This window comes from Pristimantibacillus sp. Z349TD_6 (genome assembly GCF_056173205.1).
On sequence record NZ_CM149662.1, the window covers coordinates 7,608,527 to 7,723,869 of the forward strand.

Here is a 115,343-nt window from a genome sequence, read left to right on the forward strand (position 1 = left end):
CTACTATGACAAGATCAGGACCAGCAGCGATAACTTCCGGCAAGGTGTTCAGCTTAATGCCGCCTGCCACAGCTACCTTTGCATTTTTGACCACTGCTTTAATAGTGCGCAAGTCCTCGAAGGAGTTTTGACCAGCCGCTTGCAGATCGTAGCCCGTATGAACACAAATATAATCAACGCCGAGTGCATCGACTTCAGCCGCACGCTCCGCCAAGTTTTTAACGGCAATCATATCAACCAATATTTGTTTTCCTTGTTTCTTCGCTTCATCGACGGCACCCTTGATGCTCGCATCCTCTGCAACACCAAGAATCGTTACGATATCCGCGCCAGCTTCAGAAGCTTTCATCACTTCGTAGCCGCCTGCGTCCATGATTTTCAAATCCGCAAGTACGGTCAGGTTAGGAAAAGCTTCCTTAAGCGCTTTGACCGCATGCAAGCCTTCATTGATTACGATTGGCGTACCAATTTCCACGACATCAACAAAAGATTCAACCTGCTTCACAACTTCAATAGCCCCTTGAATATCAACAAGATCCAGCGCTAATTGCAATTTCATCTATATTCACTCCTCATAGGTTCTGTTTATTTCACTGACAAGGCCTATTCTAGAGAGTTACGGATGAAAAAAAAAGTACGCACTTTTATGTAACGTAGTACCCATTTGGGAACTATGAGCAGCCATTTCTATCATTTTTCGTGCAGCTCAGCCATTCTTTCTTGATGCTGCTCGCCCCATTTCGACATGACGTTCAGCAGCTCCTTCACCGTTAAACCGTACTCTGTTAAAGAGTACTCTACCTTAGGCGGCACCTGCACATACACCTTGCGATCAATGATCGCATCATCTTCTAATTCTCGCAGCTGCTGCGTAAGCATTTTTTGGGTAATGGCCGGCATCTCCCGCTTCAGCTCGCCGAATCGATGCGTTCCTGCAGTCAAATGACAAAGAATAACTGGCTTCCATTTCCCGCCTATAACTTTCAAGGTCAACTCTACTGTTTCTTTAAAATGCTGATCACCCAATGTGAGCGGCTCCTTTCGTCAAAACATTATACAAATCTACATATGCAATCACTACGCTGCCTGTCTAATTCACCAGAAAATCACATGATAACTGGCATTATGAGAAAGCGCCATCATCATTCTGTCCTATTTTCAAATATAAAGTTGGTACTTGCAATCCTTAGAATATAGCTCAATAATAAGACACAACGTAGTAAATTCCTTGTTATGAGGATATCATATCTATGCCGCATCATACGAATCAAGCAATCTACAATGAATAGAGGAGAGATAATCATGGAATTAAAAAATAGATCAGCTATCATCACCGGTGCAGGAAAAGGCATCGGCAAAGCGATTGCCGTTGCTTTAGCTGCAGAAGGCGTCAACCTTGGCATCATTGCTCGTACAAGCGCCGACTTGGAGACGTTGAAAGACTCGCTTACAAGCACTTACGGAATTAAGGTCTTTATTGCAACCGCCGATATCGCTGTTAAATCGGATGTCGATCAAGCGATTGCATCGCTCAAAGAGAGCTTAGGCTCCATCGATATTCTAATTAACAATGCAGGAATCGGTACGTTCGGCACATTGCTTGAAATGGATCACGAGCAGTGGGAGCGCATCATCCAAACGAATGTGCTCGGAACCTACTATGTAACCCGCGCTGCACTTCCAACTATGCTGGAGCAAAGCGGCGGAAGCATCATCAATATCGCTTCTACGGCTGGCGAACGCGGTTTTGCAACCGGCTCCGCTTACTGTGCTTCCAAGTTTGCAGTCATGGGCATGACTGAGGCGCTTATGCAAGAGGTCCGCAAATCCAACATTCGTGTAACAGCCTTAACACCAAGCACAGTCAACACAGAGCTTGCTTCAAACGCTGGCCTGAAAATTGGTGACGAGGATCGCATGATGCAAGCTGAGGATATGGCTGCGCTTGTTCTGGCAACATTGAAGCTGCCTGATCGCGTATTTATTAAAGCCGCAGGGATCTGGACTACAAACCCGCAATAATAGACTTAAGAATAATGCCCCACGCCCTTGCTGGCGCTGGGGTTTTAAACTATCCGTGCAGCGGCATCCCGCTGTGCGCCACATGGGAGGTAAATTCAACGATGTCTATACACAATATTCCCTTTTCGATATTAGATCTTGCACCAATCGTAACCGGCAGCTCGCCCGCTCATTCATTCCGCAACACACTTGAGCTAGCCCAGCACGCTGACAAATGGGGCTACAATCGGTTCTGGCTGGCCGAGCATCATAATATGCCCGGCATCGCAAGCTCAGCCACTTCAGTTGTTATTGGCTACGTTGCTGCTGGAACTGAAAAAATCCGCGTAGGCTCAGGCGGCATTATGCTTCCGAATCACGCACCGCTCGTCATTGCCGAACAGTTCGGTACGCTCGAATCCATGTATCCAGGCCGTATCGACCTTGGGCTTGGAAGAGCGCCTGGCTCTGATCAGGTCGCAGCCCGCGCGCTGCGCCGCGGACTTGGCAGCAACGGCGAGGATTTTCCAGAGCAGCTAAACGAGCTGCGCCATTATTTCCATCCTAGCGATGAATCACGCGGCGTATTGCCACGTGCTGTTCCCGGCGAGGGACTAAATGTTCCGATCTGGCTGCTTGGCTCGAGCGGCTTTAGTGCACAGCTTGCTGGTCACCACGGTCTCCCGTTTGCTTTTGCCAGCCATTTTGCGCCGGATTTCCTGCTGCCTGCGTTGAAGCTGTATCGCGACAACTTCCGTCCATCGGAGGTGCTGGATAAGCCATATGCGATGGTTGGTCTGAATGTTATTGTCGCTGATTCCGATGAAGCCGCTAAATTCCTAGCCACCTCTCAGGAGCAAGCCTTCCTGAACCTCATAAGAGGACGCATGGGGCAGCTGAACCCGCCAGTTGACAGCATGGATGGCCTATGGAACGAGCAGGAGAAAATGATCGTTCAAAAGCAGCTCAGCTTCACCATTGCCGGCACCAAAGCAACGGTTAAGGACAAGCTGAACGCCTTAATTGAACAGACTGGCGCTGACGAGTTGATTGTCGTTAGCCAAATTTATGATCAAGCGGCGCGCCTTCGCTCCTATGAGCTGCTCGCTGAAATTTTTAATGAAAGCTCAGCAGCACAATAATCAAACCAAGAGCAGTATCCGAGGCGTACAACGCTTTGGATGCTGCTTTTTCTATGCTCACCTGTACTCCCATGGAAATCAGCGACAATTCTGTGGTGTAGTTTTTGGCCTATTCAGCAATACTAAGTAAATCATTGTTGAAGGTGGGAGAACATGGGGCCTATATTCGCTATTTACGCCAAAGATCTTCGCAGTATTTTCCGGAACAGCGCAGCTGCCATCGTCATTGTTGGACTCGCTTTTTTGCCATCTTTATATGCTTGGTTCAACATTGAAGCGTCTTGGGATCCATACGGCCAGACCAGTTCACTTGCCATAGCCGTCGTGAACAACGATGAAGGCGCTGTGCTGCATGGGACGCCCATCAAAGTTGGAGACGAAATTATAGCCTCCTTGAAGGAAAATAAAAAAATTGGCTGGGTGTTCGTAGAGGGCAACAAGGCCATTGAAGGCGTTAAGCATGGCGACTATTATGCCAGCATCACCATTCCGCCCGATTTTTCTGCCAAAATGGCCACGGTGCTATCGAACCATCTTCAACAAGCAGAGCTCGATTACGCGGTAAATGAGAAGATCAATGCCGTATCGCCAAAAATCGCCCAGAAGGGTGCGAGCGGCATCATTGAGCAGGTTCGCGCAAGCTTCGTCAAAACCGCTAACGAAACGATTTTTCGTATATTCAATCAAATAGGCATTGAGCTCGAGGAGAACAAACCAGCGATTGAACAGGTTCGCAGTACTGTATTCAAGTTGGAATCATTGTTCCCTCAGATTAATGACGCCGTCGCACTAGCGGTTACCGATATTGAAAAATCGAAAAAAATCGTTGCAACCGTTCAAACGGAGCTGCCAAAAGCTGCCCAGCTCGCTAAGGACGGCGAAGCTTTCGCCAAGCAGCTCGGTACTTTTTTTGACCAAAGCAAATCGGCCCTCGACACGGCTGGCCCGCTGATTAAGCAGGATTTGCAGCTGCTGCTGCAAACGGCCAATTCGGTGGAGGAGCTTGTCGGCATATTACAGGACACGAATATAGATCCTGAAGTGGTAAAAAAGAGCTTGGAGCTGGCAGAGCAGCGCCTGACAAGCTCCATCATCGTCATTGATGGGATGCTGAATCTGCTCGATCGCTTGAATGATTTGGCACCAAGTAAAGTAATCGTGTCGACCATTGATCGACTAAAACAGGTGAACACAAGGTTTCAGCAGCAGCTTACGATTGTTAAGCAAATCCGGTCGGCAGTCGAAAAGGGCGAGAAGCCAGCGCAGACGCTAATTGATCGTCTCGGCACTTTATCCAAGGAAACCTCTTCGTTCTTAACGGACGTGCTGGGCCGTTATGACAGTGAAATTTTGCCGCATATCAAACAAGCAGCGGACAAAGCGAAAAAATCTGCCGCAACCGCAGAGTCCGTATTAGCGGAAGCAAACAAGGTCATTCCGAGTGCTGCATCCATCGTAAGCGACGCTGCTAAGGGACTAGAGCTTGGCGGCAAGGAAATGGCCAACATTCAAAAAAACTTACCCGCAGCAGAGCAAAAAATCAAAGGGCTCGCACAGCGGATTCGTGACTTGGAGAAGGAAGGCAATTTAAATGAGCTTGTTGATTTGCTCAAAAATGACGCCGAACGCGAGGGTGCTTTTTTCGCTGAGCCGGTTATATTGAAAGAAAATCGCCTATTTCCGATTCCGAATTACGGTTCAGCCATGTCCCCATTTTTCACAACGCTATCTCTATGGGTTGGTGCGCTGCTGCTCGTTTCACTGCTTAGTGTGGACGTTCATTCCACAGCAGAAACCGCATACCGCAGCTATCACGTCTATTTTGGGCGTTACCTGACCTTCCTTACGATTGCGATTGTACAGTCGCTGCTTGTTACGATCGGCGATATATGGCTGCTTAAAGCGTTTGTCGCAGACAAAATCTGGTTTGTGCTGTTTGGCGTTATTTTGAGCGCGGTGTTCATGCTGATTGTGTACACGCTTGTATCCGTATTTGGCAATGTCGGCAAGGCGATGGCTATCGTTCTGCTCGTGCTTCAGCTTGCTGGATCAGGCGGTACGTTCCCAATTCAAGTTACACCGCCGTTTTTTCAAGCAATTCACCCCTTCCTGCCCTTCACCTACGCAATCAGCATGATGCGTGAAGCGGTAGGCGGTATCTTATGGGATATCGTTTCCAGAGATTTAATCGCTCTTGCCCTTTTTGCTGGTGCTGCACTGCTGATTGGCTTAGCTCTGAAGAAATGGATTAACCGCTATTCTACCAAAATGCTGGAAAAAGCAAAACAGAGCGGATTAATTCACTAGTAAAACATTTGACTAGCCCCCATTTTCTATGAATAATAAAATAAACAATAGAAAAACGATCTTGGGTTAGGAGGCAATTATATGTCCATGGTTCCGCAAATAATGGAGTTTAATAAGAAATTTGTTGAGGAAAAGCAATATGAAGCCTATTTGACTGACAAATTTCCCGATAAGAAGATTGCAGTCCTTACTTGTATGGACACTAGACTTGTAGAGCTGCTGCCAAAAGCATTAAATTTAAAAAATGGCGATGCCAAATTTATTAAAAATGCTGGCGCCATTCTGACTCAGCCGTTCGGAAGCGCGATGCGCAGCATCCTCATCGCAGTGTACGAGCTTGGCGCTCGCGAGGTTCTCGTCATTGGCCATCATGGCTGCGGTATGACCAACCTCAATACAGAAGGCATGGTCAGCAAATTCCAAGATCATGGCATCGATCCGCTTGCCATCGAAACGCTCGAAAATTCAGGCATACGCATGGATAAATTCCTTCGTGGCTTCCAAAGCTCCGAGGAAGGCGTCATGCACAGCGTCAAATTGATCCGTAAGCATCCTCTCTTCCCAAAAGACATTCCTGTTCACGGCTTTATCCTCGACCCCGAAACGGGCGCTCTGGAGCTTCTCGTTCAGGATTATCAAGCAGAGTAATTGAGCATAAGCAAAGAATAGAAAAAACGGTTGTCCTCTGAGCTGAATCAGCCCATAGGACAACCGTTTTTTTATTTTATCGCAATGTAGATGTCGACTTCCGCATTCGCAGTGTCAAATGTCCGGCCGTCATAAAGCTCGTAATCGCCGCCATAAGTGCGCTCAATAGACGAATGCTCGAAAAACGCCCAAATCTCGCCCCATGCTTGCGCTACAACTTCATAAACGGGACCCTTCTTCGTTTTAAAAACCATAAATTTAGCCTCTGGAACCGTCGCTTGCTCTAGTCCATCCGGCAGCTCGGCTTGTGCATCTGCCCGCTCATGCCCAATAAGCACGGTATAGGCTCCACTAGCATCACTTTCATAATCCGTATACAGCGCATAGATAAGATGACCGTTATTCACCTGTGCTCGTTCTGAGATACCGCTGGTGAAATAAGAATCCCATAGACCGGACAAAAGTCCGTTTGCTCCCGCTTCCTGGGCATTCGTCGTGCGCGTTGTTACCCCTATAAGCGTAACTGCTGGTTTTACTGCAATGGTATCATTCATCTGCTGTTTCCCCATTTCCTTGGTATGATCTTATTTTACCGTAGGAAACTGGACAGCTGTCTGTCTTAGTTCTTATAACGGTTAACAATATTTTGAGCTCGCAAAATGATTTGCTCCACGAGAGCCTGAGGCTGCTCAACCTTAACCTGATCGCCGTAGCTTAGCAGCATTCCATAAAACCAGTCATCTATCGTATGCTTGCCTTCCACACGCAAGCTTCCATCCTCTAATACAGTCACTTGATCCGGATGAAAAGCATCTCCTACACGGTGGCGCACCTGCGGCTGGAAAATAAGCGTTACGATGGTATCTGCATTTTTCGACCATTCTACATCCCATGCGTAACCGTCCAGCGAAGGAGTCTCGCGGCGTTCAAATTGCTCCAGCAATAGATTCAGCTTCTGTATGCGCGATAAACGGAATACGCGAAACTGCTCGCGAAGCGTGCAATAAGCCTGCAAATACCATATGTTTCCCTTCAAAATAAGCGCATACGGCTCAATCACTCGCTCCGTTTCCGTGCCGTTCATGTTAATATAGCTGAGCTCCGCCTTCCGCGTCTCTTCAATCGCTTTCTTGAACAAGTTTACCTTGTCGCGCGCTGCTGGTCCCTGCCCCCAAGGGTTCAAATCAAAAACCAAGCTATCTCCAAGGTGATCGTTCTGAAGCTTATCCGATTTGTGCAGCAATGCTCTAACCTTCTCATGCAAACCAGCATAGGTCGCATCATCTAATGCGGTACCTATGCCTTTGACGGCTGCTATAAGCGACGAGATTTCTGCTAATGTTAAATAGTGACGAGACAGCGTATATTGCTCCATAATCTCGAACCCGCCTGTTGTCCCTTGATGAGCCAATACCGGAATGCCGGACTGGCTTAACGTATCCATGTCGCGGTAAATTGTTTTTGTTGATACTTCAAAACGATCCGCCAGCTCCTTGGCGCTTATTCGTCCCCGGTTAAGCAGCAGTACTGTCATCGCAAGTAAACGATCAATCTTCAAATCAGTACCTACTTTCTAAGCTTTTGCATCTACATAAATCTAATCTCAGCAATCGGCCCACTCTGGACAAAACCTATATTTTGATATACTTTGTTGGCAGCAGGGTTTTTATTATCCGCATACAGCATCGGCTCCCTGTTCTCTTCCTCCAAAATTTCGCAAATTCCCGCTACAACCGCGCTGGCATAGCCGTTTCTACGAAGGACAGACGGCGTATAAACCGCATTGATCCGTCCGTGCCGCGGAGATCGATGAGCGATGTTTGCCATCGCTACTGGCAGCTCATCAACAGACCAGAAATATAAATTGCCTCTCATGACCATTCCCTCTGCAGCGGGCATCTGACTGGCAGGTATAACCGACGCCCCATACGCGTCCTCAGAGAAGCCAGCCAAAAACTCAGCGACAAGCTCTACATGCTGGCGTGTTGCTTGAATCATTTTCCCTTTTACCTTCTTGGGCTTAATCACCTTTGGGCATGAATAAGCAGTCATCAACATATAAGCACGATATTGCAACTGGTTCGCCTCCGCATACATTTTCGCGAACGGTTCTGCCGTAGACGGAGCTCCGCATATACCCGGCAAATCCGTTCCTTCGTAATATGCGATAAGCTCCTGCATAAGTATGTCTCTGCGCTCTTCCGTCATATCCTCCGATAGCCATAACCAAGCGTTATGCCCAGGCGAACCTGCAAAGAGCAGCCGTCCGTCAGACGTCTTCAAGCTCGTTGCGCCTTCCAATGCCGTAATCAAATGAATCAGATTATATTGCAGCTCATCTCGCATAAATGGAAATTGATTTAAAACATGATCGTCTGGATGCAGCTTTTCTAACATAAGATCCCTCCTTTTCTCGCTGATAATTAACACTCTCTATACTTTTAGAGCCGTCTAATTAATTCAGTCCAACACCAATACCCATAATGAGTAGGGATGTAACAACGATGTCTATTAACTGATCCTTATTTTAGCAAAAAAACCTTAATAGGTATAACGATATTGCTGCGTTTATACACGCTCGCTGCAGCTGCTAAAATCCAAAATCCTGATGCGACAAATCGATATTGACCCCTATGGCAGCTTTGCTGCCTTCTCCGGCTGCGACAACAAGCTGTGCAGGTACAATAATAGAAGAATCGCCGGCTGCATATATGCCCCTTATGCTCGTTCTGCCGTAATCGTCCGTAACGAAGCCGCCTGCCTGTGTCATCGCACAGCCGAGCGCTTCTCCGAAGTGCGCTGCTTGGCCCCAAGATGGCGTAACAAAGCCGCCTGTGCGCTCAATCTCGGTGTTATTCGCAAATACGATACGATGAAGGCGGCCATTCTCGCCATGGAGAGCTTTAATTTTTTGCTGCGTCACTTGAATCCCTCTTTGGCCTAGTTGACCGATCTGCTGCGAGCTAAGGCTGTTCATTCCATTCGTACAAACGACTACATTACGACTCCAGTTAAACACCGTTTTCGCCAAATTGAAAATATTCGAGCCCTCCGAAATGACAACGAGTGGTTGATCACGCAGCTCCCAGCCATCGCAGTATGGGCAGCTGAACAGGCTTCTTCCATAAAAATCTCGTATGCCGGGGATAGCAGGCAAAGATTCCTTCAGACCTGCTGCCAAAATAAGCGTGCGAGCGTGATAAATAACACCGTTGCTTGTCATCAGATGGAAGCCCATCTCGCTTCGCTGCACCTCCGTCACTTTGTCAGGCTTAATGGTAACCGAAGGATACTGGGCAATATCTGCATGGGCTAATCGACGAAGCTCGCGAGGCTCAATGCCATCTCGCGTGATGAAGCCATGCGACTCATGGGTTACCGCGTTTCTAGGCTTATTGTGATCAAATACAATAACAACTCTTCGCGATCTGCCCAGCACGAGCGCTGCATTTAAACCAGCAGGCCCGCCGCCGATGATGGCACAATCCAGATTCATATCTATCGCTCCCTTATAAGTTGAACTATTAACAAGCCGATACGTTTAAACAAATTATCGCTTATCTTTATTCAATCTTGGCAGGAAGGATGCATCTTGATTGTGTAATAGAGAACGTGCTTCAAGCCCCTTTTAAAGATTAATATCTTCTCACTTATGTAATCTCCAATCGACAATTTTCTTCACGAATTGTATAATTCTGTTGTTCCTTCATTAAATAACGGTGGTGACTATTATTTTATATGCAATCTCTTTGTTAGTTTCCTTTGCTATCGTTTATTTCTTAATTCCTCCGTTTGCAAAGCTGGCTTTCCGTCTTGATTTTGTGGACAAGCCCCGCAAGGATGTTGAGCGAAAACTTCATAGGGAACCGATCCCTCTTACTGCTAGTTATGTTATTTTCATCGGATTTTTCTTTACTTATTTGCTCGTCACAAGAGATTTCTCCCTGCAAACTGGCGCCATATTTCTAGGCGGCGTACTGCTTCTCTTCATCGGCACAGTTGATGATTGGTACAAGACGAAAGGCAAAGACTTTCCGTCGCTTCCTAAATTTATCGTCCAAATATCAGCAGCGGTGCTCGTTTACGCTTCTGGCATCGCATTTACTGGCTTTTACAATCCGCTTTCAGGCGAATATGTGCTGCTTCCTGTTATTTTGCAGTTTACGCTTACGATTTTGTGGATCTTTGGCGTAACGACGGTCATTAACTTCTCCGATGGCATGGACGGGCTCGCTGGCGGGCTTTCGGCAATTTCTGCCGTTACGCTGTTCGTTGTAGCACTGGCCAAAGGACAATCCAATTCGGCCATCATGGCTATTATTTTAGTAGGCGTCACGATTGCGTACCTGCGATATAACAAACCTCCCGCAAAAATCTTTATGGGCGATGCTGGAGCTACCTTCCTTGGGTTTATTTTGGCGGTAATTGCACTAGACGGCGCGTTTAAGCAAGCTACCGTGATGTCGTTGTTTATCCCGATTCTCGCACTCGGCGTACCGATCTTCGATAATATATTCGTTGTCGTGAAGCGCATGCTGCAAGGCAAAGCGATCTATCAGGCAGATGCCAGCCAAGCGCATTATCGCTTGCTGCGGGCCGGCCTCAATCATAAGCAGGTCGTCATGTTCCTATGCTTGGTCAGCACATGCTTATGTTTATCATCTATCATTTTGCTGCTTGTTCAGATATAAAGGTAGAACCGAGACTATTGTCTCGGTTCTTTTTTTATACGAGATGAAAACCTGAAAATTAGTTTCAAATGCGCTAGTTAACAATTTATACCGTTAGAAATCAGTGTTTTCTACCTTACTTCTACAATTTCTGCTAATTTATCTCAATGAAATAAAGGAAATTTGTTCCTTATGTCGAAACGTAAATAAGCACAAATAACTATTTCATAATAAGGGGATACAGAAATGAAGGACAAATTAAAAGGATTATTTCTAGGACTAATGATTGGAGTTATGGTGACAGGATCTGCAGTATATGCTGCAAATACAACGAAAATTGATGTTGTATTTCAATCGGTAAAATATATGTTTGACGGTGTGCAAAAAAATTCATCCGATAAAGCAATTGTTTACAAAGGACAACTCTATGCACCCGCCAAATTCATATCACAAGCTGCAGGTAAAGAATTTAACTATGACAGTAAAAACAGTACAGTATGGGTCGGTAAGAAAGAAGGAGCTTCAAAATACTTATCCGATATTACTTATGCGAGGTTAGATGCAGTCTTGGAATCGTACATTGCCTTCAATCAAAGTAGTCGTAATAGTAAAATAACAATTGCTGATAATGTTTATCAGAAAGGCTTAAGCTTTGATTTAAATGCGATGGGCTTTAACTCTAACCGTGCCTCAATTCAATATAACTTAAATGGAAAATATAAATATTTAACCGCTTTTGTAGGAATTGATGATCTATCAAAAAATGCTAAAGCAACAGCAACTTATAAATTCTTTGGTGATGATAATGAATTACTTACAGTAGAAGAAGTAAAAGGCGGAGATAATCCGCAGCAAATTAAAGTAGATTTAACAGGAGTTCTTAAACTTAAAATAGAAGTTGAATGCATTGGGGATAGTTTCGATTCAATATATGCTGTGTTAGCTGAAGCTAAGGTTTTTCAATAATGAACTAGACCTCTGAATCTTTCAGAGGTCATCTTTTTTGTCGCACACTGATACCGTTTGAAGTTGGTATAGAGCTGTGCAATTAACAACACATCACAAGCACGGCCACATCTCACTCACCAAGCCTTTTCACAACACCGCTCATTTGTCCGAGCATAGAAAGCGGGTCCTCCCTCAGCCAGTCCTCAGACACCTTGAACACTTGACCTAGCTTGACGGCACGAAGCTCTCTCCACCATTCACTTTGTTCAAGCCTTTCATATTGCTGCTGCGAGTCCCAATCCTTCGTAACAACCACAAAAACATAATCACCTATATAACTAGATAATTGTTCGATGGGGATATCTGCTTTGAACGGATGCCCTGCCTGCTGCTGAACCTCTCTCACAGCCTCTGGCGCAGTGAAGCCTAGATCCTGATAAAACACCTTCATATCATAATAAACCTGAAGACTGTAGGGCAGCCCTCGCGCCCATAGGAAGGAAACCGTCTGCCCCTGTCCTAGACTTTTCGATAAAATGCGCTTGGAAGCCTCAGCCTTTTCAAGATAGCTATGAATCCAATCCTCGGCTTCTTTCTGCTTTCCTACCCATTCGGCGAGCTGGCGGAAGCGCTCGAACATCGGCAGCGACCAAGAAATCGTAAGTGTAGGTGCTATCCTGGCATAACTAGAGTAATGATGGCCGTCAAAGGTAATGATCGCATCCGGCTTTAATGCGGCAAGCTTGTCCATATAAGGGGTGACAACCGTTTGGCCAATCTCTTCAATGCCACTGATGCGATCTTGAAAATAACCTCCCTCAAGCAATTGAGCCGGAGCTCCAACCGGTTTGACACCAACAGTAAGCAGCTCACCCAAAAATTGCAGCGATGCGATACGAATGTTCTGCTTTCTTAAATGAACATAAAGCCTTGGGGAGACATTGGTATGCTGTTTAAAGCTGCGGCTAAAATGAAACGGGTCACGAAAGCCGATTCGGCTGGCAATTTCATTGATGGGTTCACCGGATGTTAACAGCAAATGCTTGGCGCGATCCATCCTAAATTGAATTAAGTAATCAATCGGGCTTTTGCCCGTCATCTTCTGAAACAGCCTGGAATAATGTCGCAGCGACAAGCCTGCCATCTCTGCCAGCTTTGCGTGTGTAATATCCAGCGAATAGGAGGCTTGGATATATTCAATCGTCCGCTCGACTGCCCGCAGCGTCTCATCCTCATATTCTTTTTGCTCAGCCTTTAAGACCATATAGATGGCCTCTTGAAAGAGCAAATGATTACGATATTCCTCCACTTCACTCGAGAGTACTCGTTTTTTGTACAAACGCTGTACAAGCTCCAGTAATTGTGTGAACGGCTGCACATGATATTCGCCATCTCCAAGCCCGACTGCCGGCGGCGCGCTTCGTTTACGCAGACGCAGCAAATCAAACTCAGCAACAAAAGCGATGAGCTGAAATTCAGATTGATTGAACAGCTCAATGGTCGCATTCGGCTGAAAGACAAAACATTTGCCAAATTCGAGCAAATACTCCTTGCCGTCAGCATGCAAAATGCCGGTTCCCTCAGCTGACACGATCAGCACATGTCTCTTCGTTTTTATTTTCACTTTCTCAGCAAGACTCTCGCACGAGATTCTTGTCGTGTCAGCCCAAACATACATGCAAGATAAGCGTAAAGCAGCATCTTTCGAATCATTCGCCATATTAGTAGGCCGCTCCCTAAAATGAAAGAAGTCCCTCAACAGTTGTTGAAAGACTCTTCAGCTTATTTATTAACGTGTGGCTGCTATTTGGAAAGCAATTGAACAGCATCTTCAAGCTGCCCTTTAAATGACATAACGTCATATGAGAACCAAAGCGCATCTTCCACAACATATACTTTATTGTTCTTAACCGCCGGAAGCATGCTCCAGAGGCTGCTTTCTTCGACTTTCTTTAAGAAATCAGGATCATTATTGAACTTAACGACAAACAATCTATCGGCTGACGCAAATTCATTCAGCTTCTCCAAGGATATATTAATGCCCAGCTCATGATCGCCTTTATCCCATTCGGTTTTCACTACGTCTGTCATCGGAAATTGCAGTGTATCGAACAAAGTATAACCTACATTGCCTGTGCCGTATACTCTAAGCTGGCCTTTCTCGTAACCCCCGATAACAACAACGCCGAAGGTTTCTCCTTCTTTTACGAATGAAGCTAATTTCGTTCTTGCTTCCGCAGCTTCTTGCTCATAATCTTTGATCCACTGCTCAGCTTTATCGTTTTTCCCTAGAACATCAGCTACGTCTTTAAAATGCTTGATCGCATCATTGCCTTCCCATTTCACAACGACGGTTGGAGCGATCTTACTCAGCTGATCCAGCTGTTCTTCATTCCACTCTGTTGCAATAATAAGATCCGGCTGCAGCTCCAGCGCCTTCTCCATATTCATGGCATTAGCTGCACCAATATCTTCAATACCGCCAATTTGATCTTTGATCGCTACGAAGTTAGAGAGCAAATGTGTCACAGCCCCAACCGGTTTAACGCCAACAGCGATCATTTCCGGCAAATATTGTGTCGTGATGATCCGCTGCGGGTTTACAGGTATTTCTACTTCTCTGCCCAAAGCGTCCTTATACACTTTAGTTGCTGACTGGCTTGCTTCTGTCTCTACAGGAGCATTCGATTCTGCAGGCGTTTGAGCCGGCTTCTCATTTGCTGTCGAGCCCGAATTACTGCATGCTGACACGAGCATGCATACTAGAATAAAGGCGATCAAAAGCCCCGATTTGCTAAATGGATAACGCATGATATAGTCCCTCTTCCTCGTTCTAATTGATAACTGTTATCAATAATAGCAAATGGATTATAGTGCGTCCATGTTGTATTCAGCCTTTTAAGCTGAATCATTCAGCCATTTATCTGCTAGAAAGCACTCTTTTTTTGACATTGAAACATTACATTTACTCGGCCCGTTTATAGTTATATCGAGTGAACTATTGGAGGCGTTTCTATGATAAGAATGATAAGCAAAACCACTGGAATATGCCTTTTACTATCTATGCTCCTCCTCTCCGCTTGTGCGAAAGCCGAGGAACCTGAAACGCCTCAAATAGAAACCGGTAAAGGGAATGCGTGTCGATTCACCCTCGACAGTGAGCTTCTAGAAACAGCCGAAAAAGGGCAGCTTAAGGGCTTAAAAGTAAATTTAAACCACTCTAGGAGCGAACTAGAGCAAGCCTATGGACAGCCTGACGAAGTTGGGTTTGAAAATGCTGATTATTTAAAATATGATAACTGCTACTTCTATATTTGGGACGAAAATAAGATAGGCGTAATCGATATAAAAATAAACGAATCCGTAGAAGAGGTTAAGAAGGTTTTGGGAGAACCAGATTCCGAAGGCAATTCTGATGGCGGGTATGATGAATATGGCCTTAGTTATACAACAGGAGATTATTCTTTATATTTTATGTACGAAGACGCGGCATCAACTGAAGGGATTGTTCGAATAAAGAGCATGAATTAACTTGTCATTGCAAGAACAGCGGCAGTCTCGAAAGACTGCCGCTGTTTTATAGAGCATTCGTTTCTGAATACACTGAAAAGGAAGGGGAATATTACTTTTTCTCCATTACAGCAAAGTAGTTTGCTTCATCATCTGCAAAGTTAAATACTCTTCCAGAAGGCATCGTTACAATGTCACCGACAGTGACACTTTTATTTGACAAGTCGCCATGCAGCTGTTCGAAGTTTTCCGTAAAAAACATTAAAGATGGTGTACCAAGATTTAATCCTGGTGACATTTTTGCAACGAATTCCTTATTATGTAGAATGATCGTTGTTTCTGAATCCTTTGTAGGAGCAATTTCAATATATCGAAACCCTTGGCCGTTATTTTCTTCAGAAATGACTTGAAAACCTACTTTTTCTGTCCAAAATTCCACTGCCTTATCTTGGTTATCTACATACAGCATGATTTGACCGACTTTACTAATCATTAATTGTTCCACTCCCTTGTTTAAGTCATTATCATAATTGAACTGGGTGTTACTCAGCCAGCTTGTCTCCATTACCTCCTTATATTATAGCATGTAGAATAGGTTATCAATTGAGCATATTATGATCTTTGCGGCATACGTTATGATGCACATGAAACACTCAAAAGAATGCAATCACCTCAGACCAGTCCCATTGCCCATAATAAGAATCTGCTTGGTCGATACCTTTTATCCATTCCACTGCATGGTGTCCATCTATGTCCGCCATGATTACATTTGCTGTAGTATGATCATCCCTCACCCAAAAGAGCTTCGAATGAAGAACTATCGGATTATAAGCGCCATGCTTTCGGGAGGACTTTGTCATATGTTTTTGCACGCCATTATTCAGCTCCACCCTCACTAAGTAAGGAAATGCTGCACGGCGCTGATCGCCATCTGGCTTAGATTCCGCTGCTCTCGACACAATAATATGCTGCAAATCCTGCCAAACAAATGCTTGATCAACGAAACGCTTAGGTGTATAGGCAGCCCCCTTCTCTGAGGTCACTTCCAGCACCTTCAGCTGTTTGTTACTGGTGGCCTCGCGCCCGATCCCTGCAATGTAAGCGAGCCGGCTGCCGCTCTTTGCCCATGAGAACCACTGGGGATTATTCACCATCTCATCAAGTGTTCTAAAAACAACGCCGTCCGTTGAAATCACACAGAGGATGTTGCTATCGGCCGATAATGACGCGGTTGGCTTAGCAAGAAATGCGATCCATCGACCATCAGCGGACCATTTGAACTCGCTCGTGCCAACCGCAAAAAAATCGTCAGATGGTGCTGGCAGCACATGAACGGTTGTATAGGTGCGAGGATCGTCCATTGTACGAAGTGGTATTTGATAAAGATGGATCGGCGTCCAGCCATCCGGGAGCAGCTCTGACTGTGAAGAAGCAAAAAAACCTTTGCCATACGGCAGCCAAGAGAAATTATCAATGGCAGCGGCGGAACCAAGCGGTTTGTCCGGCGAGCTCGCATCAACATATTGCAGTTGATCCTTTATCTGATATGCCAGCAGCTTGTTCTTCGGCGCCCATTGAAAATTTTTCCCGACATTTGCAGCGACGAGCTTGCTCTTGCCTGTCGGCAAATGCAGCACCCATAGCTCTTGCTCTTGCTCTGCATCTCCCTGCGTATATGCAAGCCATTCTCCATCGAATGACCACTTGGGATTGCGCACAAAAGGTCCGCTTACAAGCTTCTTCTCCACTTGACCTGTCTTTAGCCAAAGCTCGCCATTTCGCACAAAAGCAGCCCTTAGAAGTTGTTCTTGTTCCCCATTCGGTGCCGCTGCAATATCTGCTCCACTCGTCATAAACAACAACGCAAGAAACGAAGCGATCCAAACTTTTACGATTCTCATCTAGGGAACCTCCCAAAAAAATACTTGTGGTTACGGTTCCCTTTACTGGTGGAAACATGCATTTATTCGTTCTGTAACTTTTCGTTTTTTTTGTTTCCAGTTTGATACCGATTTGTAACTGTTCTGTTACGAATTATTTTAGCTGCCGCCATATAATTGATTTACAACGATTCATCATCCAGAGGGGCTGAACACCATTTTTACCATCGGTATTATTCGTAATCATCGCTTTTTCCACCGTCTTATTCTCATCGACCTTGCTGCAATTCTCCCTATTCAAATTCATGTAGGAGGATTCCGCCATGCCTAAACCAATCGGCAACAGTAGTCGCTATATGCCGGGACTGGATGGCTTGCGCGCCATTGCCGTTCTTGCTGTCATTGCTTATCACTTGAACTTGCAATGGGTACCGGGCGGACTGCTCGGAGTTACTATGTTTTTTGTCCTCTCTGGATATTTAATCACGGACATTTTGCTTAAACAGCTTCATCCTTCCAAGAAATTAGATCTCAAAACGTTTTTTATTCGCCGAGCTAGGCGATTGCTGCCTGCAATGTTCCTCATGATAGCTGTCGTTTCATTATGGCTGTTGATTAGTGATACAGGCCGGTTATTCTCTCTAAAAGGCGATATCGGGTCAGCGCTTCTTTATATAAGCAACTGGTATCTTATTTTCCATGAGGTTTCCTACTTCGAGAGCTTCGGCCCCGCTTCACCGTTCGGCCATTTATGGTCGCTTGCAGTGGAAGAACAATTTTATTTATTGTGGCCCCTCGTGCTGTTAGCCGTTATCCGCTTCTCTCCAAAACGGGGCAAACTTGCGCTGTGGACACTGGCGGCAGCTGCGGTATCAGCCGGTGCGATGATCCTGCTTTACCAGCCGGGTGTTGATCCAAGCCGTGTTTACTATGGGACGGACACCAGAGCCTTTTCCCTTCTCATTGGGGCAGCGCTCGCTATCGTTTGGCCGAGTTGGAAGCTGTCATCGACCTTGTCTGCACGCAGCCGTATGCTTATAGATGCTGTAGGCACATTCGGCTTCGTCATCATTTTGGTTATGATTAATCAGACCAACGAGTATGATTCTTTTCTATATCGCGGAGGCATGGTGCTGTTCTCCCTTGCTACTGCGGTTGTCGTGGCTGCACTCGCCCATCCCGCAAGTAAATTCGCAAATGTAATCGGAAGTAAAGTGCTTGCATGGATCGGCGTCCGTTCCTACGGCATTTATTTATACCATTATCCAATTATCGTGTTAACGACTCCAACGGCCGAGAGCGGGGAGCTGCATCCTGTAAGAGCAATTATTCAAGTAATCCTAACTTTCGTGCTTGCTGAGCTTTCTTGGCGGTTTATAGAGGAGCCTATCAGGCATGGTGCGCTTGGAAAAATATATTCCCTGTTTAAACAGCAAATGACAGAGCGGATTGGACTAAAAAAAGCCAGCAGCTATCTCGCCGTGCTTGTTATTGTTTTCTCAAGCGTATCCTGCACAAGCAGTGTGAATTTGCAATCAGCCAGCGGCGATAGCACGAACAATGAAACATCTGTAGTTGCGCCTGCCAAGCCGAATGTTTCGGAGGAAGCTGCTCCAGGCAAAGATCGTGAACAAGGCAAGACTGGTCAAAATGAGACTGTGATCGAGCCGAAGCCAGCTGAACCAGAAAAACAAACGCCTCCGCAAGCGACGGGGCAACCTGATCAATCTCATACGGCTCTGGGTACAGAAACAGATAAAACCGAACCGTCCATCACCGATCCGAAGCAGCCGAACGTTGATAACGTTGTTAACGGCACCGATGGTAGTAAGCCAAAACCAGTACCAAACGTTAATGACAAACCAACCAGCAATCCCGTACAGGGAAACAAAGATCAGAAGCCTGTACCAGACAAACCGACTGTCACCCCTATCGATCAAAACAGCGTGACGGCAATCGGCGATTCCGTCCTATTGGATGCTGAACCATTCCTAGAGAAGCTGGTTCCGGGTATCGTTGTTAATGGAAAAATAGGAAGACAGTTTGGGCAGGCATTAGACGTGATTGAGGATTTGAAAAAAAATGACCAGCTTGGAAATACGGTTGTTATACAGCTCGGAACGAACGGTGCCTTTACGACAAAACAGATGAATGAGCTTCTTGGCACTTTAGGCACAGAGCGTCAAATCATATTCATCAATACGCGTGTCCCGCGCAAATGGCAGGATTCCGTAAATAAAATGCTCGCGGCCACAGCGAAAAAGACGGAGAACGTGACCATTGTAGACTGGTATACAGCAAGCAAAGGGAAAAAGGACTTTTTTGCCGCTGATGGCGTGCATTTGAAAAAGCATGGAGCACAGTTTTATGCAGACCTGCTTGTTAAAGCATTAGACAAATAAAGAAGAGTGCTTTGGAGGTGTAATTGCCTCTGAAGCACTCTTTTTTTATGATGCTCAATTAGGCAAGCGCCATCTTTACCTGCCTAATATAGAAGAAACGAACGATGAAGAAGTAAATGACTTGAACGATAAAAAATAGGCCAAGCACGAGTATGGATTCCTTGAGCAGCGAGTATTTAAACATGTTGGATAGTGTCATGAGGGCAACAGCCCCATGTACTAATGCCACCACGATTGGTGCAAAGAATAGCAATATAATTTGTCGATTCAGTATTTTTGCAAGCTCTTTGTCGCTCAGACCCATTTTCGCAACCGCTTTGAACTTCTGTCTGTCATCATCCAAATCGCTGTACAGGCGGAAATAGAGAAAACTGCCTGCGGAGACAAAAAACACGATTCCGATAAACAAACCAATGAACAGTATCGGGCCAAAGCGCTGGCTTAGAACGGAATTTTGAAATTCAAGCGCGTAAAACTGATATTTATCGCTATAGGGAATGAGATTCGTAAGCTTACCGCCTGCCTTTATGGCTTCTTTCTGCCGCAGTGGTCCATGCCATGCATAATAATGGCTCTCTTGTACTGGAGGCTGGAGTTTTGCAAATTGTTCATCCGATACAATGAAATAGCCGCTGAAACCATGTACCGCTGGCGATACAACAGCTCGATTGGCTTTAATCACAACACTAGGCTGCAGCGTAAATGGTTCGTTAAGCATCGCTTTACCCGCTCGTGACATCCCAAAGTCAACAACCGCTGCTTTGCCGCCAGAAAGCTTAATCTTATCTATTTTCATTAATTCGGCCAAATGGTTATAGTCGGATTGCTTAACCACTACAATCATTTTATCGCTATTGGAGGCCTTGTAATAACCAAGCTTAAGCATTGCTTTTTCATTTGCGATGTTCGATTCTTTCAGTGTGCGATCAATCTGCTCCATATGCTTTTGCTCGCTGCTATCACCATCCATTGTTGTCTGGTAGGTGAATAGATAAGGATTTCCCTTAACATGATCTCCGCCGATGATGGATTGAAACCCATAAAGCGAGCCTATCGCACAAAACGAGACCGTGGAGATGATAGCGACCAGAAAGAACGAACGTGCGTTGTCCTTCAAGCGGTAGGCGAGATCGGAAAAAAGCAGCATATTCGTTTTGAGCCAAAAAATCGATTCCATACTCTTTAGCTTCCGAATGATATAGACGCTAAGCTGTGTAAACAGCAGGTAAGTGCCGATGCAAACCATGATCGTAACCGGAATAAGCAGAAAAATAGCCTCGGCGCCATCGGCTCGCAAACTAAGAAAGTAGCTTGTTCCAATCAGGATTGGTACTAGCACGGAAAGAAGGAAAGATGACTTCGGCTCACTTTTCGCTTGCTTGTTTGCCTTTAAAAGCGTAACCAGCTGCCCGCTGCGCAGTACGGTAGAAATAAAAAAAGAGATGAGAATAAATAAAATCAAAAATGAAACCAGAGTGAGGGCAATAGCCTTATAAGGAATATAAAAGGATAGCTTTTCATTGATGGTAAGAACATTTTCCCCTGCAAGCAAAATCGCCTTTGCAAACACAAGCCCCAAACCAATGCCGCCGATAATGGCAAATAGGCCAATAATCATATTTTCCAAAAAAATCATCAGACGGAGCTGGACAGTGGTCATGCCCTGCATGATCATCAGCCCAAATTCTCGTTTGCGCGATTGTAGAAATGTACTCATGGAGTACAGAACAAAAAAGAAGGAAAATACATAAATAATCCACTTGGATACAGAAAGCGCAAACGTAGCGCTGGAATGAATATTTTCCCCGCTAAGGACAGGGTGGTATGCAAAGATAGAAAAAGTAAAGAAAACCATCACCGTAAATAGACTGCTGAGGAAATAACCTGCATAAAGCCGTTTGTTGCGAGTGACGTTACGGAATGCGAACTGGCGAAACGTCATTATGATATCCTCCTAACAGCGAAAGCGTATCGATAATTTTTTGGAAGAAGGTTTGACGATTGTCACCCCGATGGATTTCCGTATAGAACCTGCCGTCCTTAATGAAAACAACACGATTGCAATAACTAGCAGCCACCGCATCATGCGTGACCAGCATCATTGTTGCTTTCTGCTCACGGTTAATTTTCTCCAGCAGTTCCATGACATCCTTCGCTGCTTTGGAGTCAAGGTTTCCTGTCGGTTCATCTGCCAGCAGCAGCTTGGGGGAATGAATCATAGCCCTTGCTATCGCTGCTCGCTGTGCCTGCCCCCCAGATATTTCATACATGCGTTTATTCATAATCTCTGTAATGCCTAGCTTCTCTGCTATGGCTTTTACTTTTTTCTTCATTTCGCTAACCTTGTTGCCATCTAGTGTCAGCGGCAGCACAATATTCTCCTCAACCGTCAAGGTATGAAGCAGATTGAAATCCTGAAAAACAAATCCAAGCTCACGGCGGCGAAATATCGCTAACTCATTTTTGTCCAGCTTGCTGGTCGTTTTGCCGTGAAAGGATATGTCTCCCGTTGTCGGCTCGTCAATCGTTGCAATTAAGTTCAGCAGCGTTGTTTTCCCGCTTCCAGAGGGGCCCATAATCCCGACAAAATCACCATCATCAATCGTTAAATTAATGTCGGTCAAAGCTAGGTAGGACATTTTACCTTCATATATTTTACTAACCTGTCTTACATGCAGCATACTTAGATCTCCTTTCAAGAGCAAAACAGTTAATGTGTGATCAGTATACTGTGGACGGTCAGCCGCTAACTATCGATTAGACTTTCACTTTTATTACACGCTTGTAAGCTTCTGATAGGCGGCAAAAACAATACGTACCTCCGTACCCTGATCGACCACTGACGTTAGCTCCATTCTATGCCCAAGACGATCAGCAGCCTCCTTCGTCAGATAGAGCCCCATTCCCGTTGATTCGCGCATGCCGCGTCCGTTTTCCCCGGTAAAAAAGGGATCAAACACCCGCTTCATATCCGCAGCAGGAATGCCTACCCCACGATCGATAACCTCAATAACAGCTTCGCTCCCGCGCAAATAGCAGGAAATCACGACCTTCTTCCCTTCTGTCTCTTTGCTCGCAGAATATTTAATCGCATTGATGACGAGCTGGGAGAGCATAAAAAACAGCCATTTCTCATCCGTTTCGACCGTTAATTCAGGCGTACTGACGTGAACCTCGGGATAAATCTGATTGCGAATAAAAAGTCGTTTGTTGTCATGGACAACGGCGCTGATGATTTGTGACAGAACGACGGGCTTCACGTGGAAATCCTGTTCGAAGGCGCGGAGCCGAGCCATATAGAGGACCGTATGCAAACCCGAGCGCATTCTCTCCAGCTCCTCACGAATGCTGGCAAACTCAGGCTCGTCAATATTTTGAACAGTGAGCTCAATGACCGAAAGAGGTGTTTTCATTTGGTGAACCCATTGGTCCATGAAAACGAGATGCTCCTCCTGCTGCTTCTTTACCGTGTATAATTGCTGCTGATAATGACGGTACTGGGTATGCAACAGTTTCTGGAGCGCCTCCGAGATGGGCGACTGCCCGATTTTCTGAAATGAAGCATCTAGCGATTCGAGAGGCTGACTAAGGCGGAGGTAATAATGTCGCCGACTAAGAAAGTGGTACACAAGGTATCCGCCTAGGATGAAGAAAGCAAGAAAAACAACGTAAAGTGCTGTCTCCAAATTGTGATAACCATCGAGCCAATAAATCGAAAAAATGATACCCAATTGCAAAAGCTGAACAACAATGAGCAAAGCGTGTTCTCTTATAAACAGTTTCACTTGTCACTTTCCTTCATCCATGTGACGTTCAGCCGATAGCCTGTACCTCTCACCGTCAGCAAAGCATCTTCGATGCCAAGCTCCTGAAATTTTCTTCTAACGCGGGTAATGTTCACATTTAGCGTATTTTCATCCACGTAAGCTTGATCATCCCACAGCTTCTCAAGCAGAGCCTCGCGGCTGGCAACCCGTGGATATCGCTCAATGAGGCTTTCTACAATGTCGGATTCTTTTTTCGTGAGCGCAATGATTGTTGCTTCAAGCTTCAGCTCCAGCCTTTCTGGATAAAGCATGAGCCCTTCGATCTCGAGAACGCGTTCCTCATATCTGGAGGCATACTCCCCATAGGCACGCCGAAGATGGCTGTGGATTTTGGCCAGCACAATTCCAGAGTGAAACGGCTTCGTGATATAATCATCGCCCCCATTTTCAAGAGCCATGATCTGATCCATTTCACCGTCGCGAGCGGATATAAACAACACCGGGCAGATCGACGCGCTGCGGATTTGCCTGCACCAGTAATAGCCGTCATAACTAGGCAAATTCACATCAAGAAGAACCATGTCAGGCTTGGCTTGATGGAACTCATCCATGACATGCTGAAAATCGTTTACCCGTATCCCTTCATAGCCATACTTCGTTATAGTAGACAGCAGAAGCTCCGCGATTTTCGGATCATCTTCTACAATCATTATTTTGTGCATCTCACTCTCTCCTTGTATGGACCATTAATGTCAAAATAAGAATATTGCAACACTATCTATTATGCTTGATCTACTATCGATATGGAAACGGAAAACTCGCTCTTTTTTTCTCATGTGATAGATTAAAGGAATTCTATTCGTATTACCTAGTAGGCGCCAATAATTGTTGCAAGGAGGGGTGAACGGTTGAAACTGACAGAGGACAATGTTGTACAACACATAAAGAACAAAAACGAGAAAGCCATTTCTTTTATTATCCATCAATATGGAGGACTGCTTGCTGCGATAATTAAACGCCATTTAAATGGCCAGCAGCAGGATTACGAGGAATGTCTGGATGATGTGCTGCTTTCGGTATGGAACCATATTTTGCACTTCGATCCCGAGAAAAATGGCTTTAAACAATGGCTTGCAGCGATTGCCAAATATAAAGCCATTGATTATCAAAGAAAACAAATCAAGCTTCACAATCACCAATTTTCGGTTTCCGAAATAGATGATCGTATGCTCAAAACAAGCGAAGCGGCAGGCACAAGCCAAGTAGATGAGCTGTTTGACCAACTATCAGCGCGTGAGCGGGATATTTTCGAAAAATATTACTTAGAGGGAACACCTTCCCATGAAATCGCGGAGCACTATAATGCCAAGGAATCTTGGGTGCACAACAAGCTTTCCAGGGGACGCAAGAAATTGAAAAGCTATCTGCTCAAAAATAATCAAGGATAAGGAGTGAGACCATGTCGATTTATAAAGAGTTAAATGATCTTAACCTGGATGTAAGCCAGTATGAAGAACAGGAGCTCACGAGCTTCCAAAAAAAGAGCTGGGACCGACGCGTACGGAGTAAAATTAGAAAACGTAAAACCAATAATAGAAAGAAATATGCAGGCGTTGCGGCGGCTATTATTTTGGCAGCAGGCATTTCAATCAGCACGGGGACTGTGACGTTTGCCAATGTTCCTTTCGTCGGAGGGTTGATGGAGCGATTGATGGCAACTAATGCAGATGAGAACGCGGACTACTCTCCGTTCAAAACCGAGATTGGTGCCACTGCTGAAAATAAGTACGGGAAATGGACCTTAGATGAAGCGTTGATTGATAACGGACGTTTGCTTATTAGCTCCACTTTTGAGCCTGCTGAGGGGGTCAAATTCAATTACAAAATGCATCCGATGCCAACCGTACTCATGAATGGACAGAATCTCACTTCAGGAACCGCTGGACAATCCATTAAAGTACACGATTCCATTTATACGGTCTATAATGAGCTGCGAATTTCAGAGCTTCCGATCGGTGAAACGATTGCCTTCCAAATTAGATACGATAATCTAGACTGGAGCATCGACTCGAAAGTGAAGCTGATTGAGAATCCTTGGTCCTTTGACATTAAGGTTCCAACGAATCAATTGGCTGCAACAAGTGAAACGATTGCATTTAATCAGGATATATCACTTGGAAACGGACAATCCATTCATCTGAAAAACATGGTCGTATCACCTATTTCAACGATTTTATATTATGACTGGACCGAGCAATCCAATCACATTGCGTTTAAAATTGTCAGTGAATCCGGGGTGGAGCTATTGCCTAACACAGCGGAAATATCTGCTGAGGGTTCTTATAACCGCTACGTTCCAATTGATTTGAAAGCTGAGAAATACTATTTGGTTCCTTTCGAGAGCTCAGAGAACCCTCATGCTGACAATCCAGGAGAGGTGCCGGAGCAAGCGATACTGATCAATCCATAGCATAGCCGCACCGCATCGCGCTATTTCAGCTCCCGAGCGTGGAATTCTCAAAAATAGGACTAGAAACTAGTCCTATTTCTCTTTAAGCAACCTATTCAGCATAATTAGATATAGAAATTAGTCTTATATCCAACGCATACCTTTATTTAGGCTCCCGAGCGTGGAATTCTCAAAAATAGGACTAGGAACTAGTCCTATTTCTCTGTAAATGACCAATTCAGCAAAATTAGATATAGAAACTAGCCCTATTTCTCTTTAAGCAACCTATTCAGCATAATTAGATATAGAAACTAGTCTTATTTCTCAACGCATCCCGCTATTTCGGCTCCCGAGCGTGGAATTCTCATAAATAGGACTAGAAACTAGTCCTATTTCTCTGTAAATGACCAATTCAGCAAAATTAGATATAGAAACTAGTCCTATATCACAACGCATACCGCTATTTAGGCTCCCGAGCGTGAAATTCTCATGAATAGGACTAGAAACTAGCCCTATTTCTCTTTAAACAGCCAATTCAGCATAATTAGATATAGAAACTAGTCTTATACCTGCAATGCACCTTGCCAATTCTCCCAAAAAAAGAGATATTCATAGGATAGCTCTTTAAGCTTAACGTTTAAAAAGCTACCGTTGAATTGAGATGAAATTTAGGAGGTGGCACGATCATGCCCTACATTCCATTCAAGGATTTGGACGTTTTTTATGAAAAGATGGGGAACGGTGAGCCCGTTATTTTTTTGCACAGCGGCTACTCTCGGGGAATTCTAGCCTTCGCCAGCCAATTGCTTGATTTTCAGAGCAAATATACTTGTTATTATCCGGATTTTAGAGGTCATGGACGAACAAAGTGCAGCAGTCTCGAATGGAATACGCCTCAGCTTGTAGAGGACACGATCGACTTTATGGACGCGCTTGGCATTTCTAGAGCACATTTGATCGGGTACAGCTTAGGAGCTAATGTTGGATTGTATAGTGGCGTTCATTTTCCAGAAAGAGTGGCTACTTTAACTACGATAGGAACCAGCGGGTTTGCAGATTCAACGGGTGTCGAGCAATTTGAGCCAGAGTGGCTTTTGGAACAGGGGCAGCAAGCGACCATCAATCAAATAATTGAAAGGCATGCTGAAGCTCATCGAGGCAATTGGCAGGAGCATATGCGGCAGTCTGCGAACGATTGGCGTCTCTATCCTCAGCTTACTAGCGAGCAGCTAAGCAGCATTCATTGTCCATCCTTGCTTATTACTGGGGAAAACGATCCCTTTGTAGGTGAAGCAAAGATAAAGCAGTTGAGTTCCTTGATTAAAGGATCTCGATATCTCGTCGTTCAAGGTGGCAGTCACAGACCTCATATGCTTAGAGAAAATCCGGTTTTGGTTAATGACGCCATACTCGATTTTATTGGCTCATACCCGATTTCCGACATATGAGATTATCTAATCAAAATAAGGCTTACGATTAAGCAAAAAAGCTGCCGATTGTTATATTCGGCAGCTTTTGCTGTGTTAGCGGGGCGCTTGGTTTGCAAAGCAGCCACGGACGTTTTTCTTGTCCGCAGCTGCAGCTGCATTTTTCTAACGCACATTACGTTTATGTTGGCCGGACAATTGTGAATTGCTCGCCTAGCTTCGCATAATCGTTTCCAGCAAGCCGGCTCACCGGCTTTAATGCCTCGGCGTTAATACGTCCATTCTCGTACAAAGCCTCATCCACATGGAAACGTACAACTCTGCCAATTAATAAATCGCAGGCTGGCGAATCCTCTGTACCGCCAAGCGACAACGATTGATCGAGTACACATTCCATACGGATTCTCGCTTCAGCTACACCCGGCACACTCACAAGGTCGCTAGCGATTGCCGTTAAACCTGCTAGCGCAACCTCACTCTCTTCCGAAGGCAAAGCTGCTGCCGTTATATTAATCGCTTCGATATAGCTCTCATCAGAAATATGTACAACAAACTCGCCTTGGGCAATGGCATTTCGAGAGGTATCCTTCTGGATACCTCCCGGCTTGCGCTGTACAGATACCGCAACCATAGGCGGATTAGCGGTAACGATATTGAAGAAGCTGAACGGAGCTGCATTCAGCACGCCTTCGCTTGAGAGTGTAGTGACAAAAGCAATGGGTCTTGGCACAATGCTGCCAATCAACAGCTTATAATTGTCCTGCACACTTTGACTCGTTGGATCAATCGATAACATGATGGGCTCCCCCCTTCAAAAGCAGAATGCTTGCTTTATATTAACCTGTAAAGGTTTCTTTAAACCAAGCCGCTGCCGCAGCTACCTCTGAACTCGTTAGCTGATGCCCAAATGTCTCCCAGTGTACCGTAACTGGCGCTCCAGCTGCTTGCAGCATACGGTCCAGCTCCTCCGTCTCCTGCGGCGTGCAAAGCGGATCATTCGAACCCGCGCCAATGAAACAAGGTACGCCAGCTAGATCAGGCAGATCAACATCCCGAATCGGCACCATCGGGTGATGCAAGATCGCTCCGCGAAGCGTACCTTGATAGTGGAACAATAGGCTGCCTGCGATATTAGCCCCATTGGAATAACCGATCGCCACGATATTATTGCGGTCGAATTCATATTCGGCTGCGGCTTGATCTAGAAAATCATTAAGCTCCTGCGTGCGGAATTTAAGGTCCTCTAGATCAAATACGCCTTCAGCAAGACGTCTGAAGTAACGCGGCATACCATTCTCGAGCACATTTCCTCTGACACTCAGCACGGACGAAGCAGGCGAAACTAGCTCAGCAAGCGGGAGCAAATCCCGCTCGGTACCACCCGTTCCATGCAAGAGCAGCAGTACTGGTGCAGTTGTATCTGTTCCTTGTTTGAATATATGTTTCATCATTTGTCCTCCTCCAATACTCTTACTTCAAATGGTGATAATAATTGCTCAATTTGTGTACGATGCTCCTCATACCATTCCGGCAGCATCAGCTTTTCACCGAGATGCTCTGGCTCTTCATCACGAGCAAAGCCCGGTGGATCTGTAGCAATCTCGAATAAAATGCCGCCGGCTTCACGGAAATAGATCGCGTTAAAATATTGGCGATCCACGACCTTAGTAGGCTGAAAGCCATGGCTCTCAACGTGGCTTCTCCATAGCGCGTGCTCCGCGTCGTCTTTTGCCCGCCAAGCAATATGGTGAACGGTGCCCGCTCCTCCATGTCCATGCTCCATATCCTCTACATTGATGTCAATTAGATTGCCCAGATCGCCTGTTGCTTTAAAACGAGCATAACCTTCATCTTCCCCGACTTTCTCCAGTCCCATCACGTTAACAAGGAGCTCCGCGGTTTTAGCCGAAGCCGTCGTATATAATACGGCACCGCCAAAACCCTTAATCGCCTGCTGCGCCGGAACGCCGCCAAACGACCATTTACTGTCCGCTCCTTGCTCCCTAGCTACGATCTCAAGCTTTAAACCATCAGGATCTTCGAATTGCAAATACTGCTCTCCAAATCTTGATGTTTGAGCAAAATCTACATTAAGCTTAGTCAGACGCTCTTTCCAAAAACCGAATGCACCTGCGGGAACTACATAAGTGGTTATACCCACCTGACCCCCACCAATTTTGCCTTTGCGGGAATTCTCCCAAGGAAAAAACGTAATAATAGTGCCTGGACTTCCGATCTCATTGCCAAAATATAAATGATAAACCTCTGGCGCATCAAAGTTAATCGTCTTCTTAATCAACCTTAGACCTAATACGCCTGAATAAAAATCTGCCGTCGTCTGCGCGTTTCTAACAAAAGCGGTTATATGGTGAATACCAGCTGTTTGATTTGTCATGGTAATGACACTCCTTATTTTATAGGAATATGAAAAGTAATGTAACTAACTCCACTTCTGATTAGCCAATAAGCGCATCAATGGAATATTCACCAGCGCCTGTTAATGCGATGCCTATAGCAATGGCTACAAGAACAAGATTATATTCATAACCGTTTGCGGTTGCCCATATTCCGTTAGGAGCATGCACCTTCACAATAGCACCAAGCATAGTAAGCACGATCAATACCGCAGCAAGAGGTGTAAGCAGACCAGCGACGAATAATAGGCCGCCGATTAGTTCCATCAATCCAGCGGCAACAGCCATAGCAACCCCTGGCTTAATGCCAATCGACTCCATCCAGCCGCCTGTTCCCTTTGGACCATAACCGCCAAACCAGCCAAACAGCTTTTGTGCACCATGCCCCACGAACAACAGACCTACAACGACACGAACAACCAATAATCCCAAAGCAATACTCAATGTAAACTCCTCCATTTTGTTTTTAATGTTTAAACTACTGCTTGCATCACAGTTCTTCTTTTACCACTATTTAAAGAATCTCTATTTTAAGATATATGGTGTGCATAAATGATCGCTGCTACCTTATAACAGCCATCATTGATATGCAACAAACGCCCACGCGCATGATTACACCTTTACAGCTAGTTAAACCCGCTACTTGTAGTGCTCCTGAGCAAACTTTCCTAGCTTCTTAAGCAGCTTGCTCGCCAATTGCTTCTCTTCTGTTGTCAGCCCATTTACCGCTTGCTTGATAGCGTCTTCGTGAGCAGGAAATACATCCTCTACGAATTGTTTGCCTTCATCGGTTAGTTCTGCATAAATGAGGCGCCTATCCGTAGTCGAAGCTCTCCGGCGTACCATTTGCTTCTTCTCCAGCTTATCAACGACATAAGTAATGTTGCCGCTGCTCATAAGCACTTTCTCACCGATTTGCTGCAATGGCTGCGGTCCGCGGTGATAGAGCAATTCAAGCACTCCAAACTCCGTGCGGTTCAAGCCGTTTTTACGAATATCACGATCCGCATGGGCATTCACCCATTGGCTCGCTCTAGACAGCGCAATGAAGAGATCTAATGAATCATTTTGTTTTTCATTTGCCATGATGATCACTCCTCTCTGCGCCGTTTTATCTTTAATTAATTTATCTTGATTTAAAGATAATACATTTTGAAACAGTTGTCAACGCTTATGCCAAATCTTTTTGATTAGGCGATAACAGGCATGCTTCTCAAAAAATAGAACGGCTTGAGATTTCACCTCAAACCGTTCCGCCGTCAATGGCTTCCATTTAGCTTTCTTTGGCCGACCTGACCGAATTCCCTTTAATAAGAGAAACATAAATCCGTTCATGCTCCACTTCGTCGCCACTGATCAGCTTGATCAGCTGTTCGGCAGCAAGAGCCCCCCATTTACGCTTGGAATAGTCAATCGTAGACAAGCGCGGCTGAGTGTAAGAAGCCAGCTCCATATTATCAAAACCAACGATATGAATATGTTCACCGATCCGAATATCAGGATGATGCGCCGCCAAATAATTGAACATACCAATAGCCATCTCATCGTTGAAACAAAACACTGCCGCAGCCGTGCTGCTGTTCTCAGCTATAATTGTCGCTGCAGCCTGCTCCCCAGCCGATTTATTGAAATCTCCTTCAATTACAGTCAGCTTAACGCCAGCGGATCGTTCCACCGCTTGCGTAACAGCTTGCAGCCGCTGCCTTGAATCATAAGAGCCGCTAGGGCCAGTCACTGCATAAAGTGTCCGATGGCCTTGCTCGATCAAATATTCGGCTGCCAGTCTCGCCCCTGCTTTGTTATCGAGCAGCACTTGATTGATGTTCGAATGCTGCAGTTCACGATCCAGCACGACAAGCTTATGTCCGCGCTCCGCGTAGCTCAGCAGCTCAGTGCTGCCAAACGTCTCGTCCAGTATAATCGCTCCATCGATCATTCGCTCAGGCAGCATCCGATGAGATTGCTTACCGCTGCACACGATCAGATCATAGCCCTTTTCCGATAAAATCTCCTTTGTTCCTTGCAAGAGATCGCCGTAGAATGCGCCGCTGAAGTCGGTAAGAAAGACACCGATAATTTTTGTTTCTCTCGTCTTGAGCGACCTTGCAGCAGCGTTCGGGATGTAGTTTAATTCCTTGGCAACAGCCAATATTCTTGCTGTCGTCTCATCCGTCACCTTGGGGCTGCCGTTAAGCGCGTAAGATACCGTCGAGATCGAGACCCCCGCTTGTTTAGCGATATCCTTAATACTAACCACAGCATTCGCTCCTATCTTTCATTGTTCCTTCACTATATCACAAAGACTGGCGGTTCTTGGAGACCGCCAGTCTGCTTCTTACATAAATATTTCGATTCGATTCGATTCCGAATGAAGGTTAGCTTTCAATTGTTCTTCGGAAATTTGTACTCCACCTACACGATAACGGTTAGCTGAAGGCTTGCCTTCCGCTTCCTTACCGTTAATGATGACCTTCGTTACCTGTCCTGCATCGCTAAGGCGATAAACAAAAGTAATCGGCAAGCCGTTCCACATGAAATCGAATTGCATGCCATCCAGCTTAGCTGGCAAAATCGGATCGATAACCAGATTACCTTCCGACTGACGAATACCGAGGGCATTCGAAATCAATTGGTTCATATAGATTCCGGGACCGCTCGAATAAATTCTCCAGCCGCCCTTAACAGGCACAGTTCCTTCACGAAGCTCACCGAAACGCTCCTGCGCCTCATAACGGTTGTTGAACTTGCCGTCGGAGCTGCTGAAGTAAGAGTTGCTTTGACGCAGCTCTGCATTAGGAACAACATCACGCAATCCAACCGGATTAATCATGAGTAGACCTTGCCATACTTCATCCGTCTTGCCCAGCTTCGCCATAGCTTCTACATAACGAATATGAGCATGAACATATTGCAAGCCGACTTCCCGGCCGAAATTAGATGCCTGCTCTGCCCGCTTAAAGTTAGTGCTTACACCGCCTGCATATTGTGCAGGACGGTTCATCAGCCTTACGCCATCCGGGCAATACAGCTGCTCTTTAATAAGACGGTAATGCTCAGCAGCTTGCTCTTCCGTAAGCAATTCGCTAATCATACTGCGTGTCATTGGAAGCAAGCGGTATTGAATGCCTGTAGTTGTGTCAGTCGGGTGAAGCATCAGCTTCGCATCGCCCGGCTCCTCCATGTATACAAAGCCAGGAATGACATCCTGTTGCAACATATACTGGTTAAAGTCCGCTTGAATAGCTGATGCCAGCTCCTTAAGCTCGGCTGCCTGCATCGCATCAACTTCCTCCAGCACGCGGCCAAACTGTGCGATTACCTGATACGTAAGCGCCACTGTCCAACTGCTGACCATATATTGCTTAAGCTGTGCATTAGCCGGCTGCAGCGTATCATCCCAATCTCCGTCGCCATATGAAGATAAATGCGTGTCGTGCAGGAAATGGCTCTTCATATAAGCAATTTCCTTCATCGCGTGGTCAAGCAGCGTCGCAGATTCTGTCGTGAATTCGCCTTTATGACGGACCGTATAAGGAACACGCTCCTGCAAAATGCTATAGTCCTTTGTTGCTGCCAAGTAGTCGCCAAGCACCTTCAGCGGCCAAACAATAATATCGCCATGGCTTTCTTCTTGCTGAATGTGGAAATACTTGTCGAACATGAACCATTGCGGCCAATTTCCGTCATCCTCGTATTGATGGGAATAAACGGTCTTCAAGATTTCAGCAACCTGCTCGTATTTGTTCATTGCCATGAAGTACTCAGTCGGTCCTTGGCAAACGTCGCGCGTTCCCCATGCTGCACCGCCGTATTGCTCCAAGCCATGAGGCACAGAGTAGTGAACGAGCATATTGTGCGTGTACCACCATGCCAATGCATTCACTTTATCCAGCTCAGCTGAAGCTGCTTCAGTATCCTCAGCGGATAAGCGGAAACCATTCATCACATGACGGAAAAACTCACGGTAGCGCTCGATTTCAAGCTCTGCCTTCCGCTCTGACTGCGGCAATGCCTCGCCACGCAAGAGACCTTGCATCGTAATTGTCCATTCCGCGCTTTGGCCAAGCTGCATCACCACAAGCGATGCAGCGCCTGATACCGTACCGCTAACAAGCAAGCTTTCATCTCCTGCAGTCATGTCTGCCCCGCTCACGAACATCCGATATTGCAGATTAGGGAAAATCGGAGCGCTGATGGATGCTTGGTCAGCCTTGAAAGTAAATACGCCGTCCTCCAGCTCCATATGGAACGGCAGCTCGTATTCATTGTTATTCATGGATACTTGATTCGTAACTAAATAGCGGTAAGCCTGTCCATTTACCGAACGAAGGTGAAGGCGGACCTCAGGTGAATCAACCGTTGTATAATTTGTAATGATGATTGTGTCATCTTCTGTTTTGTAGAACCAACGAGCATAGTTAAAGCCGATCTCAAACATCGAAGGCATAGTAAGAAGGCGGTATGAACCTTCCAACTCGACATAAATACGTTGTCCAGATGTCTTTAAATTATTGAGCGCATTGCGCGCATTCGTAAACAGCTTGTGGAAGCTCGTATTGCCTACTAGCAATTGTGAGTTGAAAATACCGTACATATAGGAAGTAGTCGTCATAACATCCTCTGTCATGCGGTCATTGCCGCCAGACATAAGAATATGGCCATGCGGACGCTCAACTAGCAGCTCCTTCTCCTTAAGCACAACATGCTCATGGCTCTCTGTAAAGAAAGACAGCAGCTTGCCGTCTTGCCATTCCTCCTGATGACGGTTAGGGAAATAAGCGTTAACTTCCTCCATCGTCATTGATGCCGTGCGTACTGGCGTTCCAATCGCATTTGCAGCCTCAGACTTAGCTACAGGTGTTGCCGCCGCAGCGAAGTCGGTCTCATTCGAACGCTCAACTTCTTCCCACGCCTTCTGAACTTCTGCGCTGAATTCTATTTCACTCACAGCTGATGGATGATCAGCCTTGAACATGCCGTAAAATACAAAGCGAGCTTTATCCTTCAACAAGACAGGCTCAGCTTGAAGCGCCGCATAAGTGAATTCATATTGGTAAACCTCATTTGCTAGTTCAGCCTTGCCAAGCGCTTCCGGCACGTCCGTTTCTTTGTAGCTAAGGCCAAAGAATTGGAATCCGTCCGTTGAGTAGCTGGCTGCTCCAGTTAGTGAACCGTGCTGCATGTAAGGAAATGATCCTTGCATCGGCTGATTCTGGCGGAAGCAAAGAACATAACCCCGCTTCTCATCTTTAAAAGCTTTATGGTCAACGTACTGCGACATGTAAGCTTCGTTAGACCGCACTGCGCCAATATCCGCGAGTCCAATGTCTTGTCCATAAATGATGTCGATCTTCGCTTCTTTTCCTTGCGATTGTGCGGTTACATCCCAGAACCAGATGCCATGGTTCGTTAATGTGAAGACTACGCGATAGTCGATGCCATCAAATGCAGTCCCCTCCCATAGCAGACGTCCTTCCACTGCTGACATACGGCTTGATGAATGAATCCCAAGCAAAGGCTCATAAGAAATCCCTGCTTCGGTATGCATGCGCAAGTAAAGATTGTTAAGCGAGCCATCTACATTGTTCGACACCACTTGATTCAGCATCGTTCCTTTATGGACAGCTTGCGCAAGGTCTCCGCTGCTTAAAAAATCAAACGTCAGCTCTCCTGCTTTTATTTGCAATTTATTCATCGCTTTCAACGCATTCACTATAGCTTCCATCTTCTTTTCACTGCCTTTCTATTTGCTTAGTTTGAATTTAAGCGTTTCTACATCGCGGCTGTTTGGCCCAATGTACAGTTCAAAGTCACCAGGGTCGCTTGTGAAGGTCATATCAGCATGATAATAACGCAGCTGTTTTTCCTCCAGCGTAAACGAGACCTCTTTGCTCTCTCCTGGCTGCAGCATCACCTTGCGGAATGCCTTTAGCTCTTGCAGTGGACGTACAACATCCCCCGCCATATCGCGTACATACAGCTGTACGGTTTCCTCACCAGCGCGCGCCCCAGTGTTCGTTACTGTGATATTTACATGCAATGGCTTAGAAGCACTCATCGTATCCATGGCCATCTTCGCTCCACTGTAGGTAAAGGTTGTATAACCTAGCCCATAACCAAACGGCAGCAGCGGTTCATTCGGAACATCCAAGTATTGAGATACGTATTTCACCTGCGCATCAGGTGCGCCCTGCGGCCTTCCCGTATTAAATCGGTTATAATAAACCGGCACTTGGCCTACGGAATGAGGGAACGACATCGACAGTCTTCCAGTCGGTTCCGACTCGCCGAACAATAATTCCGCAATGGCAGCGCCGCCTTCCGTACCTGGGAACCACGCCTCTAATACGGCATCCGATTGATCAATTACACCGTGCAGATCAAGCGGTCGTCCGTTGAATAGGACAGTCACCATCGGCTTGCCTAGCTGTTTCAGCTTAGCGATTAGCTCAAGCTGTACCTGCGGCAATCTAATATTCGACCGGCTAGCCGCTTCTCCGCTCATATCCGAATGCTCACCTAAAGCAAGCACCACGATATCTGCATCTTTAGCTGCAGCATATGCCGCTTGCCACTGCTCAGCCGTTGCGTCCTCAATACCGCAGCCTTCTGTCACAGACAACAATGATGCATCTACTTTGCTTGCGATGCCTGCTGCCACTTGTACCGCCTCTTCCTTGGAGCCAAGCCAAGACCAAGGTCCAAGAATATCGCCACTTGCCGCGAAAGGACCAATCAAGGCAATTTTCTGCTCACGACCAAGCGGAAGAACACCATCATTTTTTACGAGGACACAGGATTTAAGAGCCAGCTCACGCGCAGCCTTGCGATGTGCTGCTGAGCCTACAATTTCCAACTCACGCTCTTCATTCGCACCACGATACGGTTGATCGAACAATCCCAGCTTCTGCTTCAGCTTCAGAATACGAAGTACAGCTTCGTCAATCAAAGCAACATCGATTTCATTCTCCTCAACAAGCCGCTGCAAATGATCCGTGTAACAGGTCGTCATCATTTCAATATCGACGCCGGCTTTGATCGCCTTCATTGCCGCTTCTGACTCATCCGCTGCAACACCGTGCGGGATCAGCTCTTTTACTGCGCCCCAATCGGAGATCAGCACACCGTCAAACGCCCATTCGCCGCGAAGAAGATCACGCATCAGCCACTTGTTTCCTGAAGCTGGAATGCCATCCACTGTATTGAATGCCGTCATGACCATTTCGCAGCCTTCATCCAGCGCCGCTTTATATGCAGGCAAATAAAACTCGCGAAGCTGACGCTCAGACAGATCAACCGTGTTATAGTCGCGTCCACCTTCTGCAGCTCCATATGCGGCAAAGTGTTTCACGCATGCTGCCACGCGGTTAATATCATTTGCAAGGTCTTTTCCTTGGAAGCCTCTTACGAAGGCTCTGGCGAATTCACTGTTCAAATATGGATCCTCGCCTGTCGATTCCATGACTCGGCCCCATCTTGGGTCCCTTACGAGATCGACCATCGGAGCGAACGTAACGTGCACACCTGCCGCAGCAGCTTCCTTAGCAGCGATCTCGGCACTTTGTTCCGCCAGCTCCATATCCCATGAGCAGCCGATTGCCAGCGGTACAGGAAAGATCGTTTTGTAGCCATGGACGATATCCGCCATCACTAGAAGCGGAATGCCTAAGCGGTTGTTCGCCAAATGCTGCTTCTGTATGTTAATGACTTCCCTCGCTCCTGTTAAGCCAAGCACGGAGCCTGTACCCCGAACCGTTTCTTCCGTTACGCCCATTTCAGCCATCGGTCCGGTAATTTGTCCATCCGCGCCTTCAAAGAATGGCGTCGCCAGCTGCAGCAGCTGCCCGATCTTCTCCTCAAGCGTCATGAGCTTTAGAAGAGCCGCAGGTTGCTTTTCCATATCCGTGTTCCTCCTCGTAATAGCCAATCAAATTTATCGTTCTTATCGTTAATGTTTACAGGTCCTTCTGTCTTTACCACGCTTATGTCTTATGGCCAATAATTATAACAATCGAAACGTTTCTATTAACTCCTAATTTGGATTATAAACAATTCAAAAAGAGCCGTCAATTGCTGTTTCATCTTTAATAGAAACGTTTATATTACTAATATGAGACTATTTTCCTGAATTAAAAAAACGCTTGAACCCGTCAAAACTTTGATCTATAATGATGTCGAAACGTTTCGAATCAATAAGCAGGTCTGGTTCTAAAGTTGTAAACGGTAATATATTTTGTTTATAGAAACGTTTCACCACATCAATTAGTATTTCTATATACTTGTGGCGAACGTTTTTGCTGCGGCAGGGAAAGCAACATTTACCTGCTTATCAACACCCAGCTTAGGCTTATATATACGGCAAACAACAGCCGCCTGCGTGCATAACTTGCACGGATTCACAGCATAGTACTGATAACAATCATTCACACAGGAGGAATAATTAATGTTTAAGAAATCAGTGGCAACTGCACTAGCTAGCTCTATGCTGCTTATCGGCGCCCTCACTGCTTGCGGAAGCAACAACAGCAATGAAGGAGCAGCAAACGATAAAGTAACAATCAACGTATGGGGCATGGGTGAAGAAGCCAAATCCTTGCCGAAGATTGCAGAGCAATTCATGGTTGAGAACCCTAACATTAAGGTCAATGTACAAGCACTTCCTTGGGATACGGCACATGACAAGCTGTTGACGGCTGTCGCTTCCAAAAAAGGTCCAGACGTGCTTCAAATGGGAACAACTTGGATTCCTGAGTTCGCATCCGCTAAAGCGCTTATGGATATCACTCCTTACGTAACTGAATATCCCGAACTTGCTGAAGCAAACTTCTACCCAGGATCGGTATCAACGACTAAATACGAAGATGCAACTGTAGGCGTGCCTTGGTACATCGACACTCGCGTGCTTTATTACCGTACAGATCTACTGAAAGAAGTAGGCTACGATAAAGCTCCACAAACATGGGATGAGCTTAAAGATGCTGCAACAAAGCTTAAAGCTCGCGGCAAAAACAAATACGGCATCAGCCTTGATGTTAAAGAACAATCGCTACTATTTATGTTCGCTCGTCAAAACGGCTCGAAGCTTATCGAGAACAACAAACCACAATTCAACCAACCAGAATTCGTGGAAGCCGTTGAATATTTGGACAGCTTCTTCAAAGACGGCTCTGCACCGATTGATCTAGGTATGGATATTATCCCTGCATTTAAGGGTGAAGGTATCTCGCCAATGTTCATCAGCGGACCTTGGATGATTAAACTAATCAATGACCAAGCACCTGAGCTTGCAGGCAAATGGGCAACAGCTGTACTTCCTAAGAAAGAGAACAACCTTTCTTCTCTAGGCGGCTCTAACTTGTCTATTTTCCAACATACAACGCACAAAGAAGAAGCCTTGAAATTCCTTGCTTACATGAGCAAGCCTGAGACACAGCTGAAATGGCTGGAGCTTACAAACTCGCTTCCTTCCACGAAAAAAGCATGGGAAAACGAAGCTTTGACTAAAGATCCTAATGTAAAAGTTATCGGTGAGCAGTTGAACAGCTCGGAGCCTATGCCGCTTATTAAGCCATGGGAAGAAATTGCTCAAAACGTGCTATCGACATTCGAGAGAATTTACCGCGGCAAGTCTGAAATTAAGAAGGAACTTGACAGCTTCAACGCCAAAGCTGAACAAATTTTGAATAAATAATGATCGCCATCGCCGGCAGCGGTTCTGGAACAGAGCCGCTGCCGGTTCCATTAGAAATGGATAAAGCCAGGCGCTCATAGCAAAGGAAGGGTCGTTTATGAAAGGCATCTCTCAGAGTAAGGCACCGTATTTCTTTATTGCTCCAACGCTTATTTTGCTTACCTTATTTTCGTTATTGCCGATCCTTGTAGCCTTAATAATAAGCTTTACGGACATGGACTTGGCAGGCCTTGCTGACTGGTCCAATATTTCATTCGTCGGATTCAAAAACTATGTAGACGTGCTGGCTGATCCTATTTTCGTAAAAGCCATACTTAATACGTTGTTCTATGTAATCATCGGTGTTCCACTGGTTATCTTATGTTCACTTGCTATTGCGATCATGATTAATTTCGGCGCAAACCGTGCATTTAAAGCTTTCCGCGTCGTCTATTATATGCCATCAGTTACAAACGTTGTTGCCGTTGCTGTTGTATGGGGTTTCCTTTACAATCCGGCTTTCGGTCTGCTCAACTATATTCTTGATTCGATTAATCTGCCTACGGTTCCATGGCTTCAAGATCCAGTCATGGCTAAAATATCGCTTATTCTGATGGCGGTATGGAGAGGGATCGGCCTCAATATGATCATCTTCATCGCCGCGCTTCAAGGTATTCCGAAGTCTTATTACGAGGCGGCTCAGCTCGACGGTGCCAGCACATGGAAACAACTGACTTACATCACGATTCCAATGCTGCGCTTCGCGATCTTCTTTGTATCGATCACTACCATGATTGGTTGGCTGCAATTTTTCGAAGAGCCATTCATTATGACCGACGGTGGTCCACTGGACAGCACAACATCTGTGGCCCTGTTTATTTATCGGAACGGCTTCCAGCTTAGCAACTTCGGATACGCGGCAGCAGGATCATTTGTCCTGTTCATCGCAATCATTATTATTACGCTCGTACAATTCAGATTTCAAAATAAAGAAACGGATCTATAATCCAAACGGAGGTGTAATGGATGAGTTCGCAAGCAAAAGCGTCAAGCGCCTCAAAAGGCGAAAAAGCGCTCAAGTGGATACTAGGCATATGCCTCGCGGTCGGCGGGGTATTGGTCATCCTTCCTTTCGTATGGATGATCCTTTCTTCCTTCAAACCAGAGAGCGAGATTCAAAATATCCCGCCTACCTTACTGCCTGAACGCTTCACGACGGAAAATTTCAAGAACTTATTTGAGAATATGAACTTTGGCGTTTATTTGAAAAATACGCTCATTATCGTGTTCTTCTCCTTTATTGGCTTATTCCTGAATGCGATGGCTGGTTTCGGCTTCGCGAAGTACAAATTCAAAGGCAGTAATAACTTGTTCTATATCGTACTTGCTACGATGATGATTCCTGGTCAGGTGACGATGATTCCGGTCTATCTGATCCTAAATGAAATGCATCTGACGAATACGATGATCGGTATCGTATTGCCCGGACTTGTCGGCGCCTTCGGTATATTCCTGTTCCGTCAGTTCATGGCTACCATTCCAGATGAGCTGCTGGAAGCAACCCGTCTTGACGGTGCAAGTGAATTCCGGACGTTCATGCAAATCGTGCTTCCTATTTCGAAGCCGATACTTGCGGTACAGGGCATATTAGCCTTTATTGGCGGATGGAACAGCTTCCTTTGGCCGCTTATTATCGCGAACGATGAGAAGCTCTACACTCTCTCCGTTGGTCTGTCATTGCTCAAAGGGCAATACGGCGGCAACTATGCGCTCCAGATGGCTGGATCAACGTTTATGGTTGTGCCTATCATTATCATCTTTATCTTCTTCCAGAAGCATATTATTGAGAACTACGCGATCTCAGGCATCAAATAATAACAGCAGGGGCTGTCTCTAAAGGTATGTTTAGACCTTTGAAGACAGCCCCTGCTATGTCTTATAAGCATTTCAGCTATATATGCTACCGCCACCACGCCGAGGACGGATACTCAGCCGCTTGAAGCATTACAGTCTCTCCGATTTTCGGAGTCGAAATACGTGTTTTCATCTCCTTAGCTGCCTTTACCGCTCGCTCCACAGGGTCGGTCCAATCATGCATGGCAAGTGTGAATGCACCCCAGTGTATCGGAATCATAATCTTTCCGCGAACGTCCAAGTGCGCCTGTACCGTTTCTTCCGGCATCATATGGATAGCTGCCCAGCGCTCATCATACTGTCCACATTCCATTAATGTGAGATCGAAGGGTCCGTATTTGTCGCCAATTTCTTTAAAGTGAGGACCATAGCCGCTATCTCCGCTGAAGAAGATGCGTGCCTCTCGGCCATGTATTACCCAAGAGCACCAAAGCGTTGCATCGCGATCCGTTAGACTTCTACCCGAGAAATGTCTTGCTGGCGTACAAGCCAGTTGAATCCCCTCATAAGAAAACTCATCCCACCAATCATGCTCCTCTATAAGGGATGGATCTACTCCCCATCTTACCAAATGAGGCGCAACGCCAAGCGGCACAATAAAGCGTCTCACCTTATCCTTAAGCTTTACGATCGAGCCATAGTCCAAATGATCGTAATGATCATGTGAAATGAGTACTGCATCGATCATCGGAAGCTGCTCCATCTCAAACGGCAGCTTATCGCTGAATCTTTTACCGCCTATAAACGGGAACGGGGACGGCGCTTTGCCGAACATCGGATCAAGCAGCAGTGTTTTCCCGTCGATTGCAAGCAAAGCTGCAGAATGGCCAAACCATGTAAGCTTAGGCTGATGCTGCCCGGCACCATATCCATCACTCATCGACTCAACGACTAACGCTTTGCTTGGCCTAGCCATCTTATTGCCTTTCATAAATTGAACGAGCAGCTTCAGCTTCTCGCTTGTTGTCGTATCCATGGCTGTAGGAATCGCATTTATAAATTTTTTACGGCCATATTGGTTCGAACGGCTTAACTGCTGCCGCCGCTCCTTCGATTGTGCTGCCCCAAAAGCAGGGTAATACTGGAGGACCAAATACACAACAACTATGACTACCGCAATAATACTAACGAATATGAGCATGCCTTTTAACCTCTCCCCTTGCCGTATCAATATCTACACGCAGAAAAACCGCTATTGAAGTATACGTTACTACTTCAACAACGGTTTTATCAAGTTTACGTAAAGATTAGACTACGCGCGTCGTGTTCCCCGCAAGATTGCACTTAGCAGCAGCACAACTACAACAGCTCCAATGATAGCCGGGATGAGAGCAAATCCGCCCATCGTCGGTCCCCACGAGCCAAGAATTAGCGTACCTAACCAAGCTCCGATGAAGCCAGCTACGATGTTGCCGATAATTCCTCCCGGTACGTCGCGCCCAACAAGCAAACCACCTAACCAACCAATTACTCCGCCAACGATTAATGTCCATAATAGACCCATATTTTTTTGCCCCTCTCTGTCATTCGATATAGCTATGATTAACCTCATATGGCTATTTTGAAACAAAACAGTCGAGTGTAATATATGGAAGAACAGAACTCGTTGTCATTTCAAGGCACTTTCTATGAATAGCTGGCTGCTAAGTAAGCGGCAGCGTCACCTCAAAAGAAGAACCCTCATTCAACCTGCTGTCTACACGAATATTGCCGTGGTGGAGCTCAACGATTTTATGGACGATCGACAAGCCTAATCCGCTGCCATCAGCCGTTCTCGTCCGTTGCTTGTCACCCTTATAGAAACGTTCAAAGATGCGGAGCTGATCCTCCGAAGAAATGCCAATACCCGTGTCTGTAATCTTTACTTTGACCTCATCGCCTAGGCGCTCCAGTACAATCTTAATGCTCCCTTTGGCAGGTGTAAATTTAATCGCATTATGAAAGAGGTTTACCCAAACCTGACTAAGCATCTCTTCGCTCGCCGAAATTTCTACTTCCTCCAGCTCCAGTTCAAGTTCAAGTGCTTTGTCCAGCCACTGAGGCTCGCTAGCGAGCACAATGTTCTCAAGCTGTGCATCGAGCCTGTATCGCTTCGTATCCAGCTGCTGCTGCTCGGATTCGAGCGTTGTCAGCTTAAGCAGATTGTCACTAATTTTGGACAACCGCGTCGTTTCCTGCTCAATAATCGATAAGTAATGACGCTGCTCCTCAGGGCTGAGGTCCTCGCGCTGCAGCGTGCTCGCAAATCCGCGTATCGAGGTCAGAGGTGATTGAATTTCATGCGATACGTTAGAAATAAACTCCTGACGAAGCAGCTCTACCTGCTTCAGATCATGCGCCATATCATTGATGGACTGAATAACGTCCCCGAATTGACCATGAAATTTCTTGTCGCGATCCAAGGCCACATTGAAATCTCCCTTTGCCATTCGTTTTAGCGCATCGATCATTTCAACCCAAACTTCCCTCTGCTTCGGTCGTATCACCAAATTAACGATAGCGAAAAGCACAATAATAAATAAAATGCCCAGTCCCCAGTTCACCAGCTGCACTATATATTCAGGAAAGCGGACCTCATGTCTCGTGTAAAACCACTTCGTCAACCAATAGGCCAGGGAGAAGGCACTTCCGCTCAGTAGGAATACCATCGATGTAGCTCCTACAACACGCAGTGAAACTTCCCATTTTGACATTTTACGATTCATTGGAGTACCTCCAGCCGATAACCGAGTCCACGGATCGTACTGATCTTAATCGATACCTCCCAAGCGACAAAACGCTCACGCAGCCGGTTGATGTGTACATCCAGCGTTCGTTCGTTGCCGTCAAAATCATAGCCCCAAATCGCTTCGATCAGTTGGTTGCGTGTCAATGTACGTCCTAGATGGCTAACGAGCTTGAACAGCAGCTCAAATTCCTTCGGAGGAAGCGTCGTATAATCCGAATGAATCTTCACTTCATAAGTCTGCCGATCGAGCATAATCTCCGCTACGGAAACCTGCTGCGACACCGCGATTCGGTATCGCTTCAATAGCGCTTTAACTCTGACAGTCAGCTCCGCGGGATCAAACGGCTTTACTAAATAATCGTCCGTTCCGAGGTGAAACCCTCGCACCTTATCGCCCATTTCTCCCTTGGCCGTCAGCATGAGCAGCGGAATATCGTACTGCTCCCGCAGCTCACGGCACAGCTCCCAGCCGTCCATATTCGGCATCATAATATCCAATATGACCATATCTGCCGGAGAGGCTTCCATTTGAGCAAGCGCCGATTGCCCATCCGGAGCCTCCTGCACGCTTAAAGCCTCTTTCTCCAAAATAACCCGAACCAGCTCACGAATATGCGGATCATCGTCTACAATCAGCACATAGCCCATTTCTCCACCCTCTTCTCTGCTTTCTTAAGAAGCCGTTTTATTCACTCGAAGCTGTCCATTAGCGAATTCTCGATACATGGTATGGCTAGCATATAATTGATCATGCGTTCCTACCCCGGTAATGACGCCTTTCTCTAGGAAGACGATCGAATCCGCATCAACAACCGTCGACAAGCGATGGGCGATAACGACAGTCGTCCGTCCGATCATGAGATTTTTGAGCGCGTCCTGCACCACTTCTTCTGACTTGCTGTCGAGATTAGACGTCGCTTCGTCGAGCATAAGGATTTGCGGATCACGCAGCAGCGCTCTTGCAATGGCAATCCGCTGACGCTGACCACCCGACAGCTTAATGCCGCGCTCGCCAACTTCGGTTTCATAGCTCTCAGGCAATGCTTCAATAAAACCGTCTGCATAAGCCATTCGTGCAGCCTGCTCGATTTCCTGCTGCGTCACCTCATGCGTCAGACCGTAGCATAAATTATCTTTAATCGTGCCTGCGATAATCGGGCTCTCCTGCGAAACGTAGCCAATCTGGCTGCGCCATGAACGCAGAGACGCTTCTCGGATGTCCGTTCCACCAAGCCTAATCGCCCCGGATGTCGGGTCGTAGAACCTCTCCAGCAGCGAGAATAGCGTCGTTTTGCCGCTGCCGCTCGGGCCGACCAGTGCCGTTACTTTGCCCGCTTCAATCGTCAGGCTCACATCCCGCAGGATTGGCTCATCGGGCTTATAGGCAAACGATACATTTTCCACCTGCAAGGTCTGGTCCATCTGAGTTACTTCCTTGCCATTATCTTGATCTTCTTCATCGGATTCTAATATACCAATAATGCTGTCCGTCGCGCCCATTGCCTTCTGAAATTGCGTAAAAAATTGTGAGATCTGCGTAATCGGCAGCATGATTTGGAACAGGTACATAATAAAGGCGACTAACTCACCCGCAGTCATCTTACCTGATGATACTTGAACACCGCCAAAGCCGATTAAGCATACCAGCAGCAATAAGATGATAAAAGTGACGATTGGCGAAATAAGCGCCTGCATGCGTGCTTCCTTTAAACCAAAACCAAACAAATTCTGAATGCCGACGCGTCCTTGCTCATATTCAGCAGGCTCGGAGCCGGATGCTTTGACCAGCCGAATCTCCGACACCACACGATTTACAACGGATGTAAACCTTGCATTCTCCGCCTGCGTGGATTTGGATATGCTGTACATTTTCCGCCCAATTGGCACCATAATGAGTGCGGCCAAAGGAAAGACGGTTAACATGATAAGCGTCATCTGCCAGTTCATATAGAAAAGAATTGACAATGCACCGATAATGGACAAAATGCCTGTGAAAAAACCAGTTACATGCTCCGTAATAAGACCCTTCAGCAGCGCCGTATCATTAGTCAGCCGACTAATCGTATCGCCGGAGGATTTGTTGTCGTAATACGGGACTGGCAAGCGCAGCAGCTTGCTCCATAACCGCTCTCGGATAGACGAGACGATCTTATTGCCGCTGTAATGCAACAGGTAAACAGACACGCCTCCAGACACAACCTGCGCGATAAAAGCAGCCGCCATCCAGACAATCTGCCCCGTGCTCAATGACCCCAGCGAGAAGCCATTAACCATATTTTTTGTGAATAGGGGTATGGTCAAGCTAACAAGCGTCGTAATGACGCTCAAAATAACCGCAATAGACAGCATCATCTTCGGGGGATTCGTCTCCATAATCAGCCCTATGAATCGCTTGACGTTGCTATTTTTATTTTTCATCAGTATCACTCCTGTATCTCTCTATTCTCTCCACTACAGTTCCTACTTTACCTTGCCTGTTTAAACGCAATATAAACAACGAGGCTATCGCTGCGTATTTAAGCAAGCCATTCTCACTTTTTGTAATCCACCACTTCCTCTATATGGTAAATTGAGGTAAAATAATGCGATAGTTTGACCAAGCGTTCGTTCGACGCCTCACAAGCCACTACGAATAGGAGAGCTGCCTATGCATTTGCAAGAAGAGCAGGTTGTAATTGGAATAGACGGCGGCGGAACTCATACCCGCGTCATGGTGTGCAGTCATAGAGGACATGTGCTTTCATATTTGGAACGAGGCTCCGCCTCTATTTACAAAGACGAGAGGGCAGCTGAAAATGTACAAGAAGCTATTACTCAAGCACTGCAGCAAGCTGGCCGCACTCCCTATCATGCGCTCGCGCTGGTTGCCGGTATTGCAGGCTTCGATTCGCCATCTGACCTCGAATGGATTCAGACATTAACAAAGCTTCCGGGGCTTACCTGCCCGATGTGGCATGTGAACGATGCGGTCTCGGCTCATAGAGGCGCATTAATGGGTGAACAAGGCATCGTCGTTATCGCTGGAACAGGCTCGATTATCGTAGGCATGACGGACGATGGACAAATGATTCGCAACTATGATTTTCACCATTACGCAGCTAGCGCAGCGAGATTTGTTGCCTATGATGCTGTATATGAGATGCTGGCTGGCAATTGTGATGATACGGACCGTGAGCTTCGCGAAACCATGCTTGTTCATTGGAATGTTTCAACGGCCCAGCAGCTTGCTGATATAGCCAAAAAAGGATTTGCGGATGATCGCCGTGCGCGAGACAAGCAGTTTGGGAAGTTCGCTCCTGCGGTTACTGAAGCTGCCGAGCGTGGAAGCCCTCTCGCTATCCGCGTGTGCAACCGTGCCATCGATCAAATAAAGGTAGGCATCGAAATGATTGCTGCCTCCTTCTATAGTGAAGAAGTTGCTGTTACCTTCACAGGCAGCGTTGCAAACAGCCCTTATTTTATTCGCGAGCTGGGCGAGCAGCTTCGGCAAGGAAACAACAAGCGCTACACCGTTGTTCAGCCTAAATTCCCGCCGGTAGTTGGCTCTATTTTACTCGCGTTGAAGCAGTTGGATATTGCCATAGATGATGACGTTATCCATAACCTAAGTGAATATACATTTGAGACTGCCGAATAGTAGCTTGATCCCACGTGGTGAATCGTTTACAACATGGCTATTGACCTTTCCGTTACGTATACCTTTAAGCTAGGGAGGAATCATTTTGAACCCTACTGAGGAGGAATTGCAATGCCAGACCATGATGTGATTTATAAGGAGGAAGCGGCGCGGTATCATGAATTAATCGCGAAGCAGCCGAGCGTGCAGCATTGGATCGAAGAGATAAGACCAATTAGAGGATTGGATATTGTAGATCTTGGTGCCGGCTCCGGCAGACTGACTGCCGTACTAGCCGATCAGGCCAAAACGATTGTTGCGCTTGATGCGTATGAACCTATGCTGCACGTAGCGGCAGAACGATTACGTTCTGCTGGCTGTACGAATTGGAGAACGCAGGTTGCTGATCATCGCGAGCTGCCTCTTGCGAGCCAAAGCGCGGATCTCATCGTTTCCGGCTGGAGTATTTGTTACTTAGGCAGCGATAATCTACCGAACTGGGAGCAGAACATACGGCAGGTTATGAGCGAAATGAAACGTGTGCTCCGCGGTAACGGAACCATTATTATTTTTGAAACGATGGGCACTGGCTATGAAGCACCAAACCCGCCTGACTTTTTGAAAAAATATTACGCTGCACTCGAGCAGGATTATGGATTCTCGCACAAATGGATACGAACGGATTATGCCTTTGACAGCGTGGAACAAGCGGAGCAGTTAACACGATTCTTCTTTAGTGATGAATTAGCAGATAGGGTAGCGCGGGACAAGCTCGTCCACCTTCCCGAATGCGCTGGTATTTGGTGGCTTCATTTGTAATCAAGCGTATTAGCCTGACTTTTTCACACACCAAGTAGTCATGCAGCGTTTGTCTGCTACGATAACGGTTTTGAGCGGCTCGAATAAATGCCCGCTCAGCTTTGCCGTCATTCTAAGCAGTTTTTCCTCCGTAACCAGAAAACGTCTGCTTCCGTCAGGAAGCAGATATTGTCCTTCACCAAGCGGCTGCATACGGGACTCCATACCAATGGAGGAGGCCAACCTAGCGAACAGCTTCCCGCCTGGCTTAAGCACGCGCCACAGCTCGTCAACCATTTGATCAAAATGCTCCTCATTATCGGCAAAATGCAGAACTGCGCTGCTAATAATAAAGTCAAAGCTGGCATCGGCGAAGCTCATCTGCTCTACCGCCTCCACGCGTGCCTGCTCTTTCGCCCATTTAGGAGCTATCAAGTCCGCTAACCGCTGCAACTCTTGAATAGCCGTTTCTGATCGATCGATTGCATAAACGTCATAGCCGCTGCGAAGCAAATACGTCAGGTTTCTCCCTGAGCCGCAGCCTGCATCAAGAATACGCATATCCTTTGTCAGTGATCCCTTCAGCAGCTGATCAAATAAATAAATATCGATGCCGCCAAATTGCTCCTTCAATTCCATCTCCATCATTTGCTCCTCCTTCTATGATGTTTACTTTACCTTGTATACATATACCTTCGTCCGATACATATCACGACAAATAAGGGTACGCTCAGGCTCCCAGTCCGGCAGCGCAAAACATACGCTTATGACATGTGCATCCGGCTTTAATTGCTCGTGAAAAATCGGGCTTAAACGCCGCATCGCCCCTGGATACAAGTAACACACAACCATATCCACATCCCGGTACGAATATGTGTACAAGTCGCCCTTTTTGAACGATACATTCGTCCGATTTTCGAGTTTCGCAGCCATAAAAGATATCCACATGGGGATAACTGAATTTTCGATCCCGATGATTCGTAAGTTTCTGCTGGCTCTCCCCACTTGAAGCGCAAGCGTACCCCAGCCAGAGCCCGCTTCCACCATAACGCCGCGGCTTTGCAGCCGTCTGATCTCATCAACTACAACGCGTCGCACCGGCGCTGAGGAAGGCATAGGCGATATGCCGTTCCGCCAGCTTGCATATACGATGGACAGCAAGGCAATCAGCACGATAGCTGCCACGACCAGCAATACATTCTGATAGATGAAGCTTTCCACGATGATCCCCCTATCTTGTTTCATGGAGGATTCCGCTTTATTTCCCTAGTGTGAATCCGCTCTGTTAGTTAAGACTTATTCCCTCTGCGAACCTTCAGCTGCTTGCCCTTCACTGTCGTATTTCGCATAACCTCCAGCACTAGCGAGCCTTTGCCATTCAAAATTTCAACATCGGTAACATTATCCAAAATCGTAATAATACCGATATCTTCCGCGGACACGCCTTCTATTTTGGCAATGGTTCCAACAAAATCGACCGCTCTAAGCTTCTTTTTCTTGCCGCCGTTAAAGTTAAGCTTCATAATCTGTTTGTTCAGCTGCTCGCGCTTGTCTTTTTTGAGAACGGGACCGATATTGAGCTTCTGTTCAAAATCTTCTCTGCGAAGGTCAACCGCTTCTTCTGATGGCGCCTTCGCTTTGTTAATGCTAAATCCGATGTAGCCTTCTATTTCAGCTAAGCGCCTTGCATCCTTAGATGCTGCGAAGGTGATCGCTTTACCCGTTTTGCCAGCCCGTCCCGTTCTGCCCGTACGATGAACATAACTTTCCTTCTCCAGCGGAATATCGAAGTTGATGACATGCGTAATATTCGTAATATCAATGCCTCGCGCTGCTACATCTGTTGCAACCAAATATCGGAATTGCCCTCTGCGGAACGCATTCATTACTTCAAAACGCTCATCCTGCTCCATGCCGCCATGGATGCGGTCGCACGGATATTCGAGCTCCGCCATTTGTCTGAACACTTGATCTACATTCTCCTGTGTCCGGCAAAAAATAATACAGCTGTCCGGATTTTCGACGATCATCACGTCTTGGAGCAGCTTAAACTTATCTGCTTCCTTCACCTCAATAACCGAGTGCTCAATCGTAGCAGTCGTAAGCCCCTCTGCCTTGATCTCTACTTGTACAGGAGTGTTCATATATCTATGCGCTAGCTTAGCTACATCCTCAGGGAACGTTGCAGAGAACAGCATCGTCACTCGATCCGTAGGCAGCTGCTGTATAATAGCTTGTACCTGCTCGATAAAGCCCATGTTCAGCATTTCGTCTGCTTCGTCGATGACTAGATATTTGATTCGTTCGATGGGGAGTGTTCCACGCTCAATATGATCATGTACGCGTCCAGGCGTCCCTACGACCATATGCGTTCTTTGCTTAAGCTCCGCTCTTTGGATATGGAAAGGCGCTTTACCGTAGACAGCCATCGATTTGATCCGCTTGAAACGGCCGATATTTGTAATGTCCTCGTTGACTTGCAGTGCCAGCTCCCTCGTTGGTGTCAGCACAAGCACCTGAGGCTTGTTTTCGTTCCAATCAACCAGCTCGCATAATGGTATCCCGTAGGCTGCCGTCTTGCCGCTGCCCGTTTGTGATTTAACGACCAAATCCTTTTGCTCAAGCGCAACCGGAATAACCTCGCGCTGCACCTCCGTTGGCGTTTCGTAGGACAAGCTCTCCAACGCTCGAACGATTTCTTGACTTAACGCATAATCCGCAAACTTTATTTCACTCATCTATAGACCTCTTCCGCACTTTAGTAGTTAAATCTTTCGTAACCTTAAGAATAGCATAATAACGACCCATTTGATTCATAAACCTTTGTACAGCCCAGCTTTCAAAATTTATTTGTTAGATCAACCGCTAAATCGGGTTATATCGTATAAGAGCTTGCTTCGCTCTAAGCTAGGCAGTACTACAAAAAGTGAGTACTAGTTCACTTTAGATTGGGTCATTATAATAAAAGCCAGATCAACTAGAAAGGCTTGTGAGTGCTATGCTTCGATTAAATGTTGCACGTGTTGGATTTCTAATGGGCGTTTCACTTCTGCTTGCTTCCATCATCTATTTCTTCGCGGCGAACTGGGGCGGCCTGGTCCGCGCCGATAAAATTCTCGCGTCTGCCGGCATCATGGTGTTATTCTATGGCGCAGCTTTCGTTTTTTCCAAAATGAAAATAATGCTTGGGCATCACTATTTTTTGTCTGTTACTTTTCTAGTCGGCGGCTGTGTCGCGTTTGGCGTGGCGGTTGCCCTTCTAAATCAAATATATAATTCACATGCGGACACCTATGAGCTGTTTCTCGTTTGGTCCATTCCTGCTCTGCTGCTTGCGTTCATTACCCGCTTTAATCCTTTTTATATCCTTGCCTATATACTCGTTCATCTAACCCTGTGGCAATACTTTTTCCCAAGCGCGTATTCTATCGTCCATAGCGACCAAGAAATTTTGCTGATTGGCTGGTTATTTGCGCTTATCAATCTTATTCTATTCGCATTAATAGAAGCCAAACGTCTCACATCAGCGCCGCTAAAATATATTAGCTTTATTGCCTTTCATATTTCTTTGCTCGTCTTGACAAGTTCCGATCTATACGAACATTATGGCGCATGGATGAACGTCGCAAGCGCTGCGGCAATCGCGTTCGGATTCTATTATTTCGCCCAAGTGCGTCTGGACAAAATGATGCTTACCCTTAACGCGCTGGCTGCTTCCGCTTTCGCTGTATTTAAATATTTCGAGCTGATGTCCGAGCATTATTCCACCTTATTTTTTATATTCGGACTCCTCTTTGTCGCTTTATTACTCACAGCCAACGTCTTTTTCTTCCGTTACTTAAACAAGCTCGGCAAGCATCAGTCAAGCTCTAATGACCGAGCTGACCAAGCTTCCCATCCGTCAGAAGAACATAAGAGCACTCTTGTTGGCAAAATCGCATTCACAATCGTTACCGTAATCGGTGTTTTGATTGGCAGTATCTCCTTAGTAGGCTTAGTACTATTAGCCGCTGGTGAAATCCCGCCTGAAAACATTTTATTTGTAGTGTCACTGCTATTTATTATTCCAACACTGCTGCTGACGCGCTTAAATACGGCTGTACGCTACACCGTGCTTACGATTGGATATATAGCTGGACTTATCTCTACCGCTTGGATTGATACTTCAGCCTTGTCTATTTTTTTCATAGCGGTACTGCTTGTCGGATGGTTCAAATGGCAAGGAAGGGTACCGCATTTCTTTATCTACACCTTACTGAATATCAATATCGCTATTCTTCTGTTTCAGTTATTTGGATCTGTTCATAATGCGGCTTCCTTCATCGTGTTCATCGTAACGTCGCTCAACGCAGTCATTTACGCAAGTCACCATCTGCTCAGAGAAGGCGCCTTCAAGATTCATGTTAGAGAATGCGGTTGGTTCTTTACTTTGCTGCTTCTATTTTGGCTAACCTTTATGGATAACATTTTCCCTTACTCATATGAGCTATTTAATATATTGAATTTCATTGTAGTTACGATCGCAGCCTTTCTATTTGTTAGGCGCAGCCAAGCCCTTGAAGCAGCCATAAGCTTCGTATTCTGGTTCATCTTCCTTGCGTTCAAATATTACGACTTGTTCTGGACGTTATTGCACAAGTCGATTACACTCGCTCTGCTTGGCGTGATTATCATAGCAGCGACATATATTTACGCCTATAGAACACGTGCAGCAGTGTCTGAACAAGCAGACTCATTCAGCCGATTGCTGCGCAGAAGCCCCGCTCTCATTGCAATCGTTGTAGTGCTGCAGCTCGGTTATGTCGGTTACCATGCCGCAGTAAGCGAAATATTGCTCTCGAGCGGCACTCCGATTAAGCTGGCCATCGTGCCGCTTGATCCACGGTCCATTTTGCAAGGCGATTATGTAGCGCTCCAATACAATATTTCGGCACCGCCAGATCACATCGCTCAGGAACTGGAAAGACGTCCAAGCAACAGCCGAATTAAGGTCGTGCTTCAACAAGGAGCCGGCGGCGTATACAACTTGGATCGTTTATATAAAAAAGGTGAGCCTTTAGCTAACAAGGAAATCATTATTAACGGTTCCACTAGCGGCTGGAGAAACATCCAGTACGGCATAGAATCTTATTTTGTACCCGAAGGCACTGGGCTGGAAACGGAGCAAAATGCCCGCTTCGCGTATGTAATGGTTGGAACAAAAGGCGACGCTATCCTAGAGAAATTAACGAAGGAATAGCGCTGTATATTTGACCTCCAATAAACAAAAAAGAAGCAGGACCTATACAGCGCAACAGCGCTGTGGAGGTCCTGCTTCTTTCAAAATAGAAAGAAATATTACATTTACTTCTACTTCGCTTATATTTGCCCAACAACGCTGCTTCCGTTTGCTGAGGACGTTGAAGGCTTTTTTTGCATACTCATTCGATTATCCGTGCATCAATTTGTTCAATTCCGTAAATTCCTCTAAATAACCGTTTCTCTCCAGCTCCATTAATGCCTTCCGAATGCTGGTCTCATCCTCGCCAGATTGATCTGATAGTGCTAAGAGCTCAGGCAATGTAATGTTTTTATGCTCCTTGCAATACGTGAGCAGCCCTTTGGCTGCCCAAGATAAGCGATCATCCTGGAATTCACCGATCATTTTACGGAACAATTTATGTGGGATTAGCTGCTCGTCAACTAAGGCTTGCATCGCTTTTATTGCAAGTTTTGTCGTCATACGGCCTTTTTTGGCAACCTCGTCTAAGGTGAGCGATGCGGAATCCGCCGTGCTTGAGCTGAGTACGATATAAATCATTTGCGAATAAATATCCAAGCTTTGGTTATAAAAGATTTCGGTGGAAACAGTGAAGTTTCTAACGTTTCCCGGTGTAATTTCTGTTGTCATGTTCTTTCTCTCCCTTCCGAATGGTCTATACCATAATAAAGGTTCGGATACGGGGTTTCAAATGGGGCCTCATTAGAAAAAGTTAATCGCAGTCGCTTAACCGCGAAGAAACATAATTTTTATCTAGGTAAGGTCATCTTTCTTCTTCTCTTTCCGGATTGTAGCGGTATTTTTCCAAATCAATTCGCCCGTCCTCGCTCGCTGCAACACCTTCCTCTTTTAAATAAAAGATCTGCATGTAACGAGCTTCCTCCTCTTGAATCGATATCTCCCCTTTTGCATTAACAACTCTGTGCCAGGGAAGATTATAAATGCCGCTCATCGAATGCAGAACTCGGACAACCTGCCTTGCCCCCCTGCGATTGCCAGCCAGTTCTGCGACTTGACCATACGTCATTACGGTGCCTTCCGGAATCGCCTTAATGATGGATACAACTCTTTGCGTATAGGGCTGCATATTAGAACTCCTTTAGGTATGTTTAGGTATGTTTTTAATCATTGTTTTTTATTATCATAACTGAATTGCGCTTCATTTACGCTTGTTGAACGATAAAGCGTTTAAAATCACGGTACATCATTCCATTTAATATCCATAAATTGGATGATTAATCAACGAAAAGCAGCTATATGCCTGAATGTCAGGAATATTCCAAATCTTTTTACCGAAAGCAATAAATTTCTTTTTAACTTTTGGTGAAAACGATGTAGAATAGAAACAAAGGGTTTAATCCGATTACGTCATACGCGCATTCACATCCTTCTGCCTCACGCAGAAATAAGACTGTTACGTCCGCATAAACATTTTTCGAATAACTATGTGAAAAGTGTAACAATCTTTCAGGATGCATCTTTAACTTTAGCGGCTGACACAATTGAGACTACAACTTACTTTCAAATTTACGTAAAGGAGGACATTCTATTATGTCACAACCATCTGCTGGACAAGAGGTTGCAGCTAGCCTCGTCGAAGAAAAACAAACGTTGGATGTACTTGATCAATTGATGAAGCCGGAGGTTCAAGAGTCTCTAACTGTACTCGTGGACAGCCTGCCTAAATTAGCTGAAATGGTTACTCTAATGACCAAAGCTTATGATTTTGCACAAAACATCGCTACAGACAAAGTGTTGATCAACGATTTCGCTCAAGGTATCGGTGAATTCGTTAAACCGGTTCAAGAGAAAGCAAAAGGTATCGCAACAGCAGCTATTGAAGCTGGCGAGCGCTCGCAAGAAGCGGCTAACTCTTCTGTTGGCCTATTCGCTATGTTGAAAATGCTTAAAGATCCGGAAGTTCAAAAAACGCTTCGTTTCGCGCAAGCTTTCCTTAGTGTTTTGTCTGAACGCAAAAACGATAAAGTATAATACACCGAATACGTATAGAACGAACGGAGGATGAACATGTCGAAGCAAATACTAATTCTTGGTGGCGGTTATGGCGGTCTTCTTACTGCTCTAACAGCACGCAAACATTTGACTGCAGCAGAAGCTAGCATCACAATCGTAAACCGTTTTCCAACTCACCAAATCATTACTGAGCTGCACAGACTTGCTGGGGACACAATCGCTGAGCAAGCGGTCGCTCTTCCACTTAGCAAGCTTCTAGGCGACAAACAAGTTAACATCATCGTTGACTCGGTTAAAGAAATTAAACCTAACGAGAAGCAAGTGGTTCTTGAAAGCGGGCAAGTGCAAAAGTACGACACTCTTGTTGTAGCACTTGGAAGTGAAACGAACTACTTCGGCATTCCAGGATTGGAAGAGAACAGCCTTGTTCTTAAATCCGTTGCTGATGCTAACAAAATCCGCAAGCATGTTGAAGATCGTCTTGACGCTTACAAAAAATCAGGCAACAAAGCTGATGCAACAATCGTTGTTGGCGGCGGCGGCTTGACTGGCGTTGAGCTTGTTGGCGAATTCGCTGACAGACTTCCTGAGATTTGCCGCAGCAAAGGCATCGACTTCAATGATATTTCGCTGTATTGCGTAGAAGCCGGCCCTGCCGTTCTGCCAATCTTCCCGAAAGTATTGATCGATCGCGCTGTAACAAGCCTTGAGAAACGCGGTGTTAACTTCATCACTAGCGTAGCGATTACAGAAGCGACAAAAAGCTCCGTATCGCTTAAAGACGGACGTACGATTGAATCCAGCACAATCATTTGGACTGGCGGCGTTAAAGGTAATCCAGTTGTCGGCAGCAGCGGTCTTGCAGAAGACCGTGGTCGTTCACTTGTTACACCAACGCTTCAATCGACTTCACACGCTGATGTATTCCTTGCTGGCGACTGTGCAGTTGTATTCCCAGAAGGCAGCGAACGTCCTTACCCTCCAACAGCTCAGCTTGCTTGGCAAATGGGCGAAACGGTAGGCTACAACCTAGCGGTTCAAATCAAAGGCGGCGTTATGGATAAGTTTGTACCTGTATTCTCCGGAACACTGGGCAGCCTTGGCCGTAAAGATGGCGTAGGCACAATCGGCGGCAACGCGACTCAGCTTAAGGGCTTGCCTGCTTCCCTTATGAAGGAAGCTAGTAACGTTCGTTACCTGTCGCATATTCACGGTTTGTTCGCACTAGCTTACTAATATACACAAACAAGAAGAAGGAGGGCAGCAGCCCTCCTTCTTTTTGTTATATCCATCAGCTAACCTTACTTCTGCAATGCCTGCCATTCTTTAAATTGCTTCTGATATTCAGCGACGACCTTATCAAGACCAGCAGCCTTTAAGCTTTGAAGAGCTGCCGGGAAGTATTTATCGTAGGATACCACGCCCATTTTAATTGGAATGATCTTCGATTTCACTTCGGAAAGCACATTCGCATATTCAACAGCAATCGGCTCCGTATTTAGGCGGAAACCAAGAACAGGTGAGAATTCCACTGGATTCGATGGCTCTGTCGTTTGCATTTTTAAATAATCTTCCGGCGTTTTCACATCAAACAACATATAGTTAATGTTGCCGATCATCCACGAATCAAAATAATACGATTCATCATTCGCGTCACGAATAAATTCTGCCGTACGCTCGCCTACCGCTTTGTAGTGCGTGCCTTCTTCCCCATATAGGAACAGGTTATGGTTATCCTTATTGCTGTACAGCCAGTTCAAGAACATAATAGCTGCTTCTGGGTGCTTCGATGTAATTGGAACTGCATTTGTATTTCCGAATGCCAAGTATTGAAGCAGCGGTTTCTCTTCTGCCAAATAACCCTCGCCTACTTTTGCCTCTGGGTTATTTCTTGCAATTGCGATCGAAGAGTACAAAGCACCGTTCGTGCTGTAAATAAAATCGCCCAGTGTCATGGCTTTGTCGCGCTCTTCCTTCTTATACGTCAAAATATCAGGGTTAATCAGCTTTTTCTCATAAAGTTGGCGGAAAAACTCTGCATCTTTTTTGAATTCTTCACTCTCGAGCCACGAGCTTATATTGCCCGCTTGATCGACCTTAATGATTTGTTCGCGGTAATCTACAAAAAATGGCCATGAATCGTACGTACGATGTAAAAATACTGGCGTAACATCCGTTTCCGTTTGAATATATAATTTCTTGCCGGAAGCCTGCTGCATCTTCTCAGCCGTTGCGATAAGCTCGTCCGACGTTTTTGGGAAAGGCATACCTACTTTATCGAGCAAGTCTTGGCGGAAGCCAAGCGTACCCATCTCACCGCTGCCTGAGGTCTCATAACGCCATACAGCCGGGACGGAATAGATTTTACCATCGATTTTCGCGGCATCCCATGCGTAGTCAGGAATGATTTTTTTCAGCTCTGGACCATACTTGTCAATGAGCTCATCGAGCGGCTGAAGCGCGCCTCGCCCAACATAAGAGCCTGTAGGCACGGAGCTGTTCTCCATAACATGAAGCATGTCAAACTCGTCACCTGTGCTCAGCATTAGGTTGGTTTTCTGATCCCAAGCATCCCAAGGGATAAAATTTATTTCCAGCTTAACGTTAACACCGTCAGCCTTCAGTTTTTCGTTTACTTTTTGGACAACCTCATCGGTATGAGGTTTGGCTGTACCCGGAATCACGTATTTCAGCGGCAATACTTCAGCGTTATCTCCTTCGTTTCCACTGGCATTGCCATTTGAACCCGCTTTGTCTCCCGCATTACTGCAAGCCATCATAAGAACGAGCATCATAACAATAACCAAGCTTGCCGGAATAAAGCGCAACTTCCTGTTGTTCATCTTGATTAACCCCTCTCTGAATCTTTAATTATATATGGCCCTAAGGCGACATATCTATCCTTTGACTGCTCCAACGATAAGACCCTTGATAATAAAACGCTGCAGGAACGGGTAAAGCAGTACGATAGGACCAATGGTTATGATAGCTACCGCCATTTTGAATGATTCGGTCGGAATCGTTATGTTGGAAGTAACCAAGCCCTGCATCTGGTTCACCATATTGATCTCGGATTGCAGCTTATACAATAAATATTGCAAAGGGTACAAGCTTTCTTTGTCTACCAGCATGATCGCGTTGAACCAATTGTTCCAATAACCTAATCCGTAAAATAAAGCGATCGTTGCCAGTACCGGCAAGGATAATGGAAATACGATGCGAAACGCGATATAAGCATCGCTTGCTCCGTCGATTCTTGCGCTCTCTAGTAGAGCTTCTGGCAGCTCCTGCATGAAATTGCGTACGAGAAACAAATTAAAAGGACTGAATATTAAAGTCGGTACGATAAGGGCAAGCAGATTGTTTTTGAACCCTAAAAGGTCATTCATCATGTACCAAGGCACAAGGCCTGCGTTAAAGAGCATCGTGATGAAGAAAAACAACGCAATTGGATTGCGGTAACGAACCTGTCGATTGGCAAGCATATAACCGGCCATTCCCGTGATGACGACTGCCGCTAAAGTACCAATAACCGTGACGCCGATGGAAACCCCATAGCTTTGCAGCAGCTGATCATTACTGCCGAATACCGATTTATAGGCTTCTAATGAAAAGTGATCCGGTATAAAGCTGTAGCCTTTTCTCAGGATAGACTCCTCATCCGAGAAAGACACGATGAGAACGAGCAGGATGGGAAGCGTACAAAGCAGTGCGAACAACAATACAAAAAGCGTATTAACGATTTGAAATACATCTATTTTTTTCAAGCACATTCCCTCCTTTCCTTAAAACATCGCGCTATCTTTATTGAATTTCTTCACAATCCAGTTGGCAGATAGAACAAGCACAAATCCAACGACAGATTGATACAATCCAATTGCCATTGCGATCGCAGGATTGCCCGATGTACGAAGCGTTCGGAACGTATACGTATCGATAACATCCGTTGTCGAATAAAGCATGCCATTGTCGCCGATAATGGCGTAGATCATTCCGAAATCGGAGTAAAAGATTTTGCCGATGGCAAGCAGCGTTAGAATTGATACCGTCGGCATCAACATTGGAATCGTAATGGATTTAATTTGCTGCCAGCGATTGGCTCCGTCGATTTTTGCGGCCTCATACAAGGAGTCATCAATTGCTGTAATCGCTGCTAAATAGATGACGGCGGACATGCCTGTCTCTTTCCAGATGCTGAGACCGACCAAAATCCATGTCCATGGCTTAGGATCGGAATACCAATTGTGCGGATCAAAACCAAACGTCTCCAGCATGTTGTTGATAAGGCCATGCTCGGTTGCAAACAAGCTGTAGACGATGTAGCTGACGATAATCCACGATAAGAAATGCGGGAACAGCAGCGTCGATTGCGATACTCGCTTAAATACGCGTGAGCGAATTTCATTCAATAGAATAGAGAATGCCAGCGCGACAATCGTCCCAAATAAAATAGATAAAAAGTTCAGCTTAATCGTGTTCCAAGTGACCATCGCAGCAGCCGTTGAGTTGAAGAAAAACTCGAAGTTTTTCCATCCTACCCAGTCGCTCTCGAAGATGCCCTTTGTATAATTGAACTTTTGAAAAGCGATAACCATATAAGGCAGCGTCATATAACCGTATACGAATGTGTAAAGCATCGCCGGCAAGACGAGCAAATATGAAATCTTGTTCCGCTTAATGTCGGTAAAAAAAGTGTATCGCTTTTGCCGTTGACCTTTAGCCTTGCTCACAGCAGCATCTCCCTTCATGATGATTTGTTTGTTTTCGGTGATTTCAGTATGCGCCGCGGCAAGTATCGCTGAATAGTTAAAATCTTGATAAACCCTTTAAAATCAAGGCTTTTGGGGACTATAAAAATCAGTTAAACCTTCAATTTTTGCTAATATAGCGAAGGAACGTTGCATTAAAGAAGGATGTATTTTAAAGTTTTCTAAATAAACAATGTAAGCGATTCATTTATTAACGGAGTAAGGAGACAGGCCCGATGAAATGGAAGCAATTATTTAATTATTCCGTTTACCGCAAGATGTTGATTTATTACATCCTACTCGTCGCTCTCGCTGTTCTAGCTGTCAGCAGCACCTTGTACTTTTTCTTTGCTTCCAAAACGGAAGAGACGATCAGCAAAAACGTCATTTCCATGCTGCAGCAAACAAGCTATACCTCCAGCATCGTTCATGAGCAAATTGAAACGATAGGCAACCATTTGTTAAGCAATAATCGCATCATTACCGTACTGATGAATAAAGAACATGATTATGTACAAGATCGTGACGCGATGGATATTCTTCTGGATATCCAGTCCACTTATCCGTTCATTAAATACATTGGCATTTATAACGATCATACGAAGCGGTATTTGAACACGGCGGGGACAACCTATGTGTTAAATGATTTGGAGAAGGAGCGAATTACGGATATCAATCACTTGCAGTACATGGAGTTGTTCGCAAACCAGCTGCGTATGCCAAACGCTCCAAGCACAAGCAAGCCGGAACATGTGCTCACTGCGATTTTGCGTCCAAACTATGCGCTTACCTCTGCATACAAAGGAGCTATCACCATCCATGTGGATGAGCAGTATATTTTGAATACGATCAAAGCGATTAGCAGTGCTAACGATGATGTATTTGTCATGAATGCAGACGGGCTTGTATTATCCCATACCGATGCGAACCAGTTCATGCAAAGCTTCGCATCGATGCCCCATATCGAACGAATTTTGAATTCGTCCATGAATGCGGGACATTTCAAGGCTAAAGTAAACGGATCGAAACAGCTGGTCACCTTTGTGAAATCAAACCAGCTGAATTGGTATTTTGTCAGCGTTAAGCCTTACCGATTGCTTATTTCGGATATTTCCGTATTGCGAACCTTTACCGGCTTGATCGCTATCGTCATTATTGCGCTTGGCGCTTTAACAGCTTTCTTTGCCACAAATAAGCTCTATAATCCGCTTGGCCGTCTTATTAAAAAAGTGCATGAGGTCACGGGCAACAAAGCACCGCTCGCTGAGCAAAATCAAAATGAATTTGCCCTGCTCTCAGAGGCCTTCTCCAATGTCATCGATCAAGCAAATATGGTTGAATTGGAGCAGAAGCAGTCTTTGCCGGTGCTAAAGAAAACCTATCTTCAACATTTATTGCATGGAACGCTGCATGACTTATCGGCGACACATATGATCCAATCTGCGATTAATGAGCATTTTACCAGCTCGAATTATGTCGTTATCGTCGCGCAAATTGATCGGTTTGCGGAGTTTGCGCAGCATAACAATCAGACAAAACAGGGACTTTTCCGCTTCTCTGTCAGTAATATTACGAGTGAGCTGCTTCAGAAACACGCGAAAAACGAAACGATCGTCGTCGATGAGCAGACACTCGCTATTTTATTGTTTCTGGATTCGCCATCCGTGCCCGAGCATATCTTATTAACCCTTGGCGAAATTCAAGAAATCATCTATAACTATTTCAAATTTACGGTTACGTTCAGCCTAGGCGAAACGGTTAATGACAAATATGAAATTGATCGTTCCTTCGAATCGGCGCAGGAATACGCCAAGTATCGTTTCTTCTACGGACATCAGGCTATTATTCATGAAGCTATGGTTGTTAAGGTCATGCAGCAAGCAAGTGTGTACCCTGCAGCAGCTGAGAAGAAGCTATGCGAGGAGCTTCGTTTAAACCACAATGACAAGGTCAATCAAGCACTTGATCAATTTATGAAGCAGCTGGGCGAGATGAGCTACTATCAGGCCATCTCCAGCGCAAATCAACTTTTGAACGCCCTTTTGCGTGATTTTGACGGCGCGCTGCCCATTATGCAGGAATACTCCAAAGAATATTACGATACAGTTAACCAATTGCAGAAGCAGGAAACGCTTCAAGAGGTTCATTCGCTGCTTCGTCATTTCTGTACCCTTATCGGCCTCATGATGGACAAGAAGCAAACGACCAAAACAGATACGTTGATTGAATCGGTTTGCGCTTATTTGCAGATGCATTATCATGAGTCTGATCTGGGCATTGAAACGATAGCGGAGACCGTACAGTTATCTCCCGGCTACCTCGGCAAGCTATTCCGCAGCCATACGCAGCTGTCATTTAATGATTATTTAAAGAAGATTCGGCTGGAGGAAGCTACGCGGCTTCTTACGACAACAAATGATTCCATTGCGGTCATCAGCGAAAGTGTCGGTGTGCTCAACACAACCTATTTCTTCACCCTGTTCAAAAAAACATACGGTATTTCACCCGCTCAGTACCGTGATCAACATACAAAATAAACACAAAAAGGGCTGTTTGCACAGGGGAGGGTACACCCTTCCTGCAAACAGCCCTTTGGTTATCGATGATATTAGCGTTTAAGCACTTCACGAATTTCAGAAAAATAAGACTCTACCGCTTCAAGATGGTTGCCGAGTATTCTGCTGAATACCTCAGAGTCATACGTTTTTCCGGCATAATAGGAGGATCGGAATCTTAGCTCGCCATCCTCATCATCCAGCTCGAAGCTGCCACTTAGCAGGTCCATATTCTCGTTCAATAACAATAAGGCAAGCTCCTGGCGCTGATGCTCAGGGACGAGCTCCGGATAGACGGAATAAACCGCACAATAATCCTGAACCTCCTCGATCCGTATGAGACCAACCCAGCTTTCGCCATTGCTAGTAAAGAAAAGCTTGTACAATTGATCGTCTATAACCTCAAATTTCAGTTCATTTTCCGTTAGAAATGATGTGATATGCTCATTCAAAGCCTCATTTGCAATAGAAGGCTCCCCTGTTACTGAAATTCCTTGATCCATTTCTGCAGCCCACGCCGTTCTGAATCCCATCTTTAAGACGCCTTCATCCTTCAATGCTTCAGGCAAAACGACGCTTTGCTTTAATTCCAGCGCAAGCCAGCTCTCGGTATGATCTAAGCTCAGCAGCTTGCTCGCTGGCTCCGTACTTGAGCGCACACTATCAAATATAGCTTCTGCATCGAATCCATGCTGAGCAGCCAGCTTCGTCAAGCTTGGCCTTAGCGCGACATGAACTTCTACAGGTTGATTCTCATCCATAACCGCGCTGCTTCCTGTCCTCATGCTGGCGAACAAGTTAAACCACTCGTTCTCCATAATATCTTGATAAGTTTGGCCGCTAACCTCGATCATCATCTGACAAGAAAGCGACTCCTCGAAGCTTTGAAAATTAATTTTTCGCAAGACAGCAGGCACAAACTCTCCCGTCAGCGTATGGAAATTTATCGGCAGCTCTGTAGTAATGCTTGTATCTCCCGTGTACTTCTGTTGTTTGGACATGACTACGATCACTCCTAGCAAATGTTAACCTATTTCGTGCCCTGCCAATTCCCCTGAAATGGACCCCGCTCCACTCGCATCCTGCTCATATTGCAGCTTTCCAAGCCGCTTGGACTTCTCTACCGCTACATTCACAATGCCTGCTTCCACTTCGAATGACTTCGTTTGCGTAACTTCCAATGCAATCTCCCAGCCTTTGGACTTATTATCTTTATCCCACTTTTTGCTGAACCCGATACTCAGATCAAGTGAGCTTGCGAGCGCTATTTTGTTTCCTTGTTCAATCGCACTCGCGCTTGAATCACCTGTTAGCCAACCGCGAATCGTATCATTGACGGTTTCGTCGCCTTGGATTTTTGAGGCAAGGCTTTTGCCGACTGCTTCAAATTGCGGAACTACAAATAACAGATCCGTTCCGGTATCCAGAGCTGAGCCTGCACCCTTCGCCAACATATCCTTATCCTTTTTCACTTTACTAGTGATAATGCCAACGAGATTTTTGGCCGAGCCTGCTACAGGTGTCGCTACTTTCGATGCAATCTTGACCCATTCGCCCGCATCTTCACCGAATTGGAATGGAATAGAGCCGCTAGCTGTAATTTCGAGCGATCTCAAATTATTATTGATGACGGAACCTGCGGCTTCGAGTCCAAAACCGATGTCGTTGCCGCCCAGCTTCACCTTCGCTTCGGCGGAGGCCTCCATAACATGCACATTCATACCTCTGCGGAGGGTTGCTGCCTTTTCCTTCAGCTTCGTCAGATCCGTTGCTCCACCAAATCCGTTAGGCGATTGTTTCTCAAGAGCTTCTTTGTCAAAGCGGCCTAAGAACTTGTAGCCAAGGGCTGCTCCCATTTCGGCTACCCCGGCATTCGCTTCAGCCTCTCCCTTAAAGGTCAAGCCAATATCAACATGATTGCCTGCTTTTTGCAGCTCTTTTTCCTCGATCATAGCAGCCCATATTTCTGCTTCTTCGACCTCGGCCATACCGGATTTACCTCCCATACCCCAGAGATAATCCGCTGCCCTATCGGAAATGTTTCTTATTTGCCTGTACATGCCGTACGAGGTTAAATTCATGACACCGGCTGAATCTGTTCCTATGCTCTCCAGGAAGAAGCCCGCACGGAAATTGGCGTCGAAACCAAACGACTGGAAGCCGGCACCGAATGTAATTTCAGCGGCCATCGTTAATTCTTTATCTTCCCTGCCTACCGAGCCTGCCAGTCCGAACAGAACATAGACGCCGCTAGCATGAACGGGTATTTTCAAATCAAAGCTGAACGAGCTGGAGTCGCCAATATTAGGCGCGGCAAGATCAAGCACCTTGCCTATGACGAAGAGCCCTTTATTTAGCGTAGGAGCCTCTACTGTTTTTTTAATGGCTTTGCCGGCTATATCATCCGCCGTAACCTGTTCCTTCGTTTTCTCAGCAAGTGCGGTAAGCTGCGCAGCATCCGGCTTCGAGCCCGGCACCTTTTTGTCGCCTTTCGTAATGCTTCGAACGGCGTTTACCGCTTCGGTTTGTTTGCTCTTCAGCAGTACAATCGCTTTCTTCTCGGCACCAGCTAAAGCCGCTTCATTTACTTTTACACCCGCAGCGTTTGTACGTGCTACGCCATATGCTGAGGTTTGTGCTGCTTCTTTCAGCAGCTTCTTAATATCCCCTTCAGGCAGCACTCTTTTCGTGATATTGACTGCCTCAGTGGTCATAGCAGCATCGACAGAGCCCTTGGAGGTTGCATGTGCTTCCTTCTTCGCCATCATGCCGGTAAATTTCTTATCGAGCTGCGTTTTGCCCGATGTTAGTGCATTCGTGTCCAATTGGTTGTCAATATCCGTTCTCGACTGCTCTCGCGCAGCATCTTTCATCTTCTGACGAAAAGCATTAAGCTCTTTGGATCTTCGCCAAGCGCCTCGTCCTACGCCGAGCTTCATAACGACAGCTTCTTTGATGGGTTCATACAGCTTATTCGTATAAACCGTATTAATAACAGCTGGCTGAACAAGCGTACTATCCATTTGATGCCGATTTTCCACTTCTGCCTTACCCAAATCGCCAACGTCTACACTGCTATCGAGAAATGCTGCACTTTGCTTGACCTTGTCCACAGCATCCTTTTTAATCTGTGCAAGAGATACATTAGACAACCGTTCAGCTTCAGCAGTTGCCTCCCTCGTCGCCTGTGCGTTCGCCGCTAACACTTGTTTAGCTAAAGGAACCTCAGGCCTTGCCTCCGTCTTGTTATAGCCTTCAATGAACTTATTCGCCAGCAGGCTCTTTTGGCTCGATGGAAGCTTGCTCACGACAGTATCGCTCGCATATTTCTTTAACGTATCGGATACGATGCCTTTTGCAGCTACATGTTCTGCAGCATAAAGCTTTTCATCTGCCTTCTCATGAGCCTCTGCTACACCGTTCTGATCGATATTCGCTTCTACCGCCGTCTTGGCTTTAGCCTGCAGGCTAGCTCTTAGCGACGCCGTTTGTTTATCACTATTTAAGAACGTATGTATATGCTGACTCGTTTGCTGAATAAGCTCATCAAAGAGCTGCTGTGGTTTGACAGTGACCTGCGTATCGCGATCTGCTTTGAGCTCATCCTTTCGCACATCTTTAGGTGACTTCTGAGGGGCAGTCGCAGCCCCGCCTACTAGTGCACTCGTAGACTGATTGCCTGCCGTCTGCTGCAATTGCAGGAGCTGCCCAGCATTCACAGCCGGTGATTGAGGTGATTGAGGTGATTGCTGTGGCTGCGCAGGTGCAGTGCTTTGCGTCGGAGGAGCTGGTTTTGGTTTAGCAACGGTTGGATTCGAGCTTCGTGAGAAAAAAGGCATGGACGGCCCACCTCTATATAGTCTTATATACTAAACGGATATGATAAAAATAAATGGAACATATTACTATTATACACTAGGGTTACTAGACTTAAAGAACTGTTTTACGCAAAAAAAACACCACAAGGAATGATTAAGCATCCCTTAGTGGTGTTTTGCATCACTCGGTAATACTTAGAATTACTTAGTCATATATAACCCAACTAAGTGATTCTCAATATTACCATTTTTCATTAGCTCCATGCTTCAATATCATCATCATCAATTTCTTCCTCTACAACCGGAGAAGCTTTGGGGTCAGGAATGGGAGCAGTGACAGCGGCGCTAACTTCAGCGATCGCTGCTGACAATTGTTCCTCCCCTGTTAATGGAGCACTGATTTCGCTGCCTTGCTGCAAGGACGATGAGCCTTGCAATCGACTTCTCTCCATCGGAACAAAAGCTTGTAAATTCCGAACGCCGTTTACGGCGATCTCGTTTTCAACCAAATATCGAAGAGAATCCATGAGATTCGATTGTGAATTCAACCAAAGCATAATTAAGGGATCTTCTGATTTTTTGGTTTTCAAGCTTATATTTTCACCGGGCAGTTTTGTTTTCTTCATACCTCTCACCTACCAGAATCCGTTAGATTATACCTCAACCTGATGATCATGCTTATGCAGGCTGAACCGCTTTATTTTTTAATGCCTCATAGATTTTGCCACGCACAAATGCATCAAGACCCATTGCATTCAGCTGCACTGCGTACTCGGCAGGAATATAAAGCAGCTGCATCTCTCTTTCCGTACACAGCTCTTTCAGCTGTCCGTAGAGTACTGAGCGCATAAGTATGCTTCCGCCGCCATAAACGCAAATCAGATCGATTTCATTGCGTGCTTTGGTCAGCTGTTTTTTGACATGCTGCACGATTTGTCTAACCTGGCTCTCAAGCGGTCTTCTTAATGTCTTAAGCGCACGTGCATGATATTTATGGTTAGGATTTTTGATAACATCGCTGAAAAATTGACGCGGGCTGTCTGCCAAATGAATGAGTCGGTTAAACTCCTGCAGCGCTTCTTCAATCGCATAACCGGCGCCATGATGGCTGCCATGCACGAATTGACGCAGAAACTTATTCCCCTCCGTAATCGGATATTCCGTAGAGCCGTCTCCAATATCGACATGAAGAATGCGCTTCTCTTTGAAATAACTGCCGTTGAATTTCTTATCTACTTCGTAAGATTCGAGGAAATCCCCAAATATTTCGCCCTCTCTCCAGCCGCCCGCCGAATCCTTCTGCAGCGTGAAAATAACCGGAGTTGCTTCTGGAACGACCTTCGCAAACGGGAACACGATTTTTACAGCTACGCGCTGCATGCCCAAATGAACCGTCACATGGTGCAAGCCAGACGTAAATCTTTTCTCAAACTTAGCGGAGGTCTCATCCGTGTGCTGCGTAACCGGAAGCGCCGTTGCCATATCTACTTCCACATCGATTTGTGCAGGTATTTTTTTCTCTTCCTCATACGCCTTCTGAACAGCCATCGCCGCAATTTGGGCAAGCGTATTGATAACCGGCAAGTCCATATCGCTCTTTAGATCAATTCCGATTTGCAGATTGTCCAGCACTTCTCCGCTCTCTAAAGCGAACTTCCCGACATAGTACATCCCTGGTCTTGCTGATGGCGAATCGATGGTTACGACCAACTGATCCTGCAAATTCTTAATAAAGCTCTCTGGTGTTTGCTCTTCGCTCCATGGAAGCTCGTCCACCGTACAATTTACATTAGGCTGCTGAACCAGCTTGCCGTCAATGATAAGATCATGCTCGCTGTTTCCGTTATCGTTGCCTACAAAGAAATGATAGTTCATAATGGCTTTCCTCCTAGAAAAGGTTTTTGGAAACTTGTACAGCTTCCAAAGATTATGTTTTTTTGTTGCAACTGTCATGGTAATACTTTGCCATACAAAGTATTAGTTTACATCAAGCTATAGTCCCAATGCCCGTTAATCTTTTCTCATCTGTTTCTGTCGCAATATGTTTGTATCGATCGGTTCTTTAACGATGCTGTCGTTTCTGCCCTTTTTCGTCAAAAAAAGCTAACCCGCTTCAGGCGGATTAGCTGTGATGAAATGATCTATAGGATAATGAATTATGCTCTGATTTCGAGAAGCTCGTATTTAATAACACCCATAGGCGCGCTTACGTTAATGATGCTGCCTACCGTCTGACCAAGCAGCTCTTTGCCTAGTGGACTCTCGTAGGAAATTTTGTTCTCCGCAACATCTGCTTCCTCTGTACCTACGATTTTGTACTCGATTTTCTCGGAAAATTCGATATCGTTTAAAATGACGGTTAAACCGATGCTTACTTTTGATAGGTCTAAGGTCTTCGCTTCGATCACGCGAGCCTTCTTCAGCATTTTATCTAAAATAAGAATTCTCGTTTCCATGAAGGACTGATCATTTTTGGCTGAGTGATATTCGCTGTTTTCCTTTAAGTCGCCATAACTGATCGCGAGTTTAATACGCGCAGCCAATTCCTTGCGCTTCACATATTTAAGATCATCCAGCTCAGCTTGCAGCTGCTCTAAGCCTTCTTGCGTCAAAATTACTTCGTCTTTCGACATCTAAACAACTCCTATCTGCTATCTTGTTTTAATTTTACTCTATATCCCGAAAATAAGCGAAATTCCACGACCTTCTTTTTTATACCAATCGCTGTAATCATTTTGAAATATCAATAAATCCTTCGCCAAATACGTCCCGCACATCATGAATCGTAATAAACGCATTTTTGTCGCATGCTTTCACAATTTTTTTCAACTGGCTTAGTTCCTGCTTGCTAATGACAATATATAAAATTTCCTGCGGCGTTTTTGTATAGTGCCCGCGGCCATAAATAACGGTAACTCCTCTATCCATGACCACATTAACCTGCTCAGCAATTTTGCCTTGCTCCTTGGATATAATGGTGACCGCTTTTTTCGGATTAACCCCTTCAATGATGAAGTCCATCACCTTGGTACCGATGTATAACATGACGATGGTAAGCATCAGCGCCTCGGCACCGATAATGAAATAAGAGGAGAACGCTACGATTAAGTCAAAGAACAACAAGGCATAGCTAATGTTCCAGTCCAAATACTTATTCGCAATACGTGCCAAAATCGTTGTTCCTGCAGTCGTGCCTCCAACGCGGATAATAAGCCCAATTCCCGCTCCGCCAAACAAGCCGCCAAACAGCGCATTTACGATTAATTCATCGGATTGAATACTCCAGTCTGCTGTTAAATGGAGAAATAAAGAATGGAAAAGCACCGCTGCGATCGTATAAATTACCGTCTGTCGATCCAGAAAACGGTAGCCTACAATGAGCAAGAAGGAGTTGAAAATTAAGCTCATTAACCATGGTGCCCATCCAAAAACATAATATAAAATAATCGTTATCCCGGTAACCCCGCCTTCGCCAAACTCGTTCGGAATAACAAATAAGTTGATTGCTAATGCAAAAATAAGTGCTCCAACCATAATTGTAATGACATCCATTATTCTCTTCTTCATATGCATACACCCTTCTTATCTAAAAATATATGATCGTAGTATGTCCATCTTATCCGAAATTGTAAATATTCAGAAAAAATGGCTGGATACACAAATAAAAAGAACACCTCTTTTAGAAGGTGTTCTCATATTATTCACATGATTATCTTTTAAAAGCAGCAGCTGCAAAGGTATGATACGCTTCTAGAGGGACGCTGCTGCTGCGCTTTCTTGTCCCAATTTCTGCTCTTTGGATTTTTTGATCTGTTTGCTCCGCAGCTGTCCGCAAGCGGCATCAATATCCGTACCATGCTCAAGGCGAACACTGCAGCTGATACCCTGTTTCTTAAGCGTATCATAGAAAGCTCGCACCGTTTCGCGATCCGTTCGTTGGTATTGACTATGCTCATCCACCGGATTGTAGGGAATGAGGTTTACATTCGCCAGGTTACCCCTATGGCCAATAAGCTGTGCAAGCTCTATTGCATGCTCTCTTTGGTCATTAACGTCCTTCAGCAATATATATTCAAGCGTAATTCTCCGATTTGTTTTCTCCAAATAATAATCGATGGATTGCATCAATTTCGCAATGGGAATCGCTCGGTTTATTTTCATAATACGCGTTCTGAGCTCATCATTCGGTGCATGCAAGGAAACGGCAAGGTTAACCTGTAGATCCGAGTCAGCGAATTCCACGATTTTGTTCGCTAAGCCGCTCGTTGATACGGTAATATGTCTAGCAGCGATCGCAAGCCCCTTCTGGCTCTTGATCACGCCGATAAAGTCCGTTAGATTCTCAAAGTTATCGAACGGCTCGCCGATGCCCATGACAACGACGTGGCTGACATGCTCGCCCTTCTGCGCCTGATCCAAATGAAGCTGAACCTTCATAATCTGCTCCACGATCTCTCCGCCTGTTAAATCACGGCTCTTTGCAAGCAGACCGCTCGCACAGAAGCTGCAGCCAATATTACAGCCCACTTGTGTCGTGACACAAACCGATAACCCGAATTTATGCCTCATCAGTACCGTCTCTATTAAATTGCCATCATGCAGCTTGAACAAAAATTTATTCGTTCCGTCCGCTGATTCCTGCCTCGTATGCTCGGTAAGCGTTTGAATGACAAAATGCTCGGAAAGCAGCTGAATGATCTCTGGTTTCACATCCGTCATATCCTCAAAAGCCGTTATACGCTTCCGATAAAGCCAATCCCATACCTGTGATGCCCGAAACTTTGTATACTCTCGTTCCTTCAGCCATTCCGTCAGCTGATCGAACGTTAATCCATATATAGATGTTTTAGTCATAACTAATCCTCTTTTCAAAACTGCTAAAAAGCAGCCCTATTCTAGCTAGTAGGCCGAAACAAACAATCTGCTTATTATTGTCCCAAAATTACCTCATTAAAACAAGGGGGGAAAGCGCCCAATTATTATGTTAATGCCCCTGCCTTGGCCTATATGTTACATTTCTTTTAATAGTACCGTCTTCCTATTTTAACATAGACCCGTTAGGAGGTGCCGAATTGCCGTTCACCTTTGCTCATCCGCTATATATTGCACCTTTAAAAGCGGCAAAGCCTGCTTATTTTAGCTTAACTGGTCTCATTCTCGGGAGCATGTCTCCTGACTTTGAATATTTTATTGCGCTTGAGCCCTATCAGACGATCGGCCATTCCTTTGGCGGGTTGATCTATCAAGCGATACCGCTGAGCATTATGCTCGCTTATTTGTTTCATTATGTTGTAAAATTTCACTTAGCCAAAAACCTGCCTGCGCTTTGGAGTTTAGATCGTAAAGCCTACGGCCTCGCCCATGGATGGAAACTTAATACGATGCAGAGCTGGCTGGTGTTCCTCGTTTCCGTCATCATTGGCTTCTATTCACATCTTTTCATCGATGCATGCACGCACTATTCAGGCAGGTTCGTTACCCAATTCCCTGTTCTTCGTGAATCAATTGCCGGAATACCGCTATACAAATGGTTTCAGCGATCGTTATCCATCGTCGGTCTAGTTATAGAGGCAATGCTGTTATACCGCTTTATAAATAAAGCTAAATTGGAATCTGCTTATACAGGCGCTGCTACAAAACTAAAAATGGTATTTTGGGCAATTGTTTTATTTTGTACATTGCTGACTTTAACGTTAAAGCTCATCTTCACGTCCAGCTCCAACTATATCGGGATAGCTGTTGTAGCTCCGATTTCAGGGTTTTTGCTCGGCATTCTCCTGGCAAGCATCGTTCATCGTCTGTATAGGAGAAAATAAGCCTATCCCAATTTACCATGTGCTCTCCTGATGAGAGCTTATTTTTTTGTAAATAGAACCGCTATTGCATGACCTAATGCCGTAAATGATTTTTGCCATATTGGTGTAACATTCAAACTTTATGCTTGTTCTTATTCATCGTTCACATAAACGGGAGGAACAAGCTTTGAAAAATAAAACGATCGTCGTTACCGGAGGAACAGGGTCTTGGGGGCGGGAGCTCGTAAAGCAATATTAAGATGAAAATAGCTGCTTGCTTGGTTGTCTTATTTTTTGTCATTGTCGTGGTCGTATTTAGTTATGGTTTTCTTACAGCCGCTTGACCGGAGGCTCTGCTGGTATGAAACAAAAACAAGATGTACAGCTTATTCTAATAACAGGTATCATATTCCTTACGTATTCTATCTCTCTACATTGCTGGGAAGGAGCCTTTAATGAATATATTAATTGCCGATGATGAGCCCTTTATGCTCAAAATTTTAAAAGCGTATTTTGAGAAAGAAGCCTTTCATACCTTCCTAGCACAGGATGGAGAGGAAGCGCTGAACATTTTCTATTCAAATAACATCCATTTAGCTGTATTAGATTGGATGATGCCTAAAGTAAACGGTATTGAGGTATGCAAAGAGATCAAAAAACAAAGCAAAACGAAGGTATTGATGCTGACGGCAAAAGGGGAAGATGAGGATGAGCTCATCGCCCTTCAATCTGGAGCAGATGAGTATGTCAGCAAGCCGTTTGACCCGCGTATATTGATTTTGCGAGTAAAGAAGCTGCTTCATATGGACAATCAAATTGCGATAGGAAATATAAAAGTAGATATCGATAGCCAAAAAATCTTTAGAGATGAGACCGACCTGCAGGCTACGAATAAAGAGTTTCATCTTATGAGGTACCTCATTGAAAACAGAGGGATTATCGTTTCACGGAAAGCTTTGCTCGATCGTATTTGGGGATTCGATTATTTTGGCGAAGAACGAACTGTCGATACGCATATCCGCAGGCTTAGAGCAAAGATCGGCGATCATTTGATCAGAACACATAGAGGGATGGGCTACAGCCTGGAAGAACCGCATGAATAAGCTAAACAAAAAGTTGATTGGGCGAATTTTATTTGTGTTCTGTATCGTCGTTATTTTCTCAATTGTGATGAATTCGTTTTTCTTGCCCAAATATCTTTTGTACAAAAAAAAGCATGCCCTTGCAGCTATAACTGAGCAGCTCGATGCCATGGATACGAAGCAGTTATTGCGCAATATGGAGGCTGTTGAGAACAAATACGATGTCACCATTGTAAACACACCTGTCACCAAAAATCTAAATGGGCTAAACGAAACGATTGTAGGTCTTTTAAATAAAAAAGGCATTACGCTGAGCAAGTTTTGGATCACGGATGAAAGCCTTGCGAGGCTGAACGAATATCAAATGGTCAGAAAAATTTACAATCAAGAGAAGCTGAAATCCAGTTTTCTCGTTACCTTTATGAAAAAAGATGAGATCGTTTTTGTAGTCGGTGAATCGATATCCCACTCGGCAGAAACATTAACCATCGTCAATCAATTTACCCTCTATACTTATGCAGGCGAGCTGCTGCTGCTGATCATCCTGTCAGCACTTTTCACAAGAAGCATCGTTCGTCCGCTTGCCAAAATACAAGATGCAGCTGAAGGCATTTCAAGCTTATCGTTTACCAAGGTTCATATTCGTACGGGCGATGAAATTGAATCCTTAGCAGAGAGCATCAATCAAATGAGTGATAAATTAGAGCATGCCCATCATGAGCTGGAAGCGAGAAATGAGAACTTGCGGCAGTTTATTGCCAACATTTCGCATGAACTGAAAACCCCGCTGTCCTTAATAAAGGCTTATTCTTCAGGAATAAAGGACGGAATGGACGACGGTACCTATATTGATGTTATCCAGCAGCAAACTGATGACATTGCGATGCTGGTGGGCAAGCTGCTTGAGCTCTCCAAGCTGCAAACCGATCTTTATCGGATGAACACCTTTGAATTCAAACAGCTGCTCCATCGAACCTTGCAAAAATATCGTTTTTCCATTCAACAGGAAGCTATTCAGCTATCTGTAGATGACAGCTTGCTAAGCCAGCACCATATATTCGCTGATGAGCAGAAGATAGAGATGGTTTTGAATAATTTCATATCCAATGCAATGAAATATTCAACCAATCAACAAATTCGTATTACTGCTCTGAATAAAGATGATTTTTTACATTTCTCGATCACGAATGGGATTGAAAATGATGAGCAGCGACAATGGGATTTGATATGGGAACCCTTTTACGTAATGGAGAGCTCCCGCAACAAACAGCTTAGCGGAACGGGCTTAGGCTTATCGATCGCCAGAACGATTTTGCAGAAGCATGAAGCACCGTTTGGCTTTCATATTGAAAACGAGGAAATTACATTTTATTTCTCGTTGCCTATAGATACGAGTAAGAATTAAAGGCGCTGCGACAATCCTGTTGCGGTGCCTTATTTTTTTGTCACATTGACGTAACAAAAAAGGACTATGATTGCACTTACAGATCATCATTGGAAGATATCAAAAAGGAAAAATGGAGGCATTATGCAATCAACTTCAGCACCTATGAGTAGACGGACGTTTTTGAAGAAGAGCTTGCATTTAACTTTGGGGCTGATGGGAACCGCTGGTTTATCCGGTGTATATTCGCATCTAGTCGAGCCATATTGGATTGAGGTTAAACAGGTGAAGGTTGCCATCCCAAAGCTGCCTGCCTCCTTCAACTCCTTTCGCATCGTTCATATCAGTGACCTGCATCTCGGCTTTCATTCTAAACCTGAACTGCTGACTGAGCTTGCAGAGCAAGTTAGGCAGGCAAAACCAGATCTTATTTGCTTTACAGGAGATTTGCTCGATCAATCGACCGCGTATATGCCGGAAGCCATAGCCTTCCTCTCGAAGCTCTCGAAGCTGCAAGCGCCATTTGGGCAATATGCCGTTCTAGGCAATCACGATGCCTTCGGCAATCGAAGAGCAGTTACCAAGGGGTTATCAAAAGCTGGATTCCATGTGCTCGATAACCAGCATGTTGCTTTATCAAAGGGCTCAGCGCATCTCTATATTGCCGGAGTCGATGATCCGATGGTTGGACACCCAAATATCGATCAGGCTTTGCAAGGCATTCCGGACGGTTCCAGTACCATTCTGCTCGCGCATGAGCCGGATTTTGCTGATGAGTATGCCCGTTATCCGGTCGACCTGCAATTGTCAGGCCATAGTCATGGCGGACAAGTACGTATTCCTTTAGTCGGGGCACTGTATACACCTCCCTACGGGAGCAAGTATACTGCCGGTTTGTATCAGGTACCGAACAGCAAATTGCAAGTGTACACCACTCGCGGGATAGGAATGACACGAATTCCCGTACGTTTTCATTGCCGGCCAGAGCTTACCGTTCTTACGTTAATGGCACAATAAAGAGAATTGGATACTAGCACCAATTCAACATGGAAATAATACGATGGAGTATGCAGCATGACATTAGCCTAGGAAGGTGTGACGGTTATGACTGGAATCATCAAAAACTTCTATGTGAACGGAAATACAGCTCGCGGCTTGACCAGCCTGTTCGACTCGTCTTTGCAAGATTTGGAGCGCTTATTTATTTTGAAAGAAGGACCTGCTTTAGAACGATCAAACCTCATTCGTTCTATAGCTGACGACATCGCGCAGGGTGGCTACGACATTTGGCTGCTGCACTCCCCCTTCGACAATGGCTCGCTAGATGGACTCATCGTTCCCGCACTCCGTCTCGGCCTTGTTGATGGAACACCGCCGCGCTTTATTGATCCCGCTTTGCTGGGAGCATCCGTTCAATACATTTATCTCGGCGAGGCCGCAGATGCAGCAGAGCTGCAAGCGCTAAAGCCAGAGATCGAGATTTTAAGTACACAAATTACGCAGGCGTACGATCAAGCTTATGCTGGCTTTGCTGAGGCGCTTCGTATTCATGACGACTGGGAGACCGTCTATATTCAGAACATGAATTTCCAAGCAGCCGATGAGCTGACAGCTTCGTACATCGATACATTCTATGGCGATAACAGGCTGGAGAAGACAAGTCGTGTTGATCACCGTTTTTTGGGCGCTGCTACAGCTAAGGGCTCATTCGATTTTGTCCCGAATCTGACGGATGGTTTAAAACGATATTTCGTTAAAGGCAGAGCTGGTTCAGGCAAATCCACCATGCTCAAAAAAATAGCTGTAGCCGGGGTCGATCGCGGACTGGATGTTGAGATTTATCATTGCGGCTTCGATCCGAACAGCTTAGATATGGTCATCGTTCGTGAGCTTGGCTTCGCAATTTTCGACAGTACAGCGCCGCATGAGTACTTTCCCGATCGTTCAGGCGATGAAATTATCGATATGTATGCCAGCTGCATTACACCTGGAACAGATGAAGCGAATTCAGATACAATTACCGAAATAAAAAACCGTTACGCTGCGCAGATCAAAACATCGGTTCAGCAGCTAGCTCTAGCCAAGACTTTGCAAGATGAACGAGAACAATTATACTCGCAAGCTGTTGATTACGAACAACTTGAACAAATCAAAAATGAAGCGAAGCAAGCAATCGGCAATATTTTGGCCGCTACCGCTCGTTAACATACACGTATTTTCCATAATAAAAAGCCTGCAAAGCTCCACCAATTGGTGAAGCCTGCAGGCTTTTCTGAAACTATTATTATTTCGTTTTGTTAAGCAAACCAATAATGAGTGCTACTGCTTCTGCTCTAGTCGCAATCTGCTGAGGAGCGAAACGGTTCTGGCCAACGCCGCTAACAAGTCCCGCCTCCACTGCGGTTGCTACGTATGGAACAGCCCATGCTGGAACAGATTTGGAATCCGCAAAGGAAAGCTTAGCATTTGGATTTACTTTTATGCCACTTGCACGAACAATCATAGCGACCATCTCAGCACGAGACAGCTCCTTCTCAGGACCAAATGTGCCATCAGCATATCCGCTAATGATACCTGATTCAACAGCCTGCGTGACAAACGATTGTGCCCATGCAGGTATTTTATCAGAGTCCTTGAAGCTTAAAGCTTTGCCTGAGTCAGAGAGATTCATCGCACGAGCCAGCATCGTAATAAACTCTGCACGATTAACTGATTTATTCGGGCGGAACTGGCTGTCTTCATAACCCTTAACGAAACCAGCTTTCACAGCTTGATTGATAGCTGATGCTGCCCAGTGGCCTGTAATATCCTTCAATACAACTTCTGACTCATTGCCGCCGCCAGTTCCTGTGCCAGGATTTGTGCCTGGGTTAGTTCCCGGACCTGGTCCTGGATTCGTTTCTGGATTTGTACCCGGACCTGTTTCCGGATCTGTTTTTTCCTTCTTCACAATACCGAATTGATCAACGATGAATGGTTTAGCATCATTTTCTTTTTGGTCAATTTCATACGTTACAGCCGTTAGCTTGTTGCCATCGATCGTGATGCCAACAAAGTTTTGTACTTGGCCGCGAACTGGACGTGTGCTGTCGTTCTTATCTGGGCCGTATTTAGCCGCATGGTTCTCTTCCGCACGCTCGAATAGATTGTAATAAGCTTCGCCGAGTTCTGGTTTTGCATTCTTGTAGTATACCTTCGGACCTGCTGTTGCAGGAATCATGTAGATTGAACCATCCGGATTCACCGTATACTCAATCTTTTCACCGTTCAATGTTTCAGTAATCTTCTCTGTTGCTGCTGCTGTTCCATCTTTTTTGATCGGTTTTGTACGGGCATAAATATGGTCATGGCCTTGTACTACAAAGTCAATTCCGAGCTCTGCCATAATCGGTGCGATTTGGTTTCTTACGCCGTTAGCGCCCATAATATCGCTGTCCGTTGCATGGTTTGAAGTCGTATATGGACCTTTGTGAATGTTGACAATAATCCACTGCGAGCCTGCTGCTTTCGCTGCTTCCACGTCTTTTTTCAACCACTCGACTTGCGCCTCGGAGAAGTTCGCATATTTTGCCGAAGTCTCATTCGAGTTCAGCACAACAAAGTGTGCGTTGCTGTAATCGTACGAGTAGTATGCGCCCGTTAACGTTGCAGAGTTCTCTGCTTGCTTGATATTAAAATGCTCGTAGAATGCATTGTTCTTATCTTCATGGTTACCTGCTGATGGTGCAATGGTTGTGTTAAGCAGGCTTTCTTGTGAATGGCCAAGCAGCCAGTTCCACTGCTCTTCTCTTGTACCTGTATCTACAATATCACCGTTGTGCACAACGAATTGTGCGCTTGGTACTGTAGCAAGTGCTTTCTCCAGCGTCTCAGCCGAAAGCTTCGCCTCATCTTCTTCTTTGGCCTGCGTATCCGCCAAGTCGATGAATGTGAATGCTCCGTTTACTGGTGCGGTTTGGAATGTTCCTACTTCACTCCAAATGTTCAGTGCCGCGTCACCCACACGGAAATTGTACGACGTGTTTGCCTTCAAGCCCGTTGCTTCAGCCTTATGAACAAGCTCAGAAGGTGAGTTGGAAGAAACGGTAGAACGACCTGCAAAATTAATTGCTTTTGTGAAATCTGGTGCTGCGTTCGTCTTCTCTACCACTTGCAGGTCATTGCCTTTAAGAAGCAGTGAAGTGTACCATGCAAATCCTTTGGAACTTACTGGGTCACCGTTAAAAGTTACCGTTACTTTGCTTACTTTTTCTTTGCTGTAGTCTGGTTTTTCTTCTTTTAGAATACCGAATTGATCAACGATGAATGGTTTAGCATCATTTTCTTTTTGGTCAATTTCATACGTTACAGCCGTTAGCTTGTTGCCATCGATCGTGATGCCAACAAAGTTTTGTACTTGGCCGCGAACTGGACGTGTGCTGTCGTTCGGATCTGGGCCGTATTTAGCTGCATGGTTCTCTTCCGCACGCTCGAACAGATTGTAATATGCTTCGCCAAGTGCTGGTTTTGCATTCTTGTAGTATACCTTCGGACCTGCTGTTGCAGGAATCATGTAGATTGAACCATCCGGATTCACCGTATACTCAATCTTTTCACCGTTCAATGTTTCAGTAATCTTCTCTGTTGCTGCTGCTGTTCCATCTTTTTTGATCGGTTTTGTACGAGCATAGATATGGTCATGGCCTTGTACTACAAAGTCAATTCCGAGCTCTGCCATTATCGGTGCGATTTGGTTTCTTATGCCGTTAGCGCCCATAATATCGCTGTCTGTCGCATGGTTTGAAGTCGTATATGGACCTTTGTGAATGTTGACAATAATCCACTGCGAGCCTGCTGCTTTCGCTGCTTGCACGTCTTTTTTCAACCACTCGACTTGCGCCTCGGAGAAGTTCGCATATTTTGCCGAAGTCTCATTCGAGTTCAGCACAACAAAGTGTGCGTTGCTGTAATCGTACGAGTAGTATGCGCCCGTTACCGTTGCAGAGTTCTCTGCCTGCTTGATATTAAAATGCTCGTAGAATGCATTGTTCTTATCTTCATGGTTACCTGCTGATGGTGCAATGGTTGTGTTAAGCAGGCTTTCTTGTGAATGGCCAAGCAGCCAGTTCCACTGCTCTTCTCTTGTACCTGTATCTACAATATCACCGTTGTGCACAACGAATTGTGCGCTTGGTACTGTAGCAAGTGCTTTCTCCAGCGTCTCAGCCGAAAGCTTCGCCTCATCTTCTTCTTTGGCCTGCGTATCCGCCAAGTCGATGAATGTGAATGCTCCGTTTACTGGTGCGGTTTGGAATGTTCCTACTTCACTCCAAATGTTCAGTGCCGCGTCACCCACACGGAAATTGTACGACGTGTTTGCCTTCAAGCCCGTTGCTTCAGCCTTATGAACAAGCTCAGAAGGTGAGTTGGAAGAAACGGTAGAACGACCTGCAAAATTAATTGCTTTTGTGAAATCTGGTGCTGCGTTCGTCTTCTCTACCACTTGCAGGTCATTGCCTTTAAGAAGCAGTGAAGTGTACCATGCAAATCCTTTGGAGCTTACTGGATCACCGTTAAAAGTTACTGTAACTTTGCTTACTTTTTCTTTACTGTAGTCTGGTTTTTCTTCTTTTAGAATACCGAATTGATCTACGATGAATGGTTTTCCGCCATCAATATTACCGTCAATTTCGTAAACAACAGCGGTTAACTTGCCGCCATCAATGTTAACGCCAACGAAGTTCTGTACCTTTCCACGTGCAGCACTTGTCGTGTCGCCATACTTGCGAGCATGATTTTCATCAGCTTTGTCGAAGAGATTGTAATACGCATCGCCAAGCCGTGCATCTTGGTTTTTGAAATAAACTTTCGCACCAGCTGTAGCAGGAATCATATAAATCGTGCCGTCAGGCTTTACTGCGTATTCAATCGTTTGTCCATTTAGAGATTCTGTAATTTTTTCAACCGATTCTGCAGTGCCATCCTTTTTAATTGGTTTTGTACGAGCAAAGATATGGTCATGTCCTTGAAGCACAAAATCAATGCCTAGTTCATTCATGAGTGGAGCGATTTTGTTTCTTACACCGTTAGCACCCATAATGTCGTTGTCCGTCGCATGGTTTGAAGTTGTATATGGACCTTTGTGAATATTAACGATGATCCACTCTGCGCCTGCCGCTTTCGCTGCTGCTGCATCTTTCTTCAACCATTCTACTTGGTCTACTGAGAAATTCGCATACTCAGTTGAGTTCTCGTTCGAATTCAGCACGATAAAATGAGCATTGCTGTAATCGTACGAATAATAAGCACCTGTTACTGTTGCTGAATTTTCAGCTTGCTTCACATTGAAATGATCATAAAATGCATAGTTTTTATCCTCATGGTTACCAGCTGAAGGTACAATCGTTGTATTCAGCAAACTTGGTTGTGAATGTCCAAGCAGCCAATTCCACTCCTGCTCGGATGTCCCATTCTCAACTACATCGCCATTATGAACGACGAATTTTGCATCTGGCACAGTTTCTAGCGCCTTAGCTATGGTTGAGCCCGAGATTTGCGCCTCGTCCTCTTCCTTCGCTTGTGTATCCGTTAAATCAATAAAGGAGAACGCTCCGCCTGTTGGTGCAGTTTGGAATGTTCCTGTCTCACTCCACAAATTCAACGACTGATCGCCTACACGGAAGTAATATGTCGTGTTTGCTTTCAAGCCCGTCGCTTCAGCTTTATGAACAAGTTCTGCTAAGGAGTTCTTGGCAACGGAAGAACGACCCTTAAATGCCGTTGCGTTCGTAAAATCTGCTGCAGCGCCTGTTTTTTCTACCACTTGCAAGTCGCTTTGACTAGCATCAAACGGCGTGTACCAAGTGAAGCCTTTGGAACTGACAGGGTCACCATTGAAGGTTACCGTCACTTTGCTTACTTCTACCGTAGGTGCCTCTTGCAGAGCAATTAGCTTCATATCAAAGAAGAGGTCGGAGCTGCCGGCGCTTTGCTGATGAACCTCAACAGCAAGCTCATTGTTACCGTCTTTTAAGGCAGCCTTTAATGCTGTTGTTAGGTCTACATCTGGATAAACAACTGGAAGATCCTTATTCGAAGCCGCAAGCGTTTCATAAAAAATGTCGCCTGTCGGCATGCCCAGACGGACAACCTCTACTCCATTTACATAAACCACTGCACCATCATCAATGGCAAATGTAGCTAGCAGCTGCCCATAATGATCAATGCTGTTCTTATCTACATTCAGATTCGTTCGAAAATATGTCGTCGGAGGTTTTTTACTTTTATTCGTTCCATAATCTACAATTGTTTTCAATGCGCCAAAACCAGTTGCACTGATTATTGCGCCGGAATCCTTATAACCAAGCGGGGCACTGCCCGAGCTCCACGCCGAATCGTCATAAGTAGATCTCCATACTGTGCCTTGATTTATACCTTTATCGTAATATTTCCAAACCGAATTTCCCGGCAGTAACGTCACCGGTTCATTCGTTGAAGCAGCAGCGACCGGGGATGGTGCGGCTGCTCCGAGCAAACCAAGTAATAATGCCAAGGATAACAGAATAGATAATACCTTTTTGTTGACGTAGTTCATAATAATCTCCTTTGTAAACAATTTTGACAATCCACATAAACATGACTGCCTCATCATAACAAGAAGATATCATTGCTCTATTATCTCAGGGTGAAGGTATTGTAAATATCGCTGCAACTTTTTTCCATATGGTTCCGTATAGAGAATGCCATTATTCATACAGATAAATAGGAGGACTTTAATTGTCAAACAAACCGGTTGGTGCGGCTGCTATTATCGTTGATTCTGAAAATCGTGTTCTGCTGGTGAAACATAACTATGGAAAATACAATTGGGAAATACCCGGCGGGTTATCCGAACAAAACGAGTCTGCGCAGGAAACTGCGAGAAGAGAAGTATTAGAAGAAACAGGTCTCGAGGTAACCGTAGATCGCTTAACGGGTGTATACTACGAGCCGCATCATGATATGCACCACTTTGTTTTCATTTGCAAAATCGTAAACAATCAAGCCCCTCAGCCTTGTTATAAAGAAATTACAGCCTGCCAGTACTGCAGTATTGATGATCTGCCTAGACCATTGAGTGACTTTACTTATAAACGTATCCAAGATGCTTTGAAACCAGATCAGACGGAGAGCTTCCACACGATAGGGCCGAGACAGTGGTTCGAATAATAAAAGGCTATGAAAAAAATCGGTGCAGGCGTAATCCCTGCACCGATTTTTTTTTCATATCACATTCGACTACACTCCGCTCGTCCGAGCAATAATTTCATCAATAAAGCATTGTAATGTACTCGTTAAATAGGAATCCTTGCGCCGAATAAAAATTGTCGTAATATCACGATATGGCTCAGGTACACTATGACAGTAAACGGTGCCGTTAGCAGCCAAATCAATAATCGAGGATTCGGGAATAATCGTTATGCCTACCCCCGCTGCAACACTGCCAATAATCGTCCCAAAAGTGCCAAACTCCATAATTTGTTTTGGAATAATGCCCTCTACCTTCATCCAGCTTTCCAGTCTCCCGCGGTAACCGCAGCCTTTGTTGTAGAGCAAGAGCGGTTTTGTCGTAATGTCGTCCATCGAGAACGCATCACCTTTGGTCACCAGCACTAGCTTTTCTTGAATAACCTCTACCTGCTCGATTAAGGGATGCCTAATTGGTCCGGTAACAAAAGCGCCATCCAGCTTCATATCCAGAACTTCTTGCAGCAGCTGATCCGTCACTCCGGCTTTCAGCGATAATTCTACATTCGGATACTTGCTGTAATACGACGATAAAATATGAGGAAGCGCGATAACGGTTTCCACAATTCCGATTTCCAGGACACCGGAAGGATTTGTTTTATTGTGAAAGGTACGCTTCATTTCTTCCATTTTGGACAAGATCTCTTTCGAATGCTCGAGCAGACGTTTGCCCTCCGTATTTAAAATCATTCCGCGCTTATGGCGATAAAATAATGGCGTATCCAGTTCTTTTTCCAGCAGCTTAATTCTTGCTGTTACATTCGATTGCACGTAATTCAGCTCGAGCGCTGCTTTGCTGATACTGCCGTGTGCAGCAACGGTTTGAAAAATTTTCAAATCCTTAAATTCCAAGCGCACCCCTCCACTGCCATTCGATTCAGATGATCTAATATGTTAGATATCATTATAAATGATGATAAACTTTATTTTCAATCGTTTTACTATCGTCTTGCTACCCCCTATCATTGGAAATAGACAATAACTCGGCATAATTTCTATTAGGGAGAGAGACACCTCGTGCTTAAAAAACAAGTCATTATCGGCTCTATACTTTGCCTCGTTGCAAGTATGTCGTGGGGAGCCATGTTTCCTGTAGCCCACATTGCTTTACAGCAAATTGATCCATTTTATTTCTCGTTTATTCGCTATTCTGTCGTTGCAATCATTCTGAGCGTGCTCTTGCTAGTGAAAGAGGGTAAATCTGCATTCCGCTTAGAGGGCAGAGGTAAATCTCTGTTGTTTTATGGGACAATGGCCTTTACAGTCTACAATATGGCCGTATTCCTTGGACAGCATCTGATGGGGGAATCCGGCACCGTCGCTGCTTCCATAATGGAAGTGCTTATGCCGATGATATCTATTATGGTATTGTGGGTCACTAAAAAAACCGCACCCAAAAAATATATGCTGACGAGTGTAGCCATCGCCCTTGTAGGCGCATTACTCGTTATTACGAACGGAAAGTTAGCTTTCTTCATGATGGCTGGTCAACATATGTTCCCGCTCCTGCTCATCTTTATAGGAGTTGTTGGATGGGTGATCTACTCCATGGGCGGTACGCAGTTTAAACAGTGGTCCATACTCCGCTATTCGACGTTAACCTGTTTGCTCGGCAGCGCCGTATCTTTTGTTATCGTTACACTTGCATCCACCTTTGGCGTGCTGCCTGTACCCACTTGGGAAACGATACTTTCAATCAAATATGAAATGTCCTTTATGATTCTATTGCCTGGATTAGCTGCTTTGTTATGCTGGAATGCAGGCATCAAATTATTATCGCCGCTAAATGGCATATTGTTTATTAATTTCGTTCCGATTACTACTTTCGTCATTATGGCTTTTCAAGGCTACCACATTAGCGCTTATGAGTTTTTCGGCACCTTGCTCGTCATCTTCGCGCTTGTTCGAAACAATGTGCAGCAGAGAAAAGCAATGAGCAAAGCTAATCCGAGCACTTATGCTGCTCCGCGTCATCCCAAAGGTCAGACTGCTAAAGCTACCTCATAACCAAACTATAAGATAAACAACACCACTCCTGATGGAGTGGTGTTTTCGTTAACTTCGTTATTGTATAGAGAGCAGATGGATAAACTTATAGCTTTATCCCGTAATTTTCCTCATCAGCAGTTCAAGAGGCCCTCTTGAAAATCTCTTACGCCAAAGCACACTACATAGGATGCTAAATAAGAAAAAACAAAATGAGTATATAGAGGCGAATATCAACGATTGGTTTTCCAGTCGATTTAGTGCAATGAGAACACCGATACCAATTACCACATGGTTCACATAATGAGTCAACGTTAACTGGCCTGTTTGTACGATAACGTTTATAAACCAGCTTTTATCGTATTTTTCAGTCAAGAACAGACTTAGAATTAAGAAGGCAATAGCCGAACCCGCTGCAGATAATATGTACAAAACATTCGGCAGAATCGGACCTGTGCTGAACAAAAACTCAGCACTTTCGCTACCCATGCTCGGGATGAACAAATAAGTTAGCATTTTTGACAGCAGCTCCATGGTAATCGTGACACTTGCTCCAATGATCAGCAGCTTCATTCGAAGCGCCTTGTTATGAAGTTCTATTCTCCCTATCAAGAGTCCGATGATGAAGAAACAAAACCATGGAAATATAGGATGATAGCCATTAAAAAATAAATTGCGAACAAAACCTTCCAACGTCCAAAAATCCACATAATGCATAAACGGTACAGGGCCGCCCCATCCTTTAAAGGTATCGAATACAAGCTGAAGGCATTGTGCTGTTATTAATATAGCTGCGCCCAGTCCATACAATATCCTGTCTCTTACCGTAATTAGCACTGCTGCCATGAACAGATAAACACCATAATAATGTAAAATATCACCTGTCCATTCCATAACATATAGCAGTAATCCGATTACAAACAAGAACAACGATCTTTTCCAAATCATTTGGCGAACAACCCTAATCTTTGTTTTATCGTGACTAGCAACAGCTTTCCGAGACATGAGCGAAATGCCTATGCCAGCAAGTAAAACGAATAAAGCCGAGGCTCGTCCTTGAAATAACGAAGTAACAGTAATCAACCACGCGGGGCCATTATGCTCAGCATTTGTAATAACAATAAAGTTTACGATGAGCATGCCGAACAGTGCCCATGCACGGGCAAAATCAAGCCCAATCAATCGTTTACTTGCTTCCACTAGAATCACTTCCTTTGAAAACGCCGCTTACAGCCTCTACCCAGATCTGTTTATAATCAATATGTTCAACCAGCATCATAAAGTTGCCAATGTTATCAAGCACTAAGGCAAGCATATGTGCTTTGGCCACACTCGCCTGATCTGAAACAAGTCCAAAATTCTTGGCTTTCTCCATCAGCATCTCAAAGCCGTGCAAATACCCTTTTTGGATCATAAGCAGCTTCTCGTGATAAAAGGGATACCTTGTTGCCATTAACATATATTCCTGTACGACACGATTATAATAAGGGTCCTTAGCCTGCTCATCAATCATATGGATTCCGAGCTCAACAAGCTTCTCCTCAAAATTATCTTTTGTAAAAGTATCCATTTCAAAAAATGTCGAGAACTGAATCGCGCTGCACAAGTCTTCAAAAATTGCCGCTATGAGATCTTCTTTCGATTTAAAGTAATAATAAATAGAGGGTTTAGCTATTCCAACCGCTTTGGCAATCATCGAATACGTCGTTTTCGTAATGCCCACCTCTGCAAATAGTTGATAGCTCACTTCTTTGATAGACGCCAAAGTTTCCTCGCGTTTACTCATTGCAACTCCTCCTGTGCCTTGAATTTGTTTTAGAATATCACTCTTATTATTATTTTTCAACCTATCGTTAGGTAGAATTTTATGAAAAGTGAATGGTTTACTCATTCTTTTTTATTCACTAATTGTTTTTATTTCTAAATATTGACACCACCTATATCGGAGTGATATATTATGAATCGTAATATAAATATGGATATTTATTACACCTATACCCATTCTATCCTAAGTAAAATGACAAGGAGGCACATTTGCTTTGAACAGTCAGGACGTTATTTTAGGCATGCTTATGAAACGATCATTATCTGGTTATGAAATCAAGCAATTGTTCGAGGATATTTTCGCTTATTTCTATAGCTCAAGCTATGGAACGATTTACCCGATGCTGCATCGGATGGAGAAAGAGGCATTGATCACGAAGGAAAATGTGCTTCAAGAGGGCAAACCGAATAAAAATGTGTTCACCATCACAGAGGCTGGGAAAAGCAGATTTTACGAATATCTGCATAGCCCGATGGAAACAGATACGGTTAAATCAGATTTCCTGATGCGGCTTTATTTTGGCCAGCTGGTAGGCAATGACATGGTAGTTAAGTGGTTGAAGCAAGCACAGGAGTATACACAGACACAGCTCGACCAGCTGCGCGATAAATACGCCCTATATAAAAGCACCATGCAGCCCGGACATATCATATGCATTGAAATCGGAATTAAGGAATATAGTGCTAAGCTGGAAGCGATCCAAGAGGGGCTGGATCGTATGGATAAATTAGAACAGGAAAAGAGGGTTTAGGATGGAAAAATCACGTTCAAACAATAACCTCATCATTCTTGCCATGGCACTAGGGTTATTAATGGCATCTTTGGACAATACGATTGTAGCCTCCTGCATTAACAAGCTAAGTCAGGACTTTAACATTTTCGATAAAGTCAGCTGGGTTTTTACGGCCTATATGCTGGCAGCAACAAGCACGATGCTGGTGTTCGGCAAGATGTCCGACCTATTCGGCAGAAAAATGTTTTATATGATTGGTATTGGCTTGTTCTTGATCGGCTCCGCCCTATGCGGTATCGCTCAAAGCGCCGATCAGCTCATCTGGTTCCGCGTCATTCAAGGGATTGGCTCCGGCGCCTTGTTCCCAATCAGCTTTACGATTATTTATACGATATTTAAAGACCCGAAGGATGCAGCAAAAATGTCCGGTGTATTCGGTGCGATCTTCGGCCTATCCTCCGTTGCAGGCCCGCAGCTCGGCAGCTTCATTGCTGAACACTTTGGTTGGAGATGGAACTTCTATATCAACATTCCCATCGGTTTGGCATCCATGATTGTTCTAATGATTGCGCTCAAAGAAACACGTTCCGAGAAAAAACCAAAAATCGATTATTTGGGAACCTTGTTTTTGATCATTACGACGGTCTCTTTAATGCTGGCGCTCGAATGGGGCGGCAAAAACTACGCATGGAGCTCCTGGCAGGAAATTAGCTTGTTCACAATCTCAGCTGTAGTCGGCGCTTTATTTATTTTTGTCGAGCTGCGTGCCCCTGAACCCGTCCTTCCTCTGAGCATCTTTAAAAATAAGATGGTTTTGGGCACAAGTATTCTTTGCTTCTGCCAAGGAGTCATTATGTTCTCCGCCATTACGTATTTGCCTAGCTTTACGGTAGGGGTGTTAGGACATAGCAACTCAAACGGCGTATTGACGCCTATGATGGCCTCGTTAATCGGGGGTGCTATTCTATTTGGTTTCCTGCAATCCAAATTCGCCTTCCGTACACTCATGCTGTTCACTATGCTAATGACCATTATTGTAGCTACGCTGCTTTCTACAGTTAGCGCTCATGCTTCCAGCGGCTATATGATTGTACTTATGATTCTGCTTGGCTTTGGCGCCGTCGGTCCTCTAATGAGTGTCGCACAGAGCTCGATTGCTGCAAACGTTGATCCTAAATATATGGGTGTCAGCTCATCTATCGTCGGCTTCTGGCGCAACATTGGCGGCATATTGGGTGCATCTATTATGGCGACGATTGTGAACAACAACTTGCATCGGTTAATTACGGCGGGTGCAGATAAGGCTGGCATTCCTTCCGACAAAATCAATACACTCGCCAATCCGGAACTGCTCATGCGAGCAGGTGGTCAGCTAGACCCGCAAATACGCAAGTTTCTGCAAGAGGCGCTGGCAACAGCGATCAATCACGGCTTTATACTCAGCATTTGTGTTGGCAGCATTGGCTTAATCACCGCAATGTTTGTTGGTGCAAGCAGACTCGGAGCCACAAAAAAAACAACGACCAGCGCTACACACATATAGAGGTAAACGGACAGGCAACGGTAATCTGTGATTTGCGATGCAAATTACCGTTGCGTGCATCTTTATTCTTCATCCGTAGGTTTTTGTATACCGTCTTCATAAAAGTCAAAGATGAGCTGCTTCTTTGTCCCTCTTACCGCGTAGAAAACGTCAGATATTTTCTTTCCTTTTTGTCTCAGTTCGTTTTCCAGCCATTCCTTCGTCAGCCCATTCTCCTTCATTTCTTTTTCCAAAAGTGAACCATCCATAATCAATTCAATGGGAAACTCCTGCTTGTTTAATTGAAGCTTCATGTCCTTTTTCGTGACAAGCTGATACTCGTCTTTTTTTAGTACAGACACCATTCCATTATCCTCAAGAACTGCATATTCAACCTCATCCATATTAAAAATCCCATTTTCTCTTAAAGCTTGATCCAAAGAATCCAAAGTGTATCTGACCTTCTTCATATTATTCTCAAGAATCTTCCCGCCTTCAATGAGTACCGTTGGGGAACCTGAAATCCAGCTTCGTAATTTACGGCTCTTTAAAGCAACGACAGATAACAGATAAGACGTAACGGTCATAACCGCGAGTGACAAAATGATATGCGTCCATTTCAACGTATCATTGAATGCCAAGTTGGCTGCAAGTGCCCCTATCGTAATGCCAGTCACAAAATCATGAAACGTCATGTTGGAAATCGTCTGTTTCCCCAATATTCTAGCTACTAATAGAAGCAGTAAAATAGCAACAATCGTACGTATTAAAATATCCATATAGGTATGCATGCCGTGATTCCACCTCTGCTCTCATTGTTTCCCAAGCGATTTGAAAAAAATCATGGAACAGCGTATCATCTTTAAAGTGAACAGATTAGAGACCACTTCTAGTGACGATTGAAGATACGTCGCTTTTGTATTGTATTTTGCTATATGACTATTTGTATTGGAGCTGAGAATGATGAAAACCGAGATTATAAACAGATTTATCACTTACGCGCAGGTGGACACACAGTCCGATGAAAGCAGCGAAACCTGCCCTTCCACGCCCGGACAATTGACGCTAGCTAATATGCTGGTAGAAGAATTGAAAGCAATCGGCATGCAAGAGGTTACGATAGATGCTAACGGCTATGTCATGGCTACCCTTCCAGCCAATACGGATAAAGAGATCCCAACCATCGGTTTCCTTGCGCATATCGATACAGCAACTGACTTTACTGGCACTAACGTCAAGCCGCAAATTATTGAACAATATGACGGGAACGACATTATCTTAAATGAAGCACAGCGCATCATTATGTCGCCGAACGACTTCCCAGAGCTGCACGGCTATAAAGGTCATACTTTGATTACAACAGACGGCACGACACTGCTTGGTGCAGACGATAAAGCAGGCATAACTGAGATCATGACGGCGATGGCTCATCTCATTAATCATCCTGAGTTGAAGCACGGCAAAATAAGAGTAGCCTTCACTCCTGATGAAGAGATCGGCCGAGGTCCGCATAAGTTTGATGTACAAGCCTTTGATGCGGTCTATGCCTATACAATGGATGGAGGTCCGCTGGGCGAGCTTCAATACGAAAGCTTTAATGCCGCTGGCGCTGTCATTATATGCAAGGGCAAAAACGTGCATCCCGGAACGGCCAAAGGCAAAATGATCAATGCCGCCAAAATGGCGATGGAGCTCCACGCAAAACTGCCGGCTAATGAAACACCTGAGCAGACAGAAGGCCATGAAGGCTTCTACCACCTGTCATCCATTCAAGGCGACGTCGAGCAAACGGAGCTTCATTATTTGATACGTGATCATGACCGCAACCGATTTAATGAAAGAAAGCTGGAGCTAACTCGTATCGTAGAGGAACTGAAAGCGAAGTACGGAGAAGAACGTATTGTGCTTGAAATAAAAGATCAATACTACAATATGAAGGAGAAAATCGAGCCGGTAATCCAAGTCGTAGACATCGCAGAGCAAGCGATGATCAACCTCGGCATTACCCCGCTAATCGAACCGATTCGCGGCGGCACAGACGGCTCGCAGCTTTCCTACATGGGATTGCCGACACCGAATATCTTCACCGGTGGAGAAAATTATCATGGCCGATTTGAATATGTATCGGTTAACAATATGGTACAAGCCGTCAATACGATTATTGAAATCGTTAAGCTGTACGAACAAAAAGCTTAATAATCGTCATAAACAAATAGGCTGTCGTCCACTTGACGACAGCCTATTTGTTATTAGATGGATTAACAAAGCACATCTTCTTCCTGTTCGACGATATCCATCTCAAGATTATTTAGGCCATTGTCTTCCAATACGGCAGCCTTATTGCCGTATTCTTTAATAATATGGATCTCGCCCCATGAGCAAAGGGAGTCCAATATCGATTTTAAGCTCCATCCGTATTCACTGAGCTCATATTCAACCCGCGGCGGGACCTCATTGTAGCTTATTCGATTCACGATGCCATCTTGCTCCAGCTCTCTCAGCTGCTGCGTTAACATCTTTTGTGTAATGGAGGGCATAATACGTTTGAGATCACTCGTTCTTTTTTTGCCATGCGTTAAGTGACAAAGGATTACGCATTTCCATTTCCCTCCAATAACCTCGAGGGTCGCTTCCACTGAAATATTGTATTTTTTCTTAATCATAGATATATCCTCCCCAACCAAGCTATAGCCTACTGTTCATGCATTTATTACTTTTTAGTACCTATAGCACTTCAAAGTACGTACTGTTCATTACTGCCTAAACCCATCATAATAGCACTTACCGGCCGGCAATACCATACAAAAGGGGTTATACAAATGGCATTAGATAAAAAAAGAAGTACCCTGGCGCTTCTAGCGTTAGCCATAAGCGCCTTTGCGATTGGGACAACAGAGTTCATCAGTGTAGGGCTGCTTCCGCTTATATCTGAAGACTTGAATATATCGGTTACAACATCGGCACTAACCGTTACGTTGTATGCTCTTGGGGTTACTTTTGGAGCTCCAATATTAACATCTTTAACATCTACGATTCCGAGAAAAACATTATTGTTTTGGATCATGATTGTTTTTATTGCTGGAAACAGCCTTGCGGCATCGGCAAGCGGCGTTGGCATTTTACTTACCGCACGCGTCATCTCAGCACTGGCTCATGGCGTATTTATGTCGATTGGCGCTACTATTGCAGCCGATCTCGTTCCCGAGAACCGCAGAGCTAGCGCAATCGCAATTATGTTCTCCGGACTCACTGTAGCAACCGTTACAGGCGTACCGTTAGGTACTTGGATTGGACAGCATATGGGCTGGCGTGCTGCTTTTGTTGGCATAGTTCTTATTGGCGTTATCGCTTTTATTGCCAATATGGTGTTGATTCCTTCCGATTTGCGCAAAGGAACTCGAACACCGCTGCGCGAGCAGATAAAACTGGTAACGAATGGAAGATTGCTGCTTGCATTCGCGATTACTGCTATTGGGTACGGGGGTACGTTTGTTGTCTTTACTTATTTATCCCCGTTGCTTCACGATATAACCGGATTTAAGGAAAGTACGGTAGCGGCCATTCTTTTGGTATACGGCATCGCCATCGCCATCGGCAATGTCATCGGTGGGAAAGCTGCCAATAAGAAGCCGATCACCGCCTTGTTTTACATGTTTATTTTGCAGGCTATCATACTCTTTGTTCTTACCTTCACCGCACCGTTTAAAGTGGTTGGCTTAATTACGATTATCTTGATGGGTCTATTTGCATTCATGAACGTGCCCGGCTTGCAAGTGCATGTCGTGATGCTCGCTGAACGTTATGCGCCGAAGGCGGTAGATGTCGCATCGGCTGTCAATATCGCTGCGTTTAACGCTGGTATCGCCATTGGCGCCTATTTGGGCGGTGTTATTACGGACTCGATGGGACTTATTCATACGGCTTGGGTTGGCGGATTGATGGTTCTCGGCGCTGTAATTTTAACCGGCTGGGCTAGAGCTTTAGAAAAAAAAGATGAAACAAAACACAGGAGGGCTTCACTATGATCGCAAAAAATTTACAGGATACAACTACACTTCACAACGGTGTTCAAATGCCTTGGTTTGGTCTTGGCGTCTTTAAAGTTGAGGATGGCACGGAGCTGGTCGAGTCCGTCAAAGCAGCGATTAAAAATGGTTACCGCAGTATTGATACCGCAGCTATTTATGGCAATGAAACAGGTGTCGGACAAGGCATTCGTGAAGCTATGGCTGAGTATAACGTGACGAGAGAAGCACTTTTTGTCACATCAAAGGTTTGGAATGCTGATCTCGGATATGAATCTACACTGGCGGCTTACGAAACTACGCTTAATAAACTCGGTTTAGACTATCTTGACCTGTACCTGATTCATTGGCCTGTAGAAGGCAAATTCCAAGAGGCGTGGAGAGCTTTGGAGACCCTTTACAAGGATGGCCGAGTCAAAGCCATTGGCGTAAGCAATTTTCAGATTCATCATTTGGAGACGTTAATGAAAGATGCTGCCGTTAAACCGATGATCAATCAAGTGGAGCTCCATCCGCAGCTAACGCAGAAAGAGTTAATCGACTATTGCAAGAAACAAGGCATTCAAATCGAAGCATGGTCTCCGCTTATGCAAGGTCAGCTGTTAGATCATCCTGTTCTTAAGGAGATTGCTGAGAAGCATAATAAATCCATTGCTCAAGTCATTCTGCGCTGGGATTTACAGCATGGCATTGTAACGATTCCGAAGTCAACGAAAGAGCATCGCATCATCGAAAATAGTAATGTATTTGATTTTGAACTATCTGAGAGTGAGCTGTCCCGGATAGACGCTCTGAACCAAAATCTTCGGGTGGGTCCAGATCCCGACAACTTTGATTTTTAATATCATAGCGGAACAACAATAGGGCTGTCCCAAACGCAGATACATCTACGTTTGGAACAGCCCTTATTTAATCATGCCTTATTGCAGGATAATGCGGAATGATATCGAAATGAATGAACGTAAACCATTGTTTACATATTTTTGGCGGAAATCATTCGATTGAGATCCAAGTGGAGGGTACTATGGCTAACTTAAACTTTCGAGAAGATGGCACATTCAAAATTGTTCAATTTACAGATCTGCACTGGCAAAACGGGCAGCAAGAGGATTTACAAACCTATTCTCTAATGAAGAACGTCCTGCAAGAAGAATCACCGGATTTGGTGATCTTTACCGGTGACGTTATTTATAGCGAGCATTGTACGGATAGACAAGAGTCCTTTAAAAATGCCGTCAAAGCAGCGGAAGAATTTAATATCCCCTGGGCAGCTGTATTTGGCAATCATGATACCGAGGTTGGCACCACCAGAGAAGAGCTTATTCGCTTGCAGCAGGAAAGACCACTCAGCTTAACAGAAATGGGCCCTAGCCTGGGGGATCGTGCGGGAAATTATGTGCTGGAAATCCATTCTAAAAATAATAGCAGCCCCGCTGCCGCATTATATTTATTGGATTCAGGCGAGTATGCCGATCAGCCCGTTGGCGGCTATGCATGGGTAACTCACAGCCAAATTGGCTGGTATAAGGAGCAATCCGCTCGTTTGACGAAACAAAACAATGATGTGCCACTGCCTTCGCTTGCTTTTTTCCATATCCCTGTGCCCGAATATAACGAGGTGTGGAATGAGCATACCTGCTATGGGCAGAAGCACGAGGGCGTAGCGAGTCCAAAAATCAATTCTGGACTTTTCACAGCATTTCTTGAAATGAAAGATGTCCGCGGTACGTTCGTGGGGCATGATCATATCAATGATTACTGGGGTGAGCTTCATGGTATCCGTCTATGTTATGGAAGAGCTACGGGCTATAACACCTATGGAAAAGAGGGTTTCCCGCGTGGTGCTCGGATCATACAATTGACCGAAGGGGAAGCTGACTTTCAAACATGGCTTAGACTAGATGATGGATCTGTTGTCGTCAATCAGCCAGAACATCTTCCTGAGAAAGGTTAATTTCAACCATTAGGACAATAAACTGAAAATTTGTTACTTATGATCTTTCCATTGGCATTCCGTAAATTTCATTTCTGTGAAAACGGCTTTAAATGAGGATTGTTCTGGACTGCAAGCATAAATACCAATCTGTATATTGTCTGCTCCTTCAAAAAGGTGTGCAATACGCATTTGCTTATAGTGAATGCCATCATAAGAGTTTTCAATACAATAATCGCTTTCACGCCGGCTTAGTCTGTAATACATCAATTTCTTTGTTGCAGAAATATCCGTAGTTGCCCAATCAGAATAGCCTAAGTTCGTTACAACACTTCCTAATCTTTGGTATTCTTCATTTTCATATTCAATAGAAGCCTTTATCCAGTTATCACTATTTTGATAGATAATTACGCCGCACTGGTCGAAGCGTTGTTTACTGTCAAATTCCGTTTTTACTAAAAATGAAAAGTATTTCTCATTGGTTTTCATTAACAAAGCAGGAGCATTATTATTTTGAAAGCCATAATAGGTTCTTTGCCAAAAATCTGTTCCAGCTTCTGTTTTAATCACAATTTCTCCATCTGTAATCGTATATTCTTTAGGCTCGTGTACCCAGAATAAGTGATCTCTTTGAAATGTTACATCCATTTTGATTCCTCCATAAATTCTAATTTATCTATTACTTAAACGAGGCTACCGATTCATGCCGGTAGCCTCGCCATAGTGATGGTTAAGTTATAGTTACCCGTTTTTCTCCCAAAGCTCGATCAATCGACCTTCCGGGTCTTCAATCCAAATAAACTTCCCAAATTCGCTAACCTCTAAGTTCTTTGCAAGAGGTACACCCATATGTTCAAGATGCTGAATAGTCTCGTTTACATTATGTACTTGGAAATTTATCATCACTTGTTGTTCTAATGGAAAATAACTGTCATTCTCGTTAAAAAAAGAAAAAATAGTCTCATTTCCGGATTCGGGTTTTATCATCGTCCCATTCCAATTCCCTATTTCAAGCTTCAACACTTCACTGTACCATTTTGTTATCATTTCAAGATTTTTAGTTCTCCAAAATATTCCGCCAAAACCTTTTATCATGGTATCTAACTCCTGTCTGTCATTAGATTTTTAGCTATCCGATTACATTAGATATTCGAGATTTAAATTTAAGCTCCTTTTTCAATTTTCCTGCCCGCGCACATTTTCTCCACAAACTACTACATTATAATTTTCCACTTCTGTGCTATACTAGCTTGTCAGCATTTTAGCAACAAATATTGTTAAATTATCAACTAACTCACGAGGTGCATAAATGTCTCAACCGCCAGCTAAGAAGGCGCTTTTGACTGAGCTTGAGAGCCTACGCGCATTTGGCATACTTGCTGTCATTATGATTCACGCGACATCCTCTTCAGTAGTCAATTCCGATCCTAACTCCACACTGTTTTTGATTCTTGTCCTGTTTAATACGTTATCCAAATTCGCCGTGCCTCTCTTCATTCTGATCAGCGGCATATCTCTTTTCTACAATTACAATGATAAACCATTAAACAAACAAACAGCTACGATGTTCTACAAGAAACGCATCACTAAAATTATGCTGCCGTTTCTCCTATTTTCGTTTATGTATTATGCCACTATCATCTATTTCAGATACGGATTTATTAATTTCGAGCAGTTTGTCTCTTATTTTCAAACTTGGGATTTTCTCGTTAAATTGCTGATTGGAAAAACCTATGCTCATTTGTATTTTATCTTTATTATTATCCAGTGTTATTTGCTCTTCCCTGTACTTTGGTATGTAATGCGGAAATGGCCGCGTCTCGTCAATTGGCTAATCACAGGCGGACTTCTCATTCAGTGGGTTTATATGCTGAACGCCAAGGAAATGGGAATCAAATACGTCACCAGCGGTTTTTTCGCATACAGCTTGTACTTTTGTATCGGGGCTTATATAGGAATCAACTATACGAGGTTTTATGCCTTCTGGGAGCGCAAACGCAGCAGCATTGCTTTACGCAGCACATTAATTCTAGTAGTAGCCATTTCCGGCACGATCAACGTGATCTACTTTTTGCGTGAGGCGCAGGGAAAACTACTATTTAACGATAGCTTTTTGGTACAAATAAAAAATGAAATTTATATTACTTCGGCTTGTTTGCTGCTTATTCATCTTGCCCTTCGGATTAAGGCATCCCGTATGGAATATTTGAAATCGGTACTTATTCATCTCAGCCATGCGTCATTTGGCATGTATTTGCTGCATCCGATGTTCCTCAGATATTACCGTATGATGGATGTGAATGGGAGTCCGCTCGTTTACGGAGCATGGATTGCAGGAGGCTTCTTCCTGGCTTTAATTGGCTCATGGATCATCGTTGCTTGGGCTGGAAAAATGAAAGGACATTGGGTTTTATTCGGACCTATCCCCAAACAGAAATCGCTCGGACAGTAGCCAAAAGGCTGAATTTAAAACATTTATGTGACGCCCCTCTGCTGAAACAAGGCAAAAGGGGCGTTTTCAATAATTTCCCCCTATGCGAGCTAGGTCTTTTCCGTTAAACTAGAAATTCTGGTATCGGCAGAATCAACTATACTATTGCAGGTTTACCCCTGAAAACTATTGGAGGTTTCTTTTCTAACATGCATAATGAACATCATTCCAATGTCAAAATTGTAACAGCCGACCCAAGCGCCATCGGCTTATTTGGGCTGGCTATCGTTACGCTCGTAGCTTCCTCACAGAAGCTCGGCTTAACTGACGGTCTAAGCCTCGTTATTCCATGGGCGGTTTTTCTAGGCGCCTTTGCTCAGCTCTTTGCTTCTATTCAAGATGCAAAACATAACAATACATTCGGTATGACCGCCTTTGGCGCTTATGCTTTCTTCTGGATGGCGATGGCCGGCAGTTGGCTGATCAAGCTCGGTGTGTTCGGCGCTGAGCTGGCTGCAATCGCAGATAGCAAGCAGCTTGGTTTTGCTTTTGTCGGTTATCTCATTTTCTCGCTGCTAATGACTATCGGAGCAGCGGAGACCAATAAAGTATTATTCTTCATCTTCGTTCTAATTGATTTGCTTTTCCTTGGACTGAGCTTCGATGCATTCGGAGTAGCACCCGACGTGTTCCACACACTAGCTGCCTATGCGGAAATGGGTATTGCTCTCCTATCGCTATATGCCGCAGGCGCAGCTGTATTGAACACCCATTTTGGGCGTGTGTTTCTGCCAATCGGTCGGCCTTTTGGCATCTTCAAGCCTCGTTCATAATCGGAATCTCATCATTAAACTATGTTAAAGCCAGCCGCTCTTCGTGCCGATCCGCGATAGAGCGGCTTTTTCTATGAAAATCAAAAAAGAGGCAGAGTGCTTATCAACCGCACTCTGCCTCTTTTTGTTCACCGTAAGCTTTATAGCAACTTCACAGCTACCGACGCAGCCGTGCTTTCCTTATTCCTTATTGAATCTTCATAGGTTCTTTTAAAATATTCCACATACAAAACATCGAGCAAGTAAAGCTGTGAAATCTTCGCAGATAATGAGCCGCCCTGCAAAGGTCCTTCATTCGCTCCGCACAGCAGCGTCAGGTCGGAGTAAGAGGTTAGCGGCGACTTAACGAACCTCGTAATTGAAATGACGGTAGCACCGCTTTCTTTGGCCCTTTTCGCTACTTCAATCGTATCCTTTGTAGAGCCGGAATAAGAAATAACGACAGCGACATCTCGTTTCGTCATCAATGCCGCTGACATCATCTGCAGATGCGAATCGATGCTGCATTCCGTTTTGTTTGTGATACGCATAAATTTGATTTTCGCTTCCATTGCCGTCATTAAGGAGGAGCCTACGCCAAAAAATATGACCCGTTCCGCTTGGAGTAAATGCTCAATCGCCTGATCCATTTTTTCGTTATCGATTAAGTTATAGGTCTCGTTCAATGCACTTATGTTGGATGACAGCACCTTAGAGGACACTTGATCCATCGTATCATTCATCAGGACCTTGTCCGTGAGCTGCGGTATTTCGTTTTCAGCGGTGATGCTGTGTGCAAGGGCGATTTTAAAATCCTGATACCCTTTATAGCTTAACGACCTGCAAAACCGGAATACGCTGGACTCGCCCACTCCACAGTGATCTGCAAGATCGGTAATCGACATGTAGACGACACCTTCCGAGTTTTCCAGAATGTAGTCTGCTACTTTCCTTTCGGTATTCGTCAGGTTATTGTATTTCGAATGAATCGTTGTAAAAATATTAATAGTGCGCAACCGATCACCTCCCTAAATCCTGTCCATTCCGCGTAGAAATAATGATGCCGCACCTAATAAGCCAGCTTTATTTCCAAGAGATGCCTTTACGATATTCACACCCGCAAAGCTCTCCATAATTAAAGCTTTCGTTTGTTTCTCAACCATTCGAACAAGCTCATCCTGCTCCATCACTCCGCCTCCTACAATAATAGCAGGTGGATTGAAGATATGAATGAGTGAAGCCAAACCCGTGGATACTTCAGTCGTCCATGCATGCAATATTTGTTGTAATGGTTCGTTTCCTACCTGTATTTTATCAAAAAAACCTTTTCCGTCTACAATTTCAGGATCAGCTTCTTGGGCCATTCGAATTAAGGCTGTCGTTGAGGCATAAGTTTCATAAAATGATTTGCGCGTGCCGCCATTCGTTTGCGACAATGGACGGGTAAACATATGACCGAATTCAGCAGCTGAGCCGCTCGCACCACGATAGATCTGACGATTCATGACGATGGCTCCGCCAATCCCCGTCCCAAACGTTAAGCATAAGAAATCAGTAAACGACTTTGCCGCTCCAAAACACGCCTCGCCTAAAGCAGCCGCATTCACATCATTTTCAACCTTCACTGGCTTATGGAACCGATTCTCTACGATCTCTCTGACCTTCATGCCTGTATAGCTTGGGATATTCTCATTGGCATACAAGATGCAGCCCTCATCCGCGTTCACTTGTCCGGCCGTACTAATAGCGACAGCATCAAAATGCTGATACGACTCCATTTGGAAAAGCAGTTTTTCCATGAGATGCTTGCCGCCCATATGAGCTTCAGTTGCATACTCCTTGAACTGAGTGATACGGCCTCGTTCATCGCAAATGCCTATCTTCGTATGGGTACCGCCAATATCTGCCGCTAAAATATTCATTCCCATGGGCTATTCAACAGCCTTTACGAATTTTTTGGTTATTTCCATCGGTCTTGTAATGGAAGATCCCACTACAGCCGAATAAATCCCTTGGTCAAATAATCGTTTTAGTTCCTCAGGTGTTGAGATGCCTCCCTCCGCAATAATCGGAACGGATATCGTATTCACGAGCTTCTCTATCAACTGAAAATCTGGCAAAACATTATCTTTTGTTGCTTCCGTATAGCCGCTAAGAGTCGTCCCAATAATGTCAAACCCTAGCGCTGCAGCCTCGATAGCTTCAGCATAGGTCGAGCAATCCGCCATAAAGAGCTGATCTTTATACTTATCTCGTAGTAAAGGAAATAATTCCGATATCGTTGATCCGTCCGGCCTCACACGATTTGTTGCATCCATTGCGATGATATCCACGCCTTCACGGCAAAGCGCATCTACTTCCTTCATCGTAGGGGTAATGAATACGGAAGAGCCCTCATAATCCTTTTTTATAATACCGATGATTGGTAGATCCACCTGCTGCTTAATTTCCCTAATATCCTCTACGCTGTTGGCACGAATTCCTGAAGCACCGCCCAAAAATGCTGCATATGCCATTCTCCCCATAATAAATGGACTATGAAGCGGCTCATCCGGCAAGGCTTGGCAGGAAACGACCAGCTTTCTTCTTATCCTATCAAGTACATTTCTATTTGTATTCATTGGACTCCACTCCACCACTGTTTTTATTTACTCCTTGACTACTCCTGCCATCTAGGCAAAATCAACATATCATAATACCCTCATTTTGTAAATTAATTTCACCATTATTTAATTTATGAAAATTATTTTCTTCTAAACATCAATAAAAAGACCCAATAAGCTCTAAAGAGCTAATCGGGCCTCATCTATACTTGAATTAAAAACAAATACTAAATCTTCTTCACAAATTCCGACTTCAATTTCATAGCGCCAAAGCTATCAATTTTACAATCAATGTCATGATCGCCTTCAATTAAGCGGATGTTTTTTACTTTTGTGCCTATTTTGATAACGAGCGAGCTGCCTTTAACTTTAAGGTCTTTAATGACCGTTACAGAATCGCCATCGTTCAGCACATTTCCATTCGCATCTTTAATTATCCTTTTATCTTCATTGTTATCGGATTCTGATTGTAAGCTCCACTCATGACTGCATTCTGGACAGATTAGCAGACTGCCATCCTCATACGTGTATTCAGAATTACATTCCGGGCAATTTGGCAAACTAGACATAAGTTCATGTCCCCCATTCCTTATTATACATTCAAGTTCTCCTTGAAGTTGCCTTACAAGTATAGGGGATATTGTCCAATCATTCCACTGCCTCTGTCTTTTTCTAAAGCTTTATTCTTTAATAAACGCCTTCGTACTGCGAACCGTATCGATTGGACGGACTAATTTTTCGATTTCTTCACGCTTAGGCTCTAGGAAAGGAGGCAACGATAATTTTTCACCAAGCGTTTCATATGGCTCATCACCCATAAATCCTGGACCATCCGTTGCAAATTCGAATAAAATTTGCGGAGCCACTCTAGCGTACAACGATTCGAAAAAGTGACGGTTTACATAGCCGGAAGACGGCAATCGGAAGCTCTCTAGGCGCTCGATCCATTCATTCAATACGCCGCGGTCTTCAACACGGAATGCCACGTGGTGAACGGTGCCGAAGCCTTGATGCGCTTGTGGAAGCACAGCATTGTATTCCACAATAACTTGAGCTCCGTTTCCGCCTTCACCAACCTCAAATAGATGGAATGAGCCGTCTTGGTCAATTTCTTTGAACAACAGCACTTTCTCCAGCATCGTTTTGAAGTTCTCGAAATTAGAAATGCGAATGAAGATTGGTCCTAGACCCGTAATCGCGTGCTCTAACGGGATTGGTCCTTTTTCCCAAGGCACCCCTGAAGCTACCCCTTTATTATTTTCATCCGAAATCAATTGATACTGTTGGTCATCAAAGTCAACGAACGAAAGTGACTTCTTGCCAAACATCTCTTGAATACCGGTATGCTTCACATCTAGACGGTTGAATCGCTCTACCCAGTAATGCAAAGCCGCATCATTCGGAATTCGGAATGACGTTTTTGAAATTTCGTTCGTTCCATGCACGCCCTTCGGAATATGTGGAAAATCGAAAAATGTCATGTCAGTTCCTGCGTTGCCTTTATCATCTGCAAAAAACAAGTGATACGTTTGAATATCGTCTTGGTTCACCGTTTTTTTCACTAATCGCATGCCTAACACGTTTGTAAAAAAATCGTAGTTGCGCTCTGCGCTGCTTGTAATTGCCGTAACGTGATGGATACCTTTTAATTGATTCATTATATATTCCTCCATTCAATTTTAGCTTTCCCGTGGTTCATGAATACAAATCATCTTCTAAAACAATCTTTAATTTAATTATCTTTAATTTAAGATAAATATAACAGGTTTACTTTTCGATGTCAACAAGCCGCCATCTCACCCTAAACAAAAAAACAATAAGCCTCGTCCTAATGACTGCGCTCATTGCTTTGTGTTTGTCGATCTATTTATTTAAAGAACACTTTTTCTACATTGTATTTCGCTCTAAATTTGTTTATAAGGTATGTTTCGTAAATCTCGCGATCAACCGAATCCTCATTAACATAAACTTCTATTTTAGTAACCTCATTGCGATGATTTTTCATGACGGATACGGAATCCTCAAAATGTTTTTTGATACGGGGTCTTAGCTTCCGGGCCTTGCCGACAAACAACAGCTCGTCCTTATCGTTGTAAAACATAAAGAAACCGCCATGCTCCCTTGTAATCAGGTGAAAATCAGTAAAGCCATAAATATTGCTCAGCTGTGGATTAACCTGCTTGGTTATGGTTACGTCCGGCGCCGGAATCGTTATGTTGATCATAATGGTTCACTTCCTTCTTAGCGTATAGGTCTATATACTATCATAAAACGACAAATGAAAACCATTAGCAATGCAAATTAGGGGCGAATGAGCCGGTATATAGAGCAGCATTGCGTTTACAGGATCATTTCCTCCATAATGGTGGTAATTAGTGAGCTCCAAACCATAAGAATCATAATGCCCCTATGACAGTGGAATGACAAGGGCTAAAGAGGAGATTGGATCCAACATGGTGAAACAGCCCTTAATACTCATCGTTGAGGATGAGCCTCGCATGCGGGAGCTTGTTGCAGATTATTTGGAAGAAGAGGGCTACCGCATCATACAAGCAGCAAATGGCTATGAAGCGTTAGAGCATGCTCGCCATACGCCGCCTGATCTCGTTGTGCTTGATATTATGATGCCAGGGATAGATGGTTTTGAAGTATGCAAGCAGCTTCGCAGTCACTCCCAGACTATAATAATTATGCTAACGGCTAGGTCGGAGGAAGAAGATAAGTTATATGGCTACGAATTGGGTGCAGACGATTATGTAACTAAGCCATTTAGCCCCAAAGTATTGATTGCGAAAATTAAAGCCTTATTAAGCCGATGGCATGTTCATGATGGGGCCCCAGAGCTGAAGAAGCATCAAGATTTGGAAATTAATGAGCAAGCCCATGAAGTTTATCTGTACGGCAAGCTTATCGAATTGTCTCCAAAGGAATATGAACTGCTGCTGTTCTTCTACCAGCATCCAAATATCGTATTAACAAGAGATACTCTTCTTGATCGCTTATGGGGGATCGATTATTTCGGCGATGCCCGCACAGTCGATACGCAAATTAAACGTCTACGCAAAAAACTAGGAGACAAGTCTGATTACATCCAAACCGTGCGCAACAATGGTTATAAATTTCAAAACAAAACATGAGGTATTTATGAAGAGAGAGCGATTGGATTTCAAAATATTTTGGGTGACCTTGGTCGCTTTGATGTTATTTATCATCTTATGGATGGTGCTCCAGACTAAATTTTTTGGAACTTTTTATATCGAGCAGAAGTCGAATGAGCTATCTCAGCAGATGGAGAGCATTTATCATAAGTATGCATCCGGTGTTTACGATCTAAACGTCAAGCCAGAAGAGGTCGTCAGCTTCGAACAACGCTTTTACGGTGTAACAGCCACGTTGTACAAGCAAGGAAATAAAATCGACGTATATGCTGGGGGCTACAAAGCCATTCCTGCTATACCTGTGACGCCTTCCATCATCCTTAATCATGATTACGATATATCGATTCAACTCGATCCCGAGCCTTACGTCCAGCCTCCGCTGGATGATAAGAACATTAGAAGCCAATCCCACGTACCTGCAACTTATGTTAATCCCTACAGTAATCGGCTGTCAGACGCCATGAGCATTTGGCTGCAAAATAACGACCGATTCAGCACACTATCCCAAACAGGACATGTGAGCGTGACGAAAATATCATCCTTTAATGCTGATAACGAAAACATGCTACTTGCCGCAGTGAAGCTGCCGAACACCGTGAACCATAAAGGTGGAGATGCGTATTTGATTGCGCTGGCAACACTCCAGCCTGTCGGCGATGCTGTTCAAGTCATGAGCCGATTTTATATGTATTTTTACGCGCTTGCTGCCATCCCTATTTTACTTTTTGCTTATTTCCTTTCACGCACCATTACATTGCCGCTGATGCAGCTGAACAAAGTAGCAAAGCGTCTGGCCAAGCTCGATTTCACTGCATTCGTACGTATGAACCGGAAGGATGAAATCGGCCAGCTCGCGGGAACGATGAATAGCCTTGCCCGTAATCTGCAGCAAACGATGGCTGAATTGCAGGAAGCAAACTTGAAATTGCTTGATGATATTGAGAAAGAAAAGCAGCTAGAACGCATGCGCAGGCAATTCGTAGCTAGCGTATCACATGAATTAAAAACTCCGGTCAGTCTAATCCAAGGATATGCAGAAGCGCTCCAAGACAATGTAGCGAACGGGCTGAAACGCGATAAATATACGGCCGTGATTATCGAGGAATCGGAGCGGATGTCCCGTCTGGTCGCCGATTTGCTGGATCTATCCCAACTAGAGAGCGGCCGATTTGCACTGCATTGGTCAACAGTCCCGCTTTATGAAACAGTCCAATCGGTACTAACGAAAATAGCTCCACTCTTGCATGAGAAATCCATCCGTCCTCAGCTGATTGTGCTAGATGCCGAAGAACTATGGGTGCGATCAGATCGGCAGCGGCTGGAGCAAGTGCTGATCAACCTGCTTGGCAACGCTATACGCCATACCCCCGTTCAAGGACGTCTTGAAATACATATAAAGACCGAACAGTCATCCGTACGGGTAGCGCTTAAAAATGAGGGCACGCCTATTCCCGAAGAGGATCTGCCTTATATTTGGGACACTTTCTATAGAGCCGACCACTCAGGCAGCCGTGAGCTTGGAGGAACCGGCATCGGCTTGTCCATCGTAAAAGCGATTTTACAGCGACATGAAAGTGAATACGGCGTGTTTAATGAAGAGGATGGTGTAACATTTTATTTAACCCTTCCTCTTCTAGAACATAATTAACTAAGGCCAATTAGCTGAAAATATAAAAAAACAGTCTAAACCCCTATCATTCAGGAGTATAGACTGTTTTCGTTTGCGACACGATATTGCCTTTTAACATCACTAAGTATTACTTCGTAATCCTTTATTTCCGAAGAGCATCCGCCGGCTCAGCAGCAATTAGTTTCCGACTAACAATCGTACTCATTAAAAGAATAATGATAAATGTTGAAATGACAGTAATCGCAATTTGCAGGGCTTGTATGATCATTCCGCCCCCTAGCAAAAGACTATATACATAACTGATGACGAAGAACATCCCGATACTGAGAATCGTTGATGTACTAGCTAAAAGGATGTTTTCAGCAGCTAATATCCCTCTGATCCATCCTTTGTTGTAGCCGAGAGCTGCTAAAATTCCGATCTCACGGTATCTAGCATTTGTTTGTTTAGCAAGCAGTACAATGCTAATAAAAAGTGCGATGGATAAAATAAGAATGGACACAGCAAGAAAAAGCTTTTTTACGCTGTTAAAGGTTTTCTCCAGAGCAGCGACTTGCTCCACAGCCGTTTTGGTCGTTATGTTTTGTTTTTCCAAATCCTCTGTTACCGGCACAATATCCGAAAAGCTTGTCACATCATAAGAAACTGAGAATGGCCTCTCTCCTCTCTCATGCCCATACAGTGATTGCTCCACATCGGAGCTGATGAAAAAGTCATCATAACCTGCGTTATAGATACCGCTGATTGTGAGAGGGAAACTGTCTCCGTTATATTTTAGCGTTATTTTTTGACCTATGAGCTCACGGATATTATCGGTAAGTTTTCTCCCTACACTTGGCGTAATTGAAATCTCGTTCTCCCCATATCTCGGCATGATGCCATATGACATATTTTCAGTGGCTCTTGGCATGGGTATTTTCTCTTTAAAGCTAACGCTCCCTGCACTTAGGGTAAGTGCTATGTCCTTGAGCACGTATTGATAATAGACATTTTCAATTCTTTGATCCTGGATTAATAGTTTAAATGGATCTTGTTTCTCATTTAACGCAATATATCCGTTATTGAACGCGGTGTTTTTGTCTTTAAAATCAGTAATAGACTGACTCATGATGTTGCTGGATGATAGTGATACAACAAACAGCGCAATTCCTATTGCAATAACCAAGCTAACTGCCATATAACGAAATAGTCGCACTCTAAAATTTTTAACAGCACGCTTCCAAATGGAAACCTTGGCACGGTTACTCGTATGCTTTGCTTTGATTCGCTTTTGGACTATCGTTTGTTCTGCTGATATTGCTTGAGATGAAACAACCTGTATCTTCCCATTTTGGATAGACAAAACTTCATCAGCCCACGAACATATCTTTTTGTCATGGGTAATGACAACGACCAGCCGATCCCTTGCCACTTCCTTCAAGATATCCATGATTTGATTAGCTAACTCACGATCAAGTGCTCCAGTTGGCTCATCTGCGAATAATATTTGCGGATCATTCACGAGCACTCTCGCAATCGCAACGCGTTGCTTTTGCCCCCCTGATAGGTTTTCCACTTTTTCTTCTGCCTTCGTTTCGATGCCCAACTCTTTGATTAATGCAAATACCTTATCACGGTTTTCTTGCGCTGATTTCCCATTCAACTCAGCTGCGAGTAAAATATTTTCCATAACAGTATAACCGCTTATTAAATTGTAACTTTGAAAAATAAACCCGATATGGTTTTGTCGGAATTGGCAAAGCTCTGCTGGAGTCATTTCTGTAATTTTCTCATCGCATACCGTAATGTTTCCTTTGTAATTCATATCAAACCCTGCGAGCAGGTTCAATAATGTACTTTTCCCACTGCCTGATGCGCCAAGAATACAGGTAATCCCTGTATCCCGAAACGTATAGCCTATATGGTTTAAAATAGTTTGGTCACCATATTTTTTTGTTACCTCTTCTAAAATAATCATGATCTGTCACCTGACTTCAACGATTTGAATGTATTTACAGTCCCAATCACCATCGTTGTTATCAAGCTGCAAAACAAAGCAATGAGGATAATCAGACCCGCTTCTATAGCATATGATTTGGCTTCCAAAACACCCGGCGAGCCAGTAATTGAATTCATAGCCATGTTGATGAGTGGAGAGGCCAACACAAATAACACAAATACCGCTAAGCTAACAAACAAGTATTCCACGAACGTAATTTTTGTTAGATCGCTATTCCTATATCCGTTTATTTTGAAAATCGCATATTCTCTTTTACGCATAGCTGCAGTCATGAACGAAATGGCAAGCGAAACGATTAGAGACAGAATGCTAATGACAATGACAGCTGAGCCTGATTGTTCTTTCGCCTGAGCATTTAATCGAACCATATCTTCGACCAGTTCAAATCTGCCATTCGGCACAATTCCCATCGCCAGCAGCTCGTCTTTCAATGAAATCATGTCTTCAGCGCTATTTGCTCTCATCGAGAAATTAGACGTTTTGGATTTCATGTTCGCCTGTTCACGCATTTCCATAACTGATGATTTACTGAAAAAGAATGAGTCGTTTACTGGAAACTCCTTAATCTCACCATTAATCTCTACCACAGCTGTTGTATCCGCTACACCAACAATTTTGATAGTTGTACCAACTGGCATTTCAACTGGTTCTCCGGAATCCCAATTAAATAACGTCCCGCGGAGGTCAATCGTTTTGCCGATGAGATCATTATTGGAAACGCCTAAAACATCTGCCAAGCTGTTTGAGACAACCACTTCATTATGATCACCCGAGGGCATTTTACCAGCTATTAGCTTTTTGAATACAGGAACATTGTTTGAGCCCTCAATCTTGTGCTCCTTGCCATCTAAGACTACCGTAATATTATTCACTGCCTGAGCAAATACCACGTGCTTCACACGTTCATCATTTAAGTATTTTTCATAAAGGCCTGCAATGTCCTGATCCACATCGACATTCGGCTTTTGCTCTTGATCAGATTCACTTGAACTGCCTGCGCTTATAAATTTAGACGCAATTTCAATATCAAAAAGGCCCTCGCCAATCGCAGCGTACAATTCATCAAAGCTGTTTTGACTCGTGTTCTGTATACGGCCTGATGTATTCATGAATAGAAAGCTTGTCGATACCAATATGGCAATAACCAACACCGCGTATCTGCTTATTTTACTCTTTATATTGGTCATTGAGATTGACATGGTCCGTTGCACAGATAATACAGGTTTTGCTGTCATTGGAGATGGTTTTGGCTTAGCTTGTTCAACTTTGGTTTCCGACACAAGCTCGCCTTTATCAAACTCAAAAACACTGCTGTTATCGTCAAGCATCGAGCTATCATGCGTGACGATAATGACTGTACGCGTTTTGGCGATTTGCTTCAATATATTAATAATTACACTGGCTGATTTCGGGTCAAGCGCAGCTGTAGGCTCATCCGCAATAAGGACCTCCGGATTTTTCATAAGCTCTCTTGCTATAGCCACCCGCTGCTTTTGACCGCCAGATAGATTTCTAACCTTCTGCTTTGCGAGCTCATTAATTTTAAGCTGCTTCATGAGCTGAGTTATTCGTTCACCGGAAATGGTATCGTTTAAGTAAAGAGGCATTTTAATGTTATCCAATACCGATAAATCGTCGATCAAGTTAAACTCCTGCCATACGATCCCGATTTTTTTATTGTGATACTCACTCTTATCCTTTTGGCTCAGCGTTTTTAAACTTTGCTTTTTGTAATAAGCCTCCCCTTTAAAATCCTGGTCCAAACCAGCTAATATTTTGAGAAGGGTTGTTTTCCCGCTTCCTGATGCACCTACGATAAAGTTAAGCCCACCCTTGATTTCCAGAGATATATTTTTAAGTGCATATTCCTGGCCAAATAATCTGGATACATTATGAATTTCATACATGTTTATTTCTCCTATCTTTCCTTTATTATTGATGGCAGTTTATATACTATAAAGGATCAATGTGTCATTCAGGTGGCGGTACGGCAATAAAAAGAGCGTCAGAAGATAACCTATGTTTCACCATAGGTTATCCTCTGACGCTCAACTGTTTATAACGACTTATTACAACATGTTCTGCCGTGACGCGCTTTCCGACAGATGCCTCTGCTCCTCCAACGCTGAAGAATGGGGTTTCCGCTGAACCTGGAGAGTCATCCACCTTTACTTAGGTGGTCATATTCAAAGTGAAGTGATGGCGAAAACATTATAGTATCCAATTTAACTCAGACGTTCTTTCAACACGCTAGTTGATTAAAATAATTCCTTTCTCTATTTAAGGCGAGACAAAAAGTAAGGGCACCCGCGCTTGGGTGCCCTTACTTTTTTTATTTATCTCGCAGTAGCCCCGCCATCGAGAATGAATTCTGCGCCTGTTGAGAAGGATGATTCATCGGATGCCAGGAAAACAACTAAATTCGCGACTTCCTCTACCGTACCAAAACGTCCTAATGGCGCCACAATTTCAGCCAATTCAGACTCAGGTATCTTAGCTGTGTTAACAGCGTAGGCTCCCATCGCCGTATTGATGTAGGCCGGATGAATCGAATTGACGCGGACATTAGCCGGAGCGTACTCAACGGCAGCATCCTTGGTCATAATTCGTACAGCGCCCTTGCTGGCACCATATGCAATATGACCTGCAGCCCCTTTTAGACCTGCAACGGAGGAGGCATTGATGACCGACCCGCCGCCTTTCTTCGCCATAAGCGGCATAACATGCTTCATCCCAAGAAACACGCTGGTGACATTGATGCTCATCATGCGATTAAACTCGTCCAATGTCGTTTCTGCGAGAGGCTTGATGAAATAGATTCCTGCATTATTAAATAAAATATCAATTTGTCCATATGCGGATAAAGATGCGTCAACGACCTGAGTCCAGCTATCCTCATGACTAACATCATGGTGTAAAGCTAGCGCTTCACCGCCGGACTGTTGAATCTCGTCTGCTGTTTTTTTAACATTTTCAAGATTGATATCCGTTACGACAACTTTGGCTCCCTCTTTAGCAAACCGAACTGCTGTTGTTTTTCCTATACCTGTACCTGCGCCTGTAATAACAGCAATTTTGCCTTGTAATCTCATCGTTGATCCTTCCTTTCGGATTTGTCTTCCTTACGAGATCCTAGTTATCGAAATGCGAATTATACCGCTGTGTAGCCGCCATCAACAAGCAAGCTGGCACCTGTTATAAAAGAAGCATCATCGCTGGCAAGGAACAACACGGCTTTACCGACTTCTTCAGGTTTGCCAAGGCGTTTCATCGGATGCAAATCGATAAGATGCTGCGTAATTGCTTCATTCCGTCCTGCGATGAGCGGTGTATCAATGTATCCTGGGCATATTGCATTGACTCGAATGCCTTTAGTTGCATAGTCCGCACTCAGCGACTGTGTCAAAAGCTTAACACCGCCTTTCGCAGAAGCATAAGCGGTAACATTTGCTTTGCCAACGTGGCTATGGATGGAGCCGCAATTTACGATGGAACCGCCTGTGCCTTGTTCAATCATTTGCTTGATTGCATATTTATCACAGAGAAATACACCTGTTAGATTGATATCAATGGTTCTATTCCAGGCATCTAAGCTTAATAGATCAGCAGGCCCGTCCTTAGCTATACCTGCGTTTGCAAACAGAACATCCAGCTTGCCATATTTGCTCACTGTCTGGGATACCATATGAATGACGTCGTCCTCGTTGGACACGTCCGTTTTTACAAACAAGGTATCAAAGCCTTCTGTATTCAACTGATCGGAAACGCCCTGCCCATGATCAGAAAAATCCGCAATGACCACTTTCGCCCCTTCTTCGGCAAATAATCGGACGGTTACTTCGCCAATACCGCTTGCACCGCCAGTAACAATAACAACTTTATCTTGGAATCTCATGTTATCAACACTCCTTCTTATGATTCGAGCCCAAAAACGGTCTCGATTACGTTGTCCATAATCCGCCAATTTCACTCTTACTTTATAAGTACGAGTAGCTGTACCTTGATTTCATCTTATCACTGTTATAAGTTAAGATAAATTTAAACAAATTGAATTATACTTAAGAAAAACTAAAACAAGGGAGATAGGTCATTCATGAATATCGAAAAGCTGGAGTATCTTGTTGAAGTTGTAAAAACAGGGTCGATCTCGACTGCCGCTCAAAATCTTCATGTGACCGTATCGGCTATTAGCCAGGCGATTTCAAGCCTAGAATCAGAATGGGGGGTTGTCATTCTAAAACGATCTCGGTCAGGAGCAGTACCAACAGCTGAAGGTATTGTCATTATAAAAAAGGTGTATGAAGTTCTTAACAAGTACAAAGAGCTAGTCGAGACCACACAGGGCTATTCTAATTCTGTACAAGGCCATTTGCGATTCGCCACCATTCCCGGCCACGCTTTTCTGATTGAGAATGCCGTCATGGATTTTAAAAAGGATTATCCGAAAATACGAATGGAAATTTTCGAGAAGGGCTCTCAGGAAATTATCGACGACATTCTGCATAATCGAGCTGACTTGGGTTTTATTATATTGTTTGAGAATCGCCTTGTTGAAAATATCGGACTGTCCATTGAACGCTTGATGAGTGTAAAGATGGTTGCTGCAGTAAGCACACAGTCTCCATTGGCGCTTAACAAAACGATTACGCCAGAGGAAATTATGCAGCAAACGATCGTCTTGTATAATGATGATTATGTGAAATGGTTTATGGATGACTTTCAAGCCAAATATGGCGCGGTGGATATTTTGTTTACGACAAACAACCCGAATTCGATTGGCAGGGCACTCCTAAATCATCATGCCGTAACCATCGGCCTTGATTACTCTTTTGTGAGTGATTTGTCCATTATTCGGGATCAATCGGTCATTTTGGAGCTCGATTTAACAGGCCAAGGTGCTGTTTATTTAGGCCTTATTCAGCCTGAAGGACATCACTCCACTCCGATCTCAAAGAGCTTTATTACCCGGCTTAAACATGATCTAGCGGATGTAAAAGCTAATTTTGAGTCGTAAACAACTCCCGCAAATAAGGACTCATGAACAAATCATGTGGGTCCATTTGCTTTCTTATTTCGGCAAATTCCTGCCACATCGGATAGCGCTTTATTAAATTGGCAGCTTTGAGCGTATGCATTTTACCCCAGTGGGGTCTGCCTTCATACCGAAGAAAGATTTGCTCCATCACTTCAAAATAACGTTTGTACGGCATGCCTTTATACATATGGACTGCTATATAGGCAGAATCGCGGCCATACGCAGGACTAAGCCAGATTTCATCAGCCGCCACATATCGGCACTCAATAGGGAAATGAACATAGAATCGCTCACGTTCCATTGCTTCTCGCATTTCACGAATGACCGACGTCATGGCTTCTTTCGGCAAGCTGTATTCCATTTCATAAAAACGGACGGTTCTTTCTGTCGCAAATATGCGGTGGCTATAGTTCGCTTTCGTCGCAACGGGTACACTTGATGCACTTAACCTGCTTATGGCAGCACTTGCAGTGGGGATCATCTTACAAAGCCCTGATAGTAAGCCAAACAATGTGTTTTCAATTAGCTTTTCATTTACATATTCAATCCATTTGTTCGTAGGTATGGGCGCATCCGTCTCATTCATCAGTTTGACCTGACAAGTCTCCGCATATGGAAACCAAAAAAACTCAAAATGCCGGTTATCCCCTACAAGATTCGGCAATTGCGTCAAGCAGTCCGTCAAAGCCATACGTTTGCTCTCATAGGAAAGTACATAAGAGCTCCTTAAACGGAGCTTTATCTGAACGATAATGCCTAATGTGCCTAATGAAACCTGTAATGCTCGAAATACAGCCGGATGTGACTGCAGCGTATATTCCATCACTTCTCCTAAGCCATTTACGACCGTTATGCCAATCACCTGTGTAGCTATACTTCCTAAGCGCAGCCCTGATCCGTGAGTTCCTGTACTAATCGCACCTGCAATCGACTGAACATCTATATCGCCTAGATTTTCCTGCGCCAGTCCTTCCTCATGCAACAGCTCGCCTAACCGCTTCAGCTTCGTTCCTGCCCAGACGACAGCCGTCTGCTCGTCAGCATTTACGCTCACCACTCCTTGCAGCTCGTCAAGCGATACAAGCACCTGATCAGAAGCAGCAACCGCCGTAAAAGAGTGCGCTGACCCTACAACGCGCAAATATTTGCCTTTCTTCAAACACTCATGACGAACGATTGCCACTACTTCATCTATCGTCTTCGGATGCCGAATAAGCTCAGGAGCGGCAGTGACTGACCCCGACCAATTTGTCCAGCTATTCCGATTCGCTGTCATAGGAAACATTCCCCTTCTCCGCGGTAGGTTAAGTACTCGTCAACGATGCCTTCCCCAGTTATCGCATACAGCTTTGGAAACCGTTCGCATAATTCCCCAGCCTTCGCATGCCGGAAAAAGATTGGATCTCCTAACTCGAGAGCCAAACCGCTCGGACAACGAAGCGGCGTCTGCACCTCACCGGCGCCTTCTAACGAAATCAACGTTAAGCCTTCCGGCAAATGCGGCTGCGGCGCTTTTTCCGCGCTAACAGCACCTGAAGCGGTGTAACCCCCGCCCAAGCAGGTTACCATATCTAATCTAGGCTTCCGCACGATTTCCACCGCATATCCGGCAGCAGGAAAATACTGAAAATCAGCATAATGATCGAACAGCGTAGGACAATAAAAACCGGAGCCTACGGTGATTTCCGTTACTCCCTGCTCCAGTTTAGAGCTGCTTATACTCCCAGTGCCTCCAGCGTTTACAAAGCGCAGTTCCGCGCCTAACGCGTGAATACCTTGCAGCACTTCCTCACGCCTTTCAGCTACTTCTCGAATTGAACGCCGCTTCAGCTGACGGATGAATAAATTTTTTAACCACTGTCCCGAGACCTGGTCCCCTACCCCAGCAATTTGCGCCTCGTACCCCATTACACCGTCCAGCCTTACCCATTTGGATTGCATAATCCTCTCGGCAATCGGCTTAGCCAGTGGCCATGTGGTTACCGGAGATCTCCATATGCCAAAATGCAGTCCTGGATAGTTTGCAGACATATCAATATCCAGACAAACGGCTGCCTGTACGCCAGTGGCCGCTGCAAGCCGCTCGATATGCTCCACATGCTGAATGGAATCAACCATAAACACGACCGTACGGCCACTAGCTGCAGCTTCTAACAGAATTGAAATTTCGCGCGGCTCCCAAGCGGGATAACCAAGCAGCAAATCATCAAAGCCATGCTTCAGCAGAAAAGCCGCCTCTCTTGCCGTATAACACATGACACCTTGATACACTTTGTCTGAATGAAGAATACGTCGAAGAACCTCCACAGACCTTATCGATTTACTTGCGACTCGAATTTTTTTGTCACCCGCCGCAGCCGCAATGGCTCTGCTATTCGCATCCAATAAATCAAGATTTACATAAGCAAAAGGCTTCGCTGTCTGCGCAAAAATCCTTTTATATTGCTCATAGTGAGGGAGCTCGATAGGCCATTCTCCA

101 protein-coding genes (2 of these 101 running past the window's edge) are annotated in these 115,343 nt (G+C 44.7%); 38 read left to right on the top strand and 63 right to left on the bottom strand.

Features of this window, described 5'->3' with window-relative positions; translation table 11 throughout:
- Together hxlA and AC0VYE_RS32990 are read right to left on the bottom strand one after the other, a co-directional pair.
- On the bottom strand, positions 1-559 hold the 5' portion of the coding sequence (hxlA, locus tag AC0VYE_RS32985; RefSeq protein WP_076266387.1) for a 3-hexulose-6-phosphate synthase. Its footprint begins 74 nt before the window's first position; 559 of the gene's 633 nt are visible here — the first part of the coding sequence; its start codon is at positions 557-559; its stop codon lies off the left edge, out of view.
- Positions 560-690: 131 nt separating this feature from the next.
- Entirely contained in the window at positions 691-1,026 is a 336-nt protein-coding gene (locus AC0VYE_RS32990; protein WP_475445027.1) for a winged helix-turn-helix transcriptional regulator, read from the bottom strand.
- Between the two features lie 276 nt (positions 1,027-1,302).
- Here AC0VYE_RS32990 and AC0VYE_RS32995 point away from each other — a divergent pair, with 276 nt between their 5' ends.
- The 4 genes from AC0VYE_RS32995 to AC0VYE_RS33010 all read left to right on the top strand — a co-directional run bounded on the left by AC0VYE_RS32995 (position 1,303) and on the right by AC0VYE_RS33010 (position 6,098).
- Positions 1,303-2,022: a 3-ketoacyl-ACP reductase gene (locus AC0VYE_RS32995; RefSeq protein WP_076266389.1), complete on the top strand. Its 720-nt coding sequence runs from the start codon at positions 1,303-1,305 to the stop codon at positions 2,020-2,022.
- 101 nt (positions 2,023-2,123) lie between these two features.
- Positions 2,124-3,143 carry an LLM class flavin-dependent oxidoreductase gene (locus AC0VYE_RS33000; protein WP_475445028.1) on the top strand — a complete coding sequence of 340 codons (1,020 nt, stop codon included), beginning with the start codon at positions 2,124-2,126 and terminating at the stop codon, positions 3,141-3,143.
- A gap of 153 nt (positions 3,144-3,296) precedes the next feature.
- Complete coding sequence (locus AC0VYE_RS33005) at positions 3,297-5,450, top strand: YhgE/Pip domain-containing protein (protein WP_475445029.1); 2,154 nt, start codon at positions 3,297-3,299, stop codon at positions 5,448-5,450.
- Positions 5,451-5,531: 81 nt separating this feature from the next.
- A complete protein-coding gene (locus tag AC0VYE_RS33010) occupies positions 5,532-6,098 on the top strand; it encodes a beta-class carbonic anhydrase (RefSeq protein WP_076266392.1) in 567 nt (188 codons plus the stop codon).
- 71 nt (positions 6,099-6,169) lie between these two features.
- Here the strand turns inward: AC0VYE_RS33010 and AC0VYE_RS33015 are convergent, their stop codons facing one another.
- The 4 genes from AC0VYE_RS33015 to AC0VYE_RS33030 form a co-directional block, all read right to left on the bottom strand.
- Complete coding sequence (locus AC0VYE_RS33015; RefSeq protein WP_475445032.1) at positions 6,170-6,652, bottom strand: GyrI-like domain-containing protein; 483 nt, start codon at positions 6,650-6,652, stop codon at positions 6,170-6,172.
- 65 nt (positions 6,653-6,717) lie between these two features.
- Positions 6,718-7,656 carry a helix-turn-helix transcriptional regulator gene (locus tag AC0VYE_RS33020; RefSeq protein ID WP_475445033.1) on the bottom strand — a complete coding sequence of 313 codons (939 nt, stop codon included), beginning with the start codon at positions 7,654-7,656 and terminating at the stop codon, positions 6,718-6,720.
- Positions 7,657-7,685: 29 nt separating this feature from the next.
- The gene (locus AC0VYE_RS33025) at positions 7,686-8,495 is read right to left on the bottom strand and encodes a GNAT family N-acetyltransferase (RefSeq protein ID WP_076266395.1); all 810 of its coding nucleotides are present in this window, start codon (positions 8,493-8,495) and stop codon (positions 7,686-7,688) included.
- Between the two features lie 193 nt (positions 8,496-8,688).
- The gene (locus AC0VYE_RS33030) at positions 8,689-9,594 is read right to left on the bottom strand and encodes an NAD(P)/FAD-dependent oxidoreductase (RefSeq protein WP_475445036.1); all 906 of its coding nucleotides are present in this window, start codon (positions 9,592-9,594) and stop codon (positions 8,689-8,691) included.
- Between the two features lie 226 nt (positions 9,595-9,820).
- Between AC0VYE_RS33030 and AC0VYE_RS33035 the strand changes: the two genes are divergently transcribed.
- Positions 9,821-10,789, top strand: a complete 969-nt coding sequence (locus AC0VYE_RS33035) for an MraY family glycosyltransferase (RefSeq protein ID WP_144376697.1) — start codon at positions 9,821-9,823, stop codon at positions 10,787-10,789.
- Between the two features lie 225 nt (positions 10,790-11,014).
- A complete protein-coding gene (locus tag AC0VYE_RS33040) occupies positions 11,015-11,734 on the top strand; it encodes an NPCBM/NEW2 domain-containing protein (RefSeq protein ID WP_475445038.1) in 720 nt (239 codons plus the stop codon).
- Positions 11,735-11,846: 112 nt separating this feature from the next.
- On the opposite strand, the gene AC0VYE_RS33045 is transcribed toward AC0VYE_RS33040, so the two are convergent.
- The gene (locus AC0VYE_RS33045) at positions 11,847-13,436 is read right to left on the bottom strand and encodes an AraC family transcriptional regulator (RefSeq protein WP_475445040.1); all 1,590 of its coding nucleotides are present in this window, start codon (positions 13,434-13,436) and stop codon (positions 11,847-11,849) included.
- 83 nt (positions 13,437-13,519) lie between these two features.
- Positions 13,520-14,527 (bottom strand): ABC transporter substrate-binding protein, encoded by a 1,008-nt coding sequence (locus AC0VYE_RS33050; protein WP_475445042.1) that lies wholly within the window; start codon positions 14,525-14,527, stop codon positions 13,520-13,522.
- Positions 14,528-14,731: 204 nt separating this feature from the next.
- Between AC0VYE_RS33050 and AC0VYE_RS33055 the strand changes: the two genes are divergently transcribed.
- Complete coding sequence (locus AC0VYE_RS33055) at positions 14,732-15,247, top strand: DUF4309 domain-containing protein (protein WP_475445044.1); 516 nt, start codon at positions 14,732-14,734, stop codon at positions 15,245-15,247.
- 91 nt (positions 15,248-15,338) lie between these two features.
- Here the strand turns inward: AC0VYE_RS33055 and AC0VYE_RS33060 are convergent, their stop codons facing one another.
- The 3 genes from AC0VYE_RS33060 to AC0VYE_RS33070 all read right to left on the bottom strand — a co-directional run bounded on the left by AC0VYE_RS33060 (position 15,339) and on the right by AC0VYE_RS33070 (position 17,413).
- A complete protein-coding gene (locus tag AC0VYE_RS33060; protein ID WP_076266632.1) occupies positions 15,339-15,719 on the bottom strand; it encodes a VOC family protein in 381 nt (126 codons plus the stop codon).
- Positions 15,720-15,879: 160 nt separating this feature from the next.
- Positions 15,880-17,127 carry a TolB-like translocation protein gene (locus AC0VYE_RS33065; RefSeq protein ID WP_475445045.1) on the bottom strand — a complete coding sequence of 416 codons (1,248 nt, stop codon included), beginning with the start codon at positions 17,125-17,127 and terminating at the stop codon, positions 15,880-15,882.
- A 133-nt stretch (positions 17,128-17,260) separates the two neighbouring features.
- Entirely contained in the window at positions 17,261-17,413 is a 153-nt protein-coding gene (locus tag AC0VYE_RS33070; protein ID WP_475445047.1) for a hypothetical protein, read from the bottom strand.
- Between the two features lie 16 nt (positions 17,414-17,429).
- On the opposite strand from AC0VYE_RS33070, the gene AC0VYE_RS33075 reads away from it, so the two are divergent.
- Positions 17,430-19,508: an acyltransferase family protein gene (locus AC0VYE_RS33075; RefSeq protein WP_475445049.1), complete on the top strand. Its 2,079-nt coding sequence runs from the start codon at positions 17,430-17,432 to the stop codon at positions 19,506-19,508.
- A gap of 58 nt (positions 19,509-19,566) precedes the next feature.
- Here the strand turns inward: AC0VYE_RS33075 and AC0VYE_RS33080 are convergent, their stop codons facing one another.
- From AC0VYE_RS33080 to AC0VYE_RS33095, 4 genes are all read right to left on the bottom strand, one after another.
- The gene (locus AC0VYE_RS33080) at positions 19,567-21,450 is read right to left on the bottom strand and encodes an FtsX-like permease family protein (protein WP_475445051.1); all 1,884 of its coding nucleotides are present in this window, start codon (positions 21,448-21,450) and stop codon (positions 19,567-19,569) included.
- On the bottom strand, positions 21,422-22,189 hold the full coding sequence (locus tag AC0VYE_RS33085) for an ABC transporter ATP-binding protein (protein ID WP_475445053.1): 768 nt from the start codon (positions 22,187-22,189) through the stop codon (positions 21,422-21,424). Before AC0VYE_RS33085 ends, AC0VYE_RS33080 begins: the two co-directional genes overlap by 29 nt.
- Before the next feature lie 93 nt (positions 22,190-22,282).
- Positions 22,283-23,293, bottom strand: coding sequence for a sensor histidine kinase (locus tag AC0VYE_RS33090; protein WP_475445055.1), 1,011 nt, complete (start codon positions 23,291-23,293; stop codon positions 22,283-22,285).
- On the bottom strand, positions 23,290-23,997 hold the full coding sequence (locus AC0VYE_RS33095; RefSeq protein WP_076266405.1) for a response regulator transcription factor: 708 nt from the start codon (positions 23,995-23,997) through the stop codon (positions 23,290-23,292). Before AC0VYE_RS33095 ends, AC0VYE_RS33090 begins: the two co-directional genes overlap by 4 nt.
- 186 nt (positions 23,998-24,183) lie before the next feature.
- Between AC0VYE_RS33095 and AC0VYE_RS33100 the strand changes: the two genes are divergently transcribed.
- From AC0VYE_RS33100 to AC0VYE_RS33110, 3 genes are all read left to right on the top strand, one after another.
- Entirely contained in the window at positions 24,184-24,723 is a 540-nt protein-coding gene (locus tag AC0VYE_RS33100) for a sigma-70 family RNA polymerase sigma factor (RefSeq protein WP_076266406.1), read from the top strand.
- A gap of 11 nt (positions 24,724-24,734) precedes the next feature.
- The gene (locus AC0VYE_RS33105) at positions 24,735-25,745 is read left to right on the top strand and encodes a DUF4179 domain-containing protein (RefSeq protein ID WP_475445058.1); all 1,011 of its coding nucleotides are present in this window, start codon (positions 24,735-24,737) and stop codon (positions 25,743-25,745) included.
- Between the two features lie 665 nt (positions 25,746-26,410).
- Entirely contained in the window at positions 26,411-27,172 is a 762-nt protein-coding gene (locus AC0VYE_RS33110) for an alpha/beta fold hydrolase (protein ID WP_475445060.1), read from the top strand.
- A 160-nt stretch (positions 27,173-27,332) separates the two neighbouring features.
- Here the strand turns inward: AC0VYE_RS33110 and AC0VYE_RS33115 are convergent, their stop codons facing one another.
- The 8 genes from AC0VYE_RS33115 to AC0VYE_RS33150 form a co-directional block, all read right to left on the bottom strand.
- On the bottom strand, positions 27,333-27,947 hold the full coding sequence (locus AC0VYE_RS33115; RefSeq protein WP_475445061.1) for a flavin reductase family protein: 615 nt from the start codon (positions 27,945-27,947) through the stop codon (positions 27,333-27,335).
- A gap of 40 nt (positions 27,948-27,987) precedes the next feature.
- Positions 27,988-28,599, bottom strand: coding sequence for an alpha/beta hydrolase (locus AC0VYE_RS33120; RefSeq protein ID WP_475449809.1), 612 nt, complete (start codon positions 28,597-28,599; stop codon positions 27,988-27,990).
- Entirely contained in the window at positions 28,599-29,546 is a 948-nt protein-coding gene (locus AC0VYE_RS33125; protein WP_475445063.1) for a ring-cleaving dioxygenase, read from the bottom strand. The genes AC0VYE_RS33120 and AC0VYE_RS33125 overlap by 1 nt, the downstream gene beginning before the upstream one ends.
- Positions 29,547-29,607: 61 nt before the next feature.
- Complete coding sequence (locus AC0VYE_RS33130; RefSeq protein WP_475445065.1) at positions 29,608-30,009, bottom strand: DoxX family protein; 402 nt, start codon at positions 30,007-30,009, stop codon at positions 29,608-29,610.
- 195 nt (positions 30,010-30,204) lie between these two features.
- Positions 30,205-30,651: a MarR family winged helix-turn-helix transcriptional regulator gene (locus tag AC0VYE_RS33135; RefSeq protein ID WP_441958467.1), complete on the bottom strand. Its 447-nt coding sequence runs from the start codon at positions 30,649-30,651 to the stop codon at positions 30,205-30,207.
- 187 nt (positions 30,652-30,838) lie between these two features.
- Positions 30,839-31,822, bottom strand: coding sequence for a LacI family DNA-binding transcriptional regulator (locus AC0VYE_RS33140; protein WP_475445067.1), 984 nt, complete (start codon positions 31,820-31,822; stop codon positions 30,839-30,841).
- 78 nt (positions 31,823-31,900) lie between these two features.
- Positions 31,901-35,290 carry a GH36-type glycosyl hydrolase domain-containing protein gene (locus tag AC0VYE_RS33145; RefSeq protein WP_475445069.1) on the bottom strand — a complete coding sequence of 1,130 codons (3,390 nt, stop codon included), beginning with the start codon at positions 35,288-35,290 and terminating at the stop codon, positions 31,901-31,903.
- 18 nt (positions 35,291-35,308) lie between these two features.
- Positions 35,309-37,465 carry a glycoside hydrolase family 3 N-terminal domain-containing protein gene (locus AC0VYE_RS33150; RefSeq protein WP_475445071.1) on the bottom strand — a complete coding sequence of 719 codons (2,157 nt, stop codon included), beginning with the start codon at positions 37,463-37,465 and terminating at the stop codon, positions 35,309-35,311.
- A gap of 543 nt (positions 37,466-38,008) precedes the next feature.
- Between AC0VYE_RS33150 and AC0VYE_RS33155 the strand changes: the two genes are divergently transcribed.
- The 3 genes from AC0VYE_RS33155 to AC0VYE_RS33165 all read left to right on the top strand — a co-directional run bounded on the left by AC0VYE_RS33155 (position 38,009) and on the right by AC0VYE_RS33165 (position 41,110).
- Positions 38,009-39,256, top strand: coding sequence for a sugar ABC transporter substrate-binding protein (locus AC0VYE_RS33155; RefSeq protein ID WP_076266417.1), 1,248 nt, complete (start codon positions 38,009-38,011; stop codon positions 39,254-39,256).
- A 97-nt stretch (positions 39,257-39,353) separates the two neighbouring features.
- On the top strand, positions 39,354-40,241 hold the full coding sequence (locus tag AC0VYE_RS33160; protein WP_076266418.1) for a carbohydrate ABC transporter permease: 888 nt from the start codon (positions 39,354-39,356) through the stop codon (positions 40,239-40,241).
- Between the two features lie 20 nt (positions 40,242-40,261).
- On the top strand, positions 40,262-41,110 hold the full coding sequence (locus tag AC0VYE_RS33165) for a carbohydrate ABC transporter permease (protein WP_076266419.1): 849 nt from the start codon (positions 40,262-40,264) through the stop codon (positions 41,108-41,110).
- Positions 41,111-41,195: 85 nt separating this feature from the next.
- Here AC0VYE_RS33165 and AC0VYE_RS33170 read toward each other — a convergent pair whose 3' ends face one another.
- The 5 genes from AC0VYE_RS33170 to AC0VYE_RS33190 all read right to left on the bottom strand — a co-directional run bounded on the left by AC0VYE_RS33170 (position 41,196) and on the right by AC0VYE_RS33190 (position 46,295).
- Positions 41,196-42,125, bottom strand: a complete 930-nt coding sequence (locus tag AC0VYE_RS33170; RefSeq protein ID WP_475449811.1) for an MBL fold metallo-hydrolase — start codon at positions 42,123-42,125, stop codon at positions 41,196-41,198.
- A gap of 276 nt (positions 42,126-42,401) precedes the next feature.
- Positions 42,402-42,653, bottom strand: coding sequence for a GlsB/YeaQ/YmgE family stress response membrane protein (locus tag AC0VYE_RS33175; RefSeq protein ID WP_076266420.1), 252 nt, complete (start codon positions 42,651-42,653; stop codon positions 42,402-42,404).
- Positions 42,654-42,792: 139 nt separating this feature from the next.
- Complete coding sequence (locus tag AC0VYE_RS33180; protein ID WP_441958476.1) at positions 42,793-43,854, bottom strand: sensor histidine kinase; 1,062 nt, start codon at positions 43,852-43,854, stop codon at positions 42,793-42,795.
- Positions 43,851-44,525: a response regulator transcription factor gene (locus tag AC0VYE_RS33185; protein ID WP_339205592.1), complete on the bottom strand. Its 675-nt coding sequence runs from the start codon at positions 44,523-44,525 to the stop codon at positions 43,851-43,853. Before AC0VYE_RS33185 ends, AC0VYE_RS33180 begins: the two co-directional genes overlap by 4 nt.
- A gap of 24 nt (positions 44,526-44,549) precedes the next feature.
- Entirely contained in the window at positions 44,550-46,295 is a 1,746-nt protein-coding gene (locus tag AC0VYE_RS33190) for an ABC transporter ATP-binding protein (RefSeq protein WP_475445075.1), read from the bottom strand.
- 229 nt (positions 46,296-46,524) lie between these two features.
- On the opposite strand from AC0VYE_RS33190, the gene AC0VYE_RS33195 reads away from it, so the two are divergent.
- Positions 46,525-47,514: an N-acetylglucosamine kinase gene (locus AC0VYE_RS33195; RefSeq protein ID WP_475445077.1), complete on the top strand. Its 990-nt coding sequence runs from the start codon at positions 46,525-46,527 to the stop codon at positions 47,512-47,514.
- Between the two features lie 111 nt (positions 47,515-47,625).
- Positions 47,626-48,312 carry a class I SAM-dependent methyltransferase gene (locus AC0VYE_RS33200; protein WP_475445079.1) on the top strand — a complete coding sequence of 229 codons (687 nt, stop codon included), beginning with the start codon at positions 47,626-47,628 and terminating at the stop codon, positions 48,310-48,312.
- A 9-nt stretch (positions 48,313-48,321) separates the two neighbouring features.
- On the opposite strand, the gene AC0VYE_RS33205 is transcribed toward AC0VYE_RS33200, so the two are convergent.
- The 3 genes from AC0VYE_RS33205 to AC0VYE_RS33215 are packed head-to-tail and all read right to left on the bottom strand — an operon-like array spanning position 48,322 to position 51,029.
- Complete coding sequence (locus tag AC0VYE_RS33205; protein ID WP_475445080.1) at positions 48,322-48,939, bottom strand: class I SAM-dependent methyltransferase; 618 nt, start codon at positions 48,937-48,939, stop codon at positions 48,322-48,324.
- 21 nt (positions 48,940-48,960) lie between these two features.
- Positions 48,961-49,536 carry a class I SAM-dependent methyltransferase gene (locus tag AC0VYE_RS33210; protein WP_475445082.1) on the bottom strand — a complete coding sequence of 192 codons (576 nt, stop codon included), beginning with the start codon at positions 49,534-49,536 and terminating at the stop codon, positions 48,961-48,963.
- Positions 49,537-49,580: 44 nt separating this feature from the next.
- Positions 49,581-51,029 carry a DEAD/DEAH box helicase gene (locus AC0VYE_RS33215; protein WP_076266428.1) on the bottom strand — a complete coding sequence of 483 codons (1,449 nt, stop codon included), beginning with the start codon at positions 51,027-51,029 and terminating at the stop codon, positions 49,581-49,583.
- A gap of 260 nt (positions 51,030-51,289) precedes the next feature.
- Between AC0VYE_RS33215 and AC0VYE_RS33220 the strand changes: the two genes are divergently transcribed.
- Complete coding sequence (locus AC0VYE_RS33220; protein ID WP_475445084.1) at positions 51,290-53,530, top strand: GDYXXLXY domain-containing protein; 2,241 nt, start codon at positions 51,290-51,292, stop codon at positions 53,528-53,530.
- 189 nt (positions 53,531-53,719) lie between these two features.
- On the opposite strand, the gene AC0VYE_RS33225 is transcribed toward AC0VYE_RS33220, so the two are convergent.
- Both AC0VYE_RS33225 and AC0VYE_RS33230 read right to left on the bottom strand, forming a co-directional pair.
- On the bottom strand, positions 53,720-54,181 hold the full coding sequence (locus AC0VYE_RS33225) for a hypothetical protein (RefSeq protein ID WP_076266430.1): 462 nt from the start codon (positions 54,179-54,181) through the stop codon (positions 53,720-53,722).
- Between the two features lie 133 nt (positions 54,182-54,314).
- Positions 54,315-54,638, bottom strand: a complete 324-nt coding sequence (locus AC0VYE_RS33230; RefSeq protein WP_339205605.1) for an MGMT family protein — start codon at positions 54,636-54,638, stop codon at positions 54,315-54,317.
- A gap of 464 nt (positions 54,639-55,102) precedes the next feature.
- Here AC0VYE_RS33230 and AC0VYE_RS33235 point away from each other — a divergent pair, with 464 nt between their 5' ends.
- Together AC0VYE_RS33235 and AC0VYE_RS33240 are read left to right on the top strand one after the other, a co-directional pair.
- On the top strand, positions 55,103-55,543 hold the full coding sequence (locus AC0VYE_RS33235) for a DUF1641 domain-containing protein (RefSeq protein ID WP_054025638.1): 441 nt from the start codon (positions 55,103-55,105) through the stop codon (positions 55,541-55,543).
- Between the two features lie 36 nt (positions 55,544-55,579).
- A complete protein-coding gene (locus tag AC0VYE_RS33240) occupies positions 55,580-56,761 on the top strand; it encodes an NAD(P)/FAD-dependent oxidoreductase (RefSeq protein WP_076266432.1) in 1,182 nt (393 codons plus the stop codon).
- 65 nt (positions 56,762-56,826) lie between these two features.
- Here AC0VYE_RS33240 and AC0VYE_RS33245 read toward each other — a convergent pair whose 3' ends face one another.
- From AC0VYE_RS33245 to AC0VYE_RS33255, 3 genes are read right to left on the bottom strand one after another with little or no spacing between them, the layout of a single operon-like run.
- The gene (locus tag AC0VYE_RS33245) at positions 56,827-58,368 is read right to left on the bottom strand and encodes an extracellular solute-binding protein (RefSeq protein WP_475445087.1); all 1,542 of its coding nucleotides are present in this window, start codon (positions 58,366-58,368) and stop codon (positions 56,827-56,829) included.
- A gap of 54 nt (positions 58,369-58,422) precedes the next feature.
- Positions 58,423-59,292, bottom strand: coding sequence for a carbohydrate ABC transporter permease (locus tag AC0VYE_RS33250; protein ID WP_256710802.1), 870 nt, complete (start codon positions 59,290-59,292; stop codon positions 58,423-58,425).
- Positions 59,293-59,310: 18 nt separating this feature from the next.
- Complete coding sequence (locus AC0VYE_RS33255) at positions 59,311-60,255, bottom strand: ABC transporter permease (RefSeq protein WP_475445089.1); 945 nt, start codon at positions 60,253-60,255, stop codon at positions 59,311-59,313.
- 254 nt (positions 60,256-60,509) lie between these two features.
- Here AC0VYE_RS33255 and AC0VYE_RS33260 point away from each other — a divergent pair, with 254 nt between their 5' ends.
- Positions 60,510-62,810, top strand: coding sequence for a helix-turn-helix domain-containing protein (locus AC0VYE_RS33260; protein ID WP_475445091.1), 2,301 nt, complete (start codon positions 60,510-60,512; stop codon positions 62,808-62,810).
- Positions 62,811-62,881: 71 nt separating this feature from the next.
- On the opposite strand, the gene AC0VYE_RS33265 is transcribed toward AC0VYE_RS33260, so the two are convergent.
- The 7 genes from AC0VYE_RS33265 to rlmN all read right to left on the bottom strand — a co-directional run bounded on the left by AC0VYE_RS33265 (position 62,882) and on the right by rlmN (position 71,500).
- Positions 62,882-63,829 (bottom strand): YbjN domain-containing protein, encoded by a 948-nt coding sequence (locus tag AC0VYE_RS33265; protein WP_475445093.1) that lies wholly within the window; start codon positions 63,827-63,829, stop codon positions 62,882-62,884.
- A 24-nt stretch (positions 63,830-63,853) separates the two neighbouring features.
- Entirely contained in the window at positions 63,854-66,667 is a 2,814-nt protein-coding gene (locus AC0VYE_RS33270) for a hypothetical protein (protein WP_475445095.1), read from the bottom strand.
- Between the two features lie 233 nt (positions 66,668-66,900).
- On the bottom strand, positions 66,901-67,272 hold the full coding sequence (locus AC0VYE_RS33275; RefSeq protein WP_475445097.1) for a hypothetical protein: 372 nt from the start codon (positions 67,270-67,272) through the stop codon (positions 66,901-66,903).
- A gap of 52 nt (positions 67,273-67,324) precedes the next feature.
- The gene (locus tag AC0VYE_RS33280; RefSeq protein ID WP_076266439.1) at positions 67,325-68,521 is read right to left on the bottom strand and encodes a ParM/StbA family protein; all 1,197 of its coding nucleotides are present in this window, start codon (positions 68,519-68,521) and stop codon (positions 67,325-67,327) included.
- A 281-nt stretch (positions 68,522-68,802) separates the two neighbouring features.
- Positions 68,803-69,279 (bottom strand): transcription elongation factor GreA, encoded by a 477-nt coding sequence (gene greA / locus AC0VYE_RS33285; protein WP_076266440.1) that lies wholly within the window; start codon positions 69,277-69,279, stop codon positions 68,803-68,805.
- A 97-nt stretch (positions 69,280-69,376) separates the two neighbouring features.
- Positions 69,377-70,213, bottom strand: coding sequence for a YitT family protein (locus tag AC0VYE_RS33290; RefSeq protein WP_076266441.1), 837 nt, complete (start codon positions 70,211-70,213; stop codon positions 69,377-69,379).
- A 183-nt stretch (positions 70,214-70,396) separates the two neighbouring features.
- Positions 70,397-71,500, bottom strand: coding sequence for a dual-specificity RNA methyltransferase RlmN (rlmN, locus tag AC0VYE_RS33295; RefSeq protein WP_475445100.1), 1,104 nt, complete (start codon positions 71,498-71,500; stop codon positions 70,397-70,399).
- A 218-nt stretch (positions 71,501-71,718) separates the two neighbouring features.
- Between rlmN and AC0VYE_RS33300 the strand changes: the two genes are divergently transcribed.
- From AC0VYE_RS33300 to AC0VYE_RS33320, 5 genes are all read left to right on the top strand, one after another.
- Positions 71,719-72,462 (top strand): DUF4184 family protein, encoded by a 744-nt coding sequence (locus AC0VYE_RS33300; protein ID WP_475445102.1) that lies wholly within the window; start codon positions 71,719-71,721, stop codon positions 72,460-72,462.
- A gap of 434 nt (positions 72,463-72,896) precedes the next feature.
- Positions 72,897-73,544: a response regulator transcription factor gene (locus tag AC0VYE_RS33305; protein WP_475445104.1), complete on the top strand. Its 648-nt coding sequence runs from the start codon at positions 72,897-72,899 to the stop codon at positions 73,542-73,544.
- Positions 73,537-74,928, top strand: coding sequence for a sensor histidine kinase (locus AC0VYE_RS33310; protein ID WP_475445106.1), 1,392 nt, complete (start codon positions 73,537-73,539; stop codon positions 74,926-74,928). The genes AC0VYE_RS33305 and AC0VYE_RS33310 overlap by 8 nt, the downstream gene beginning before the upstream one ends.
- 123 nt (positions 74,929-75,051) lie before the next feature.
- Positions 75,052-75,924 carry a metallophosphoesterase gene (locus tag AC0VYE_RS33315; RefSeq protein WP_475445108.1) on the top strand — a complete coding sequence of 291 codons (873 nt, stop codon included), beginning with the start codon at positions 75,052-75,054 and terminating at the stop codon, positions 75,922-75,924.
- A gap of 87 nt (positions 75,925-76,011) precedes the next feature.
- Positions 76,012-77,112 (top strand): PRK06851 family protein, encoded by a 1,101-nt coding sequence (locus AC0VYE_RS33320; protein ID WP_475445110.1) that lies wholly within the window; start codon positions 76,012-76,014, stop codon positions 77,110-77,112.
- Between the two features lie 79 nt (positions 77,113-77,191).
- Here AC0VYE_RS33320 and AC0VYE_RS33325 read toward each other — a convergent pair whose 3' ends face one another.
- On the bottom strand, positions 77,192-82,480 hold the full coding sequence (locus tag AC0VYE_RS33325; protein ID WP_475445112.1) for a metallophosphoesterase: 5,289 nt from the start codon (positions 82,478-82,480) through the stop codon (positions 77,192-77,194).
- A 182-nt stretch (positions 82,481-82,662) separates the two neighbouring features.
- Here AC0VYE_RS33325 and AC0VYE_RS33330 point away from each other — a divergent pair, with 182 nt between their 5' ends.
- On the top strand, positions 82,663-83,094 hold the full coding sequence (locus AC0VYE_RS33330; RefSeq protein WP_475445114.1) for an NUDIX hydrolase: 432 nt from the start codon (positions 82,663-82,665) through the stop codon (positions 83,092-83,094).
- A 69-nt stretch (positions 83,095-83,163) separates the two neighbouring features.
- Here AC0VYE_RS33330 and AC0VYE_RS33335 read toward each other — a convergent pair whose 3' ends face one another.
- Positions 83,164-84,024 carry a LysR family transcriptional regulator gene (locus tag AC0VYE_RS33335; RefSeq protein ID WP_441912964.1) on the bottom strand — a complete coding sequence of 287 codons (861 nt, stop codon included), beginning with the start codon at positions 84,022-84,024 and terminating at the stop codon, positions 83,164-83,166.
- A 216-nt stretch (positions 84,025-84,240) separates the two neighbouring features.
- Between AC0VYE_RS33335 and AC0VYE_RS33340 the strand changes: the two genes are divergently transcribed.
- The gene (locus AC0VYE_RS33340; RefSeq protein WP_475449813.1) at positions 84,241-85,179 is read left to right on the top strand and encodes a DMT family transporter; all 939 of its coding nucleotides are present in this window, start codon (positions 84,241-84,243) and stop codon (positions 85,177-85,179) included.
- A gap of 93 nt (positions 85,180-85,272) precedes the next feature.
- Here AC0VYE_RS33340 and AC0VYE_RS33345 read toward each other — a convergent pair whose 3' ends face one another.
- Entirely contained in the window at positions 85,273-86,358 is a 1,086-nt protein-coding gene (locus AC0VYE_RS33345; RefSeq protein ID WP_475445116.1) for a DUF418 domain-containing protein, read from the bottom strand.
- Positions 86,345-86,944 carry a TetR/AcrR family transcriptional regulator gene (locus AC0VYE_RS33350; protein WP_475445118.1) on the bottom strand — a complete coding sequence of 200 codons (600 nt, stop codon included), beginning with the start codon at positions 86,942-86,944 and terminating at the stop codon, positions 86,345-86,347. Before AC0VYE_RS33350 ends, AC0VYE_RS33345 begins: the two co-directional genes overlap by 14 nt.
- Before the next feature lie 253 nt (positions 86,945-87,197).
- Here AC0VYE_RS33350 and AC0VYE_RS33355 point away from each other — a divergent pair, with 253 nt between their 5' ends.
- Positions 87,198-87,734 carry a PadR family transcriptional regulator gene (locus AC0VYE_RS33355; RefSeq protein WP_076266454.1) on the top strand — a complete coding sequence of 179 codons (537 nt, stop codon included), beginning with the start codon at positions 87,198-87,200 and terminating at the stop codon, positions 87,732-87,734.
- Position 87,735: 1 nt separating this feature from the next.
- Entirely contained in the window at positions 87,736-89,259 is a 1,524-nt protein-coding gene (locus AC0VYE_RS33360; RefSeq protein WP_475445121.1) for a DHA2 family efflux MFS transporter permease subunit, read from the top strand.
- 62 nt (positions 89,260-89,321) lie between these two features.
- Here AC0VYE_RS33360 and AC0VYE_RS33365 read toward each other — a convergent pair whose 3' ends face one another.
- Positions 89,322-90,029: a DUF421 domain-containing protein gene (locus tag AC0VYE_RS33365; protein ID WP_475445123.1), complete on the bottom strand. Its 708-nt coding sequence runs from the start codon at positions 90,027-90,029 to the stop codon at positions 89,322-89,324.
- A 172-nt stretch (positions 90,030-90,201) separates the two neighbouring features.
- Here AC0VYE_RS33365 and pepT point away from each other — a divergent pair, with 172 nt between their 5' ends.
- Positions 90,202-91,434, top strand: coding sequence for a peptidase T (gene pepT, locus AC0VYE_RS33370; protein WP_475449815.1), 1,233 nt, complete (start codon positions 90,202-90,204; stop codon positions 91,432-91,434).
- Positions 91,435-91,496: 62 nt separating this feature from the next.
- On the opposite strand, the gene AC0VYE_RS33375 is transcribed toward pepT, so the two are convergent.
- Positions 91,497-91,901, bottom strand: coding sequence for a winged helix-turn-helix transcriptional regulator (locus AC0VYE_RS33375; protein ID WP_339205642.1), 405 nt, complete (start codon positions 91,899-91,901; stop codon positions 91,497-91,499).
- Positions 91,902-92,057: 156 nt separating this feature from the next.
- On the opposite strand from AC0VYE_RS33375, the gene AC0VYE_RS33380 reads away from it, so the two are divergent.
- From AC0VYE_RS33380 to AC0VYE_RS33390, 3 genes are all read left to right on the top strand, one after another.
- Positions 92,058-93,263, top strand: coding sequence for an MFS transporter (locus AC0VYE_RS33380; RefSeq protein WP_076266459.1), 1,206 nt, complete (start codon positions 92,058-92,060; stop codon positions 93,261-93,263).
- Positions 93,260-94,105: an aldo/keto reductase gene (locus AC0VYE_RS33385; protein WP_475445126.1), complete on the top strand. Its 846-nt coding sequence runs from the start codon at positions 93,260-93,262 to the stop codon at positions 94,103-94,105. The genes AC0VYE_RS33380 and AC0VYE_RS33385 overlap by 4 nt, the downstream gene beginning before the upstream one ends.
- 182 nt (positions 94,106-94,287) lie before the next feature.
- Positions 94,288-95,217, top strand: coding sequence for a metallophosphoesterase family protein (locus tag AC0VYE_RS33390; protein ID WP_475445128.1), 930 nt, complete (start codon positions 94,288-94,290; stop codon positions 95,215-95,217).
- A 33-nt stretch (positions 95,218-95,250) separates the two neighbouring features.
- Here the strand turns inward: AC0VYE_RS33390 and AC0VYE_RS33395 are convergent, their stop codons facing one another.
- Positions 95,251-95,844 (bottom strand): DUF1349 domain-containing protein, encoded by a 594-nt coding sequence (locus AC0VYE_RS33395; protein ID WP_475445130.1) that lies wholly within the window; start codon positions 95,842-95,844, stop codon positions 95,251-95,253.
- Positions 95,845-95,937: 93 nt separating this feature from the next.
- Positions 95,938-96,291, bottom strand: a complete 354-nt coding sequence (locus tag AC0VYE_RS33400; RefSeq protein ID WP_475445132.1) for a VOC family protein — start codon at positions 96,289-96,291, stop codon at positions 95,938-95,940.
- Between the two features lie 214 nt (positions 96,292-96,505).
- Between AC0VYE_RS33400 and AC0VYE_RS33405 the strand changes: the two genes are divergently transcribed.
- Positions 96,506-97,648 carry an acyltransferase gene (locus AC0VYE_RS33405; RefSeq protein ID WP_475445134.1) on the top strand — a complete coding sequence of 381 codons (1,143 nt, stop codon included), beginning with the start codon at positions 96,506-96,508 and terminating at the stop codon, positions 97,646-97,648.
- Positions 97,649-97,836: 188 nt separating this feature from the next.
- A complete protein-coding gene (locus tag AC0VYE_RS33410) occupies positions 97,837-98,460 on the top strand; it encodes an acetate uptake transporter (protein ID WP_475445136.1) in 624 nt (207 codons plus the stop codon).
- A gap of 140 nt (positions 98,461-98,600) precedes the next feature.
- Here the strand turns inward: AC0VYE_RS33410 and AC0VYE_RS33415 are convergent, their stop codons facing one another.
- The 6 genes from AC0VYE_RS33415 to AC0VYE_RS33440 all read right to left on the bottom strand — a co-directional run bounded on the left by AC0VYE_RS33415 (position 98,601) and on the right by AC0VYE_RS33440 (position 103,266).
- A complete protein-coding gene (locus AC0VYE_RS33415) occupies positions 98,601-99,455 on the bottom strand; it encodes a MurR/RpiR family transcriptional regulator (RefSeq protein ID WP_441878316.1) in 855 nt (284 codons plus the stop codon).
- A 12-nt stretch (positions 99,456-99,467) separates the two neighbouring features.
- Complete coding sequence (locus AC0VYE_RS33420) at positions 99,468-100,367, bottom strand: ROK family protein (RefSeq protein WP_305953873.1); 900 nt, start codon at positions 100,365-100,367, stop codon at positions 99,468-99,470.
- Between the two features lie 3 nt (positions 100,368-100,370).
- Positions 100,371-101,060, bottom strand: coding sequence for an N-acetylmannosamine-6-phosphate 2-epimerase (locus AC0VYE_RS33425; RefSeq protein WP_475445139.1), 690 nt, complete (start codon positions 101,058-101,060; stop codon positions 100,371-100,373).
- 209 nt (positions 101,061-101,269) lie between these two features.
- The gene (locus AC0VYE_RS33430; RefSeq protein ID WP_475445141.1) at positions 101,270-101,611 is read right to left on the bottom strand and encodes a zinc ribbon domain-containing protein YjdM; all 342 of its coding nucleotides are present in this window, start codon (positions 101,609-101,611) and stop codon (positions 101,270-101,272) included.
- 111 nt (positions 101,612-101,722) lie between these two features.
- The gene (locus tag AC0VYE_RS33435) at positions 101,723-102,700 is read right to left on the bottom strand and encodes a ring-cleaving dioxygenase (RefSeq protein ID WP_076266467.1); all 978 of its coding nucleotides are present in this window, start codon (positions 102,698-102,700) and stop codon (positions 101,723-101,725) included.
- Between the two features lie 209 nt (positions 102,701-102,909).
- On the bottom strand, positions 102,910-103,266 hold the full coding sequence (locus AC0VYE_RS33440; protein ID WP_076266468.1) for a nucleotide excision repair endonuclease: 357 nt from the start codon (positions 103,264-103,266) through the stop codon (positions 102,910-102,912).
- A gap of 229 nt (positions 103,267-103,495) precedes the next feature.
- Here AC0VYE_RS33440 and AC0VYE_RS33445 point away from each other — a divergent pair, with 229 nt between their 5' ends.
- Positions 103,496-104,179, top strand: a complete 684-nt coding sequence (locus tag AC0VYE_RS33445) for a response regulator transcription factor (RefSeq protein WP_475445144.1) — start codon at positions 103,496-103,498, stop codon at positions 104,177-104,179.
- Positions 104,180-104,186: 7 nt separating this feature from the next.
- Positions 104,187-105,848, top strand: a complete 1,662-nt coding sequence (locus AC0VYE_RS33450) for a sensor histidine kinase (RefSeq protein ID WP_475445146.1) — start codon at positions 104,187-104,189, stop codon at positions 105,846-105,848.
- Between the two features lie 124 nt (positions 105,849-105,972).
- Here the strand turns inward: AC0VYE_RS33450 and AC0VYE_RS33455 are convergent, their stop codons facing one another.
- The 4 genes from AC0VYE_RS33455 to AC0VYE_RS33470 all read right to left on the bottom strand — a co-directional run bounded on the left by AC0VYE_RS33455 (position 105,973) and on the right by AC0VYE_RS33470 (position 111,724).
- Complete coding sequence (locus AC0VYE_RS33455; protein ID WP_475445148.1) at positions 105,973-107,787, bottom strand: ABC transporter ATP-binding protein/permease; 1,815 nt, start codon at positions 107,785-107,787, stop codon at positions 105,973-105,975.
- Positions 107,784-109,736, bottom strand: a complete 1,953-nt coding sequence (locus tag AC0VYE_RS33460; protein WP_475445150.1) for an ABC transporter ATP-binding protein/permease — start codon at positions 109,734-109,736, stop codon at positions 107,784-107,786. The genes AC0VYE_RS33455 and AC0VYE_RS33460 overlap by 4 nt, the downstream gene beginning before the upstream one ends.
- 429 nt (positions 109,737-110,165) lie before the next feature.
- The gene (locus tag AC0VYE_RS33465) at positions 110,166-110,921 is read right to left on the bottom strand and encodes an SDR family NAD(P)-dependent oxidoreductase (protein ID WP_475445152.1); all 756 of its coding nucleotides are present in this window, start codon (positions 110,919-110,921) and stop codon (positions 110,166-110,168) included.
- Positions 110,922-110,980: 59 nt separating this feature from the next.
- Entirely contained in the window at positions 110,981-111,724 is a 744-nt protein-coding gene (locus AC0VYE_RS33470; protein ID WP_076266473.1) for an SDR family NAD(P)-dependent oxidoreductase, read from the bottom strand.
- A gap of 198 nt (positions 111,725-111,922) precedes the next feature.
- Between AC0VYE_RS33470 and AC0VYE_RS33475 the strand changes: the two genes are divergently transcribed.
- Positions 111,923-112,843, top strand: a complete 921-nt coding sequence (locus AC0VYE_RS33475; RefSeq protein ID WP_475445155.1) for a LysR family transcriptional regulator — start codon at positions 111,923-111,925, stop codon at positions 112,841-112,843.
- Here AC0VYE_RS33475 and AC0VYE_RS33480 read toward each other — a convergent pair.
- Both AC0VYE_RS33480 and AC0VYE_RS33485 read right to left on the bottom strand, forming a co-directional pair.
- A complete protein-coding gene (locus AC0VYE_RS33480; protein ID WP_475445156.1) occupies positions 112,827-114,149 on the bottom strand; it encodes a D-arabinono-1,4-lactone oxidase in 1,323 nt (440 codons plus the stop codon). The genes AC0VYE_RS33475 and AC0VYE_RS33480 overlap by 17 nt on opposite strands.
- A protein-coding gene (locus AC0VYE_RS33485; RefSeq protein WP_475445158.1) for an amino acid deaminase/aldolase crosses the window boundary here: on the bottom strand, positions 114,137-115,343 show its 3' portion. 125 nt of this gene lie beyond the right edge of the window; the window shows 1,207 of its 1,332 coding nt (coding positions 126-1,332); its start codon lies off the right edge, out of view; the stop codon is at positions 114,137-114,139. The genes AC0VYE_RS33480 and AC0VYE_RS33485 overlap by 13 nt, the downstream gene beginning before the upstream one ends.

Coding starts and splice junctions, on each gene's coding strand:
- AC0VYE_RS32995 (WP_076266389.1), top strand. CDS start 1,303: ATGGAATTAAAAAATAGATCAGCTATCATCACCGGTGCAGGAAAAGGC.
- AC0VYE_RS33000 (WP_475445028.1), top strand. CDS start 2,124: ATGTCTATACACAATATTCCCTTTTCGATATTAGATCTTGCACCAATC.
- AC0VYE_RS33005 (WP_475445029.1), top strand. CDS start 3,297: ATGGGGCCTATATTCGCTATTTACGCCAAAGATCTTCGCAGTATTTTC.
- AC0VYE_RS33010 (WP_076266392.1), top strand. CDS start 5,532: ATGTCCATGGTTCCGCAAATAATGGAGTTTAATAAGAAATTTGTTGAG.
- AC0VYE_RS33015 (WP_475445032.1), bottom strand. CDS start 6,652: ATGAATGATACCATTGCAGTAAAACCAGCAGTTACGCTTATAGGGGTA.
- AC0VYE_RS33025 (WP_076266395.1), bottom strand. CDS start 8,495: ATGTTAGAAAAGCTGCATCCAGACGATCATGTTTTAAATCAATTTCCA.
- AC0VYE_RS33030 (WP_475445036.1), bottom strand. CDS start 9,594: ATGAATCTGGATTGTGCCATCATCGGCGGCGGGCCTGCTGGTTTAAAT.
- AC0VYE_RS33040 (WP_475445038.1), top strand. CDS start 11,015: ATGAAGGACAAATTAAAAGGATTATTTCTAGGACTAATGATTGGAGTT.
- AC0VYE_RS33045 (WP_475445040.1), bottom strand. CDS start 13,436: ATGGCGAATGATTCGAAAGATGCTGCTTTACGCTTATCTTGCATGTAT.
- AC0VYE_RS33050 (WP_475445042.1), bottom strand. CDS start 14,527: ATGCGTTATCCATTTAGCAAATCGGGGCTTTTGATCGCCTTTATTCTA.
- AC0VYE_RS33055 (WP_475445044.1), top strand. CDS start 14,732: ATGATAAGAATGATAAGCAAAACCACTGGAATATGCCTTTTACTATCT.
- AC0VYE_RS33060 (WP_076266632.1), bottom strand. CDS start 15,719: ATGATTAGTAAAGTCGGTCAAATCATGCTGTATGTAGATAACCAAGAT.
- AC0VYE_RS33065 (WP_475445045.1), bottom strand. CDS start 17,127: ATGAGAATCGTAAAAGTTTGGATCGCTTCGTTTCTTGCGTTGTTGTTT.
- AC0VYE_RS33070 (WP_475445047.1), bottom strand. CDS start 17,413: ATGAATTTGAATAGGGAGAATTGCAGCAAGGTCGATGAGAATAAGACG.
- AC0VYE_RS33075 (WP_475445049.1), top strand. CDS start 17,430: ATGCCTAAACCAATCGGCAACAGTAGTCGCTATATGCCGGGACTGGAT.
- AC0VYE_RS33080 (WP_475445051.1), bottom strand. CDS start 21,450: ATGACGTTTCGCCAGTTCGCATTCCGTAACGTCACTCGCAACAAACGG.
- AC0VYE_RS33085 (WP_475445053.1), bottom strand. CDS start 22,189: ATGCTGCATGTAAGACAGGTTAGTAAAATATATGAAGGTAAAATGTCC.
- AC0VYE_RS33095 (WP_076266405.1), bottom strand. CDS start 23,997: ATGCACAAAATAATGATTGTAGAAGATGATCCGAAAATCGCGGAGCTT.
- AC0VYE_RS33105 (WP_475445058.1), top strand. CDS start 24,735: ATGTCGATTTATAAAGAGTTAAATGATCTTAACCTGGATGTAAGCCAG.
- AC0VYE_RS33110 (WP_475445060.1), top strand. CDS start 26,411: ATGCCCTACATTCCATTCAAGGATTTGGACGTTTTTTATGAAAAGATG.
- AC0VYE_RS33115 (WP_475445061.1), bottom strand. CDS start 27,947: ATGTTATCGATTGATCCAACGAGTCAAAGTGTGCAGGACAATTATAAG.
- AC0VYE_RS33120 (WP_475449809.1), bottom strand. CDS start 28,599: ATGAAACATATATTCAAACAAGGAACAGATACAACTGCACCAGTACTG.
- AC0VYE_RS33125 (WP_475445063.1), bottom strand. CDS start 29,546: ATGACAAATCAAACAGCTGGTATTCACCATATAACCGCTTTTGTTAGA.
- AC0VYE_RS33135 (WP_441958467.1), bottom strand. CDS start 30,651: ATGGCAAATGAAAAACAAAATGATTCATTAGATCTCTTCATTGCGCTG.
- AC0VYE_RS33145 (WP_475445069.1), bottom strand. CDS start 35,290: ATGGAAGCTATAGTGAATGCGTTGAAAGCGATGAATAAATTGCAAATA.
- AC0VYE_RS33150 (WP_475445071.1), bottom strand. CDS start 37,465: ATGGAAAAGCAACCTGCGGCTCTTCTAAAGCTCATGACGCTTGAGGAG.
- AC0VYE_RS33155 (WP_076266417.1), top strand. CDS start 38,009: ATGTTTAAGAAATCAGTGGCAACTGCACTAGCTAGCTCTATGCTGCTT.
- AC0VYE_RS33160 (WP_076266418.1), top strand. CDS start 39,354: ATGAAAGGCATCTCTCAGAGTAAGGCACCGTATTTCTTTATTGCTCCA.
- AC0VYE_RS33165 (WP_076266419.1), top strand. CDS start 40,262: ATGAGTTCGCAAGCAAAAGCGTCAAGCGCCTCAAAAGGCGAAAAAGCG.
- AC0VYE_RS33170 (WP_475449811.1), bottom strand. CDS start 42,125: ATGGATACGACAACAAGCGAGAAGCTGAAGCTGCTCGTTCAATTTATG.
- AC0VYE_RS33175 (WP_076266420.1), bottom strand. CDS start 42,653: ATGGGTCTATTATGGACATTAATCGTTGGCGGAGTAATTGGTTGGTTA.
- AC0VYE_RS33180 (WP_441958476.1), bottom strand. CDS start 43,854: ATGAATCGTAAAATGTCAAAATGGGAAGTTTCACTGCGTGTTGTAGGA.
- AC0VYE_RS33185 (WP_339205592.1), bottom strand. CDS start 44,525: ATGGGCTATGTGCTGATTGTAGACGATGATCCGCATATTCGTGAGCTG.
- AC0VYE_RS33190 (WP_475445075.1), bottom strand. CDS start 46,295: ATGAAAAATAAAAATAGCAACGTCAAGCGATTCATAGGGCTGATTATG.
- AC0VYE_RS33195 (WP_475445077.1), top strand. CDS start 46,525: ATGCATTTGCAAGAAGAGCAGGTTGTAATTGGAATAGACGGCGGCGGA.
- AC0VYE_RS33200 (WP_475445079.1), top strand. CDS start 47,626: ATGCCAGACCATGATGTGATTTATAAGGAGGAAGCGGCGCGGTATCAT.
- AC0VYE_RS33205 (WP_475445080.1), bottom strand. CDS start 48,939: ATGATGGAGATGGAATTGAAGGAGCAATTTGGCGGCATCGATATTTAT.
- AC0VYE_RS33210 (WP_475445082.1), bottom strand. CDS start 49,536: ATGAAACAAGATAGGGGGATCATCGTGGAAAGCTTCATCTATCAGAAT.
- AC0VYE_RS33215 (WP_076266428.1), bottom strand. CDS start 51,029: ATGAGTGAAATAAAGTTTGCGGATTATGCGTTAAGTCAAGAAATCGTT.
- AC0VYE_RS33220 (WP_475445084.1), top strand. CDS start 51,290: ATGCTTCGATTAAATGTTGCACGTGTTGGATTTCTAATGGGCGTTTCA.
- AC0VYE_RS33225 (WP_076266430.1), bottom strand. CDS start 54,181: ATGACAACAGAAATTACACCGGGAAACGTTAGAAACTTCACTGTTTCC.
- AC0VYE_RS33230 (WP_339205605.1), bottom strand. CDS start 54,638: ATGCAGCCCTATACGCAAAGAGTTGTATCCATCATTAAGGCGATTCCG.
- AC0VYE_RS33235 (WP_054025638.1), top strand. CDS start 55,103: ATGTCACAACCATCTGCTGGACAAGAGGTTGCAGCTAGCCTCGTCGAA.
- AC0VYE_RS33240 (WP_076266432.1), top strand. CDS start 55,580: ATGTCGAAGCAAATACTAATTCTTGGTGGCGGTTATGGCGGTCTTCTT.
- AC0VYE_RS33245 (WP_475445087.1), bottom strand. CDS start 58,368: ATGAACAACAGGAAGTTGCGCTTTATTCCGGCAAGCTTGGTTATTGTT.
- AC0VYE_RS33260 (WP_475445091.1), top strand. CDS start 60,510: ATGAAATGGAAGCAATTATTTAATTATTCCGTTTACCGCAAGATGTTG.
- AC0VYE_RS33265 (WP_475445093.1), bottom strand. CDS start 63,829: ATGTCCAAACAACAGAAGTACACGGGAGATACAAGCATTACTACAGAG.
- AC0VYE_RS33270 (WP_475445095.1), bottom strand. CDS start 66,667: ATGCCTTTTTTCTCACGAAGCTCGAATCCAACCGTTGCTAAACCAAAA.
- AC0VYE_RS33275 (WP_475445097.1), bottom strand. CDS start 67,272: ATGAAGAAAACAAAACTGCCCGGTGAAAATATAAGCTTGAAAACCAAA.
- AC0VYE_RS33280 (WP_076266439.1), bottom strand. CDS start 68,521: ATGAACTATCATTTCTTTGTAGGCAACGATAACGGAAACAGCGAGCAT.
- greA (WP_076266440.1), bottom strand. CDS start 69,279: ATGTCGAAAGACGAAGTAATTTTGACGCAAGAAGGCTTAGAGCAGCTG.
- AC0VYE_RS33290 (WP_076266441.1), bottom strand. CDS start 70,213: ATGAAGAAGAGAATAATGGATGTCATTACAATTATGGTTGGAGCACTT.
- rlmN (WP_475445100.1), bottom strand. CDS start 71,500: ATGACTAAAACATCTATATATGGATTAACGTTCGATCAGCTGACGGAA.
- AC0VYE_RS33305 (WP_475445104.1), top strand. CDS start 72,897: ATGAATATATTAATTGCCGATGATGAGCCCTTTATGCTCAAAATTTTA.
- AC0VYE_RS33310 (WP_475445106.1), top strand. CDS start 73,537: ATGAATAAGCTAAACAAAAAGTTGATTGGGCGAATTTTATTTGTGTTC.
- AC0VYE_RS33315 (WP_475445108.1), top strand. CDS start 75,052: ATGCAATCAACTTCAGCACCTATGAGTAGACGGACGTTTTTGAAGAAG.
- AC0VYE_RS33320 (WP_475445110.1), top strand. CDS start 76,012: ATGACTGGAATCATCAAAAACTTCTATGTGAACGGAAATACAGCTCGC.
- AC0VYE_RS33325 (WP_475445112.1), bottom strand. CDS start 82,480: ATGAACTACGTCAACAAAAAGGTATTATCTATTCTGTTATCCTTGGCA.
- AC0VYE_RS33340 (WP_475449813.1), top strand. CDS start 84,241: ATGTCGTGGGGAGCCATGTTTCCTGTAGCCCACATTGCTTTACAGCAA.
- AC0VYE_RS33350 (WP_475445118.1), bottom strand. CDS start 86,944: ATGAGTAAACGCGAGGAAACTTTGGCGTCTATCAAAGAAGTGAGCTAT.
- AC0VYE_RS33360 (WP_475445121.1), top strand. CDS start 87,736: ATGGAAAAATCACGTTCAAACAATAACCTCATCATTCTTGCCATGGCA.
- AC0VYE_RS33365 (WP_475445123.1), bottom strand. CDS start 90,029: ATGCATACCTATATGGATATTTTAATACGTACGATTGTTGCTATTTTA.
- pepT (WP_475449815.1), top strand. CDS start 90,202: ATGAAAACCGAGATTATAAACAGATTTATCACTTACGCGCAGGTGGAC.
- AC0VYE_RS33375 (WP_339205642.1), bottom strand. CDS start 91,901: ATGATTAAGAAAAAATACAATATTTCAGTGGAAGCGACCCTCGAGGTT.
- AC0VYE_RS33380 (WP_076266459.1), top strand. CDS start 92,058: ATGGCATTAGATAAAAAAAGAAGTACCCTGGCGCTTCTAGCGTTAGCC.
- AC0VYE_RS33385 (WP_475445126.1), top strand. CDS start 93,260: ATGATCGCAAAAAATTTACAGGATACAACTACACTTCACAACGGTGTT.
- AC0VYE_RS33390 (WP_475445128.1), top strand. CDS start 94,288: ATGGCTAACTTAAACTTTCGAGAAGATGGCACATTCAAAATTGTTCAA.
- AC0VYE_RS33395 (WP_475445130.1), bottom strand. CDS start 95,844: ATGGATGTAACATTTCAAAGAGATCACTTATTCTGGGTACACGAGCCT.
- AC0VYE_RS33400 (WP_475445132.1), bottom strand. CDS start 96,291: ATGATAAAAGGTTTTGGCGGAATATTTTGGAGAACTAAAAATCTTGAA.
- AC0VYE_RS33405 (WP_475445134.1), top strand. CDS start 96,506: ATGTCTCAACCGCCAGCTAAGAAGGCGCTTTTGACTGAGCTTGAGAGC.
- AC0VYE_RS33410 (WP_475445136.1), top strand. CDS start 97,837: ATGCATAATGAACATCATTCCAATGTCAAAATTGTAACAGCCGACCCA.
- AC0VYE_RS33420 (WP_305953873.1), bottom strand. CDS start 100,367: ATGGGAATGAATATTTTAGCGGCAGATATTGGCGGTACCCATACGAAG.
- AC0VYE_RS33425 (WP_475445139.1), bottom strand. CDS start 101,060: ATGAATACAAATAGAAATGTACTTGATAGGATAAGAAGAAAGCTGGTC.
- AC0VYE_RS33430 (WP_475445141.1), bottom strand. CDS start 101,611: ATGTCTAGTTTGCCAAATTGCCCGGAATGTAATTCTGAATACACGTAT.
- AC0VYE_RS33435 (WP_076266467.1), bottom strand. CDS start 102,700: ATGAATCAATTAAAAGGTATCCATCACGTTACGGCAATTACAAGCAGC.
- AC0VYE_RS33440 (WP_076266468.1), bottom strand. CDS start 103,266: ATGATCAACATAACGATTCCGGCGCCGGACGTAACCATAACCAAGCAG.
- AC0VYE_RS33445 (WP_475445144.1), top strand. CDS start 103,496: ATGGTGAAACAGCCCTTAATACTCATCGTTGAGGATGAGCCTCGCATG.
- AC0VYE_RS33450 (WP_475445146.1), top strand. CDS start 104,187: ATGAAGAGAGAGCGATTGGATTTCAAAATATTTTGGGTGACCTTGGTC.
- AC0VYE_RS33455 (WP_475445148.1), bottom strand. CDS start 107,787: ATGATTATTTTAGAAGAGGTAACAAAAAAATATGGTGACCAAACTATT.
- AC0VYE_RS33460 (WP_475445150.1), bottom strand. CDS start 109,736: ATGTATGAAATTCATAATGTATCCAGATTATTTGGCCAGGAATATGCA.
- AC0VYE_RS33465 (WP_475445152.1), bottom strand. CDS start 110,921: ATGAGATTACAAGGCAAAATTGCTGTTATTACAGGCGCAGGTACAGGT.
- AC0VYE_RS33470 (WP_076266473.1), bottom strand. CDS start 111,724: ATGAGATTCCAAGATAAAGTTGTTATTGTTACTGGCGGTGCAAGCGGT.
- AC0VYE_RS33475 (WP_475445155.1), top strand. CDS start 111,923: ATGAATATCGAAAAGCTGGAGTATCTTGTTGAAGTTGTAAAAACAGGG.
- AC0VYE_RS33480 (WP_475445156.1), bottom strand. CDS start 114,149: ATGTTTCCTATGACAGCGAATCGGAATAGCTGGACAAATTGGTCGGGG.